The sequence below is a fragment of the Pseudacidovorax sp. DMC4 genome, from assembly GCF_056314265.1.
On the sequence record NZ_JBQUYR010000013.1, the window covers coordinates 55,631 to 167,727 of the forward strand.

General features: G+C 70.4%; 107 protein-coding genes (2 of these 107 running past the window's edge). 56 read left to right on the plus strand and 51 right to left on the minus strand.

Going from position 1 to position 112,097, the window contains the following annotated elements; all coding sequences use genetic code 11:
- Positions 1-251, minus strand: the beginning of a protein-coding gene (locus tag ACT54X_RS21970) for a 3-hydroxybenzoate 6-monooxygenase (RefSeq protein ID WP_294366488.1). It extends 976 nt beyond the left edge of the window; only the first 251 of its 1,227 coding nucleotides appear in the window; the start codon lies at positions 249-251; the stop codon falls past the left edge of the window.
- Between the two features lie 123 nt (positions 252-374).
- Here ACT54X_RS21970 and ACT54X_RS21975 point away from each other — a divergent pair, with 123 nt between their 5' ends.
- From ACT54X_RS21975 to ACT54X_RS22000, 6 genes are all read left to right on the plus strand, one after another.
- Entirely contained in the window at positions 375-1,283 is a 909-nt protein-coding gene (locus ACT54X_RS21975) for a LysR family transcriptional regulator (RefSeq protein ID WP_294366490.1), read from the plus strand.
- Positions 1,284-1,325: 42 nt separating this feature from the next.
- Complete coding sequence (locus ACT54X_RS21980) at positions 1,326-1,802, plus strand: acyl-CoA thioesterase (protein ID WP_294366492.1); 477 nt, start codon at positions 1,326-1,328, stop codon at positions 1,800-1,802.
- A 301-nt stretch (positions 1,803-2,103) separates the two neighbouring features.
- Entirely contained in the window at positions 2,104-3,450 is a 1,347-nt protein-coding gene (locus tag ACT54X_RS21985) for a dicarboxylate/amino acid:cation symporter (RefSeq protein ID WP_294366495.1), read from the plus strand.
- Between the two features lie 48 nt (positions 3,451-3,498).
- On the plus strand, positions 3,499-5,466 hold the full coding sequence (locus ACT54X_RS21990; RefSeq protein ID WP_476348605.1) for a sensor histidine kinase: 1,968 nt from the start codon (positions 3,499-3,501) through the stop codon (positions 5,464-5,466).
- Complete coding sequence (locus ACT54X_RS21995) at positions 5,463-6,824, plus strand: sigma-54-dependent transcriptional regulator (RefSeq protein ID WP_476348607.1); 1,362 nt, start codon at positions 5,463-5,465, stop codon at positions 6,822-6,824. The genes ACT54X_RS21990 and ACT54X_RS21995 overlap by 4 nt, the downstream gene beginning before the upstream one ends.
- Positions 6,825-6,950: 126 nt before the next feature.
- A complete protein-coding gene (locus tag ACT54X_RS22000) occupies positions 6,951-8,150 on the plus strand; it encodes a Fic family protein (protein WP_294366501.1) in 1,200 nt (399 codons plus the stop codon).
- A 63-nt stretch (positions 8,151-8,213) separates the two neighbouring features.
- On the opposite strand, the gene paoC is transcribed toward ACT54X_RS22000, so the two are convergent.
- The 6 genes from paoC to hmgA all read right to left on the minus strand — a co-directional run bounded on the left by paoC (position 8,214) and on the right by hmgA (position 15,844).
- Complete coding sequence (paoC, locus tag ACT54X_RS22005; protein ID WP_476348609.1) at positions 8,214-10,427, minus strand: aldehyde oxidoreductase molybdenum-binding subunit PaoC; 2,214 nt, start codon at positions 10,425-10,427, stop codon at positions 8,214-8,216.
- Positions 10,424-11,383: an FAD binding domain-containing protein gene (locus tag ACT54X_RS22010; protein ID WP_476348611.1), complete on the minus strand. Its 960-nt coding sequence runs from the start codon at positions 11,381-11,383 to the stop codon at positions 10,424-10,426. Before ACT54X_RS22010 ends, paoC begins: the two co-directional genes overlap by 4 nt.
- Entirely contained in the window at positions 11,380-11,973 is a 594-nt protein-coding gene (locus tag ACT54X_RS22015; RefSeq protein ID WP_294366508.1) for a 2Fe-2S iron-sulfur cluster-binding protein, read from the minus strand. Before ACT54X_RS22015 ends, ACT54X_RS22010 begins: the two co-directional genes overlap by 4 nt.
- 276 nt (positions 11,974-12,249) lie before the next feature.
- Complete coding sequence (gene fahA, locus ACT54X_RS22020) at positions 12,250-13,521, minus strand: fumarylacetoacetase (protein WP_354320695.1); 1,272 nt, start codon at positions 13,519-13,521, stop codon at positions 12,250-12,252.
- A gap of 20 nt (positions 13,522-13,541) precedes the next feature.
- The gene (locus ACT54X_RS22025) at positions 13,542-14,519 is read right to left on the minus strand and encodes a Bug family tripartite tricarboxylate transporter substrate binding protein (protein WP_476348614.1); all 978 of its coding nucleotides are present in this window, start codon (positions 14,517-14,519) and stop codon (positions 13,542-13,544) included.
- Positions 14,516-15,844, minus strand: coding sequence for a homogentisate 1,2-dioxygenase (gene hmgA / locus ACT54X_RS22030; RefSeq protein ID WP_476348616.1), 1,329 nt, complete (start codon positions 15,842-15,844; stop codon positions 14,516-14,518). The genes ACT54X_RS22025 and hmgA overlap by 4 nt, the downstream gene beginning before the upstream one ends.
- 135 nt (positions 15,845-15,979) lie before the next feature.
- On the opposite strand from hmgA, the gene ACT54X_RS22035 reads away from it, so the two are divergent.
- Positions 15,980-16,831, plus strand: a complete 852-nt coding sequence (locus ACT54X_RS22035; protein WP_294366512.1) for an IclR family transcriptional regulator — start codon at positions 15,980-15,982, stop codon at positions 16,829-16,831.
- A 135-nt stretch (positions 16,832-16,966) separates the two neighbouring features.
- Positions 16,967-18,499, plus strand: a complete 1,533-nt coding sequence (locus ACT54X_RS22040) for an EAL domain-containing protein (protein ID WP_234197317.1) — start codon at positions 16,967-16,969, stop codon at positions 18,497-18,499.
- Between the two features lie 92 nt (positions 18,500-18,591).
- On the opposite strand, the gene pyrF is transcribed toward ACT54X_RS22040, so the two are convergent.
- The 6 genes from pyrF to ACT54X_RS22070 all read right to left on the minus strand — a co-directional run bounded on the left by pyrF (position 18,592) and on the right by ACT54X_RS22070 (position 23,631).
- Positions 18,592-19,419, minus strand: coding sequence for an orotidine-5'-phosphate decarboxylase (pyrF, locus tag ACT54X_RS22045; RefSeq protein WP_476348619.1), 828 nt, complete (start codon positions 19,417-19,419; stop codon positions 18,592-18,594).
- 97 nt (positions 19,420-19,516) lie between these two features.
- A complete protein-coding gene (locus ACT54X_RS22050; protein WP_476348621.1) occupies positions 19,517-20,485 on the minus strand; it encodes a uracil-DNA glycosylase family protein in 969 nt (322 codons plus the stop codon).
- A 70-nt stretch (positions 20,486-20,555) separates the two neighbouring features.
- On the minus strand, positions 20,556-21,095 hold the full coding sequence (locus tag ACT54X_RS22055; RefSeq protein WP_294366521.1) for a GNAT family N-acetyltransferase: 540 nt from the start codon (positions 21,093-21,095) through the stop codon (positions 20,556-20,558).
- On the minus strand, positions 21,092-21,787 hold the full coding sequence (gene tsaB / locus ACT54X_RS22060) for a tRNA (adenosine(37)-N6)-threonylcarbamoyltransferase complex dimerization subunit type 1 TsaB (protein ID WP_294366522.1): 696 nt from the start codon (positions 21,785-21,787) through the stop codon (positions 21,092-21,094). The genes ACT54X_RS22055 and tsaB overlap by 4 nt, the downstream gene beginning before the upstream one ends.
- A complete protein-coding gene (locus tag ACT54X_RS22065; protein ID WP_294366524.1) occupies positions 21,780-22,817 on the minus strand; it encodes a DMT family transporter in 1,038 nt (345 codons plus the stop codon). Before ACT54X_RS22065 ends, tsaB begins: the two co-directional genes overlap by 8 nt.
- A gap of 7 nt (positions 22,818-22,824) precedes the next feature.
- Complete coding sequence (locus tag ACT54X_RS22070) at positions 22,825-23,631, minus strand: DeoR/GlpR family DNA-binding transcription regulator (protein ID WP_294366526.1); 807 nt, start codon at positions 23,629-23,631, stop codon at positions 22,825-22,827.
- Between the two features lie 80 nt (positions 23,632-23,711).
- On the opposite strand from ACT54X_RS22070, the gene ACT54X_RS22075 reads away from it, so the two are divergent.
- The 3 genes from ACT54X_RS22075 to ACT54X_RS22085 all read left to right on the plus strand — a co-directional run bounded on the left by ACT54X_RS22075 (position 23,712) and on the right by ACT54X_RS22085 (position 26,434).
- On the plus strand, positions 23,712-24,308 hold the full coding sequence (locus ACT54X_RS22075) for an NUDIX hydrolase (protein ID WP_294366528.1): 597 nt from the start codon (positions 23,712-23,714) through the stop codon (positions 24,306-24,308).
- A 214-nt stretch (positions 24,309-24,522) separates the two neighbouring features.
- A complete protein-coding gene (gene dacB, locus ACT54X_RS22080; protein WP_294366531.1) occupies positions 24,523-25,872 on the plus strand; it encodes a D-alanyl-D-alanine carboxypeptidase/D-alanyl-D-alanine endopeptidase in 1,350 nt (449 codons plus the stop codon).
- A gap of 277 nt (positions 25,873-26,149) precedes the next feature.
- The gene (locus ACT54X_RS22085; protein ID WP_366934640.1) at positions 26,150-26,434 is read left to right on the plus strand and encodes a DUF3892 domain-containing protein; all 285 of its coding nucleotides are present in this window, start codon (positions 26,150-26,152) and stop codon (positions 26,432-26,434) included.
- Positions 26,435-26,499: 65 nt separating this feature from the next.
- On the opposite strand, the gene ACT54X_RS22090 is transcribed toward ACT54X_RS22085, so the two are convergent.
- From ACT54X_RS22090 to purE, 3 genes are read right to left on the minus strand one after another with little or no spacing between them, the layout of a single operon-like run.
- Positions 26,500-27,498, minus strand: coding sequence for an L-threonylcarbamoyladenylate synthase (locus ACT54X_RS22090; RefSeq protein ID WP_294366533.1), 999 nt, complete (start codon positions 27,496-27,498; stop codon positions 26,500-26,502).
- 7 nt (positions 27,499-27,505) lie between these two features.
- Positions 27,506-28,720: a 5-(carboxyamino)imidazole ribonucleotide synthase gene (locus tag ACT54X_RS22095; protein ID WP_294366535.1), complete on the minus strand. Its 1,215-nt coding sequence runs from the start codon at positions 28,718-28,720 to the stop codon at positions 27,506-27,508.
- Entirely contained in the window at positions 28,717-29,271 is a 555-nt protein-coding gene (gene purE, locus ACT54X_RS22100; protein WP_476348625.1) for a 5-(carboxyamino)imidazole ribonucleotide mutase, read from the minus strand. Before purE ends, ACT54X_RS22095 begins: the two co-directional genes overlap by 4 nt.
- 87 nt (positions 29,272-29,358) lie before the next feature.
- Between purE and ACT54X_RS22105 the strand changes: the two genes are divergently transcribed.
- On the plus strand, positions 29,359-30,264 hold the full coding sequence (locus ACT54X_RS22105) for a tetratricopeptide repeat protein (protein WP_294366538.1): 906 nt from the start codon (positions 29,359-29,361) through the stop codon (positions 30,262-30,264).
- An 83-nt stretch (positions 30,265-30,347) separates the two neighbouring features.
- Here ACT54X_RS22105 and ACT54X_RS22110 read toward each other — a convergent pair whose 3' ends face one another.
- From ACT54X_RS22110 to ACT54X_RS22145, 8 genes are all read right to left on the minus strand, one after another.
- Positions 30,348-31,367: an alpha/beta hydrolase gene (locus tag ACT54X_RS22110; RefSeq protein ID WP_294366540.1), complete on the minus strand. Its 1,020-nt coding sequence runs from the start codon at positions 31,365-31,367 to the stop codon at positions 30,348-30,350.
- 274 nt (positions 31,368-31,641) lie between these two features.
- Entirely contained in the window at positions 31,642-32,280 is a 639-nt protein-coding gene (locus ACT54X_RS22115) for an MBL fold metallo-hydrolase (RefSeq protein ID WP_354320713.1), read from the minus strand.
- 82 nt (positions 32,281-32,362) lie between these two features.
- Positions 32,363-32,764, minus strand: a complete 402-nt coding sequence (locus tag ACT54X_RS22120; RefSeq protein WP_294366544.1) for a PaaI family thioesterase — start codon at positions 32,762-32,764, stop codon at positions 32,363-32,365.
- An 11-nt stretch (positions 32,765-32,775) separates the two neighbouring features.
- Entirely contained in the window at positions 32,776-33,747 is a 972-nt protein-coding gene (locus ACT54X_RS22125; protein ID WP_476348628.1) for a tripartite tricarboxylate transporter substrate binding protein, read from the minus strand.
- A 13-nt stretch (positions 33,748-33,760) separates the two neighbouring features.
- Complete coding sequence (locus tag ACT54X_RS22130) at positions 33,761-34,609, minus strand: fumarylacetoacetate hydrolase family protein (RefSeq protein WP_476348630.1); 849 nt, start codon at positions 34,607-34,609, stop codon at positions 33,761-33,763.
- 31 nt (positions 34,610-34,640) lie between these two features.
- Positions 34,641-35,396, minus strand: a complete 756-nt coding sequence (locus ACT54X_RS22135) for an IclR family transcriptional regulator (RefSeq protein ID WP_476348632.1) — start codon at positions 35,394-35,396, stop codon at positions 34,641-34,643.
- Positions 35,397-35,420: 24 nt separating this feature from the next.
- Positions 35,421-36,920: a bifunctional 3-(3-hydroxy-phenyl)propionate/3-hydroxycinnamic acid hydroxylase MhpA gene (mhpA, locus tag ACT54X_RS22140; protein ID WP_294366552.1), complete on the minus strand. Its 1,500-nt coding sequence runs from the start codon at positions 36,918-36,920 to the stop codon at positions 35,421-35,423.
- Positions 36,913-37,470 (minus strand): VOC family protein, encoded by a 558-nt coding sequence (locus ACT54X_RS22145; protein ID WP_294366554.1) that lies wholly within the window; start codon positions 37,468-37,470, stop codon positions 36,913-36,915. The genes mhpA and ACT54X_RS22145 overlap by 8 nt, the downstream gene beginning before the upstream one ends.
- Before the next feature lie 144 nt (positions 37,471-37,614).
- Between ACT54X_RS22145 and ACT54X_RS22150 the strand changes: the two genes are divergently transcribed.
- Positions 37,615-38,604 (plus strand): Bug family tripartite tricarboxylate transporter substrate binding protein, encoded by a 990-nt coding sequence (locus ACT54X_RS22150; protein WP_476348635.1) that lies wholly within the window; start codon positions 37,615-37,617, stop codon positions 38,602-38,604.
- 14 nt (positions 38,605-38,618) lie between these two features.
- Complete coding sequence (locus ACT54X_RS22155) at positions 38,619-39,641, plus strand: NAD(P)H-quinone oxidoreductase (RefSeq protein ID WP_476348637.1); 1,023 nt, start codon at positions 38,619-38,621, stop codon at positions 39,639-39,641.
- Positions 39,642-39,682: 41 nt separating this feature from the next.
- Here the strand turns inward: ACT54X_RS22155 and ACT54X_RS22160 are convergent, their stop codons facing one another.
- Genes ACT54X_RS22160 through ACT54X_RS22170 form a run of 3 tightly spaced genes read right to left on the minus strand, consistent with a single transcriptional unit; the run spans position 39,683 to position 41,721 of the window.
- Positions 39,683-40,357, minus strand: a complete 675-nt coding sequence (locus ACT54X_RS22160) for a class I SAM-dependent methyltransferase (protein ID WP_294366561.1) — start codon at positions 40,355-40,357, stop codon at positions 39,683-39,685.
- A gap of 15 nt (positions 40,358-40,372) precedes the next feature.
- Positions 40,373-41,275, minus strand: coding sequence for an NAD(P)/FAD-dependent oxidoreductase (locus ACT54X_RS22165; protein WP_294366565.1), 903 nt, complete (start codon positions 41,273-41,275; stop codon positions 40,373-40,375).
- A 2-nt stretch (positions 41,276-41,277) separates the two neighbouring features.
- Positions 41,278-41,721, minus strand: a complete 444-nt coding sequence (locus ACT54X_RS22170) for an Rrf2 family transcriptional regulator (protein WP_294366567.1) — start codon at positions 41,719-41,721, stop codon at positions 41,278-41,280.
- A 194-nt stretch (positions 41,722-41,915) separates the two neighbouring features.
- Here ACT54X_RS22170 and atzF point away from each other — a divergent pair, with 194 nt between their 5' ends.
- The 14 genes from atzF (at position 41,916) to ACT54X_RS22240 (ending at position 56,178) form a co-directional block, all read left to right on the plus strand.
- The gene (gene atzF, locus ACT54X_RS22175; protein WP_476348640.1) at positions 41,916-43,673 is read left to right on the plus strand and encodes an allophanate hydrolase; all 1,758 of its coding nucleotides are present in this window, start codon (positions 41,916-41,918) and stop codon (positions 43,671-43,673) included.
- A 70-nt stretch (positions 43,674-43,743) separates the two neighbouring features.
- Positions 43,744-44,742: an ABC transporter substrate-binding protein gene (locus tag ACT54X_RS22180; protein ID WP_476348642.1), complete on the plus strand. Its 999-nt coding sequence runs from the start codon at positions 43,744-43,746 to the stop codon at positions 44,740-44,742.
- Between the two features lie 5 nt (positions 44,743-44,747).
- Positions 44,748-45,578 (plus strand): ABC transporter permease, encoded by an 831-nt coding sequence (locus tag ACT54X_RS22185; protein ID WP_476348644.1) that lies wholly within the window; start codon positions 44,748-44,750, stop codon positions 45,576-45,578.
- Positions 45,575-46,396 (plus strand): ABC transporter ATP-binding protein, encoded by an 822-nt coding sequence (locus ACT54X_RS22190; RefSeq protein ID WP_476348646.1) that lies wholly within the window; start codon positions 45,575-45,577, stop codon positions 46,394-46,396. The genes ACT54X_RS22185 and ACT54X_RS22190 overlap by 4 nt, the downstream gene beginning before the upstream one ends.
- 21 nt (positions 46,397-46,417) lie before the next feature.
- Positions 46,418-46,621: an AtzG-like protein gene (locus tag ACT54X_RS22195; RefSeq protein WP_476348648.1), complete on the plus strand. Its 204-nt coding sequence runs from the start codon at positions 46,418-46,420 to the stop codon at positions 46,619-46,621.
- On the plus strand, positions 46,618-48,036 hold the full coding sequence (locus ACT54X_RS22200) for an AtzE family amidohydrolase (RefSeq protein WP_476348650.1): 1,419 nt from the start codon (positions 46,618-46,620) through the stop codon (positions 48,034-48,036). Before ACT54X_RS22195 ends, ACT54X_RS22200 begins: the two co-directional genes overlap by 4 nt.
- A gap of 58 nt (positions 48,037-48,094) precedes the next feature.
- Positions 48,095-49,195, plus strand: a complete 1,101-nt coding sequence (locus tag ACT54X_RS22205) for a BMP family ABC transporter substrate-binding protein (RefSeq protein WP_476348652.1) — start codon at positions 48,095-48,097, stop codon at positions 49,193-49,195.
- 31 nt (positions 49,196-49,226) lie between these two features.
- Positions 49,227-50,309 carry an ABC transporter permease gene (locus ACT54X_RS22210; RefSeq protein WP_294366583.1) on the plus strand — a complete coding sequence of 361 codons (1,083 nt, stop codon included), beginning with the start codon at positions 49,227-49,229 and terminating at the stop codon, positions 50,307-50,309.
- Positions 50,306-51,223 carry an ABC transporter permease gene (locus ACT54X_RS22215; protein ID WP_354320727.1) on the plus strand — a complete coding sequence of 306 codons (918 nt, stop codon included), beginning with the start codon at positions 50,306-50,308 and terminating at the stop codon, positions 51,221-51,223. The genes ACT54X_RS22210 and ACT54X_RS22215 overlap by 4 nt, the downstream gene beginning before the upstream one ends.
- A gap of 19 nt (positions 51,224-51,242) precedes the next feature.
- The gene (locus ACT54X_RS22220) at positions 51,243-52,307 is read left to right on the plus strand and encodes a formamidase (RefSeq protein WP_476348655.1); all 1,065 of its coding nucleotides are present in this window, start codon (positions 51,243-51,245) and stop codon (positions 52,305-52,307) included.
- Positions 52,308-52,311: 4 nt separating this feature from the next.
- A complete protein-coding gene (gene biuH, locus ACT54X_RS22225; RefSeq protein ID WP_476348657.1) occupies positions 52,312-53,034 on the plus strand; it encodes a biuret amidohydrolase in 723 nt (240 codons plus the stop codon).
- Entirely contained in the window at positions 53,031-54,599 is a 1,569-nt protein-coding gene (locus ACT54X_RS22230; protein ID WP_476348658.1) for an ABC transporter ATP-binding protein, read from the plus strand. Before biuH ends, ACT54X_RS22230 begins: the two co-directional genes overlap by 4 nt.
- Before the next feature lie 154 nt (positions 54,600-54,753).
- On the plus strand, positions 54,754-55,425 hold the full coding sequence (locus ACT54X_RS22235; RefSeq protein ID WP_476348660.1) for a cysteine hydrolase family protein: 672 nt from the start codon (positions 54,754-54,756) through the stop codon (positions 55,423-55,425).
- Positions 55,426-55,443: 18 nt separating this feature from the next.
- Positions 55,444-56,178: a GntR family transcriptional regulator gene (locus tag ACT54X_RS22240; protein WP_476348662.1), complete on the plus strand. Its 735-nt coding sequence runs from the start codon at positions 55,444-55,446 to the stop codon at positions 56,176-56,178.
- Positions 56,179-56,265: 87 nt separating this feature from the next.
- On the opposite strand, the gene ACT54X_RS22245 is transcribed toward ACT54X_RS22240, so the two are convergent.
- The 3 genes from ACT54X_RS22245 to ACT54X_RS22255 are packed head-to-tail and all read right to left on the minus strand — an operon-like array spanning position 56,266 to position 59,278.
- Complete coding sequence (locus tag ACT54X_RS22245; protein ID WP_476348664.1) at positions 56,266-57,399, minus strand: thiolase family protein; 1,134 nt, start codon at positions 57,397-57,399, stop codon at positions 56,266-56,268.
- A 38-nt stretch (positions 57,400-57,437) separates the two neighbouring features.
- Positions 57,438-58,442 carry an aldo/keto reductase gene (locus ACT54X_RS22250; RefSeq protein WP_476348743.1) on the minus strand — a complete coding sequence of 335 codons (1,005 nt, stop codon included), beginning with the start codon at positions 58,440-58,442 and terminating at the stop codon, positions 57,438-57,440.
- Positions 58,443-58,477: 35 nt separating this feature from the next.
- A complete protein-coding gene (locus ACT54X_RS22255; protein ID WP_476348666.1) occupies positions 58,478-59,278 on the minus strand; it encodes an SDR family NAD(P)-dependent oxidoreductase in 801 nt (266 codons plus the stop codon).
- A gap of 114 nt (positions 59,279-59,392) precedes the next feature.
- Between ACT54X_RS22255 and ACT54X_RS22260 the strand changes: the two genes are divergently transcribed.
- The 3 genes from ACT54X_RS22260 (at position 59,393) to ACT54X_RS22270 (ending at position 62,188) form a co-directional block, all read left to right on the plus strand.
- Positions 59,393-60,340 (plus strand): GlxA family transcriptional regulator, encoded by a 948-nt coding sequence (locus ACT54X_RS22260; RefSeq protein WP_294366600.1) that lies wholly within the window; start codon positions 59,393-59,395, stop codon positions 60,338-60,340.
- A 142-nt stretch (positions 60,341-60,482) separates the two neighbouring features.
- A complete protein-coding gene (locus ACT54X_RS22265) occupies positions 60,483-61,637 on the plus strand; it encodes a zinc-dependent alcohol dehydrogenase (RefSeq protein WP_354320736.1) in 1,155 nt (384 codons plus the stop codon).
- Positions 61,638-61,657: 20 nt separating this feature from the next.
- Positions 61,658-62,188, plus strand: a complete 531-nt coding sequence (locus tag ACT54X_RS22270) for a hypothetical protein (protein ID WP_476348669.1) — start codon at positions 61,658-61,660, stop codon at positions 62,186-62,188.
- A gap of 21 nt (positions 62,189-62,209) precedes the next feature.
- Here the strand turns inward: ACT54X_RS22270 and ACT54X_RS22275 are convergent, their stop codons facing one another.
- Entirely contained in the window at positions 62,210-63,121 is a 912-nt protein-coding gene (locus ACT54X_RS22275) for a LysR family transcriptional regulator (protein ID WP_476348744.1), read from the minus strand.
- A gap of 101 nt (positions 63,122-63,222) precedes the next feature.
- Between ACT54X_RS22275 and ACT54X_RS22280 the strand changes: the two genes are divergently transcribed.
- Positions 63,223-63,549, plus strand: coding sequence for a nuclear transport factor 2 family protein (locus tag ACT54X_RS22280; RefSeq protein ID WP_476348671.1), 327 nt, complete (start codon positions 63,223-63,225; stop codon positions 63,547-63,549).
- Positions 63,546-64,328 carry an SDR family oxidoreductase gene (locus ACT54X_RS22285; RefSeq protein WP_354320740.1) on the plus strand — a complete coding sequence of 261 codons (783 nt, stop codon included), beginning with the start codon at positions 63,546-63,548 and terminating at the stop codon, positions 64,326-64,328. The genes ACT54X_RS22280 and ACT54X_RS22285 overlap by 4 nt, the downstream gene beginning before the upstream one ends.
- 79 nt (positions 64,329-64,407) lie before the next feature.
- On the opposite strand, the gene ACT54X_RS22290 is transcribed toward ACT54X_RS22285, so the two are convergent.
- Together ACT54X_RS22290 and ACT54X_RS22295 are read right to left on the minus strand one after the other, a co-directional pair.
- Positions 64,408-65,316 (minus strand): LysR family transcriptional regulator, encoded by a 909-nt coding sequence (locus tag ACT54X_RS22290; protein WP_476348673.1) that lies wholly within the window; start codon positions 65,314-65,316, stop codon positions 64,408-64,410.
- Positions 65,313-66,212 carry a helix-turn-helix domain-containing protein gene (locus ACT54X_RS22295; RefSeq protein WP_476348675.1) on the minus strand — a complete coding sequence of 300 codons (900 nt, stop codon included), beginning with the start codon at positions 66,210-66,212 and terminating at the stop codon, positions 65,313-65,315. The genes ACT54X_RS22290 and ACT54X_RS22295 overlap by 4 nt, the downstream gene beginning before the upstream one ends.
- Positions 66,213-66,318: 106 nt before the next feature.
- On the opposite strand from ACT54X_RS22295, the gene ACT54X_RS22300 reads away from it, so the two are divergent.
- The 12 genes from ACT54X_RS22300 (at position 66,319) to ACT54X_RS22355 (ending at position 78,122) form a co-directional block, all read left to right on the plus strand.
- The gene (locus tag ACT54X_RS22300) at positions 66,319-67,086 is read left to right on the plus strand and encodes an alpha/beta fold hydrolase (RefSeq protein WP_476348677.1); all 768 of its coding nucleotides are present in this window, start codon (positions 66,319-66,321) and stop codon (positions 67,084-67,086) included.
- A 14-nt stretch (positions 67,087-67,100) separates the two neighbouring features.
- Complete coding sequence (locus ACT54X_RS22305; protein ID WP_354320786.1) at positions 67,101-67,880, plus strand: transporter substrate-binding domain-containing protein; 780 nt, start codon at positions 67,101-67,103, stop codon at positions 67,878-67,880.
- A 97-nt stretch (positions 67,881-67,977) separates the two neighbouring features.
- Positions 67,978-68,820, plus strand: coding sequence for a cysteine hydrolase family protein (locus ACT54X_RS22310; protein ID WP_476348679.1), 843 nt, complete (start codon positions 67,978-67,980; stop codon positions 68,818-68,820).
- A gap of 12 nt (positions 68,821-68,832) precedes the next feature.
- Positions 68,833-69,882, plus strand: coding sequence for an ABC transporter substrate-binding protein (locus tag ACT54X_RS22315; RefSeq protein WP_294366623.1), 1,050 nt, complete (start codon positions 68,833-68,835; stop codon positions 69,880-69,882).
- Positions 69,883-69,922: 40 nt separating this feature from the next.
- A complete protein-coding gene (locus tag ACT54X_RS22320) occupies positions 69,923-70,714 on the plus strand; it encodes an SDR family NAD(P)-dependent oxidoreductase (RefSeq protein ID WP_294366624.1) in 792 nt (263 codons plus the stop codon).
- 17 nt (positions 70,715-70,731) lie between these two features.
- Positions 70,732-72,204 carry a dihydroorotase gene (locus tag ACT54X_RS22325; RefSeq protein ID WP_476348682.1) on the plus strand — a complete coding sequence of 491 codons (1,473 nt, stop codon included), beginning with the start codon at positions 70,732-70,734 and terminating at the stop codon, positions 72,202-72,204.
- Positions 72,201-73,328, plus strand: a complete 1,128-nt coding sequence (atzD, locus tag ACT54X_RS22330; protein ID WP_476348684.1) for a cyanuric acid amidohydrolase — start codon at positions 72,201-72,203, stop codon at positions 73,326-73,328. The genes ACT54X_RS22325 and atzD overlap by 4 nt, the downstream gene beginning before the upstream one ends.
- A 26-nt stretch (positions 73,329-73,354) precedes the next feature.
- Complete coding sequence (locus ACT54X_RS22335; RefSeq protein ID WP_476348686.1) at positions 73,355-74,224, plus strand: ABC transporter ATP-binding protein; 870 nt, start codon at positions 73,355-73,357, stop codon at positions 74,222-74,224.
- Positions 74,221-75,072, plus strand: coding sequence for an ABC transporter permease (locus ACT54X_RS22340; protein WP_476348687.1), 852 nt, complete (start codon positions 74,221-74,223; stop codon positions 75,070-75,072). Before ACT54X_RS22335 ends, ACT54X_RS22340 begins: the two co-directional genes overlap by 4 nt.
- Before the next feature lie 75 nt (positions 75,073-75,147).
- Complete coding sequence (locus tag ACT54X_RS22345; protein WP_354320749.1) at positions 75,148-76,209, plus strand: ABC transporter substrate-binding protein; 1,062 nt, start codon at positions 75,148-75,150, stop codon at positions 76,207-76,209.
- Positions 76,206-77,666, plus strand: a complete 1,461-nt coding sequence (locus tag ACT54X_RS22350; protein ID WP_476348689.1) for an amidohydrolase family protein — start codon at positions 76,206-76,208, stop codon at positions 77,664-77,666. The genes ACT54X_RS22345 and ACT54X_RS22350 overlap by 4 nt, the downstream gene beginning before the upstream one ends.
- Positions 77,667-77,696: 30 nt before the next feature.
- The gene (locus ACT54X_RS22355) at positions 77,697-78,122 is read left to right on the plus strand and encodes a DUF3830 family protein (RefSeq protein WP_234197256.1); all 426 of its coding nucleotides are present in this window, start codon (positions 77,697-77,699) and stop codon (positions 78,120-78,122) included.
- Between the two features lie 43 nt (positions 78,123-78,165).
- Here ACT54X_RS22355 and ACT54X_RS22360 read toward each other — a convergent pair whose 3' ends face one another.
- Positions 78,166-78,969 (minus strand): exodeoxyribonuclease III, encoded by an 804-nt coding sequence (locus tag ACT54X_RS22360; RefSeq protein ID WP_295529481.1) that lies wholly within the window; start codon positions 78,967-78,969, stop codon positions 78,166-78,168.
- 16 nt (positions 78,970-78,985) lie between these two features.
- Here ACT54X_RS22360 and pyrE point away from each other — a divergent pair, with 16 nt between their 5' ends.
- Together pyrE and ACT54X_RS22370 are read left to right on the plus strand one after the other, a co-directional pair.
- The gene (gene pyrE / locus ACT54X_RS22365; RefSeq protein WP_294366640.1) at positions 78,986-79,678 is read left to right on the plus strand and encodes an orotate phosphoribosyltransferase; all 693 of its coding nucleotides are present in this window, start codon (positions 78,986-78,988) and stop codon (positions 79,676-79,678) included.
- Positions 79,671-80,375 carry a DUF4124 domain-containing protein gene (locus ACT54X_RS22370; protein WP_476348692.1) on the plus strand — a complete coding sequence of 235 codons (705 nt, stop codon included), beginning with the start codon at positions 79,671-79,673 and terminating at the stop codon, positions 80,373-80,375. Before pyrE ends, ACT54X_RS22370 begins: the two co-directional genes overlap by 8 nt.
- Here the strand turns inward: ACT54X_RS22370 and gatB are convergent.
- The 3 genes from gatB to gatC are packed head-to-tail and all read right to left on the minus strand — an operon-like array spanning position 80,341 to position 83,622.
- On the minus strand, positions 80,341-81,834 hold the full coding sequence (gatB, locus tag ACT54X_RS22375; protein WP_476348694.1) for an Asp-tRNA(Asn)/Glu-tRNA(Gln) amidotransferase subunit GatB: 1,494 nt from the start codon (positions 81,832-81,834) through the stop codon (positions 80,341-80,343). The genes ACT54X_RS22370 and gatB overlap by 35 nt on opposite strands.
- Before the next feature lies 1 nt (position 81,835).
- A complete protein-coding gene (gatA, locus tag ACT54X_RS22380; RefSeq protein WP_294366644.1) occupies positions 81,836-83,326 on the minus strand; it encodes an Asp-tRNA(Asn)/Glu-tRNA(Gln) amidotransferase subunit GatA in 1,491 nt (496 codons plus the stop codon).
- Positions 83,323-83,622: an Asp-tRNA(Asn)/Glu-tRNA(Gln) amidotransferase subunit GatC gene (gene gatC, locus ACT54X_RS22385; protein ID WP_294366646.1), complete on the minus strand. Its 300-nt coding sequence runs from the start codon at positions 83,620-83,622 to the stop codon at positions 83,323-83,325. Before gatC ends, gatA begins: the two co-directional genes overlap by 4 nt.
- 232 nt (positions 83,623-83,854) lie before the next feature.
- Here gatC and ACT54X_RS22390 point away from each other — a divergent pair, with 232 nt between their 5' ends.
- From ACT54X_RS22390 to mrdA, 4 genes are all read left to right on the plus strand, one after another.
- Positions 83,855-84,898: a rod shape-determining protein gene (locus ACT54X_RS22390; protein ID WP_017757081.1), complete on the plus strand. Its 1,044-nt coding sequence runs from the start codon at positions 83,855-83,857 to the stop codon at positions 84,896-84,898.
- Positions 84,899-84,986: 88 nt separating this feature from the next.
- Positions 84,987-86,102 carry a rod shape-determining protein MreC gene (gene mreC, locus ACT54X_RS22395; RefSeq protein WP_476348697.1) on the plus strand — a complete coding sequence of 372 codons (1,116 nt, stop codon included), beginning with the start codon at positions 84,987-84,989 and terminating at the stop codon, positions 86,100-86,102.
- Positions 86,099-86,620, plus strand: a complete 522-nt coding sequence (gene mreD / locus ACT54X_RS22400; protein ID WP_294366652.1) for a rod shape-determining protein MreD — start codon at positions 86,099-86,101, stop codon at positions 86,618-86,620. Before mreC ends, mreD begins: the two co-directional genes overlap by 4 nt.
- Before the next feature lie 70 nt (positions 86,621-86,690).
- On the plus strand, positions 86,691-88,661 hold the full coding sequence (gene mrdA / locus ACT54X_RS22405; RefSeq protein WP_294366654.1) for a penicillin-binding protein 2: 1,971 nt from the start codon (positions 86,691-86,693) through the stop codon (positions 88,659-88,661).
- A gap of 120 nt (positions 88,662-88,781) precedes the next feature.
- Here the strand turns inward: mrdA and ACT54X_RS22410 are convergent, their stop codons facing one another.
- The 9 genes from ACT54X_RS22410 to ACT54X_RS22450 form a co-directional block, all read right to left on the minus strand.
- Positions 88,782-89,540 (minus strand): TSUP family transporter, encoded by a 759-nt coding sequence (locus ACT54X_RS22410; RefSeq protein ID WP_294366656.1) that lies wholly within the window; start codon positions 89,538-89,540, stop codon positions 88,782-88,784.
- 383 nt (positions 89,541-89,923) lie between these two features.
- Positions 89,924-91,792 (minus strand): potassium transporter Kup, encoded by a 1,869-nt coding sequence (locus tag ACT54X_RS22415; protein WP_476348700.1) that lies wholly within the window; start codon positions 91,790-91,792, stop codon positions 89,924-89,926.
- 164 nt (positions 91,793-91,956) lie between these two features.
- Complete coding sequence (gene gshA / locus ACT54X_RS22420) at positions 91,957-93,258, minus strand: glutamate--cysteine ligase (RefSeq protein WP_234197242.1); 1,302 nt, start codon at positions 93,256-93,258, stop codon at positions 91,957-91,959.
- 111 nt (positions 93,259-93,369) lie between these two features.
- Entirely contained in the window at positions 93,370-94,653 is a 1,284-nt protein-coding gene (locus ACT54X_RS22425) for a glutamate-5-semialdehyde dehydrogenase (protein WP_476348746.1), read from the minus strand.
- Positions 94,654-94,783: 130 nt separating this feature from the next.
- Positions 94,784-97,138 carry a xanthine dehydrogenase family protein molybdopterin-binding subunit gene (locus tag ACT54X_RS22430; protein WP_476348702.1) on the minus strand — a complete coding sequence of 785 codons (2,355 nt, stop codon included), beginning with the start codon at positions 97,136-97,138 and terminating at the stop codon, positions 94,784-94,786.
- A 154-nt stretch (positions 97,139-97,292) separates the two neighbouring features.
- Positions 97,293-98,972: a long-chain-fatty-acid--CoA ligase gene (locus ACT54X_RS22435; protein ID WP_476348704.1), complete on the minus strand. Its 1,680-nt coding sequence runs from the start codon at positions 98,970-98,972 to the stop codon at positions 97,293-97,295.
- A gap of 120 nt (positions 98,973-99,092) precedes the next feature.
- Positions 99,093-100,577, minus strand: coding sequence for an NAD(P)(+) transhydrogenase (Re/Si-specific) subunit beta (locus ACT54X_RS22440; RefSeq protein WP_294366672.1), 1,485 nt, complete (start codon positions 100,575-100,577; stop codon positions 99,093-99,095).
- Positions 100,578-100,581: 4 nt separating this feature from the next.
- Positions 100,582-100,911, minus strand: a complete 330-nt coding sequence (locus ACT54X_RS22445; RefSeq protein ID WP_017759014.1) for an NAD(P) transhydrogenase subunit alpha part 2 — start codon at positions 100,909-100,911, stop codon at positions 100,582-100,584.
- Between the two features lie 18 nt (positions 100,912-100,929).
- Positions 100,930-102,075, minus strand: a complete 1,146-nt coding sequence (locus ACT54X_RS22450) for a Re/Si-specific NAD(P)(+) transhydrogenase subunit alpha (RefSeq protein ID WP_476348707.1) — start codon at positions 102,073-102,075, stop codon at positions 100,930-100,932.
- A gap of 183 nt (positions 102,076-102,258) precedes the next feature.
- Between ACT54X_RS22450 and ACT54X_RS22455 the strand changes: the two genes are divergently transcribed.
- Entirely contained in the window at positions 102,259-103,047 is a 789-nt protein-coding gene (locus ACT54X_RS22455; RefSeq protein ID WP_366934642.1) for a response regulator transcription factor, read from the plus strand.
- 211 nt (positions 103,048-103,258) lie between these two features.
- Positions 103,259-103,753 carry an NUDIX hydrolase gene (locus tag ACT54X_RS22460; RefSeq protein WP_294366677.1) on the plus strand — a complete coding sequence of 165 codons (495 nt, stop codon included), beginning with the start codon at positions 103,259-103,261 and terminating at the stop codon, positions 103,751-103,753.
- Between the two features lie 54 nt (positions 103,754-103,807).
- Here the strand turns inward: ACT54X_RS22460 and ACT54X_RS22465 are convergent, their stop codons facing one another.
- Positions 103,808-104,890 carry an aminoglycoside phosphotransferase family protein gene (locus tag ACT54X_RS22465; RefSeq protein ID WP_294366679.1) on the minus strand — a complete coding sequence of 361 codons (1,083 nt, stop codon included), beginning with the start codon at positions 104,888-104,890 and terminating at the stop codon, positions 103,808-103,810.
- A gap of 99 nt (positions 104,891-104,989) precedes the next feature.
- On the opposite strand from ACT54X_RS22465, the gene ACT54X_RS22470 reads away from it, so the two are divergent.
- From ACT54X_RS22470 to rsmA, 3 genes are all read left to right on the plus strand, one after another.
- Positions 104,990-107,389 (plus strand): LPS-assembly protein LptD, encoded by a 2,400-nt coding sequence (locus tag ACT54X_RS22470; protein WP_354320760.1) that lies wholly within the window; start codon positions 104,990-104,992, stop codon positions 107,387-107,389.
- Between the two features lie 90 nt (positions 107,390-107,479).
- Positions 107,480-108,949, plus strand: a complete 1,470-nt coding sequence (locus ACT54X_RS22475; protein ID WP_476348710.1) for a peptidylprolyl isomerase — start codon at positions 107,480-107,482, stop codon at positions 108,947-108,949.
- A gap of 31 nt (positions 108,950-108,980) precedes the next feature.
- On the plus strand, positions 108,981-109,751 hold the full coding sequence (gene rsmA, locus ACT54X_RS22480) for a 16S rRNA (adenine(1518)-N(6)/adenine(1519)-N(6))-dimethyltransferase RsmA (RefSeq protein WP_294366685.1): 771 nt from the start codon (positions 108,981-108,983) through the stop codon (positions 109,749-109,751).
- A gap of 114 nt (positions 109,752-109,865) precedes the next feature.
- Here the strand turns inward: rsmA and ACT54X_RS22485 are convergent, their stop codons facing one another.
- From ACT54X_RS22485 to ACT54X_RS22500, 4 genes are all read right to left on the minus strand, one after another.
- Complete coding sequence (locus tag ACT54X_RS22485) at positions 109,866-110,006, minus strand: hypothetical protein (protein ID WP_017759369.1); 141 nt, start codon at positions 110,004-110,006, stop codon at positions 109,866-109,868.
- A 47-nt stretch (positions 110,007-110,053) separates the two neighbouring features.
- Positions 110,054-110,476 carry a barstar family protein gene (locus ACT54X_RS22490; RefSeq protein WP_043112550.1) on the minus strand — a complete coding sequence of 141 codons (423 nt, stop codon included), beginning with the start codon at positions 110,474-110,476 and terminating at the stop codon, positions 110,054-110,056.
- A 53-nt stretch (positions 110,477-110,529) separates the two neighbouring features.
- Entirely contained in the window at positions 110,530-110,856 is a 327-nt protein-coding gene (locus ACT54X_RS22495) for a guanyl-specific ribonuclease (protein WP_017759371.1), read from the minus strand.
- Positions 110,857-111,199: 343 nt separating this feature from the next.
- Positions 111,200-112,097, minus strand: partial view of an NADP-dependent malic enzyme gene (locus ACT54X_RS22500; RefSeq protein WP_294366693.1) — the 3' end only. It continues 1,412 nt past the right edge of the window; 898 of the gene's 2,310 nt are visible here — the last part of the coding sequence; its start codon lies beyond the right edge, outside the window; its stop codon occupies positions 111,200-111,202.

Consider the following 112,097-nt stretch of genomic DNA (forward strand, 5'->3'; position numbering starts at 1 on the left):
GTGTAGACGGCGCGGGCCCGGGCGATCTCGCCGATGCCCAGCGCGTCGAAGGCCGCGAAGGCATTGGGCCCGAGCTGGATGCCCGCGCCGATCTCGCCCAGCTGCGCGGCCTGCTCCAGCACCATCACGTCGAAGCCGCGGCGAACCAGGGCCAGCGCCGCGGCGATGCCGCCGATGCCGCCGCCGGCCACCAGCACCGGCAGGGGGGAGGAAGAAGTGGATGCGCGTGGGGATGCTGCGAGGGATGCCATGCCTGTCTCCGGCTGTTCTGCATTGATGCCTGTCAATGGCGCGGATTGTTCGCAGGCCCCACTATTGCCTCAAGCACTGTGGCTGATACTCGGCATCGCTTTTTTCGATAGTGGGGTGCGCGCATGTCCAAGCTGGACCTGGAATGGCTCAAGGTGTTCGACGAGGTGTGGCAGACCGCCAGCGTCTCCAAGGCGGCCGAGCGCCTGGGCATCGCGCAGGCGGCAGCCAGCACCGCGCTGAACAAGCTGCGCGCGCATTTCGACGACCGCCTGTTCGAGCGCACGGCGCTGGGCATGCAGCCCACCCCGCATGCGCAGAAGATCCAGCCGGCCCTGCGCGAGGCGCTGGCGCAGATCGAGCAGGCCCGCGCCAGCCGCGAGGCCTTCGACCCGGCGACGGCCAGGCGGCGCTTCCGCATCTGCCTCACGGACATCAGCGAGGTGGTGCTGCTGCCGCGCCTGCTGGACCATCTGGGCCGTGAGGCCCCGGGCGTGCAGGTGGAGACCGAGATCGTCTCGGCCGCCAGCGCGCGCCGGCTGGAGGACGGCGAGGTGGACCTGGCCGTGGGCTTCATGCCGCAGCTGGAGGCCGGCTTCTACGGCCAGACGCTGTTCCGCCAGAACTTCGTCTGCCTGGTGGCCAAGGACCATCCGCGCATCGGCAGCAAGCTGACGCGCAAGGCCTTCGCCGTGGAGTCGCATGCGGTCATCGCCTCGTCGGGCACCGGCCATGCCATCGTCGACAAGACCATCGCCCGCGCCGGCATCGAGCGCAAGGTGGCGGTGCGGCTGTCCAGCTTCCTGGGCGTGGCGCGCATCGTGGCGCAGACCGAGCTGGTGGTGATCGTGCCGCGCGTGCTGGGGCAGATCCTGGCCACGCAGGAGCCCGTGCGCATCATCGAGCCGCCCTTCGCGCTGCCGGCCTATGCGGTCAAGCAGCACTGGCATGCGCGCTTCCATGCCGACGACGGCAACGCCTGGCTGCGGCGGACGATGGCGCAGCTGTTCGGCGGTGGCGCGGCGCCCGGATAATCCGCCGCTCCCACCCCACTGTCACTTGCGAGACTCGCCGCCATGTCCTCCATCGTCCTGCGCTTCCTGGCCGAACCCAGCACCGTCAACTTCGGCGGCAAGGTCCACGGCGGCACCGTCATGAAGTGGATCGACGAGGCGGGCTATGCCTGCGCCACCGGCTGGTCGCACAACTACTGCGTCACCGTGTTCATCGGCAGCATCCGCTTCCACCGCCCGATCATGATCGGCGACCTGGTCGAGGTGGAGGCCCGCATGGCCTACACCGGCACCACCAGCATGAACATCTCGGTCGAGGTGCGCAGCGGCGACCTCAAGGGCGGCAAGATGGTGCGAACCACCGAATGCCTGATCGTCTTCGTGGCGGTCGACTCGCACGGCCGGCCGCTGCCCGTGGACGCCTACCAGCCCAAGACCCCCGGCGAGATCGCCCTGGCCGAGCGCGCCCGCGCCCACCTGGACGCCGCCCGCAAGGTGGCCGATGCGCCGCCGCCCAGCCTGAGCGGCGCGGCGGATTGAGCGACCGCCAGGGTCGCGGCGCGTCGACTCACCCCTGCCCGCTCGGGCTGAGCTCGTCGAAGCCGGGCTTGGCTTCCAGGTCCTAGGGTTTTCCCGAAACCCCGCGTCCGGCGCGCCGGACGCGCTCGCCGCATGCAGTCCGGCGGTACCCCGGCAACGCGCCGGAAGGCTTATAAAAGTCATTTAAAAACAATAGCTTGCATCGCCTCCGCCGCCCGTCCGGGCTGGCACCCTCCTTGCGCTGATCAGCGGCCGCCATCGATGGCGCCCTTTCCGCAACGGAGACACCCCAGGAGCCCGCATGCAAGACCCGACCCCCGCCCGCCGCCAGCCGCTATACCGGTCCCTTTATTTCCAGGTCATCGTCGCCATCGTCATCGGCGTGCTCCTGGGTCACTTCTATCCCGCCCTCGGCACCGACATGAAGCCGCTGGGCGACGGCTTCATCAAGCTCATCAAGATGATCATCGCGCCGATCATCTTCTGCACCGTGGTGGTCGGCATCGCGGGCATGGAGGACATGAAGAAGGTCGGCAAGACCGGCGGCTACGCCCTGCTGTACTTCGAGATCATGAGCACCGTGGCGCTGATCATCGGCCTGATCATCGTCAACGTGGTCAAGCCGGGTGTGGGCATGAACGTCGACCCGGCCTCGCTCGACACCAAGGCCATCGCCGCCTACACCGGCCCGGGCAAGATGCAGAGCACCACCGAGTTCCTGCTCGCCATCATCCCCAACACGGTGGTGGACGCCTTCGCCAAGGGCGAGATGCTGCAGGTGCTGCTGGTGGCCGTGCTCTTCGGCTTCGCGCTGCATCGCTTCGGTGGCCGCGGCACGCTGGTGTTCGACATGATCGAGAAGTCCTCGCACGTGCTCTTCGTCATCGTCGGCTACATCATGAAGGTGGCGCCCATCGGTGCCTTCGGTGCCATGGCCTTCACCATCGGCAAGTACGGCGTGGGCTCGCTCAAGCAGCTGGCCTTCCTGATGGGCACCTTCTACGCCACCTGCTTCGTCTTCGTGTTCCTGGTGCTGGGCATCGTGGCGCGCCTGCACGGCTTCAGCATCTGGAAGCTGGTCAAGTACATCAAGGAAGAACTGCTGATCGTGCTGGGCACCAGCAGCTCCGAAGCCGCGCTGCCGCGCATCATGGCCAAGCTGGAGAACCTGGGCGTGCGCAAGTCCACCGTCGGCCTGGTCGTGCCCACGGGCTACTCCTTCAACCTGGACGGCACCTCGATCTACCTGACCATGGCCGCCGTGTTCATCGCGCAGGCCACCAACACCCAGCTGGACATCACGCACCAGATCACGTTGCTGCTGGTGCTGCTGCTCACCTCCAAGGGCGCCGCCGGCGTCACGGGCAGCGGCTTCATCGTGCTGGCCGCCACGCTGTCGGCGGTGGGCCATGTGCCGGTGGCCGGCCTGGCGCTGATCCTGGGCATCGACCGCTTCATGAGCGAGGCCCGGGCCCTGACCAACCTGGTGGGCAACACCGTCGCCTCGGTGGTGGTCGGCAAGTGGACCGGCGACCTGGACGAGAGCCGCATGCACGAGGTGCTGAACAACGAGAGCACGCTCGAAGCCGACGCGCCGGAGCAGGTGCTGGACGCCACGACAGCGCGCTTCCCCACGAAGGCAGCCTGAGAAGCCACGGCGGCGCCGGCCGCCGCCCGCCACGGCCATACTCGCGCCGTGGCATCCAACTCCCCAGGGGCGCGACGCGCCCCTTTTTCATTCCTGCCGACCGGCGCCGGGCGCACCCGCCTGGGCCCCGCGCTGGCCGTGCTCGCCCTGGTGGCGCTGGCCGCCTGGGGCGCCTACGCCCTGGCGCTGCGCGTCGGGCTGGACCGCCTGGGCGAGGCGGCGGACCACCGGCTGGACATGGAGGTCGGTCGCATCGAGGCCGAGCTGGCCCGCTTCGACTACCTGCCCGCCCTGCTGGAAACTTCGCCCCAGGTGCAGCAGCTGCTGGCCAGCCCCTTCGACCCGGCGCTGCGTGCGCAGGCCAGCCACTACCTGCATGCGCTCAACGCCATCGCCGGGGCCGAGACGCTGTACGTGCTGGAGCCCGGCGGCGTGGCGGCCGCCGCCAGCGACGATGGGCAGCTCGGCACGCCGGCCGGCCAGAACCTGTCGTACCGGCCCTACCTGCGCGAGGCCCTGGCCGGCGGGCGTGGGCGCTTCTACGGCATCGGCGTCACCAGCCGGGTGCCGGGCTACTACCTGGCCTATGCGCTGCCACGCGGTGGCCCCGTGCGCGGCGTGGCCACCGTCAAGATCGACCTGCGCCCCGCGGCGCTGGCCTGGCGCCAGCTGCCCGGCGAGATGCTGCTGCTCGACGAGCACCAGGTCGCCATCCTGGCCTCGCGCGAGGACTGGAAATACCGCCCCATCGCGCCGCTGCCCGAGGCCGAGCGGGCCGAGGCGGCCACCTCGCGCCGCTACGGCGATGCCCCGCTCACGCCCCTGTCGTGGCGCATGGCCGGCGACGGCCCGCTGGAGCCCGGCCCGGTGCGCGAGGTGCGCCTGGACGGCCGCACCTATGCCGCCACCGTGCACCGCCTGGACGCCGGCCGCTGGCGCCTGGTGCTGCTGAGCGACCAGGGGCCCGTGCGGGCCGTCGCCGCGGCGGCAGCGGCGGGGGCCGCGCTGGCCGCCGCCGCGCTGCTGCTGGGGCTGCTCGTGCTGCGCCAGCGCCGCCGGCTGGTGCGCCAGCAGCTGGCCAGCCGGGCCGCGCTGCAGGCCGCCAACGATTCGCTGGAGCGCCGCGTCCAGGAGCGCACCGCCGAGCTGCGCGCCGCGCAGGCCGAACTGGTCCATGCAGGGCAGCTCGCGGTGCTGGGGCAGATGTCGGCCGGCATGGTGCACGAGCTCAACCAGCCGCTGGCGGCGCTGCACACCCTGTCGGACAACGCGGTGTTGCTGCTGGAGCGCGGCCGCAGCGACGACGCCCGCGCCAACCTCGCGCGCATCGCGCAGCTGGTGCACCGGCTGGGCCGCCTCACGGCGCAGCTCAAGGTCTTCGCCCACAAGCGCACCGAGCCGCCAGTGCCGGTGCTGCTGGAGCGCGCATGGCGCGAGGCGGCGCTGCTGCACGCGCCCCGATTGCGCGAGCTGGGTGTGGAGCTGCGCACCGACGCCCTGCCCGCCAGCCTCGCGGTGATGGCCGAAGAGACGCGCCTGGTCCAGGTGCTGGCCAACCTCGTGGGCAACGCCGCCGATGCCCTGGCCGAAGTGCCGGCCGGTACGCGGTGGATCGCGGTGACGGCGCAGTGCGGCGATCCCGTGCGCATGGATGCCCCGGCTGAAGGGCCGCGCCCGTCCGTGGCCAGCGCCGAGCCGCAGCACGAGTCCGACCGGCACAGCGTTGCGCCCCTCTGCCGCATCGTCGTCGCCAACAGCGGCCCGCCCATCCCGCCCGAGGTGCAGGCGCGGCTGTTCGAGCCTTTCTTCACCACCAAGCCCGCCGGCCGCGGCCTGGGCCTGGGGTTGATGATGTCGGCCCATATCATCCAGGCATTCGGCGGCAGCCTGCGCGTGGCGCGGCCCGACGAGATGGCCGACGGGGCTGGCGCCGCCTTCGTCATCGAGCTGCCCGCCGACGTGGGCGCCGACGCAACCGCTCCCGCCCCCGTCCCCGCCCTCCGCGAAGAACCATGAACGCCCCCACCCATCCCATCCGCGTGCTGCTGGTCGAGGACGACGAAGACGTGCGCCTGGGCGCCGCCCAGGCCCTCGACCTGGCCGGCTTCGAGGTCCAGGCCTTCGGCGCCGTCGAGCCCGCTCGCGCCGCGATCACCGAGGGCGTGCCGGCCGTGGTGGTGTGCGATGTGCAACTGCCCGGCCAGAGCGGCCTTGGCTGGCAGGCCGAGCTGCGCCGGGCCGATCCGCAGCTGCCCGTGATCCTGGTCACCGGCCATGGCGACATCGCCATGGCGGTGCAGGCCATGCGCGACGGTGCCTACGACTTCATCGAGAAGCCCTATGCCTCCGACCGGCTGGTGGCCGTGGTGCGCCGCGCCGCCGAGCAGCGCCGGCTGGCGCTGGAGGTCGAATCGCTGCGCCGCGCGCTGGACGACTGGAGCGGCATCAAGGCCACGCTCATCGGCCGCTCCGCCGCCATGGAGCGGGTGCGGCAGGCCGTGCGCACGCTGGCGGCCACGCCGGCCGACGTGGTCATCTATGGCGAAACGGGCACCGGCAAGGACCTGGTCGCCCGCTGCCTGCATGAGCGCAGCAGCCGGCGCGGCAGCCACTTCGTGCCGGTCAACTGCGGCGGCCTTCCCGAAAATCTGGTCGACAGCGAACTCTTCGGCCACGAGGCCGGCGCCTTCACCGGCGCCGTCAAGCGCCGCATCGGCAAGTTCGAGCATGCGCACGGCGGCACGCTGTTCCTCGACGAGATCGAGAGCATGCCGATGGCGGTGCAGGTCAAGCTGCTGCGCGCGCTGCAGGAGCGCACCATCGAGCGCGTGGGCTCCAACCAGCAGGTGAGCGTGGACTGCCGGGTGATCGCCGCCAGCAAGGTGGACCTGCGCGAGGCCAGCGAGCAGGGACGCTTTCGCGCCGACCTGTACTACCGCCTGGGTGTGGCCTTCATCGAGTTGCCGCCCTTGCGCGAGCGGCGCGAGGACATCCCGCTGCTCTTCGAGCACTTCACGCTGCAGGCGGCCAAGCGCTACGGCCAGCCGGCGCCGGTGCCCGACACCCAGGCGCTGTCGGCGCTGCTCGGCCACGCGTGGCCCGGCAACGTGCGCGAGCTGCGCAACGTGGCCGACCGCTATGTGCTCGGCCTGCTGGGCGACAGCTTTTCCGACGCCCTGGGCGGCGGCCAGCGCGGTGTTTCGCTGCCGGAGCACATGGAGCAGATCGAACGCACCCTGCTCATCGAGGCCGTGCGCCGCCTGCAGGGCGACGTACCCCAGGCCGCCAGGGAACTGGGCATCGCCAAGGCCACGCTGTACGACAAGCTCAAGCGGCTGGGGATCGATGCGGCGGGGTATCGGCGGGAGGAGTAGCGATGGGGCCACCGGAGAAAGAGCCGGAAAAAGAACCGGAATCACGATGTGGCTATCTGATTCATAAGTTGCTGTCATTCAATGACATATTCATAGAATGAGCGGAAACTGAACCGGAAATTCGTGGTGTCTACTCGCATCGCTGTCTTCGACCAGCCGCATCAGTTCGAGCCCCTGGTTCCCGCCCAAAGGCTGGACCTGCTTCGGGAGCGGACACGAGAGGTATTCGAAAAGTCGGCCGCCCTCAAGGCTGCGGCCAGCGAGCCGGTGCGGGTTGGTCTGCGCGAGATCGTGCGATCCATGAACTCGTACTACTCCAACCGGATCGAGGGGCAGAGCACACATCCCGCCCACATCGAACGGGCGCTTCGGCAGGACTTTTCAGCGACACCCGATGTGGCGCGGCGGCAGCGGCTGGCGCTGGCGCACATCGAGGCCGAGCGGGCGCTCGAGCCGCTGGTGCACACCGAGGCACAGGCGCTGTCCAGCAGTTTCGTGCAGCAGGCCCATCGTCAGCTCTACGAGCGCCTTCCGGCGGAGGACCGGCGCACCGACGATGGCCGGGAGATCCTGCCCGGCGAACTTCGCCGGCACGACGTGGCCGTTGGCCGCCACCAGCCGCCGACCTGGTCTTCCGTTCCGCGATTTCTCGAGCGAATGGACGAGGTGTATGGCCGCCTGAAGGGCGTCGATGCGCTGCTCTACACCGTGGCCGCAGCCCATCACCGGATGATGTGGACCCACCCCTTCGAGGATGGCAACGGCCGCGCGGTGCGCCTGCAGACGCACTGCGCCCTGTTTCTTCTGAGCGGCGGACTCTGGTCGGTCAATCGGGGGCTGGCGCGGGACCGGGACCGCTACTACCTGATGCTCGACGGTGCTGACGCCATGCGCCAGGGTGACCTGGATGGCCGCGGCAATCTCAGCGAGAAGGCGCTCTGGGACTGGTGCAATTACTTCTTGGATGTCTGCGCCGACCAGATCGGCTTCATGGCGCACATGCTGGACCTGGGTCGCCTGCGCGAACGTCTGCAAGCCTGGGTGCTGGTGCGACGAGCGGGTGGTGATTCGACGGAATACCGCGAAGAAGCGGTATTGCCGCTCCAGATGCTCGCCGCCGCTGGAACCCTGTCGCGCGGCGAGTTCAGCCGCATGACGGGATTGGAAGAGCGCACAGCCCGCAAGGTGATTTCGCGCTTCCTCAAGGATGGGCTGTTGCAGAGCGACGGCCATCGTGGCGCGCTGCGGCTTGCCTTCCCGCTGCACGCGCTGAACATCCTCTTTCCCAGCCTCTACCCGGAGGCTGCGGCGGCCGTCACTGAATAAGAGTGTGGCGAATGGCAGGAGCAGACAGCACGGCGCTGGCGCTGCATGCTCCTTGCCGGCACCTTACGCCGCCGCCGGCCACTGCGCAATCAGCTTGTCCAGCGTGACCGGATAGTCCCGCACCCGCACGCCCGTGGCGTTGTAGACGGCATTGGCCACGGCCGCCGCCGCACCGCACAGTCCCAGCTCGGCGATGCCCTTGGCGGCCAGCGGCGAGGCCATGGTGTCGGGCTCGTCCAGGAACACCACCTCCTGCTCGGGAATGTCGGCATGCACCGGCACCTCGTAGCCCGCCAGATCGTGGTTGATGAAGAGGCCCAGCTTCGTGTCCACCGCCAGTTCCTCCATCAGCGCGGCACCCACGCCCATGGTCATGGCGCCGATCACCTGGCTGCGGGCGGTCACCGGGTTCAGGATGCGGCCCGCCGCGCAGACGGCCAGCATGCGGCGCACGCGGATCTCGGCCGTGTCCACATGCACCGCCACTTCCACGAAGTGGGCGCCGAAGGTCGAGTGCTGCCATTGCTTGGACAGCGACTCGTCGTACTCGATGCCGTCCTCGGCAGTCAGCGATTCGCCGTCCTTCACCGCATCGGCCAGGGCCACGTTGCGGCCACCGCTTCGGACCTGGCCGTCCGCGAACTCGGCGCCTTCGGCCTCCAGGCCCAGCTTGCGGGCGATGGCGTCGCGCAGCTTCACACATGCGGCATAGACGCCGCCCGTGGCATTGGCCGCGCCGAACTGGCCGCCCGAGCCGGCCGACACCGGCCAGTCCGAATCGCCCAGCTTCACCTCGACGCGCTCCAGCGGCACGCCCAGCAGGTCGGCCGCCGTCTGCGCCAGGATGGTGTAGCTGCCGGTGCCGATGTCGGTCATGTCGGTTTCGACGGTGACGCGGCCATCGGGTGCCAGACGCACGCGCGCGGCGGACTTCATCAGCATGTGGTTGCGGAAGGCCGCCGCCATGCCCACGCCGATGGCCCAGCGGCCCTCGCGCCTGACGCCGGGCTTCGCGGGACGCTGGTCCCAGCCGAAGCGCTTGGTGCCTTCGCGCAGGCAGTTCGCCAGACGACGCTGGGTGAAGCGGCGCTCGGGATGCTCGGGGTCCACGTCGGTGTCGTTGCGCAGGCGCAGTTCGACCGGGTCGATGCCGAGGCGCTCGGCCAGCTCATCCATGGCGACTTCCAGCGCCGCCATGCCGGGCGCCTCACCCGGGGCGCGCATGGAGTTACCTTCCGGCAGGTCCATCTCGGCCAGGTACATGGCGGTTCGGCGGTGGGCGCCGGCGTAGAGCAGCCGGGTCTGGTTGACGGCTGTCTCCGGTTGGCCCTCGGGCTGGTCGCCGGACCAGCTCTCGTGTGCGATGGCGGTGAGCCGTCCGTCCTTCTCCGCGCCCAGGCGGATGCGCTGGATCGTGGCAGGGCGGTGCGTGGTGTTGTTGGCGATCAGCGGACGATGCAGTCCGACGCGCACGGGGCGGCCCACCGCCCGCGAAGCCAGGGCGGCCAGCAGCGCATCCGCACGCAGGAACAGCTTGCCGCCGAATCCGCCCCCGATGAAGGGCGAGCGCACGCGCACCTTCTCCTTGGGCATCTTCAGCGTGGCCGCGAGGTCGGTGCGGCACCAGTCGACCATCTGGGTCGAGGTCCACACCGTGAGGCGATCGCCCTCCCACGACGCGAGCGTGGCATGCGGCTCCATCATGGCGTGCGATTCGTCGGGCGTGGTGTAGGTGGCGTCGAGCTGTACCGGCGCGGCAGCGAAGGCGGCGTCGAAATCGCCGACCTCGGTCTTGGCATCGTCGCCCGCGATCTTGGCGTGCTCGCGTTCGGCGTCCAGGTCGAAGCGGCCGGGCGCGCTGTCGTAGCGCACCCGGATCAACGCGGTGGCTGCGCGGGCCTGCTCCAGCGTCTCGGCGACCACCACGGCGATGGCCTGGTGGTAGTGGTCGATGGCCGGACCGCCGAGCAGTCGGGCCGTGTTGCGCTTGGACTTGTCGAGCGAGCCCGCGTCCTTGGCCGTGACGACGGCCAGCACGCCCGGCGCGGCGCGAGCGGCTTCCACGTCCATGCTGGCGATGCGGCCCTTGCCGACGCCGGCGCCGAGCACCCAGCCGTACGCGGCCTCGCGCACATGGGCGTCGAATTCGGGATGCCATTCGCCCGCATAGGGCGCAGTGCCAGTGGTCTTGCGCGGGCCGTCGACGCGGTGCGTGGCCTGGCCGACATGGCGCAAATCCTCGCCCGGCACGGCGGTGGTGGAGGGATCGAATTTCACGGCTGCATCTCCTTCGCGTCGGCCAGCACGGCCGCCAGGGTGCGCTGCGCGAGCGGCAGCTTGAAGGCGTTGTCGGGGCGCGGATGGGCGTCGGCGAACAGACGCTCGGTAACGGCGTGTGGACCGTTCGGCAGTTCGGCCTCGGCGGCTTCCATGCGCCACGGCTTGGGCGCCACACCGCCGAAGGCGACGCGGCCCTTGCCGTCTGGCTGCACGATGGCCGCCACCGACACCAGCGCAAAGGCGTAGGAGGCGCGGTCGCGCACCTTGCGATAGACATGCGTGCCACCGACGGGCGCGGGCAGCGTGACGGCGGTGATGAGCTCCGCCGGCGCGAGCACCGTGTCGCGCTCGGGCGTGTTGCCCGGCAGCCGATGGAAGTCGGCAATGGGAATGGTGCGGCGCTGGCCGCCGGCCTGCACTGTCTCGACCTGGGCATCGAGCACGCGCAGGGCGACCGACATGTCGCCGGGATGGGTGGCGATGCACTGCGCGCTGCCGCCCACCACCGCCAGCTGTCGGCTGTAGCCCTGCAGCGCGCCGCAGCCGCTGCCCGGTTCGCGCTTGTTGCAGGGCAGGGCGGTGTCGTAGAAGTAGGGGCAGCGCGTGCGCTGCAGCAGGTTGCCGGCGGTCGTGGCCTTGTTGCGCAGCTGGCCCGAGGCACCGGCGAGCAGCGCGCGCGAAAGCACGCCATAGTCGCGCCGCACGCGGGCATTGGCGGCCAGGTCGGTGTTGCGCACCAGCGCGCCGATGCGCAGGCCGCCGCCCTCGATGGGCTCGATGCGATCCAGCCCCAGGCCGTTGATGTCGATGAGGTGCGTCGGCGTCTCCACCTGCAGCTTCATCAGGTCCAGCAGGTTGGTGCCGCCGGCGATGAAGCGGGCGTCCGGCGTGCGGGCGAGGGCCGCGACCGCCGCTTCGGGCGTGGCCGCGCGTTCGTAGCTGAAGGCTTTCATCGGGTGGCCTCCGCGGCTTCGGCGATGGCCTGCTGGATGTTGCTGTAGGCGCCGCAGCGGCAGATGTTGCCGCTCATGCGCTCGCGCATCTCGTCAGGCGACAGCAGGGGTTGGGCCTGCAGGTCGCTGCTCACATGGCTGGGCACGCCGTCGCGCAGTTCGCGCAGGGCGCCGACGGCCGAGCAGATCTGCCCCGGCGTGCAGTAGCCGCACTGGAAGCCGTCGTGGCGGACAAAGGCCTCCTGCATGGGATGCATGGCCTCGGGCGTGCCCAGGCCCTCGATGGTGGTGACCTCGCTGCCTTCGTGCATCACGGCCAGGCTCAGGCAGGTGTTGATGCGGCGACCATCCACGAGTGCGGTGCACGCGCCGCACTGGCCATGGTCGCAGCCTTTCTTGGTGCCGCACAGCTGCAGGTGCTCGCGCAGGGCGTCGAGCAGGGTAGTGCGGTTGTCGACGGTGAGGCTGCGCGCCTCGCCGTTGACCGTCAGGTGCACCGTGCCGTGCAGGGCGCCGGTGGCGGTGCTGCCGCCGGCGGGCGATTCCGGCGCGCGGTCGCGCAGCGGCGGGGATTTCGGGCTGGGGGCCATGGGCTGCTCCGTGGGGTTCGTGGGGAATGGGCCGCCTGGATGAAAAGGGCGTGGCAGGGCATGCAGCGGCAGTCCCCACTGTGAAGGCCGTCCCAGGGGCCACATGCTCGGTGCAAGGACCAGCCGGGCGACAGCGCAGCGCCTGCCTGCCTGTGGGACGCGCCGGACACGGCATCCTCACGCATGCGAACGAGAAAAAGCCCCGGGGCCGAAGCCGCGGGGCTGGAGACGCGCAAGGCCAGCGGCGCGCGCCGCCGGCCGGCCAATGCCGGTGCGTCAGGCCATGACCGTGCCGCTCGCCTCGCCCAGGCCGATGCGTACCGCGCCGTCGCGCTCGCACCAGCCGCGCAGCACCAGCGTGTCGCCGTCCTGCAGGAAGGTGCGCTGCTCGCCGTTGGGGAGCTGGATCGGCTTCTTGCCGCCGAGCGTCAGCTCCATCAGCGAGCCGGCCGCGTCGGGCGTGGGGCCGGAGAGCGTGCCCGAACCCAGCAGGTCGCCGGGCTGCAGGTTGCAGCCATTGACGGTGTGGTGCGCCACCAACTGCGCGGCCGTCCAGTACGCGGCCTCTTTGGCGCGGCCCAGGGTCAGGCGCGCGGGCGGCTGGCCGTCGGCGCGCATCTTCGGCGTCTGGATCAGCACCTCCAGCACGATGTCCAGCTGGCCGTGCGCGCGGTTGGCCGCGCCATCCAGGTAGGGCAGCGGCTGCGGGTCGCCTTCGGGCCGGGTGAAGGGCGCACGGAAGGGCGCCAGCGCCTCCATGGTCACGATCCAGGGCGACACGGTGGAGGCGAAGTTCTTGGCCAGGAACGGGCCCAGCGGCTGGTATTCCCAGGCCTGCAGGTCCCGCGCCGACCAGTCGTTGAACAGGCCGACGCCGAAGAGGTGTGCCTCGGCGTCGTCGATGCCGACGGGCTGGCCGAGCGCGTTGCCCGGGCCGACGTAGAAGCCCAGTTCCAGTTCGTAGTCCAGGCGCTTGCAGGGGCCGAAGCTCGGTTCGCTGGCATCCGGTGCCTTGGTCTGGCCGCTCGGCCGCTTGAAGGTCGTGCCGCTGGGCACGATGGAGCTGGCCCGGCCGTGGTAGCCGATGGGCACCCACTTGTAGTTGGGCATCAGCGGCTGGTCAGGCCGGAACAGGCTGCCGATGGTGGTGGCATGGTGGATGCCGGTGTAGAAGTCGGTGTAGTCGCCCACCTTGCAGGGCACCGCGAGCTCGCAGGCCGACTGCGGCACGAGCGCCGCGGCCCAGGCGGCCTGCTGCGTGCTGCCCTGGGCCAGGCCGTCGGACAGGCGCTGGCGCAGCGCCACGCGCTCGGCGGGCGCGGCGGCCATCAGCGCGTTCATGTCGTCATGGTCCACCAGGCCGGCGGCGCGCAGGTCCAGCACCTGGTCGCCGATGGCGACGCCGATGCGCAGCGCCGCGTCGCTGCTGCCGGCGCGGCGGAAGCGGCCGAAGGGCAGGTTCTGGATCGGAAAGTCGCAGCCCGCCACGTTGGCGGATTCCACCCAGCTGCGCAGATGGGGGTTGTGGGTCTTGTCGAGAAGGGTCATGGAAGAGCAGTGCAGTGGGTTCAGTCGGCGGTCATGCCCGCCTTGCGGGCCACCTCGCCGAGGCGTTGGTATTCGGACTGCGTGAGCGCGGCCAGTTCCTCGGCCGTGCTGGCGCGCGGCGTGAAGCCGGCCTGCAGCAGCTTGTCGCGCACCGCGGGTTCGGCCAGGGCTTCGGCGAAGGCCTGGTTGAGCGTCCTGACGATGGCCGGCGGCAGGTGGGCCGGGCCATAGACGCCGAACCAGGGCTCCAGTGCATAGCCTTTCAGGCCCGTCTCGGCGATGGTCGGCACGTCGGGCAGCGAGGGCGAGCGCGCCGGCCCGGCCACCGCCAGCGCGCGCAGCTTGCCGGCCTGGATGTGTGGCAGCGAAGCAGGCAGGTTGTCGAACATCACGCCCACCGTGCCGCCCAGCAGGTCGGTGATGGCCGGGCCGCTGCCCTTGTAGGCCACGTGCGTGAGCTGGGTGCCCGTCATCTGCGCGAACAGCACGCCGGCCAGGTTCATCGACGTGCCGGCGCCGGCCGTGGCGTAGGGCAGGCCGGGCGTCTTCTTCGCGGCGGCGATCAGCTCGGGCACCGACTTGATGGGCGAGCTGGCCGGCACTTCGAGCACGATGGTCGAGGTGCCCAGCAGGCCGATGGCGGTGAAGTCCTTGCGCGGATCGAAGGGCACCGACTTGTAGATGTGCGGATTCAGCGCGTTGGTCGAGATGGCGCCGAAGCCGATGGTGTAGCCGTCGGCCGGGGCCTTGGCCACCACGTCCATGCCGATGTTGCCGCCCGCGCCGCCGCGGTTGTCGATGACCACCGGCTGGCCCAGCTTCTCGGCCACGCGCTGGCCGACGGTGCGCGCCACCAGGTCGGTGGTGCCGCCAGCCGTGTAGGGCACGATGAAGCGGATCGGCTTGGCGGGGAAGTCGGCCGCCTGGGCAAGCAGCGGCAGGGCCAGGGAGGCCGCGGCCGCCAGGGCCGCACGGCGGGTGAGGAGGGGATGTCTCATGTTTTTTGGAATTGGTCCTTCAGGCCCGCCCAGCAATCGGCGTAGTCATGGTCCAGCGGGGCGGTCTCCATCGCGAAGGCGGTGGGCACGAAACGGTAGCGGCTCTCGAACATGAAGGCCAGCGTGTTGTCCAGCTTCTGCGGCTGCAGGTTGGCGCTGGAGGCCTTCTCGAAGGCCTCTTCGTCCGGGCCGTGCGGCACCATGGCGTTGTGCAGGCTGGCGCCGCCGGGCTTGAAGCCGCCAGGCTTGGCGTCGTACTCGCCGTACACCAGGCCCATGAACTCGCTCATCAGGTTGCGGTGGTACCAGGGCGGACGGAAGGTGTCTTCCATCACCAGCCAGCGCGGCGGGAAGATCACGAAGTCGCAGTTGGCCGTGCCCGGCGTATCGCTGGGCGAGGTGAGCACCGTGAAGATGGACGGATCGGGATGGTCGAAGCTGATCGAGCCGATGGTCATGAAGTTGACCGTGTCGTACTTCACCGGCGCCAGGTTGCCGTGCCAGGCCACCACGTTGAAGGGCGTGTTGCTGGCCGGCGCGCGCCAGAAGCGGCCGCCGAATTTCTTGATCAGTTCATAAGGGCCGGCGACGTCTTCGTACGCGGCCACGGGCGCCTGGAAGTCGCGCGGATTGGCCAGGCCGTTGGAGCCGATGGGGCCCAGCTCCGGCAGGCGGAACTGCGCGCCGTAGTTCTCGCACACGTAGCCGCGCGACGGGCCGGCGCCGGCCTCGGTGTCGGGCAGCGCCACCTTGAAGGCCAGGCCGCGCGGCAGCAGGGCGATCTCCCCCGGCTTCACGTCGAGCACGCCGAGCTCGGTGGTGATGCGCAGGCGCCCCTGCTGCGGCACCACCAGCAGCTCGCCGTCGGCATTGACGAAGGCGCGGCGGTCCATCGACTTCGTGGCCAGGTACACGTGGGCGGCCACGCCGGTCTGCGCATCGGCATCGCCATTGGCGGCCAGGGTGCGCATGCCTTCCACGAAGTCGGCTTCCACGCCGGCCTCGAAGGGGATCGGATGCCAGCGCAGCGGCTCGGGCGCCAGGGCGGCGGCGCGGTCGCCGCCGGTGGTCCACAGCGGCTGGGCCCAGGCCTGGTAGCGGCCCGCCACCACGCTGGGCTGCCGGCGGTACATCCAGCTGCGGCGGTTCTGGTGGCGGGGCGCGGTGAAGGCGGTGCCGGACATCAGCTCGGGGTAGAGCTGCAGCGGCGCGCGCTGGGGGCTGTTGCGGCCCTGGGGCAGCGCACCGGGCACGGCCTCGGTGGCGTATTCGTTGCCGAAGCCGCTCTGGTAGCGCAGGGAGGAGGGGGTGTCGGAGGCGGTCATGGGAATCCTCGCAGGTTGGACGGGCCGGCGCCGCAGCACAGCGTGCGCGCCGGTCCGGGGTTGGCTCCAATTAGTTTTAATGAAACGAGTTCGACTATGCCGAACTGGCGGCGAGTGTAGGCCGCGCATCTGGTAATGTCTAACGATTTACAAATCAACGAATCCAGGCGGGTGATGGCGGAAGACGGCGAACGCGGCGCACAGCGTGGCATCCAGAGCATCGAGGTGGGCGGCACCCTGCTGCAGGCCCTGGTGCACACCGGCCGGCCCATGCCGCTGAAGGCGTTGGCACAGGAGGCCGGCATGACGCCGGCCAAGGCGCATCCCTACGTGGTGAGCTTCGGCCGGCTGGGCCTGATCGAGCAGGACGGCGCCACGGGCCATTACCAGCTCGGCCCGCTGGCGCTGCAGCTGGGGCTGATCGCCATGGCGCAGACCAACCCCGTGCAACTGGCCACGCCGGTGATCGAGGCGCTGGCCCGGCGCACCGGCCACACGCTGGCGCTGGCGGTGTGGGGCGAGCGCGGCGCCACCATCGTGCGCACGGCCGAGTCGCCGGCGGCGGTGCATGTGGCGATGCGCCATGGCACCGTGTTCTCGCTCGCCGGCACGGCCTCGGGCCGGCTCTTCGGCGCCTACCTGGACGAAGCGGTCGTGCGCGCCGCGCTGGAGGCCGAGCGGGCCCGCGCACAGCCGGGCGAGGCCGGCATGCCCGCGCCCGCGCCGCTGCCCGACTGGAACGCCTTCGAGGGCCAACTGCGCGAGGTGCGCGCGCGCGGCCTGTCGCGCTCCGAGGGCGAGGTGCTGCCCGGCATCAGCGCCATGGCCGCGCCGGTCTTCGACGCGGGCGGGCGCATCGTCATCGCACTCACGGCCATCGGCGCCTCCGCCGTCTTCGACACGCGCTGGGACGGCCGCCTGGCGGCGGTGCTGCGCGAGGCGGCGGCCGACATCTCGGCCCGCCTGGGCGCCCGCCGGCCCGGCTGACGTCCAGCTGCGGCATCGCTGCAACGGCGCCCCCCATAAGGCGGGTGCCCGCCGCGCAGAGAGGCGCTGGCCGCGGCGATACTCGCGCTTTTCTCCAGACGACGGTCCTGCGGCCGTCCCCCCTTGCCCGCGCCCATGTTCAGAAAGCCCCTGACGCGCCATGTTCTCTGCATGTCCGGAGGGGCGGTGCTGGCCGTGGTGCTGTGCCTGGCCTTCGGTGCCTGGTCCGTGCAGCGCGACCGGGCCGAGCAGGCGGGCGAACTGGCCGACAGCTACGTCAACCTGGCGCGTCGGATCACCGGCGAGGCGGTCGAGACCATCGACGCCATCCATGCCGAGCCGGCCGAGTGCGGCCCCCAGGAAGTCGCGCGCCTGCGGGCCCTGGTGCTCAACAGCCGCTTTCTCAAGGCCGCAGCCCGGCTGGAGAACGGGCAGGTGGTTTGCAGCTCGATCATCGGCCGAGTGGATCCGCCGGCGCAGCCCCCGCGGGTGGACCTGGCCGGCGACGGCGGCCGGCGCATCTCCTTCAACGTGCCCGAGCTGGGTGCGCCCGGCAGCCGCTCGATGGTCATCCGCGAAGGCAATGCGATGGTCTCCATCCATGCGCGCACCTTCATCGACCTGGCCGACCCGCGGCTGGACTTCGCCCTGGTGGCCAAGGACGGCGACGTGGGGCGGCTGCTGTTCACCAACACGCCCGCGCTGCAGGGGCTGGAGCGCGTCTCCGGCACCGAACCCACGCTCACCTTCAACGGCCAGCGCTACCAGGTGCGCTGCCTGCAGGCCTACACCGGCTGCATCGTGGCCACGCTGCGGGTGCCGCAGGGCGTGTGGGGCTCGCCGGTGATGATCGAGATGGGGGCCTTCGGCCTCCTGCTGGGACTGAGCGGCGGCTTTGCGTTCAGCGCCTTCCTGGGACGCTCGCGCTCGCTCAGCCGCCAGCTGCTGCTGGCCATGCGCAGTGGCGAGCTGCGCGTGGTCTACCAGCCCATCGTGCGCCTGTCCGACCGCCGACGCGTGGGCGCCGAAGCCCTGCTGCGCTGGACCGATGCCACCGGCAAGCCGGTGAGCCCCGATGCCTTCATCAGCGAGGCCGAGCGCAACGGCATGATCGGGCAGGTCACCCGCTTCGTGATCAGCCGCGTGCTGGAGGACCTGGGCGACGGCCTGCGCCGGCGGCCGGACTTCCAGGTCACGGTCAACGTCTCAGCCGACGACCTGATGGACAGCGGCTTCCTGCCCTTCCTGTCGGCGCGGCTGCAGGCGGCGCGGCTGCAGGCCTGCAGCATCGGGCTGGAGCTGACGGAGCGCACCACCGCCAACAGCCGCGAACTCAGCCGCGCCATCGCCCGCGTGCGCGAGGCGGGGCACAAGGTCTACATCGACGACTTCGGCACCGACTATTCGAGCCTGTCGTACCTGTCGCGGCTGCGGGTGGATGCGATCAAGATCAACCGCACCTTCATGCAGGCACTCCACGACCAGAGCGACCAGGACACCATCGCCCCGCAGATCGTGGTGATGGCCGAGGTGCTGGGCCTGACCATGGTGGTCGAAGGCATCGAGGAAGAGCAGCAGGCCGCCTACTTCCACACCCTGGCGCCCGACGCGCTGGCGCAGGGCTGGCTGTTCAGCAAGCCGGTGGAGGCGTCGCTGCTGTTCAGCTGACATCCCCCCGCTTCGGGGAACGGCGGCGATGACTTCAAGGCCCCTCTCCCCTCGCGGGAGAGGGGTTGGGGAGAGGGGGCCACCCCCCAACCTCAACCCTGCTTCGCCGCCTCCAGCACGTCCCGCGTGCGCTCGGCCTCGCGGCGGGCGGCGGCGGCGAAGTCGACGCCGCTGCTGGCGTAGCAGATGGCGCGGGACGAGTTCACGATGATCGGCGCGTCCTCGCGCCAGCCGGCGCGCACGGTGGCCACCGCATCGCCGCCCTGGGCGCCCACGCCGGGGATCAGCAGCGGCACCGTCGGTGCCAGCTCGCGCACTCGGCGGATCTCCTGCGGATAAGTCGCGCCCACCACCAGGCCGAGCTGGCCATTGAGGTTCCACGGCCCCTGCGCCAGCGAGGCCACATGCTCGTACAGCAGCGGCTGGCCCGGCACGTCGGCCAGGCGCTGGCCCTGCAGGTCGTCGCCGCCCGGGTTGCTGGTGCGGCACAGCAGGAAGGCGCCCTTGTGCGGGTAGCGCAGGTAAGGCGAGACGGAATCGAAGCCCATGAAGGGCGACAGCGTCACCGCGTCGGCGCCGTAGCGCTCGAAGGCCTCGGCCGCGTACTGCTCGGCGGTGGAGCCGATGTCGCCGCGCTTGGCGTCGAGGATGACCGGCACCTGCGGCGCCACGGCCCGCATGTGGGCCATCAGCCGCTCCAGCTGGTCCTCGGCGCGGTGGGCGGCGAAGTAGGCGATCTGCGGCTTGAAGGCGATCACCAGATCGGCCGTGGCCTCGACGATGGCGGCGCAGAAGTCGTAGATGCGGGTGGCATCGCCCTTCATGCCCTCGGGGAAGCGGGAGGGTTCCGGGTCCAGCCCCACGCACAGCATGGAGCGGTTCTGGCGCTGCGCGGCCTGCAGCTGATCGAGGAAAGACATGGGGCGCGATTCTAGGAGGCCCCCTCGGGGCGGCCGTGCCGGCACCGGCCGCCTGCCCGGGAACGGCCTGCGGGTGGCGGCCCCGCGTGTCGGGCGCTCAACCGGCTGCCGCGGCCAGGCGCTCGAACTCGGCCGCCGCCAGGCACAGGTCGGCCCAGGCGCGTGCCTTGTCGGCCGGGGTGCGCAGCAGGTAGGCGGGCGCGTAGCTGGCGACCACGGCAGTGCGGCCGTCGGCGCAGCGGCCTACCTGGGCACGCAGCCGGCCCAGCGGCTGCGCGCCGAGCAGCTGCTGCGCCGCCAGCGGACCCAGCGCCAGCACCATGCGCGGCGCGAGTTCGCGGCAGGCATGGTCGAAGCCAGCCTCGAAGGGCTCGTCGTCCTCGCCTTGCGGCACGCCGGGCGCGGGGCGGTGCACGCGCTGCAGGTGCACCGGCGCGGGGCCGGCGTGCAGGCGCAGGGCGCGCAGCATCTGATCGAGCAGGCGGCCGGCGTCGCCGACGAAGGCGGCGCCATGACGGCCATCGGGGCCGGGCGGCATGTCGACCAATACCAGCCAGCCGCCTGGGGTGGGCGCGTCGCCGCTGGCGCCGGCCGGCAGGTACAGGCGTTGGGCCGGCTCGATGCGCACGGCGGGGGCACTCCCGGCCCGTGCGGAGGGCGCGCCGGTTCGTGGGGCCGGGGACGCCGTGGCGGAGGCGGGCGACTCGGCCGTGGGGCGGCGACCGGGCGCGGAGGAAGCCGGTGCCGCCTGGCGCAGGGCTGGCGGCGCTGCGGCGGAAGGCGGCATGTCCTCCGGCGGTACGTCGTCGATCCATGCGGGCGGGCCGTCGTCCGAAGGCGGCGCGTGGGGCGTGTCGGTGCCCGGACGATCCATCGGCGGGCGGGCTGCGCGGGCGGCCGCGGGCTCGGCGGTGTGCTCGCCGACGAGCGCAGCGGGCTCTGCGGCCTGGGTCGTCTCAGCTGCGGCGATCGGTGCCGCCACCTCCGCCGTCTGCGCCGGCCACCAGACCTTGACGCCCATCTCCTCCAGCATGGCGCGCTGGCGTGCATCGAGCATCAGGCTCATCTCGGGTTTCCTGGGCGTGCGAACGCGCGTGCGTGCGGCGCGCCCTGTTGAATGGGGGCGGAGGACGGCGTCACGCGGCCGTGCCCTCCAGCCGCAGGCTCATCACGATCGCGTCCTCGCGACGGCCGGGCGCGGCCGGGTAGTAGCCCTTGCGCTGGCCCACGCGGCGGAAGCCGTGGCGCTCGTAGACCTGCTGGGCGCGCGTGTTGCTCACCCGCACCTCCAGCCACAGCCAGCCCGCGCCCTGCGCGCGCGACCATACGCCCAGCGCCGTGAGCATCAGCGCCGCCCAGCCCTGGCGCTGGAAGGCCGGCGCCACGGTGATGTTGAGCAGATGCACCTCGTCCACGCCCTTCATGGCGACGAAGTAGCCGATCAGCGTGTCGGGCGGTGCGCGCCGCCCTGCAACGTCGGCGCCGAAGCCGGGCGCCTCGGGCGCCGTGGGCCCGACCAGGCACATGCAGTGGTAGCCGGCATGCATCGAGTCGATGAAGTTGCCGCGCGTCCACGGATGGGTGTAGGCCTGCTGCTCGATGGGCAGCAGCGCGTCGAGGTGGGTGACGCGCATGGGCTCCAGGCGCGCCTCGGGCAACTGGGGCAGGGCGCTCATGCGGACGTCGCTCCGGTGGCGGCGGCGTTCTTGATCGCCTCGCGCTCGGCCGTGGTCTGGGCGACCTTGTCGCGCACGTACAGCGGCTGGGCCTCGGCGGCCGGCACGGCGCGGCCGGCGGCAAGCATGGCCGGGGCCAGGCGCAGCAGGGCGGTGGCGGTGGGCAGGCAGGCATGGCGCGGTGCACCGGCGGGCAGGCGCTCGCCATAGGCCGCGAACGCGTTGCCGGCCAGCAGGAAGCCGGGAGGCACCTGCACCTGCTCGGGCGCCATCAGGCGCGGGGCTTCGCAGTGACCGGCCGCGGTGTCGCAGGCAGCGGCATAGACCTCGTCCATGCGCGCGTCGAGCACCGCCATCACCTGCGCCGCGCCGGTGGCATGGCGGGCCTCCTCGGCCACGGCGTGCAGCGTGTCGATGGGCAGCACGGGAATGTCCGCCCCATAGCCCAGGCCCTGCGCCACCGCGCAGGCGGTGCGCAGGCCGGTGAAGGCGCCGGGGCCGCGGCCGAAGACGAGGGCCTGCAGCCCGCCCAGCGTCAGCCCGGCCTCGGCCAGCAGTTCGTGGATCAGCGGGATCAGCGCGGCCGAGGCCTGCGCGCCACCCGCCTGCGTGCGGGCGACCACGCGGTCGCCGTGCTGCACCGCCACCGACAGCGTGTCGGTGCTGCAATCGAAGGCGAGGAGTTCAGGCATTGCAACCCTTGGTCGTGGCACAGGCCGGCACCGCGGCGGACGCGGCCGGCGCCTTGCGCTGCACACCCAGCAGGATGCCGAGGGTCACCAGCGCCAGCCCGGCCAGCAGGCCCGGATGCAGCGGCTCGTCCAGGAAGAACACCGCCGACAGCGCCGACAGGCCCGGCACCAGCGCCGTGATCATGGTGGTCCGCACGGGGCCGAAGTAGCCGATCATCTTCGTGAAGGTGATGCCTGAGATCACCACCGAGCCGATGCCCTGGAAGGCCATCTGGAAGGCGATGGCGCCCCAGGGTGCGGTGGGCAGCTTGCTGTGCACGACGCCCGCCCAGACCAGCAGGGCATACAGCGGCACATAGGTCAGCAGCGCGAACATGGTGATGGCGATGGTGGCGCGCACCGCGTCCAGTGCATGCCGGCGCACGATGACGCCGTAGCAGGCCCAGCAGAAGGCGGCGGACATGAACAGCAGGTCGCCCTTCCACACATCGGCCGTGCCGCCCGCGTCCGCGCCGCCGAAGGCCTGCAGCAGGCTGCGCCCGCCCACCATCAGGTCGCCCGCGACGATCAGGCCCAGCCCCGCGGCCCGCAGCGGCGTGATGCGGTCACGCAGCACCACCGCCGCCAGCAGCGCCGTCCACAGCGGCAGGCTGCCGGGCATCAGCACCGCGGCATGGCCGGCCGGCGCGAAGAAGAAACCCGAATACGCCAGGCCCGCATAGAGCACCGCGCCGAAGATGCCGGCCAGTGCGCTCAGCCGCAGCGGGAGGGGCGACAGGCCGAACAGCGAGCCGGCCTGGGTGTCGCCCGCCCGCCGGGCCTGCGCCACCAGCCAGGCGCCCCAGGGCGCGAGCACCACGCTGGCGCCCAGGATGCGGGCCAGACCGATGTCCAGTGGCGCCAGCGAGCGGCCGGCGGTGGCGCGGGAGATGACGATGAAGCCCGTCCACACCAGAACGGTGATGACAGCCGAGCCGACACCCACCGCCCGGGGAGACAGGCGCAGGAGCGATCGGTCGGCAGCAGGCATCGGGCGATTATCGAGGGGCCTCGCCTCCGTCGTCGGCGCCGGGGGCTTGCGGGGGGCGGCCGGCCACGGTCACCGTGGCACCGGCGGCGCGCAGGGCGGCCACCGCCGCTTCGGGTGCCTGTGGCGCCACCAGCACCGTGCCGGCCTCGGCCAGCGGCGCGATCACATAGGGCGAGGCGGCACCGAGCTTTTCGGACGAGGCCATGACCACCGTCTCGGCCGAGGCCGCCATCAGCGCCCGCTTGATGGCGGCTTCCTCCATGTCGGCGGTGGTCAGGCCCGCCTGCGCATGCACCCCGGTCACGCCCAGGAAGCAGGTGTCGGCATGGATGCGGGCGATGGCCTCGGTGGCCGCCGCGCCCACCGCCACCACCGAATGCTTGAACAGCCGGCCGCCGATCAGCACCACCTCCACGCCGGGATGCGCCACCAGCGCCACCGCCACCGACGGGCTGTGCGTGACCACCGTGGCCTGCAGCGTGGCCGGCAAGTGGCGCGCCAGTTGCACGGCGGTGGTGCCGCCATCGACGAACACCACCTGCCCGGGCCGCACCATGGCGGCCGCGGCACGGCCGATGGCGACCTTCTCCTGCGGCGCCAGGCGCTCGCGGCCGGCGAAGTCGGCCTCGGCCGCCGCCATCGGCAGCGCGCCGCCGTGCACCCGCTGCAGCTTGCCCTGCGCCGCCAGCTCCCGCAGGTCGCGGCGGATCGTGTCTTCCGACAGGCCCAGCGATTCGCCGAAAGCCTTGGCCACCACCTGGCCATCGCGGCGGAGGGCGTCAAGGATGAGCTGGTGGCGCTGGCGGGTGAGCATGGGTCGATGGTAGCCAGGGATGCATGAAGATGCACGAAATTTCTTGATATTGCACGAGTGTGCGCCTAGCATCCGCCGCCATGACCTCCACCAGCGAACGCGTCCGGGTGCGCGACGTCACCCTGCTCTCCGACAACTGGTACACGCTCAAGACCACGCGCTTCGACTGGCAGCGCCGCGACGGCCGCTGGCAGACCCAGCAGCGCGAGACCTACGACCGCGGCAACGGTGCCGTCCTCCTGGCCTATGACCTGGCGCGCCGCACGGTGCTGCTGGTGCGGCAGTTCCGCTACCCGGCTTTCGTCAACGGCCACGACGGCCTGCTCATCGAGGCCGCCGCCGGCCTGCTGGACGATGCGGCCCCCGAGGCCCGCATCCGCGCCGAGGCCGAGGAAGAGCTGGGCTACCGCCTGGGCGAGGTGCGCAAGGTGTTCGAGGCCTTCATGAGCCCCGGCTCGGTCACCGAGAAGCTGCACTTCTTCGTCGCACCCTACGACGCCGGCATGCGCATCGGCGACGGCGGCGGCCTGGCCGAGGAGGGCGAAGACATCGAGGTGCTGGAGCTGCCTTTCGACGAGGCGCTGGCCATGGCGGCGGACGGCCGCATCGCCGATGCGAAGACCATCCTCCTTCTGTACCACGCGCAATTGCACCTGTTCGGCCCGCGCGGGGGCTGAGCGGGGCGCGGCCGCCCACCGGCGTGCCGCGGCCTGCTGACGCACCCAGCGCTCCGGATAATCCCGGCGCATGCCTGTGCGCTGCTTCTCTTCCTGCCTTCCCCGCCTCCCGCTTCTCACTTTCCTGCGCGCTGCTGCGCTGGCCGCCACCGTCGCGGGCGCGGGCTCGCCGGCACTGGCCCAGCCCTCGCCAGCGGTCCCTGCCGGCGCTGCCATGCCGTCCACGGCGCTGCCGCCCTCCGTCGAAGCCGCCCTGGCCCGCGCCAAGGTACCGCGCGATGCCGTCACCTTCTTCGTGGCCGACGCCGAGGGCCGCCAGCCCCCGCGCCTGGCCTGGCGGGCGCAGGAGCTGGTCAACCCGGCCTCGGTGATGAAGCTGGTCACCACCTATGCCGGGCTCGACCTGCTGGGTCCCGCCTACACCTGGAGCACGCCGGTGTACGCCGATGGCGCCGTGGTCGACGGCACGCTGCAGGGCAACCTCTACCTGCGCGGCCAGGGCGACCCCACGCTGGTGGTCGAGCGGCTCTGGCTGCTGCTGCGCCGCGTGCAGGCCCTGGGCATCCGCCGCATCGCCGGCGACGTGGTGGTCGACCGCAGCGCCTTCGACGCCGGCGTCGAGAGCGACCCGGCCGCCTTCGACGGCGAGCCGCTGCGGCCCTACAACGCCTCGCCCGACGCCTTCCTTGTCAACTTCCGCTCGGTCACGCTGGACTTCACGCCCGAGGCGGGCGGGCGCTTCGCTATCGTGAGTGCGGAGCCGCCCCTGGCGGGCGTCACCTTTCCGGCGCGTATGCCGCTCGGTGGTGGCGAATGCGGCGACTGGCGCACTGCGCTGCAGGCCGACTTCAACGACCCGGCGCAGCCGAGATTCACCGGTACCTTGCCGGCCGCCTGCGGCGCGCGCAGCTGGCCCGTGGCCTGGCCCGATCCGCAGCGCTTCGGCCTGCGCGCCATCGGCGGCCTCTGGCAGCAGATGGGCGGCCAGATCGACGGCCAGCTGCGCCTGGGTACCGTGCCGACGGGCGCGCGCCTGCTGTTCGAGGCCGCCTCGCCGCCCCTGGGCCAGGTGGTGCGCGACATCAACAAATACAGCAACAACGTGATGACCCAGCAGCTCTTCCTGACGCTGGGCCTCACGCAGCGCCAGCGCGGCAGCTTCGACGCCGCACGCGCCGCCGTGCGGCAATGGTGGACGTCACGCGTGGGCGGCAACGAACCGGCGCCGGTGATGGTCAACGGTGCCGGCCTGTCACGCGAGGACCGGCTCACCGCGGCCGGCCTGGCGCGCATGCTGCAGGTGGCGTGGCGCTCGCCGGTCATGCCGGAGCTGATCGCCTCATTGCCCGTGATGGGCGTGGACGGCACGCTGCGCAATCGCCCGGCCATCACCTCGGCCCATCTGAAGACCGGCAGCCTGCGCGACGTGGCGGCGATTGCCGGCTATGTGGATGGCGCTGGGGGCCGCAGATGGGTGGTCGTCGCTATTGCCAATGATCCGGCGGCTGGCGCGGCGCGGCCGGCCTTCGATGCGTTGGTGGAGTGGGTGGCGCGAGGGACTTAAGACGATTGCGTACCGCGGTTTACCGAGGCTCTGTGTCAGAGCATATTCTCTGCAATTTATCCTCCCCCAAAAGGCATCTTCAATTTGCCAAGAATAGGGGCATATTTGCGTTCAGGGGAGTTGTATCGGCACTCGGGAAGATGCATTCGCCGCGCCGCAGTCCAGAGATTGGAAAATTCTTATGCATATCAATTGCATCAGCGGCGGTAAGTGATTTTTTTATTGATCAGAAAAATGAGCGAAGCGCTTTACTTGTGCCAAGCCAAGAGAGACGGTAATGTCAGATCACCAGATATCGTGTATCAACAAGACCAATCGCACGAGTGCACATGAGCGCATTCATTCCATCGGTGGGGTCAATCCCGACGGTAGTCGGTGGAAATTGGATCAACGGCAGGCAATCGCGGATGTGGAGTCGGGAAAATTTAGGTTTTGGGTCAGCGCGGGGGGAAGTTCAGTTTGGGTCATTGTGGCGACGAGCGCCGCTGGCAATAAGTATCTGAAAACTCAGAACGACGGGGAACAGCCGAACAATCTATTGAGCTTGCCGGAATGCCCTTAAGGTTGCCGGTCAAATAAGTTCAAGCGGGACGTGGAAGCTCATGGGAGCTGCTGCTGATAAAAAATTTAAGCCGCCGCGCGCATCAGTCGGTCGCGAACGCCTTCCCACTCCGCCGTCTCCGGCGGCGTCTCGATCCAGATCAGCTTGGCGCCTTCGTCGTCGAACTGCCGCAGCCGCGCGAACAGCTGCCGCGCCGCCTCGGCGGCGTCGTCGGGCATGCGGCGCAGGATCAGGCGCTGCGACCGGCTCTTGAGCGGCGTGCGCGACCACACGGCGATGTGGGCGGCCTGGGCGCCCAGCACGTCCAGCGCGGACTGCAGCATGCGGCCATCCATCAGCCGCACCTTGGCCGTCGGGGCGTAGTGCGATTCCAGCGTGCCCGAGGCGCGCGGGTCGGGCTGGGCCAGTTCGGCCTGGCTGCGCAGGCGCTCGCCGGCCACGCGCTCGATCTGCGCGCGGGTGATGACGCCCGGGCGCAGCAGCACCGGCGCGCCGCGGCTGCAGTCGACGATGGTCGATTCGATGCCCACGGTGCAGGGGCCGCCGTCGACGATCAGCAGGTCGTCACCGAATTCGCCGGCGACGTGCGCGGCGGTGGTCGGGCTCACGCGGCCGAAGCGGTTGGCGCTGGGGCCGGCCAAGCCGGGCACGCCGTGGCGGGCGCAGGCATGCAGCAGCGCCTGCGCCACCGGGTGGTCGGGGCAGCGCAGGCCGATGGTGTCCTGCCCGCCCGCGGCGGCCGCGCCCACGCCGGGCTGGCGGGTGGCGATGAGCGTCAGCGGGCCGGGCCAGAAGGCATCGGCCAGCGCGCGCCCGAAGGCCGGCAGCGGCTGCGCGAAGCGCGACAGCGACTCCGCCTGCCGAAGCGCGTCGGGCAGGTGCACGATCAGCGGGTGGTCCGACGGCCGGCCTTTGGCGCGGAAGATGCCGCGGGTGGCGTCGTCGTTGGCGGCGTCGGCCCCCAGGCCATAGACCGTCTCGGTGGGAAAGGCCACCAGCTCGCCCGCCCGCAGCGCGAGCGCGGCGCGTTCGATGGCGTGGCTGTCCTGGCCGTCGAGGATCATGGCGATGTCAGCTTGCCGTGCTGTCGGGCAGCCCGAGCAGGGCCGCAGCCTGTGCGGCGGCGGCGCGCACGCCGGCAATGTCGGCGCCGGTGATGTTCAGGTGTCCCATCTTGCGCCCGCGCCGCGCCTCGGTCTTGCCGTAAAGGTGCAGGTGGGTGCCGGGCAGGGCCAGCACCTGGGCCCAGGCCGGGTCGCGCTGCTGGTCGCTGCCGTCGGCGAACCACAGGTCGCCCAGCAGGTTGAGCATGATGGCCGGGCTGTGCTGGCGCGGCGCCACCAGCGGCAGGCCGGCCAGGGTGCGCACCTGCAGGTCGAACTGCGAGACGTCGCAGGCGTCCATGGTGTAGTGGCCGCTGTTGTGCGGGCGCGGCGCCATCTCGTTGGCGACCAGGCTGCCGTCCTCCAGCATGAAGAACTCCACGCACAGCACGCCCACGTAGCCGATGCCATCGGCGATGGCGCGCGCGGCCTCGACGGCGCGGGTGGCCACGGCCGGCGGCAGGGCCTGCTCATGCACCTCGGTCACGGCCAGGATGCCGCCGCGGTGCAGGTTGCGCTGGGGCGGGAAGTGCACCGCCTGGCCATCATGGCCGCGGGCCACGATGACCGAGCATTCCAGCGCCAGCGGCAGGCGCTTTTCGAGCACGCAGGGCACGCGGCCGGTGGCTTCCCACGCCGCGGCGAGTTCGGCCTGGGTCTGCACGCCCTGCTGGCCCTTGCCGTCGTAGCCCATGCGCGCGGTCTTGAGGATGCCGGGCAGCAGGTCGGCCGAAACGGCCGCCAGGTGGTCGGCGTTCTCGATCACCGCGTAGGGCGCGCAGCCGATGCCGCTGGCGGCGCTGCAGCGCACGAAATGCGCCTTCTCGCGGATGCGGTCCTGCGCGATGGCCACGGCATCGGCCGCGGGCGCCACCGGCACGTCGCCGGCCAGCGTCGCCAGGGCCTGGGCCGGCACGTTCTCGAACTCGGTGGTGACGGCATCGGCCAGGCGCGAAAGGCGACCGAGGGCGTCGCTGTCCAGGTAGTCCGCATGCAGGTGGTGGTGGCTGATGCGGCCGGCGGGGCTGTCCGGATCGGGGTCGAGCACCGCGGTGAAGTAGCCCGTGGCCTGCGCCGCGTGCACGAACATGCGGCCCAGCTGGCCGCCGCCCATCACGCCCAGCGTGCTGCCGGGCAGAAGCGGCAGGGTCTTGCGGCCCGGGGCCGTGACCTTGGGGCTCACAGCGCGCCTCCGCCCTGGGGCGAGAACACGGGTGCCGCGGCTGCGGGCGCGCCCTCGGCGGGCGGCGGCAGCGTCATGGCCTCGGCCACGCGGGTCTGGGCGGTGCGGAAGTCGTCCAGCTTCTGGCGCAGGGCCGGGTCGTTCACCGCCAGCATGGCCACCGCGAACAGGGCCGCATTGGCCGCGCCCGCGGTGCCGATGGCGAAGGTGCCGACCGGGATCCCCTTGGGCATCTGCACGATGCTGTAGAGCGAATCCACGCCCTGCAGGTGGCGGCTGGCGACGGGCACGCCCAGCACGGGCACCGTGGTCTTGGCGGCCAGCATGCCCGGCAGGTGGGCGGCGCCGCCGGCCCCCGCGATGATGGCCGTCAGGCCGCGGGAGGCGGCACTTTCGGCATAGGCGAACAGGGCGTCCGGCATGCGGTGCGCCGAGACGACGCGTGTTTCATGGGCGATGCCGAATTGCTGGAGAATCTCGGCCGCATGGCGCATCGTCTCCCAGTCGGAGTTCGAGCCCATGACCACGCCGACCTGGATGGTTTCACTCATCTTTCAATTTTACGTTTCGGCCCCAGCTGGAACGGGAATCTGAATCGGCCGGGCGCCCGGCCATCCCCCAACGACGCAGCCTCACCCATGATCGACATCACCCTCGACAACTTCCAGACCGAACTGGTCGAAGCCTCGCTCGCCACGCCGGTGCTGCTGGACATCTGGGCCGAATGGTGCGGCCCCTGCAAGCAGCTGGGCCCGGTGCTGGAGAAGCTGGAGGTCGAATACGGCGGCCGCTTCATCCTGGCCAAGCTCGACGCCGACAAGGTGCCGCAGATCTCGACCCAGCTGTCGCAGATGTTCGGTGTGCGCAGCATTCCCTTCTGCGTGATGTTCTCGGGCGGCCAGCCGGTGGACGGTTTCGTCGGCGCCCTGCCGGCCGACAAGATCCGAGAGTTCCTGGACAAGCACGTGCCCGGTGCCGACGAGCTGGCCGCGCAGCAGGAGGAAGAGGCTGCGCAGGAGGCCCTGGCCGAAGGCGACACCGACGGCGCGCTCGAAAAGCTGCAGCATGCCGTGGCCACCGACCCGTCCAACGACGATGCCCGCTTCGACTACGTCAAGCTGCTGCTGCAGATGGGCCGCACCGACGACGCCAAGGTGGCCTTCGCACCGGTGATCGACCGCCGCTCGCTGGTGCGCCGCTTCGACTCGCTGCAACGCTGGATGGACGCGCTCGACGCCGCCGAGGGCGCCGACATCGCCGCGCTGGACGCGCGCATCGCCGCCAACCGCCGCGACTTCGATGCGCGCTACGCCCGCGCCCTGGCGCTGATCGCGCAGCAGCAGTGGACCGAGGCCATGGACGAACTGCTCGAGATCCTCATGCGCGACAAGGGCTGGAACGAGGAGCTGGCCCGCAAGACCTACATCGCCATCCTCGACGTGATCGAGCCGCCCAAGCCCAAGGTGGCCGAAGGCCAGATCCCGCCGGACGATCCGGTCGTGGCGACATATCGCCGCCGGCTGTCGAGCGTGGTCCTGAGCTGATCGCGCGGTTCGCCCGCCCATGAAAAAGCGCCTCGATGTCGAGGCGCTTTTTCTTTGCCCGCACCGAGGCGGGTGGGGGCGGCTCAGCCCAGCGCAGTGCGCAGGCGGTCACCCGCATAGGCCATCGCATCGCGCGCCTTCTGCAGCACGGCGGCCCCGCCGAAGAACTCGTGCGCCACGCCTTCGTACTCGCGGCGCTCGACCGGCACGCCGGCCTCGCGAAGCGCACCTTCCAGCTTGGCGCCGTCGCTGCGCAGCGGGTCCAGGCGGGCGTTGATGATGGTCACGGGCGGCAGGCCGGCCAGGTCCGCGTCGATCAGGGACAGGCGCGTGTCCTTGAGGTCGTCTTCCGAGTTGACGAGGTGGTCCACGAACCACTTCACCATCGCGCGGTTCAGCGGCTTGGCAATGGCGTTTTCGATGTACGACTCGGTGTTGAGGCTGGTCTGCGCCACCGGGTAGACCGACAGCACATGGCGTGGGACCGGCAGGCCCGCATCACGCGCGGCGATGGCCGTGGCCACGGCCAGATTGCCGCCCGCGCTCTCGCCGGCCAGCGCCATGCGCACCGGGTCGCCGCCCAGCGAGGCGGCGTTCTGGCTCAGCCAGCGGTAGGCGGCGAGGGCGTCGTCCCAGGCGGCGGGAAAGCGGTGCTCCGGCGCCTGGCGGTAGTCGACCGAGACCACGATGGCATTCGCCGCCTTGGCCAGGCCACGGGCACCGGCGTCGTAGACGTCCTTGTCGGCGATGACCCAGCCGCCGCCGTGGAAGTACAGGATGACCGGGAAGGGACCGACGCCCTGGGGCGTATAGACGTTCGCCGGCAGCGCACCGACGGCGCCATCGACCGTGATGGTCTTCATCGTCACGCCGGGCACCAGCACTTCGGGGTCGGTGGATTCGCCGCGCTTTTGCAGCAGGGCGATCACGGCATCCTTGGCGGTCGGCTGCCGGCGGGCTTCGGCCACCTCCAGCTTCTCGATGGCCTTGGGGTGGAGCGACTCGTGTGCCTTGGCCAGTTCGAGCTGGTCGTCATCGGCGCGCAGGGCGGCGATGGCGTTGGACGCGGCATTGAGGATGGGGTTGGGCTCGCCATGGCTCATGGGCGGGGTTCCTTGTGGTGTAAGCGGCAGGGCCGCGGCGCGATGGCTGCGGGACTGCTGCATACCTTCACCGCGTCAGGCCGGAAGCCGCGTGCGCGGCCAGGACCGTCCGACGTAGGCGGGGGCTCTCGACGCCGGTGGGCATCTCCCCCTCAGGGCGTGACGGACAGGCCGCGCAGCCCCGTGTCTGCGGGTGTGTGACGCGCCCGTCGCCTCCTTCGCGATCAAGGCCCTGACCCGCACAAGCTCCGCGGAAAAGGCCGCGGGCCGCGCCTCAGGTGCCCTGCACGTAGGGATTGCTTTGGCGCTCGCGGCCGAAGCTGCTTTCCGGCCCGTGGCCGGGAATGAACACCGTCTCGTCGCCCATGGGCCACAGCCGCTGCACGATGCTGTCGATCAACTGCGGATGGCTGCCGCCCGGAAAGTCGGTGCGGCCGATGCTGCCGGCGAAGAGCACGTCGCCCACGAAGGCCCGCTGCGCGCTGGCCGAATGGAAGACCACATGGCCCGGCGTGTGGCCCGGGCAGTGGCGCACCGTCAGCGTCTCCTCGCCCAGCGTCACCGTGTCGCCGTCGGCCAGCCAGCGCGTGGGCGTGAAGGCGCGCGCGGGCGGAAAGCCGAACATCGCGCTCTGCTGCGGCAGGCCGTCGATCCAGAACTGGTCACCCGGGTGCGGTCCCACGATGGGCAGGCCCAGGCGCTCGGCCAGCTCGCCGGTGCCACCGGCGTGGTCGATGTGCGCATGCGTGAGCCACAGCTGCTCCAGCGCCAGGCCGCGCGACTCGGCGGCGGTGACCAGCCGGTCGATCTCGCCGCCCGGGTCGATCAGCGCGGCCTTGTTCGTCGCGTCGCACCAGACGAGCGAGCAGTTCTGCTGGAAGGGCGTGACGGGGAGGATCTGGTAGCGCAGCATGGCGAAGGCGGTCGTGGGTCGGAGCCGGCGATTGTCGCGACCGCCATGCTCCGACGGCGGCGGCGCACCGCCCGCCTGCGTCTCAGCCCGCGCGCGAGCCGATGACGCGGCAGCAGGCCGTGGCCCGCGCCACCTCGGTGCCCGCCTGCGCAAGCACCGCCTCCACGTAGCAGATGCTGCGTCCGCCGCCCACGATGGCCGAGCGGCCTTGCAGGCGGCCGGGCCGGGCCGGCGCGAGGAAGCTCAGGTTCAGCGTCAGCGTGACCACGCCGCCGCCGCCTTCGCCCGCGCGGGCGTCCACGACGGCGGCGCACAGGTCGTCCAGCATGGCGGCGAGCATGCCGCCCTGCACCGTGCCCGCGGGGTTGAGGAAGGCGGCCGTGGCCTCGTACTCGGCGGCCAGCGTGCCGGCCGTGGTGTCCAGGGCGAGCAGGCGGCCACCGAGCAGGGTGGCGATGGGCGGTTCGGGGCGTCCGGGCAGCATGCGTTTCTCCTTCAGGGGGTGGCGAGCCCCAACCGGCGCAGTGTCGCGGCCTTGAGGCGGCTGTCCTCGCGCAGGTGCCGTTCGAAGTCGGCGGCGGGGCGGAAGTCCACCACCTGGTTCGCGCGGCGGGCCCAGTCCTGGTAGCGCGGCGAGGCCACGGCCTGCCGGCACGCGCCCTCCAGCCGCTGCACCACCGCGTCGGGCGTGCGGGCCGGCACCAGCACGCCGCCGAAGCTGGCCTGCACCACGTCCACGCCCGCTTCCTGGAGCGTCGGCACCTCGGCGAACGCGGGATGGCGCCGGTCGGCATAGACGGCCAGCAGGCGTAGCGCGCCGCTGCCCAGCTGCCCGGTGATGGAACTCACCAGCACCGCGCCGAAGCCCAGGCGCCCGGCCATCAAGTCCTGCAGCATCGGCGCGTCGCCCTTGTAGGGCACATGCGTCAGGCTGACGTGCGCCACCGCCTCGATGTCCGCCGTGCCCAGGTGCGGGATGGAGCCCGTGCCCGAAGTGCCGTAGCTGATGGCGCCCGGCTCACGGCGCGCCGCGGCCAGCAGATCGGCCACCGTGCGCCAGGGCGAGGCCGCCGGCACCGCGATGGCGAAGATGTTGTCGAACACCTGGCAGACGGGCCGGAAGCTGTCGAGCCCGTAGTTCAGCCGGAGCCGGTGCGGTTCGCTCGACAGCGGTACCGCTGGCGTGAAGGCCAGCGTGTAGCCATCGGGCCGGGCCGCTGCCACCGCGTTCAGGCCGATGGTGCCGGCCGCGCCTTCGCGGTTGCTCACGACCACCGGCTGGCCCAGGGGCTCGGCCAGTGCCTCGGCGAGGTTGCGGGCGTTGAGGTCCAGCCCGCCCCCGGCCGCGAAGGGCACCACCATCTGCAGGGGCCGCTGGGGAAACTCCTGCGCCGGGGCGCCGATCGAAAGGGCGGCCAGAAGCAGGCCGAGGGCGGCCCGCGCGCCGCGATGCAGCACGTCGTTCATGGGCGCGCCGCCCTCACTCGTCGCGGATGCCGTTGCGCAGCACGCCGATGGCGTCGACCTCGATCTCGCACACGTCGCCCGGCTTCATGAACACGGGCGGCGTGCGCTTGTTGCCCACGCCGCCGGGCGTGCCGGTGACGATCACGTCGCCCGGCTCCAGCGGGATGAAAGTGGAGATGTAGGCGATCTGGCGCGGGATGCTGTGCACCATCATGTCGGTGGTGGCGCGCTGCATCTCCTGGCCATTGAGGCGCGTGACCAGCGTCATCTTCTGATCGGGCGCGATCTCGTCGGACGTCACCATCCAGGGGCCGAAGGCGCCGGTCTTCCAGAAGTTCTTGCCCGGTGCCCACTGCGAGGTGTGCAGTTGCCAGTCGCGCACGCTGCCGTCGTTGTAGCAGCTGTAGCCGGCGATGTGCGACCACGAGTCCGCCTCGCTGATGTGCCGCCCGCCTCGGCCGATGACGATGGCGATCTCGCCTTCATAGTCGAGGCGCTCGGAGGCTCGGGGCCGCACGATGTCCTCGCCATGGGCCAGCTGCGAGTCGGCCACGCGCAGGAAGATCACCGGCTTCTCGGTCTCGGTCTTGCCGGTCTCGCGGATGTGCTCGCCGTAGTTCAGGCCGATGCAGAAAATCTTGCCGGGGTTGGGGATGACGGGCAGCAGCTTCACCTCGGACAGCGGCAGCGTGGCGCGGGCGGCTTCGACATGGGCTGCCGCCTGCGATGCGAGGCCGGCGGCGATGAAGGCCTTCAAGTCCGGTGCCTGCGCGCCGAACACCGCATGCAGGTCGACGACGCGGTCGCCGACGATGGCGCCATAGCCGTCCTGGCCGTTGTACTGGTAGCTGATGAGTCTCATGGGGATTCCTAGGGAAGGAGAGGGGTGGGTACTAGGCCAGCCGACCTCCGATCCGCGTCGCGGCCTCGGTGATCAGACGGACCATCTTTTCAAGGTCGACGATTGCCAGGCGCGAGGTATCGAACACGAGGGAGATGGCGGCCCAGGCGCCGCCATCCGACTTGAGAACGGGCGCGGCCACGGCCGCCAGCTGGGGCTCCAGCTCGCCCTTGGAGACATAGTGGCCCGCCTTGCGGATGGCCGCGAAGTGGCGCCGGAACTCGGCCCATTCGCCGGGCAGGCCGCAGCGCACGGCCTCGTCGCGGCGCGCGTCGAACAGCTTCTTGAGTGGTGCCGTGCCCAGCGTGGCGAGCAGCACCTTGGGCGCCGCGCCCTGGAACAGCGGCCGCGGCCGGCCGCGCGTGTAGGCCAGCGTGGCGGGTGTGCCGCCCATCTCGCGGTGCGTGTCCAGCACCTGCTGGCCGAAGGCCTCGGTCACCACGCAGTCGAAGCCGGTGGCATCGACCAGTTCGCGCAGCACCGGCAGACCCACCTTGAGCACCGGGTCGGCGCGGCGGATGTAGTGGTCCAGCAGGATGATGCGCGGGCCCAGCGCGTAGTGCGAATCCTCCACGCGCTGCAGCAGGCCCACCTGCAGCAGCTGGCGCACATAGCGGTAGCTGGTGGGCAGCGAGACGTCCAGCGCCTTGGCGATGTCCTCGGCAGTGCGGGTGACGTGGTGGTCGTCGAAGAGGTCGAGCACGCCCAGCATGCGTTCCAGGCTGGACGAGGACGAAGGGTCGGACAAGGTGGGGCCCCGGGATGTGGGTCGTCATGGCGCCACCGGGAGGTACTGGGAGATGCGGTCCAGCTCGGAGCCCGTGCGCGCCACGCCGACGATGTAGCGGTCGGGCCGTAGTATCACGGCGCCCGCCTGGTGGCTGCGCAGCCAGTCCGCCAGCGGCGGGTCGGGCTCGTCGATGACCAGGGCCTGGCTGCGGGCCCAGCGCTCGGCGGTGCCGGGCGCCGCGGCGGCCAGCAGTTCGCGCTGGCCGATCACGGCGCTGCGGCGGCCCAGCAGCTCGTCCAGCAGCCGGCCGTCGGCCAGCCGCGGCTGGGGAAAGGGCCGGCCCGCCAGGTCCTGCTGGAGCGAATCGAAGGCGCCGGCGCCCAGCAGTTGCGGCGGCAGCTCGAAGACCTCCGGCTCGCCGCTGGCGAAGCGGGCGTCGCGCTCGGCCGCTGCGACCGGGTCGGTGGTCTGGATGAGGCCGCCCAGGCGCACGGCCAGCTCGATCAGGGCGCGCACATGCGGCTTGCGCTCGGACTCGTAGGTGTCCAGCAGCGCCTCGGATGCGCGGCCGGCGAGCACCGCGTCCAGTTTCCAGGCCAGGTTGGCGGCATCGCGGATGCCGGCGCACATGCCCTGGCCCAGGAAGGGCGGCGTCTGGTGGCAGGCATCGCCGGCCAGCAGCAGCCGACCCTGGCGCCAGCCATCGGCGATCACCGAATGGAAGGTGTAGATGGCGGCGCGCTCCAGCCGGGCCTGGTCGGGCCGCACCCAGGGCGCGACGAGCTTCCACAGGTTCTCGGGCTGCACCAGCGCCTCGCGGTCGTCGCCGGGCAGCACCATGATCTCCCAGCGGCGGCGGTTGCCGACCACGTTGCAGTAGGTCATGGGCCGGCGCGGGTCGCAGTGCTGCACGGTGTGCGGCGGCAGGTCCACCGGCTCGGTCAGCACCACGTCGAACACCAGCCAGGGCTGGCGCAGGCCCAGGTCCACCATCGGGCTGCCCATGTGCTGGCGCACCGGCGAGCGGGCGCCATCGCAGCCCACCACCCAGCGGGCGCGGGCCTCGAAGCTGCCGCCGTCGCCGCCCTGGCAGCCGTGCAGCGTGGCGCCTTCGCTGTCCACGTCGATGGCGCTCAGGGCGGCGCCCAGCCGCACGTGCACGTTCGGAAAGCGTGCCAGGCCATCGCGCAGCACGGCCTCCAGCTCGGGCTGGTGGAAGTAGTAGTTGTTGGCGCCGCCGTGCGGCCCCAGTGCCGCGGTGCCGCCGCGGATCAGCAGCGTCTGGCCCGCCGCATTGACGAAGTGCATGCCCTGCGTGCCGGGCCGCGAGATGGCCAGCACCGGCTCGCGCAGGCCCGCCGCCTGGAAGATGCGCAGCACCTCGCCGTCGTAATGGATGGCCCGCGGCAGGGGAAAGATGTCGCGTTCCTTCTCGACCACCAGCACCGAGCGCCCGGCGGCCCCCAGCAGGTTGGCCAGCGTGGCGCCCGTGGGGCCCAGCCCCACGATGGCCACGTCGTACACGGGCGCCGGCTCAGCCATGCTGGTCTTCCTGCATGCGGCGGGCGACGTCGGCCTGCCATTGCGCCCGGCTCATGAATTTGGGAAAGCGCTTCGCGATGGCCTCGGCCTGCGCCAGGATGGCCTCGTCGCTCTGGGCGAGGTCGATGGGCTCGCGCAGCGGCTGTTCGCAGTACCAGGGCGTGTCCATGAACAGCTCCAGCCGGTTGCCCTCCGGATCGCGGCAGTAGACCGAGACGGCATTGCCGTGCGTCACCGGCAGCATCTCGCTCGCGCCCTCGGCCAGCAGCCGGTCGTGGAAGGCGCGCAGCGTCGCCACGTCGGGCACGCGGAAGGACAGCTGGTTGACCACGTTGAAGGCCATGTCCGCCGGCCGGCCGGTGGCCAGCACCAGCTGATGGTGCTCGCTGGGGTCGCGGCTCAGGAAGACCAGCTGCACCGGGCCCAGGTCGCCCGCGTCGGTCTGGGTGAAGCGCAGGGCGCGCTTGTAGAAGCCGGCCATGCGGGCCAGGTCGGTGACGTACAGCCCGATGTGGCTGAACTGCAATTGCAACGGTTGGGGAGGGGTCAACTTTGTCTCCAGGCGAGAACGAAAGACCTTGTTGGTCCTTCGATGGATTGAATGGTATTGTCATTATCGTATTTTGACAATAAACAATGTGTTCGTATGATTCGGTCCCGTGCAATCGGCACGCGTTCGCAAACGGAGACATTCATGACCATCCTCAAGAGGCTCGCCGCCGGCGCGGCCGCCCTGCCGCTCGTCGCTGCCCTGGCCCTGGCGCCCACCGGTGCGGGCGCCCAACCCGACTACCCATCCAAGCCGGTGCGCATCATTGCCCCCTTCCCCGCGGGCAGCGGCCCCGACGCCAATGCCCGCGAGCTGGCCGCGGAGCTGACCAAGATCCTGGGCCAGTCCTTCTATGTGGAGAACCGTCCGGGTGCCTCCAACATCATTGGCACCGAGGTGGCGGCCAAGGCCGCCAACGACGGCTACTCGCTCTACATCGGCACCACCAGCTCGCTGTCGGTCGTGCCGCACCTCTACGGCAAGCTGCCCTTCAATGCCGAGCGCGACTTCGCGCCCATCAGCCTGCTGGGCGTGCTCAACACGGGGCTGATCGCCACGCCGTCGGTGCCGGCCAAGGACGCGCGCGAGCTGGTCGCCCAGCTCAAGGCCAAGCCCGATTCGGTCACCGTGGCCACGCAGGGCATCGGCAGCTATTCGCACCTGTCGGCCGTGTGGTTCAACAGCGTGGCGGGCGTGAAGTCGAACCTGGTGCCCTACAACAGCAACAGCCCCTACGCCGACCTGCTGGCAGGGCAGATCCAGCTGATGTTCGACGGCCTGCCTGCGGCGGCCACCAACGTGCAGGCCGGCAAGCTCAAGCTGCTGGCCATCACCGGCCGCGAGCGGCATCCGAGCTTTCCCAACGTGCCGACCTTCGCCGAGCAGGGCCTGCCCGACTACACGCCCATCGCCTGGCAGGGGCTGCTCGCGCCGGCCGGCACGGCGCCCGCCATCCTGGAGAAGCTGAGCGCCGCCATGGCCAAGGTCTGCCAGTCGCCTGAGCTGGCCAAGAAGTGGCGCGACTACGGCGGTGAGCTGCGCTGCAACACGCCCGCCGAATTCACCGCCTTCATCCAGGCCGATCGCGCCATGTGGGGCAAGGTGGTGCGCGCCGCGGGCGTGAAGCTGGATTGAAGGCGACGGACGCAATGCCCCCCGCCGGGCCCGACCTGCTCGCCGACGGCCTCGTCATCACCGCGCCCGGTGGCCCGGAAGTGCTGCGCTGGACGCCCGGCCTGGCCCTGCCTGCGCCGGGGCCCGACGAGGTGCTGATCGACGTGGCCTGGGCCGGCGTCAACCGGCACGACTGCAACCAGCGCCGCCGCGGTCCCACGCCCGCGCACAGCGACGTGCCCGGCCTGGAGGTCAGCGGTACCGTGCGCTGGGCCGGCGCCCGGGCCGGCCCGCTGCGCGTGGGCGACGCCGTGTGCGCCCTGGTGGATGGCGGTGGCTATGCCACGCGGGTGGTGGCGCCCGCCGCGCTCGCCTTCGCCGTGCCGGTAGGTCTGGGCCTGCGCGATGCCGCCGCGCTGCCCGAGGCGCTCTTCACCGTCTGGCACAACTTCTTCGGCGTCGCGGCGCTGGGGCCGGGCGAGACGGTGCTGATCCATGGCGGCACCAGCGGCGTCGGCAGCCTGGCCATGCAGTTGCTGGCCGCGTTGGGCCATCGGGTGGCGGTGACCTGCGGCAGCGACGCCAAGGTGGCCGAGGCGCGGACCCTGGGCGCTGCGGCCGCATTCAACTACCGGACGCAGGACTGGGTGCAGTCCGCGCTGGACTGGACCGGGGGCCGGGGCGTGGACGTGGTGCTGGACATGGCCGGTGCCACGCATGCCGCGCGCAATGTGCAGGTGCTCGCACGCCGCGGCCGGCTGGTGCATCTGTCGCCGGGCGAGGGCGCCGACTTCGTGGCGCCCCTGCGGCCCATCCTGGCCAAGGAACTGCGCATCACCGGCTCGCTGCTGCGCCCGCTGCCGCTGCCCGAGAAGGCCCTGATCGCCGAGCGCCTGCGCGCCGTGGCCCTGCCGCTGGTGGCCGCCGGCCGGGTGCGGCCCTGGGTGAGCGAGGTCTTCGATCTGCGCCAGGCGGCGCAGGCCCATGCGCGGCTCGAATCGGGGCAGGCCATGGGCAAGCTGGTGCTGGAGGCGCCGGGCATCTTGCGGCGCGCTTGACCGGCGCCCGTGGCCGGAGCCGCGGGTCGGCGCGCGGCGCTTCAGGTCCTGCGGGCTACCCAGCCCCTGAAGGTGAATGCGCCGTAAAACTGCTCGACGTCCTCGAAGCCGGCCGCGCGCAGCAATGCCGCATCCTCTTCTGGCGACAACACCGGCAGCCGCTGCTTGAACGCATTGATGCTGCCATGGGCCTGGGCGGTGGGCACGCCGGAGGCCACCGCAAATGCCGCGTTGCGCGCCAGCCATCGGCCAGCCGCGTGGTCCTCCCGGGCGAAGCTGTGATGTGCGACCACCAGGGGTGCCCCCGGCCGGAGCCGCGTGTGCATCTGCTTCAAGGTGCGCAGGCGTTCATCCGCGGTCAGAAAGTGCAACGTCAGCAGGCAGGCCGCGCCATCGAAGGGCCCCATTGGCGCGCTGTCGATGTAGCCCTCGTGCAAGCGCACATGGGGTGCGGAGGCGCCCAGGGTTGCGCGGGCGAGCGCGAGCATTTCGGGGGAAGGATCGACGCCGTCGAAGTGCCAGGCCGGCTGCAACTCGGCCAGGGCCTTCAGTTCCAGGCCGCCGCCCGCGCCCAGCACCAGCATGCGTGCGTCCGGAGGCGCATCCTCGGCCAGCAAGACAGCCGTCATGCGGTGCAGGTCGCGCAGTCCGGGCACGATCCTCGCGGTCCGTTCCGCGTAGCTCGACACAGCCGCGGGATCGGAGAACGGTGTCATCGCAGGTCCCTGCCTCTATGCCGGGGCCAGGGAATCGGGCCAGACCAGCGAGCGATGGACCTGGGCGCCGGCCATGGCGCCGTGGCCCACGGCCAGGGAAACCGAATGTGGCATGCGCGCCACGTCGCCGCAGGCGAACACGCCCGCCACCGAGGTCTTGTTCTCGGCATCCGTGCGCACCTGCAGGCCCATGGGTGTTTCTTCGAGCGCGCAGCCGATGGCCTCTGCCAAAGGACTCGACGGCGAGGTTCGTGACGCCGTGAACAGGCCTGCAAAGCGAAGCACGCGTCCGTCGGCCATCGCCACGTCGGCATGTCCTTCGATGCAGCGGATGGTGGCCTCCTCGATCGTCACGCCACGGCGCTGCAAGGCCGCGCGCGACGCCGGATCCAGTGCCATCGCACCGTTGACGAGCAGCGTCACGCGGCCCCACTCGGTGAGCAGTTCGGCCTGGTGGATCGACAGGGGGCCTGCAGCGATGATGCCGATGCCGCCCTGGTCGAGTTCGTAGCCATGGCAGTAGGGACAGTGGAAGACCGACCGGCCCCACCGCTCGGCAAGGCCTTCGACGTCAGGAAGCCGGTCGGACACGCCGGTGGCCAGCAGGATGCGCCGAGCGCGGTGCGCGCGACCGTCGGATGCCGTCACCGTGAACGCGTCCACGCATCCTGTGAGGGCTACGGCCCGGCCATCGAGCCATGTCAGCGTGGGGTAGGCGCCGAGCTGGCGGCGTGCCTCGGCGGCGATCTCCGCCGGGGGCGCGCCATCCTGACCAAGGAACCCGTGCGAGTGGCTGGCGAAGCGATTGCGCCGCTCGCCCGCGTCGACCACCAGCACGGTCTTGCGCGCCCGCACCAACTGAAGGGTCGCCGCCATTCCTGAATAGCTGCCGCCGATGACGATGACGTCGAATTCCATGATCAAGGCCTTTCCTGCCGAGCCGCTGCATGACGGCGCGCGAAGTCGGCCGCCAGATCGGCGAGAGTGATTTCCGAGAAGCGCTGCAGCAGCAACGCTTCGGCCTGGGCGAAGGTGTCTTCCAGCGCGGCATTCACCGCCTGCTCGACGAGGCAGGCCGGCGCTTCGTTGCGGTGTCCGATGGCGAAGGTGGCGGGCTCGCCCAGGGCTTCGTGCAACTGGCGCAGGGTGACGGTGCGCAGGTCGGCCTGGATGCGCCACCCGCCGGCGTGGCCGCGGTCCGAACTCACGATGCCGGCCTCTCGCAGGTAGGCCATGGTGCGTCGCACGACGACCGGGTTGGTGCCCAGGCACTGCGCCAGCGTTTCGGAGGTGACGGGGCCGTCGTACTCGGCCATGTGCAGCAGCGCATGCAGGACGGAAGAGAGGCGGCTGTCGCGTTTCATGTAACTAATGATGTTTCGTGATGACGTGCCTGTCAAGGCTGGCATGCGCCATTTGCGGTCCAGTGCCGCGCGATGCACCGGTGTCACAGCCTCGTCGATCTCACCATTGCCGGTGCCCGAATGCTCGTCCGGCGGGCGATCCAGGTGGCACGCTGCTTGCATCACATCATGTATCCAAGAATGGATGCCTGAACATGGTGCACGAAGCCTCTACCCCCGACGCCCTGACCCGCCCCTTCGCGGCCGCGGGTTCCGCCCAGGTGCCCGCGCCGCAGCCTGCCCCGGATGGCCGGCCCGAAGCGGCCTGGATCAGCCGCCCGGCCACGCCCATCGCCGGTGCGGCGGGCGGTCCGTTGGGCGGCCTGCGCTTTGCCGTCAAGGACAACATCGATGTCGCCGGCCTGCCCACCACGGCCGCGTGTCCGGCCTTTGCCTACGCACCCGACGCGCACGCCACCGTGGTGCAGCGCCTGCTCGATGCCGGTGCCTCGGTCGCCGGCAAGACCAACCTCGACCAGTTCGCCTGCGGCCTCAACGGCAGCCGCTCGCCCTACGGCGCGGTGCCCAACAGCTTCGATGCGCGCTACGTGTCGGGCGGCTCCAGCTCCGGCTCGGCTTATGCGGTGGCCACCGGGCAGGTGGACTTCTCCCTGGGCACCGACACCGCCGGCTCCGGCCGCGTGCCGGCGGGGCTCAACAACATCGTGGGCCTCAAGCCCAGCAAGGGCCTGATTAGCGCGAAGGGCGTGGTGCCGGCGGCGCAGAGCGTGGACTGTGTCTCCATCTTCGCGCCCACCGTGGCGCTGGCGGCCCGGGTGCTGGCCTGCGCCATGGGGCCGGATGCGGGCGATCCGTACTCGCGGCGCCTCGACCTGGTCCGCACGCCGCTGCCGCCGGCCTTCCGCTTCGGCGTGCCGCAGCCGCTGGAGTTCCACGGCGACGCCCTGGCCGCCGCCGCCTTCGAGCGGGCCGTCGCGCAGCTGCGCGAGCTGGGCGGCGAACCGGTGTCCGTGGACTACACGCCGCTGGCCCGCGCCGCCGGCCTGCTCTACGACAGCGCGCTGGTGGCCGAGCGCTATGCCGCCGTGCGGCCCTTCTTCGATGCGCACGAGGCCGAGGTGATCGAGCCGGTGCGCGGCATCCTGGCGCGTGGCCGCAGCTTCGACGCCGCCGACCTGGTCGATGCGCAGACCCAGCTGCATGCGCTCGGCCAGCAGGCCGCGGCCATGTGGGCCGGCATCGACCTGCTGCTGGTGCCCACCGCACCGACGCACTGCACGCTCGACGCCATGCGCGCCGAGCCGGTGCGACGCAACAGCGAGCTGGGCCACTACACCAACTTCGTCAACCTGCTGGACTACGCGGCGCTGTCCGTGCCTTCTAGCATCCGGCCCGACGGACTGCCCTTCGGCGTGACCTTCATCGGGCCCTGCGGCAGCGACTTCCGCCTGGCCGAGCTGGGCCAGCGCTTCCATCACGCCACGGGCCTGCCGATGGGCGCCACCGGCGGGCCGCTGCCGGCTGCCGAGTCCATGGTCTGGCCGCCGCTGGCCGAGGGCGAGGGCATGCCCATCGCCGTGGTCGGTGCCCACCTCACGGGCATGCCGCTCAACCACCAGCTCATCGCGCGCGGCGCCACGCTGGTCGAGACCACCACCACCGCGCCGCACTACCGCCTGTATGCGCTGCCTGGCACCACGCCGCCCAAGCCGGGCCTGCAGCGCGAGCCTGGCCGCGGCGTGCCCATCGCCCTGGAGGTCTGGAACGTGCCGCGCGCCGAGGTCGGCGCCTTCCTGGCGCAGATCCCGCCACCCCTGGGCCTGGGCAGCGTCGAGCTGGTCGATGGGCGCTGGGTGCACAGCTTCATCTGCGAGGCCCATGCGCTGCAGGGCGCCGAGGACGTCAGTGCGCATGGCGGCTGGCGTGCCTACATCGCCTCGCGCGGCGCCTGAACGCACTGCGCCCTCGCGCCCCGCCTTTCTCATTCCGCCCTTCCTTTCGTTCGTTCGCAGGAGTCTTCGCATGAGCCCAACGCCCTCCTTCCGTCCCTCCCGCCGCCATGTGCTGCAGGCCGGCGGTGCCGCCCTCGGCGCACTGGCCGCGCCCGCCATCGTGCGTGCGCAGGGCGGGCCCAAGCTGCGCATCGGCTACTGGCCGGTGGCCGCGGGCCTGCCCTTCTTCGCCGCGGTGGAGAAGGGCTACTTCAAGGAAGCGGGCCTCGACGTGGAGCCGCTCAAGTTCGCCGGCGCCCAGCAGGTGATGGAGGCCATGCTCTCCGGCCGTTCCGACGGCAGCGCCAACGGCACCGGCAGCGCCAATCTGGGCATCGGCGAGATCGCGCAGCCCGGCCTGTTCAAGATCTTCTGCACCAACCCCAGCAACGCCAAGTACGTGCTGGAGGAGTTCCTGGTGCCCAAGGACAGCCCCGTGAAGAGCGTCGCCGAACTCAAGGGCAAGCGCGTGGCCTCGGGCCCCGGCATCCAGAACGTGACGCTGGCCAAGACCATGCTGGAGCGCGCCGGCGCGGGCGTCATCAACGTCACCGAGCTGCCCATCGGCCAGCATGTGGCCGCCCTGGCCGCCGGCCAGATCGACGCCGTCTACACGCTGGAGCCCACCGGCACCGTGGGTCGGCTCAACGGCACCACGCGCGTGCTCGAAGCCGGCGTGGTGGCCCACTACATCCTGGGCGACCCGATGGCCCCGTGGCACGGCGGCTCGGCCAGCCTGACCACCGAATTCATCAAGAAGAACCCCGACGTCGCCAAGAAGTACATCGCCGCCTACAAGCGCGGCATCGAGCTGGTGCGCAACAACCCGGCCGACGCGCGCCAGTACATGAAGGGCTACACCGCCATCGAGGGTGCGCTCACCAACGAGGTGCCGCTGGCCTCGTACATGCTGCACGACGAGTTCAAGCCCGCCGACATCGCGTACTTCCAGAAGTTCTTCGACCTGTTCACCGAGAAGGGCATCTTCGAGAAGAAGGTGGCCGTGGACGGGCTGCTCTACCGGGGCTGAGTGCCATGAACGCGCCATCCTCCGCCGCGGCGGGCGCCTGGAAGCCGCCCGCCACCGACGTCGCGCCCGCGCTGCCCCGGCCGCCGGTGTGGAACAAGCTGCTGCCGGCCATCGGGCCCCTTGCCCTGTTCGTGCTGTGGGACCTGGTGGTGCGGCTGGGCCTCATCAAGCCCATCCTGCTGCCGCCGCCGCTGGCCACCTTCCAGACCCTGGTCACGGGCCTGGCGGGCGGGCCGCTGCTGAACGACTTTCTGGTCACCGTGTGGCGCACGCTGCAGGCCTTCCTGATCGCCGCGGCGGTCGGCATGCCGCTGGGCGTGCTGCTGGGCAGCAACGAGAAGGCCTACCGCAGCGTGGAGTTCCTGATCGACTTCTTCCGCTCCACGCCCTCGTCTGCGCTGATCCCGCTGTTCCTGATGATCTTCGGCACCTCGGACATCAACAAGGTGGCCATCGCCGCCTTCGGCGCGATGCTGATCGTGGTGTTCAACAGCGCGTATGGCGTCATCAACGCCCGCAAGCAGCGGGTGATGGCGGCCAAGGTGATGGGCGCCACGCGCTGGCAGATCTTCAAGGACGTGCTGGTGTGGGAAAGCCTGCAGCCCAGCTTCGTCGGCCTGCGCTCGGCGGTGTCGATGGCGCTGGTGATCGTCATCGTGGCCGAGATGTTCATCGGCGCCGACAGCGGCCTGGGCAACCGGATCATCAATTCGCAGCAGGTGCTGAACGTGAAGAGCATGTACGCCAGCATCCTGGCGGCGGGGGCGCTGGGCTACGCGCTCAACGTGCTGTTCCTGGTCATCGAGCGCCGTATCGTCCATTGGAGCGGAAGATGAACGCAGTCCTCAACGCCCCCGTGGTCGCCGATGTGCCGATGCCCAAGTTCCGCCCCGGTCCCGCCGGCACGCACATCACCATCCGCGGGCTGACCAAGTACTTCGCCGGCTGGCCGCTGTACGAGGACTTCGACCTCGACATTCCCAAGCACAAGATCGTCTCGGTCTTCGGACCCAACGGCTGCGGCAAGAGCACGCTGATCAACATGATCGCGGGGCTGATCCCCATCGACCGCGGCGAGATCCTGTTCGACGGCAAGTCGCTCAAGGACACCAAGATCGGCTACGTGTTCCAGAACTACCGCGAAGCGATGTTCCCGTGGATGCGCACCATCGACAACATCGCCTATCCGCTCAAGCTGGAAGGCCGCAGCAAAGCCGAGGTGGACCGCCGCATGGAAGAGCTGGTGGCCAGCTTCGACGTCAAGTTCGACCTGAACCGCTTTCCCTACGAGCTCTCCGGCGGCCAGCAGCAGACGGCCTCGATCATGCGGGCGCTCGCCCCCGGCCCCGAGGTGCTGTTCCTGGACGAGCCTTTCTCGGCGCTGGACTTCGAGATGACGCTGTTCATCCGCGAGAAGCTGCAGGAGGTGTTCATGCAGACCGGCACCACCATGCTGCTGGTCTCGCACGACCTGGAAGAGGCGGTGTACCTGGCCGACGAGGTGCTGCTGCTGACCAAGCGGCCCACGCGGGTGGCCGAGATCTTGCGTTACGACGATCCGCGCCCGCGCACTGTGGAGACGCTGAGCCAGCCGAGCTTCGTGGCCATGAAGAAGCAGAGCCTCGAAATCTTCCAGCGCGAAGTGCGCCGCTGACCCACCGCCACCGAACCGCCCATGACGCCTCAACAGATCGAAGCTTATGTGGACGCCGCCGCCGCGGCGCTGGACCTGCCGCTCGCGCCCGAACACCGGGCCGGCGTGCTGCGCTACTTCGCGCTCGCTGCCGACATGGCGGCGCTGACCGAGGCCGTGGACCTGGCGCCGCATGACGAGTCGGCGGTGCGCTTCGAGCCGGTGGCGCCGGGGGGGCAGTCATGAGCGCTGCCCAGCCCTGGTTCGAGGCGGACGCCGCCACCATCGCCGCCGCGGTGCACGCGGGTGAGGCCAGTGCCACCACCGTGGTGCAGTCCGTGCTGGACCGCATCGCCGCCACCGAGGACCGCGTCAACGCCTTCACCGCCGTGACGCGCGAGCGCGCCCTGCAGCGCGCCGCCGCGCTCGATGCCCTGCCGGCCGAGGCCCGGGCCGCGCTACCGCTGGCCGGCGTGCCGGTGGCGGTCAAGAACCTGTTCGACATCGCCGGCCTGCCCACGCTGGCAGGCTCGAAGATCGAGCGTGAGGCGCCGCCCGCCAGCGCAGACGCCCTGCTGCTGCGCCGGCTCGAAGCGGCGGGCGCCGTGCTGGTGGGCGGGCTCAACATGGACGAGTACGCCTACGGCTTCACCACCGAGAACTCGCACGAGGGCCCCACGCGCAATCCGCACGACCTCACGCGCATCGCGGGCGGCTCCTCGGGCGGCAGCGGCGCCGCGGTGGCGGCCGGGCAGGCGCCGATCTCGCTGGGCTCGGACACCAACGGCTCCATCCGCGTGCCGGCCTCGCTGTGCGGCGTGTACGGCCTCAAGCCCACCTTCGGCCGGCTGCCGCGCACCGGCAGCTATCCCTTCGTCGGCAGCCTGGACCACCTGGGCCCCTTCGCCCGCTCGGTGCGCGACCTGGCCCTGGCCTACGACGCGATGCAGGGACCGGAGGAGGGCGCCCCCGGCGACCCGGGCTGTGCCCAGCGCCCCGTCGAGCCGGTGATCGGCACGCTGCCGCAGGGCATCGCCGGCCTGCGCATCGGCGTGCTGGGCGGCTGGTTCGCGCGCAATGCGCTGCCGGAGGCGCAGGCTGCCGTCGCCCGCGTGGCCGAGGCCCTGGGCGCCACGCGCACCGTCGAACTGCCGCTGGTCGAGGCCGGCCGCGCCGCCGCCTTCCTCATCACCAACGCCGAAGGCGCAGCCCTGCACCTGCCCGACCTGCGCCGCCGCGCGCAGGACTTCGAGCCGCTGTCGCGCGACCGCTTCCTGGCCGGCGCGCTGCTGCCCGCCGCCTGGGTCACGCGGGCCCAGCGCGTGCGACGCCGCTATGCCGAGGCCGTGGCCGCGCTGATGCAGGACTTCGACCTGCTGCTCGCGCCGGCCACGCCCTGTTCGGCCACGCCCATCGGCACCGAATGGCTGGAACTCGACGGCCGCCGCCAGCCGCTGCGGCCCAGCTTCGGTGCGCTCACGCAGCCCATCTCCTGCATCGGCCTGCCGGTGTGCGCCGTGCCTGTGTGGGGCGCCCATGCGACGCTGCCGGTGGGCGTGCAACTGATTGCCGCCCCCTGGCGCGAAGACCTTGCCCTGCGCGCCGCCGCCGCGCTGGAGTCCGCCGGCGTCACGCAGGCGCCCGTCGCCCGGCTGCCCTGATTTCCTTGCTTCTCTTCCTTCCTTTTCCCTCACCCAACCTTCCGCTGGAGCTTTTCGCATGACCGCCTTCAATCGCCGCGAATCCCTCAAGACCCTGGCCGCCCTCGGCGCCGCCGGCAGCCTGGGCCCCCTGGCCTGGGCCCAGAAGCCGCTGACCGTGGGCGTGATCTACGTCGGCCCGCGCGACGACTACGGCTACAACCAGGCCCACGCCCAGGCCGCGGCCGAGCTCAAGAAGCTGCCCGGCGTGAAGGTGGTCGAGGAAGAGAACGTGCCCGAGACCGCCGCCGTCCAGAAGACCATGACCGGCATGATCCAGCAGGACGGCGCCTCGCTGCTCTTCCCCACCTCCTTCGGCTACTTCGACCCGCACATCCTGGCGCTGGCGCCCAAGTACCCCGACGTGCGCTTCTCGCACTGCGGCGGCCTGTGGACCGAGAAGAACCCCAAGAACGTGGGCAGCTTCTTCGGCTACATCGACGAATGCCAGTTCCTCAACGGCGTGATCGCCGGCCACATGAGCAAGAGCGGCAAGATCGCCTTCGTGGCCGCCAAGCCCATTCCGCAGGTGCTGCGCAACATCAACGCCTTCACGCTCGGTGCGCGTTCAGTCAAGCCGGGCATCACCTGCCACGTGATCTTCACCGGCGACTGGTCGATGGCCGTGAAGGAGGCCGAGGCCACCAACAGCCTGGCCGACCAGGGCTGCGACGTGTTCACCATGCACGTGGATGGCCCCAAGGTGGTGGTGGAGACCGCCGCCAAGCGCGGCAAGATGGTCTGCGGCTACCACGCCAGCCAGGCCAAGCTGGCGCCCAATGCCTACCTCACCGGCGCCGAATGGAACTGGCTCACCGCCTACAAGACCATCCTCGAGGCCGCCCAGGCCGGCAAGCCGCATCCCAACTTCCTGCGCGGCGGCCTGAAGGAGGGCTATGTGAAGACCTCGGCCTATGGCCCCATGGTGACCGACGCCGCCAAGAAGCAGGCCGACGACATCAAGGCCAAGATGGTCGCGGGCAGCTTCGACATCTTCAAGGGCCCGCTGAAGGACAACAAGGGCAAGGAAGTCATCGCCGCCGGCCAGGTGCAGAAGCAGACCGACCTCAAGCTCGAGCAGATGAACTACCTGGTCGAAGGCGTGGTCGGCTCGGTCTGAGGCCGGCCCTCCGTTGCAAGGAAGACCTGCCATGCGATCCATGGGCCAGGACTTGGCGCTGCCGGTGCTCAGCATCGCGGCCGCAGTGGCGCTGTTCGGCGTCTTTGCGGCCGTGGCGGCGGGCAGCTCGCCGCCCGAGGTGTGGGCGGTGCTCTACCAGGGCGCCTTCGGCAGCTGGTTCTCGTGGCAGAACACGCTGCAGCGCGCGGCGCCGCTGATGCTCACCGCCCTGTGCGTGGCGCTGCCGGCGCGCGCCGGGCTGGTCATCATCGGCGGCGAGGGCGCGCTGGTGCTGGGCGGTCTGGGCGCGGCGGCGCTGCCCTATGCCGTGGCGCTGCCGGAGAACCTCTTCGGCACCGTGGCCGTGTGCCTGGCCGGCATGGTGGCCGGCGCGCTGTGGATCATGCTGGCGGGTGCGCTGCGCCAGTACCGCGGCATCAACGAGACGATCAGCAGCCTGCTGCTGGCCTATGTGGCCATCGGCCTGTTCAAGCACCTGGTCGAAGGGCCGCTGCGCGATCCGGCCAGCCTGAACAAGCCCTCGACCAATGCCCTGGCCGAGGGCCTGCGCATCGGCGGCATCGCGGGCAGCGACGTGCACTGGGGCCTGGCCCTGGGCGTGGCGGCCTGCGTGGTGCTGGCGCTGTGGCTGCGCTGGACGCCCACCGGCTTCTCGGTGCGGGTGGTCGGCGGCAATCCGCGCGCCGCGCAACTGGTGGGCCTGCCGGCCACGCGGCTGGTGCTGCTGGCCTGCGCGCTGGGCGGCGCCTGCGCGGGCCTGGCCGGCGCGGTGGAGGTGGCGGCAGTGCACACCAGCGCCAATGCCTCGCTGATCGCGGGCTATGGCTATGCGGGCATCCTGGTGGCCTTCATCGCGCGGCAGAACCCGCTGGCGGTGATTCCGGTGGCCATCCTCTTCGGTGGCTTCGGCGCGGCGGGCAGCCTGCTGCAGCGCCGGCTGGGCCTGCCCGATGCCTCGGTGCTGGTGCTGCAGGGCATCGCCTTCGTGCTCATCCTGGCCAGCGAGGCGCTGCGCGGGCGCGACTGGCTCACGCCCTTGCGCCGCCTGCGCAGTGACAAGGCGGCACCGGCCCTCAAGGAGGCGCAACCATGACCGCCGACATGCTGACCGCCTTCGTCGCCGCCATCGTGGGCGGAGCGCTGCGCGTGGGCACACCTTTCCTCTTCGTGAGCCTGGGCGAGTGCCTGACCGAGAAGTCGGGTCGCATCAACCTGGGCCTGGAAGGCGTGCTGGTGCTCTCGGCCATGGCGGCCTTCGGCGGCGCGTACCTCACCGGCTCGGCCTGGGTGGGCGTGCTCGTGGGCGCCCTGGCTGGTGCGCTGCTGGCGCTGCTGCACGGCCTGCTGTGCTCGCTGCGCGGCGTCAACGACGTGGCCACCGGCATCGCGCTGATGCTGCTGGGCACGGGCCTGGCCTTCTACCTGGGCAAGCCGCTGATCCAGCCGCAGGCGCCGCAGATCCCGGCGCTGCCGCTGGGCGACTGGAGCAGCAATGCGGCGGTACGTGCGGCCTTGCAGGTCAATGCACTGGTGCCGCTTGGCCTGCTGCTTGCCGGCCTGCTGTGGTGGGGCTTCGCGCGGACCCGCGCCGGCCTGCTGGTGCGGCTGGCCGGCGACTCGGCCGATGCGGCACGGGCGCTGGGCTATTCGGTGTCGGCGCTGCGCATCGCGGCCACCACCGCGGGTGGCGCCATCGCCGGGCTGGGTGGCGCCTCGCTCACGCTGTTCTACCCGGGCAGCTGGAACGAGGGCATCTCCAGCGGCCAGGGCCTGATCGCCGTGGCGCTGGTGATCTTCGCGCGCTGGAGCCCGCTGCGCTGCGTGGGCGCGGCGCTGCTCTTCGGCGGTGCCGGGGCCGTGGGGCCGGCGCTGCAGTCCATCGGCATCGGCTGGGGCTACCACCTCTTCAACACCGTGCCCTATGTGCTCACGCTCCTCATCCTGGTGGCCTCGTGCCGGCCCGGGCAGGTGGCGGCGGGCAGTCCCGGTGAGCTTTCTTCGAAATGAACCCCACAAGGAGTCATCCATGAGCGGACTCGGCGGTCTGAACAAATCGGCCCACGGCGTGGTGGTGGGCCTGGTGCAGCTGCAGCTGCCGGTGGTCGCCACGCGCGAGCAACTGGCGGCGCAGACGCAGCGCATCTGCGAGCTGGTGGGCAAGGCCCGCCGCAACCAGCAGACCATGGACCTGGTGGTGTTTCCGGAATACGCGCTGCATGGCCTGTCGATGGACACCAATCCCGAGATCATGTGCAGCCTGGACGGCCCCGAGGTGGCGGCCTTCCGCGCCGCCTGCGTGGAACACCGCATCTGGGGCTGCTTCTCCATCATGGAGGCCAACCCCGATGGCAATCCGTACAACAGCGGCCTGGTCATCGACGACCAGGGCGCCATCCGCCTGTACTACCGCAAGCTGCATCCCTGGGTGCCGGTGGAGCCCTGGGAGCCGGGCAACCTGGGCGTGCCGGTGTGCGACGGCCCCAACGGCAGCAAGCTGGCGCTCATCATCTGCCACGACGGCATGTTCCCGGAGATGGCGCGCGAGGCCGCGTACAAGGGCGCCGAGATCATCCTGCGCACGGCCGGCTACACGGCGCCCATCCGCCATGCCTGGAAGATCACCAACCAGGCCAACGCCTTCTGCAACCTGGCCTACACCGCCAGCGTGTGCATGTGCGGCAGCGACGGCACCTTCGACTCCATGGGCGAGGGCATGTTCTGCAGCTTCGACGGCACCGTGATGGTGGAGGGCGGTGGCCGGCCCGACGAGATCATCACCGCCGAGCTGCGGCCCGACCTGGTGCGCGAGGCACGTACCGGCTGGGGCGTGGAGAACAACATCTACCAGCTCTATCACCGCGGCTACGTGGCGGTGAAGGGCGGCGCGCAGGACTGTTCCTACACCTACATGCACGACATGGCCGCCGGCCGCTACCGCCTGCCCTGGAGCGACAAGGTGCAGGTGACCGACGGCACAGGCTTCGGCTTCGCGCCGCCCGTGCGCTTCTACGGCGGCGCAGGCAGCCATCCGCTGGTGCCGGCGCCCACGCCGCCGGTGCCCGACAAGGAACGTCTCAAGACCCTGGACTGACACCATGGACGCCACGACCTCCCCCGCTGCCGCCGCGCCGCGCTTCGCGGCCGCCGAACCCTACCGCTGGCCGTACGACGGCAACCTGCGCCCCGACAACACGGCGCTCATCGTCATCGACATGCAGACCGACTTCTGCGGCAAGGGCGGCTATGTGGACGTGATGGGCTATGACATCTCGCTCACGCAGGCGCCGATCGAACCCATCCGCCGCCTGCTGGCCGTGATGCGTCCGCTGGGCTACACCATCATTCACACCCGCGAAGGCCACCGGCCCGACCTGTCGGACCTGCCGGCCAACAAGCGCTGGCGCTCGCGCCAGATCGGCGAAGGCGGCGTGGGCATTGGCGACGACGGGCCCTGCGGCCGCATCCTGATCCGCGGCGAGCCGGGCTGGGAGATCATTCCCGAGCTGGCGCCGATCGAGGGCGAGGTGGTGATCGACAAGCCCGGCAAGGGCTCCTTCTATGCCACCGACCTGGAGATGATCCTGCGCACCCGCGGCATCCGCAACCTGGTGCTGGCCGGCATCACCACCGACGTGTGCGTGCACACCACCATGCGCGACGCCAACGACCGCGGCTTCGAATGCCTGCTGCTGTCGGACTGCACGGCGGCCACCGATCCGGGCAACCATGCGGCGGCACTCAAGATGATCACCATGCAGGGCGGGGTGTTCGGCGCGCATGCGCCGTCGACCGCGCTGATCGAGGCACTGGCACCATGATCGCGCCCGTCACCCCCCATCCGCGCGCCCAGGGTGCGCTCGCGCTGGACACGCTGGAGCTCACGAAGCGCTTCGGCGACTTCACCGCCATGGACCGCGTGAGCATGCAGGTCGCCCCCGGCAGCGTGCATGCGCTGCTGGGCGAGAACGGCGCCGGCAAGAGCACGCTGGTCAAGTGCGTGGCCGGCTTTCAGCGGCCCGAGGAAGGCAGCATCCTCATCGACGGCCGCGAGCAGTCCATCGCCAACCCGGTGGTGGCGCGGCAGCTGGGCATCGGCATGGTCTACCAGCACTTCACGCTCGCGCCCGGCATGACGGTGGCCGAGAACCTGCTGCTGGCCGGCGGCCAGGTGCCCGCGCTGATCGACTGGAAGGCCAAGCGCGCCGAGCTGCAGGCCTTTCTGGCGACCACGCCCTTCCGGCTGGACCTGGACGCGCGGCCCTCGCAGCTGGCCGCGGGCGAGAAGCAGAAGCTGGAGTTGCTCAAACAGCTGTACCTCAAGCCGCGCCTGCTGATCCTGGACGAGCCGACCTCGGTGCTCACGCCGCAGGAGGCCGACGAGGTGCTGGGCCATGTGCGCGCCTTCGCGCAGGGCGGCCACTGCACCGTGCTCATCATCACGCACAAGTTCCGCGAGGTGATGGCCTATGCCGACGCCGTGACCGTGCTGCGCCGCGGCCGCGCGGTGCACCATGCCGCGGTGCGCGACACCGACCCGACCCGCCTGGCCCAGGCCATGATGGGTGCGGGCGCCACGCCCGACGAGGCGAGCGAGGGCGCGAGCACCGTCGCACCGCGCACGCCGGTCGCAGCGGGTGCGTCACCGACGCTGGAGGTGGAATCGCTCTCTGCCCCCGGCGACCGCGGCACGCCCGCCGTGCAGTCGCTCAGCCTGCAGGTGCGGCCGGGCGAGATCCTGGGCGTGGCCGGTGTCTCGGGCAACGGCCAGCGCGAGCTGGTCGAGGCCCTGGTGGGCCAGCGCGCGCGCAGCGCCGGTCGCGTGCGCGTGGGCGGCCAGCCCTACCGCGCCAGCCGCGCCGACAACCGCCGCCTGCGCGTGCGCAGCCTGCCCGAGGAGCCGCTGCGCAATGCCTGCGTCGCGGGCCTGAGCGTGGCCGAGAACATGGCCCTGCGCGACTTCGACCAGCCGCCGCTGGCGGCCGGCGGCCTGCTGCGCTTTGGTCGCTGGCGGGCGCGGGCGCGGCAGTGGATCGCCGAGTACGGCATCAAGACCCGCGGCGAGCGCGCGCCCATCGGCAGCCTGTCGGGCGGCAATGTGCAGCGGGCCGTGCTGGCGCGCGAGCTGGCCGGCGACATCCAGGTGCTGATCGCGGCCAACCCCGTCTTCGGCCTGGACTTCGCGGCCGTGGCCGAGATCCATGCCCGCATCGTGCAGGTGCGCGAGCGCGGCGGCGCCGTGCTGCTGGTGAGCGAGGACCTGGACGAGCTGCTGGCCCTGTCGGACCGCATCGTGGTGATGAGCGAGGGCCGCATCGTGTACGAAACCCCCGCCGCATCCGCTGACCGCCATGTCCTGGGTGCTCACATGGGCGGTGGACATTGATGCCCACCCCCAGTCTTCGCGGACTTCGTTCCGCTCCGACTACCCCCTTCAAGGGGGCACATCCAGCGGCCCGGCGGAGCCGGTTCCGCGGATGTTCCCGCCCGGCCTGCTCCGCATGTTTCGCCGCTGCTTGCCAGCGGCAGGAAGGATTCCGATGAGGATCGACGCCCAGCCCTTCGCCTACGACTTCGACCTGGCCAGCACGGCCCTGGTGCTGATCGACATGCAGCGCGACTTCATCGAGCCCGGCGGTTTCGGCGAGACGCTGGGCAACGACGTGTCGCTGCTGGCGGCCATCGTGCCGGCCACGCAGGCCGTGCTGGCCGCTTGGCGCCGGGCCGGCGGCCTGGTCGTGCACACGCGCGAGGCACACCTGCCCGACCTGTCGGACTGCCCGCCTGCCAAGCGACTGCGGGGCGCCCCGTCGCTTCGCATCGGCGACGAAGGCCCCATGGGCCGCATCCTGGTGGCCGGCGAGCCGGGCAACCAAATCATCGACGCGCTCGCGCCCATCGAGGGCGAGTGGGTCATCGACAAGCCCGGCAAGGGCGCCTTCTATGCCACCGGCCTGCACGAGCTGCTGCAGGCGCGCGGCATCACGCACCTCGTCTTCGGCGGCGTGACCACCGAAGTCTGCGTGCAGACGAGCATGCGCGAGGCCAACGACCGCGGCTATGACTGCCTGCTGCTGGAGGACTGCACCGAAAGCTACTTCCCGCAGTTCAAGGCCGCCGCGGTGGAGATGATCCGCGCGCAGGGCGCCATCGTCGGCTGGACCGCGACCGGGCCGCAGCTGATGGCGGCCCTGACAGCGGCAGGGGGCTGAGCGGCCCGCTACGATCCGATGGTGCCTGTCGCCGCTCCCGCCCGTTCCAAGAAAACCGCTCCCGCCGAGGCGGAGCTTCCCTTCCGTTCGCGCGCCGACGAGGTCTACGACCAGCTCAAGCGCGACATCGCCGACTTCCGCCTGGTGCCCGGCGACCGCTTCACCGAGAACGAGATCTGCGATCGCCTGGGCGTCTCGCGCACGCCGGTGCGCCAGGCGCTGATCCGGCTGCAGCAGGAAGGCTATGTCGAGGTGCTGTTCCGCGCCGGCTGGCGCGTGCTGCCCTTCGACTTCCAGCAGTTCGAGCAGCTCTACGACCTGCGCATGGTGCTGGAGACCACCGCCGTGCACCGCCTGTGCGAGTCGGGCCGCGCCGTGGACCGGTCCCAGCTCGACGCGCTGGCCGCCATCTGGCTGGTGCCTGCCGAGCAGCGCAGCCGCGATGCGGCGCAGGTCGCGAGCTGGGACGAGGACTTCCATTGCCAGCTGGTGGCCGCCGCCGGCAATGCCGAGATGGCCCGCGTGCACCGCGAGGTGACCGACCGCATCCGCATCATCCGCCGGCTCGACTTCACGCAGCAGCCGCGCATCGACGCCACCTACGACGAGCACGCCAAGATCCTCAAGGCGGTGCGCGCCAACCGCGGCGACCAGGCCGCGATGATGCTGCGCGCCCACATCGAGACCAGCCAGGCCGAGGTGCGCAAGATCACGCTGCACCAGGTGTACCTGGCGCGACAGCAGGGCGGCTGAGCGCCGCGGCCGTCGCTGCGGCCGTCGCCGCTACGCCATCGGGCGCCAGGCGTCGCCGGGCGCCCATGGAGAGCGCGAAGCCATTTTTCAGACGCGTTCCAGCACGGTCGCAATGCCCTGCCCGCCGCCGATGCACTGCGTGGCCAGCGCATAGCGGCCACCCTCGCGCGCCAGCAGCGATGCCGCCTTGCCGGTGATGCGCGCGCCGGTTGCGCCCAGCGGATGGCCGATGGCCAGGCCGCCGCCGTCGAGGTTGACCGTCCCCATGTCCAGGCCCAGGTCGCGGATGCAGGCCAGGGCCTGCGAGGAGAAGGCCTCGTTGATCTCCACCACGTCCAGGTCGGCCACCGACAGGCCCGCGCGGGCCAGCGCCTTGCGCGTGGCGGGGATCGGGCCGATGCCCATCACGGCCGGATCCACGCCCACGGTGGCGAAGCTGCGGATGCGCGCGAGCGCGGCCAGGCCGTGGCGCTCGGCGAAGTCGTCGCGCGTGACCAGCACCGCCGCGGCGCCGTCGGTGAGCGGCGAGGAGGTGCCCGCCGTCACCACGCCGTCGGGCTGGAAGGCGGGCTTGAGCGCCGCCAGCGCCTCGGCCGAGGTGGCGGGGCGGATGCAGCCGTCGCTGTCGACCGTGCTGCCGTCGGGCAGTGCGATGGGCACGATCTCCTGCGTCAGCCGGCCGGCCTCGCGCGCGGCGGCGGCCTTGCGGTGCGACTGCACGGCCAGCGCCTCCTGGTCGGCGCGGCTCACGGCCCAGCGCTCGGCCACGTTCTCGGCCGTCTCGCCCATGGAGATGTAGGCATCGGTGTCCGCCAGCAGCCCGGGATGGGGCGAGAAGTTGAAGCCGCCCTGCGGCACCATCGTCATCGACTCCACCCCCACGCACAGGTAGGCGTCGCCGATGCCGGCCTCGATCTGCGCGGCGGCGATGTGCACCGCCTGCATCGACGAGCCGCAGAAGCGGTTGACCGTCATGCCGCCGACCTCGTGCGGCAGCCCGGCCAGCAGGCCGACGATGCGCGCGAGGTTGTTGCCCTGCGCGGCCTCGGGATAGGCACAGCCGAGGATCACGTCCTCCAGCAGTGCCGGGTCCAGCCCGGTGCGCTGCAGCAGGCCCTGCACCACGGCGGCGGCCAGCGTGTCCGGCCGCACCTCGGCCAGCCGGCCCTTGCGGGCGAAGTGGAAGGGGGAGCGCGCATAGGCGGCGATGACGGCTTTCATGGGATCTCCTGGCTTGTCGGTTTGGGGCGTGCCGGCGTTCAGGCCACCGGCGTGGCGGGAGGCGTGAAGGCCGCTGCCGCCGCGGGGGCGGATGCGGCGGTGCGCGGTGCGCTGGCGGCGTCGAGCCGGCTGCGCTGCTCGGCCGAGAGCGCGATCTGCAGCGCGCCCAGGTTGGACTGCAGCTGGCCCAGCGTGCGCGGCCCCAGCAGCGGCTGCACGTCCCGGGTCAGCAGCCAGGCGATGGCGACCTGGTCGGGCGTGGCCCCCAACTCGGCGGCCACGGCCAGCACGGCGTCGAGCAGGGCAGTGCGCTCGGCGGAGTTCTCGGCCTGGAACACCTTGCCGCCCAGCGCCTCGGCCCGTCCCCGTTCGCCCTGGCGGTACTTGCCGGTGAGCATGCCGCCGCCCAGCGGCGACCAGGTGACGGCGGCCAGGCCCAGCGCCTGGGCGGCGGGCAGCAGGTCGGACTCCGGCGCGCGGTGCACCAGGCTGTACTCGAACTGCAGCGCGGCGATGGGCACGGCGCCGGTCAGCTCGGCCAGCGTCACGGCGCGGCCCACGCGCCAGGCGGGAAAGTTGGACAGGCCGGCGTAGACGATCTTGCCGGCGCGCGCCAGGTCGTCCAGGCCGCGCACGATCTCCTCCGACGGCGTGACGCCGTCGGGGTGGTGCACCCAGTACAGGTCGATGCGGTCGGTCTTCAGCCGGCGCAGGCTGGCCTCCACCGAGGCCACCATGGCGCGCCGGCTGTTGCCGGTGACCAGCGGGCCGGCCTTCGTCGATGCGCCGTTGCTGAACTTGGTGGCCAGGAAGAACTCGTCGCGGCGACCGGCCAGCAGGCTGCCCAGGATCTCCTCGGACTGGCCGAACTGGTAGACGTCGGCCGTGTCGATGACGTTGCCGCCGGCCTCGGCATAGGCGTCGAGGAGGGCGGCGCTCTGCTCGGCGTCCGCGCCGTGGCCCCACCGCTGGCCGAAGTTGGCGGTGCCCAGGGCCAGCCGGGAGAGCCGCAGGCCGGTACGGCCGAAGGGGAGTTGCTGCATCTGCATGGTGGGTCTCCGGTGTCGGGTCGTGGCCTTCAGTGCGGCGCGAGGTAGCGCGGCGCCGGCGTGTTGCGCGAGAGCTGCGGGCCCATGGCGCGGCGGGCGGCCTCGTAGGCCTCCCAGGCCTCCGCGGCATGCAGCGAGGGCAGGGTGACTGTCTCGCCGCGGTCCAGGCCGACCAGGGCCGCGTCGACCATGTCCTCGGCGCGCATCACGATGCGGGCGTCCAGGTTCTCGACCGGCAGGCCGCCGGTGGCCCAGAAGTCGGTGGCGGTGGCGCCGGGCAGCACCGCCTGCACCCGCAGGCCCTTGGCGCCCAGCTCGTGCTGCAGCGACTGGCTGAAGGCCAGCACGAAAGCCTTGGAGCCGCCGTACACGCCGTTGAGTATCTCGGGCGCCACCGCCACGATGGAGGCGATGTTGATCACGGTGCCACCGCCGCGGGCCACGAAGCCGGGCACCGCCGCGTAGGCCAGGCGCATCGGCGCGGTGACGTTCAGCGCCACCATGCGCGTCATGGCCTCCACATCGCTGTCCAGCAGCGGCGTGTGAGTCCCGATGCCGGCGTTGTTGACCAGCAGGCGGATGCTGGCGTCCTCGCGCAGCTTGGCTTCCACGGTGGCCAGCGAGGCTGCGTCGGTCAGATCGGCGGCCAGCACTTCGACATTGCGGCCGGTGCGGCTGGTGATGTCGCGCGCCAGGGCGTTGAGCCGCTCGCGGTCGCGGGCGACGAGGATCAGGTCGTGGCCGCGGCGGGCCAGGCGGTCGGCGTACAGCGCGCCGATGCCGGAGGAGGCGCCCGTGACGAGGGCGGTGCCGGAAGCGATGGAGGTCATGGTGAGGGTCCTGTGAGGCCGCCGGACAGGCGGCATGGACGAATGATGCGACCGGCGGCCGATGTCTCAAATGACGTATAAAGGCATGATTCAAGACATCGACGAGAAGACACCATGCTGCGCATCGGCTACCTGCTGCCCGAAGGCTTCCAGGTCATGGCCCTGGCCACCCAGGCCGTGTTCGAGTTCGCCAACCTGGCCGCCCGCGAGCGGGTCTACAGCGTCGAGAACTATTCGCTGGCCGGCGGCGAGGTGCTGACGTCCGCCGGCACGCGGGTGCTGAGCCGGCCGCTGTCCTCTCGCACCGCCGTCGACACCTGGCTGGTGGCCGGCACGCGCGATCCGGTGGATGCGGGTGCGGCGCCCGCACTGGTGCGGGCGCTCGGGCGCGCCGCCGGCCGCGCGCGCCGCACGGCCGGCCTGTGCACCGGCGCCTTCCTGCTGGCCGACGCCGGCCTGCTGGATCAGCGCCGCGCCACCACCCACTGGGCCTGGACCGATGCACTGCAGCAGCGCCATCCCTCGATCCAGGTGGAGCCCGACCGCATCTTCATCACCGACGGGGCCTTCTGGACCTCGGCCGGCATGACGGCCGAGCTGGACCTGGCGCTGGGCCTGGTCGAGAAGGACCTGGGCAGCGATGCCGCCGCCAGCGTGGCCCGCGGGCTGGTGATGCCGCAGCGGCGCTCTGGCGGGCAGTCGCAGCACTCGGAGCTGCTGCGCCTGGCCCCCAAGTCCGACCGCATCCAGCAGGCGCTGGAATACGCCCGTGCGCACCTGGCCGCGCCCCTGGGCGTCGAGCAGCTGGCCGAAGTGGCGCACCTCAGCCCGCGGCAGTTCAGCCGCGTTTTCGCGGCGGAGACGGGACAGTCGCCCGCCAAGGCGGTGGAGCAGTTGCGGCTGGAGTCGGCGCGGCTGATGGTGGAACGCAGCCGCCATCCGCTGGAGGTGGTGGCGCGCGAGACGGGCTTTCGCGACGCGCGCCATCTGCGCGAGGTGTTCCTGCGCGGCTTCGGCGTGCCACCGCAGGTGGTGCGGCGCGCGGCGCGCGGCACCGACTGAGCAGCCACGCGGGCCCGGCTTCGCGCCCGGCGTGCGGCGAGTGCGGCCGCCTACCGGCGCCTCGCCGGCTTCCTACAAGGCCCGCCCCGGGCCCCGCAACCATGGGTGTCGACCTTTCCCCCACGCGAAGGACCCCGACCCCATGCTTGCCATGAACTACCGCGGCCCCTACCGGGTGCGCATCGACGAACGCGCCGAGCCCGAGATCGAGCACCCGGGCGACGCCATCGTGCGCGTCACCCGCAGCTGCATCTGCGGCTCGGACCTGCACCTCTACCACGGGCTGGTGCCCGACACGCGCGTGGGGACGACCTTCGGCCACGAGTTCACTGGCGTGGTCGAACGTGTGGGGCCCGACGTGCAGCGCCTCAAACCCGGCGATCGGGTGCTCGTGCCCTTCAACATCTTTTGCGGCACCTGCTTCTTCTGCAGCCGCGAGCTGTTCAGCAACTGCCACAACGTCAACCCCGAGGCGACGGCGGTGGGCGGCATCTACGGCTACTCGCACACCACCGGCGGCTATGCCGGTGGCCAGGCGGAATACGTGCGCGTGCCCATGGCCGACATCGGCCCCACGGTACTGCCGGAGGGCCTGGACGAGGACGACGCCGTGCTGCTGACCGACGTCTTTCCCACCGGCTACCAGGCGGCCGAGATGGGCAGCATCCGCGAGGGCGACACGGTGGTCGTCTTCGGCGCCGGCCCTGTGGGCCTGTTCGCCGCACGCTCGGCCTGGTTCATGGGCGCCGGCCGGGTGATCGTGGTGGACCATGTGGAATACCGCCTGGCCTTCGCGCGCGAGTTCGCGCACTGCGAGACGGTGGACTTCAAGTCGGTGGGCGACATGGCCATCCACATCAAGAAGATGACCGACGGCCTGGGTGCCGACGTGTGCATCGACTGCGTGGGCGCCGAGGCCGCCGGCAGCTTCGCCCAGACGCTGACCGGGGTGAAGCTCAAGCTGCAGGGCGGTGCGGCGACGGTGCTGCACTGGGCCATCAACTCGGTGCGCAAGGGTGGGCATGTGTCGATCGTGGGCGTGTACGGGCCCACCTTCAACGCCTTGCCCATCGGCAATGCGGTCAACAAGGGCCTGACGCTGCGCATGAACCAGGCCTCGGTCAAGCGCCACCTGCCCAAGCTCATCGAGCATGTGCAGGCCGGACGCATCCGCCCCAGCGACATCATCACCCACCGCCTGCCGCTGGAGGAGGTGGCCGAGGGCTACCACCTGTTCAGCAGCAAGCTGGACCAGTGCATCAAGGTCGTACTGCTGCCGCCTTCGGCGCGCGCCTGAACGCACACACGGAGGCTCCCATGGCAGACACCGACACCCCCACGAATGACGCGTCCACCGCATCGGCGCGCCATGCCCACATCCCCGGCTGGGGCGTGGACCGCGACCGCAATAGCCGCCCCGCCGTGCCCATGGAGCGCATGCCGCCCCGCCTGGAGGGCGTGCACTGGACGCAGCCGGCCCAGCAGCCGCAGACCGTCGAGGTGCTGTGCTCCACCGAGCGCGACAGCACGCTCACGCCCATCTTCGGCACCACCCTGCCGCCGCAGGGCGCCAGCGGCAGCCTGCGCCGCGTCGCCTTCCGTTTCAGCGAGAACGACCTGCGGCACTGGCTGATCCTGCTGCTGGCCGATCGCACCGACATGGTCGAGGGCGTGATCGACGACCTTCGCCGTGGCCACGTGCCCAACCTGGTGGCCGAGATGGGCCTGGGCGCCGCCTGGAAGCATGACCGGCCGCGCCTCGTGCGCAAGCTGGCATGGACGGCTGGCACCGTGGTGGTGCTGGGCCTGCTGGCAGGCCGTCGGCGCAGCGGGAGGCGCCTGCGCTGAGCGCGCGATTCCTGCCGGAATCTAGAGCCGGTCGAAGGGCTTTCGATCCAGCAGGCAGTCGATGAATGAACCCAGCAGGGCGGGTCGATGCTGCCTGTTCGGGTAGTAGAGGAACAGCCCCGGACGCGAGATCGACCAGTCCGCGAGCACCTGAACCAGCCGCCCCTGCGCCACGAGCTCGCCCACGCCATCCTTGTCGAAGTGATAGGCAATGCCGAGCCCGTTCAGCGCAGCGGCGACGCCGATGTCGGCGTGGTTGGTGACGACGGGGCCGTCCACTGCCACTTCCAGCCGCTGCCCTCGCTTCCTGAACTCCCAGCGGTAGTGCCTGCCATCCATCTGGAGGCGCCAGTTGATGCAGGCGTGGTCATTCAGTTCGGCCGGGGACCGGGGTGTTCCCCGGCGCGCGAGGTAGTCCGGTGAGGCCACGGCGACCATGTCCAGGTCGGGCGTGAGGCGTACGGCCACCATGTCCTTCTCCAGCCGTCCGCCCACGCGGATGCCCGCGTCGAAGCGGCCGGCGACGATGTCCGCCAGGGCGTCGTCGACCACGATGTCCAGAACCACGTCGGGGTGTACCCGATGGAAGCGTGAGAGGCGCGGCGCAATGACGGTCCTCGCAGCGATCCCCAGCGAGTTGATGCGAAGCGTGCCCTTCATCTGCCCTGTCGCCTCGCTGGCCTCGGCGACCGCCGCAGCCATCTCGCGGAACAGGGGCGCGATGCGCTTGTAGAGCAGTTCGCCACTCGCCGTTGGCGCGACGCTTCGCGTCGTGCGATTGAGCAGCCGTGCCCCGATGCGGGCTTCGAGCTGGCGGATGGTCTGGCTGAGTGCCGAGGGCGACAGACCCAGATGCTCTGCCGCGCGGGCGAAGCTCTGGCGCTCGACAACGGCCACGAAGGCCTTCAGCTCGGCAAAGTCGGATCCCCGCATTGTGTATTCCTTTCTACACAGCCCATCCAGATTCAAGCGCATTCACTTCATTGTCTCGGGCGCGCATCCTCAGGCCTTCACCGACCCATGGAGCCGAGCGCATGAACACCTTGACCCTTCCCGAACCCATCGCTGCGTACTTCGCGGCCGAGCACAACCCTGAAGCCCTGGCGCGTTGCTTCACGCCGAAGGCCGTCATGAAGGACGACGGTCATACCTACACGGGCATCGACGCCATCACGGCCTTCATGGCCGAGGCATCGGCCAAGTACGGCGCGACCAGCGTGCCCTTCGCCATCGAGCGGGAGGAGGGCTTTCAGCTCGTTCGCGCCAACGTCAGCGGCAACTTCCCCGGCAGCCCGATCGTTCTGTCGTACCGCTTTCGCCTCGAACGCGGCCTGATCGCATCGCTGGAGATCACGGCATGAGCTTCGATCTTCAGCTCGATGGCCTGCGGGCCGTGGTGACCGGGGGCACGCTGGGCCTCGGCGCTGCCGTGGTTGAAGCCCTCGTGGAGGCTGGCGCCCGGGTGGTGACATCCGCGCGCACCGTGCCCGCGCAGCGCGTGGAGGGCGTCAGCTATGTGTTGGCCGACCTGTCGACGGCGCAAGGTGCCGGCCAGCTTGCACAGGCGGTCTTGCAGCAATGGGGTGGCGTCGACATCCTGGTCAATGTGCTGGGGGGCTCGAAGACACCCATCGGCGGCTTCGCCGCGATCACCGACGAGCATTGGTTCGCCGAGTTGAACCTGAACCTGATGCCGGCCGTGCGTCTGGATCGCGCACTGCTGCCGTCGATGCTGGCGAAAGGGTCGGGCGTCATCATCCATGTCGGTTCCATCCAGCGCGTGCTGCCCCTGCACGAATCCACGACCGCCTACGCCGCGGCCAAGGGGGCCCTCGCCACCTACAGCAAGTCCCTGGCGAGGGAGGTGACGCCCAAGGGTGTTCGCGTGCTGAGCGTGGCGCCGGGCTGGATCGAGACCGAAGCTTCCGTGGCCTTTGCCCAGCGCATGGCTGACCAGGCCGGAACGGACTACGCCGGCGGCAGGAAGATCGTCATGGATTGGCTGGGCGGAATTCCCGTGGGCCGGCCCGCCAGGCCGCGCGAGGTCGCCGATCTGATCGCGTTCCTTGCCTCCCCGCGATCCGCCTCCATCGCCGGGGCCGAGTACCGGATCGACGGCGGCACCGTCCCCACCGTGTAGCCAACCGCCGCAGCGGACTGGGCGACGGCGAACCCGCGCGTTCGGTCCGGGCCGCGGCCGATGCGCGGCAAGACCCGGCTCAGCCCGGGCCGGCCTTGTCCAGCTCCGCGAGCCGCCCGCGCAGGAATTCGGCGAAGGCATAGGCGATCACCGGCAGCTGGCGCCCGCGCAGGCAGCCCAGCACCAGCTCGCCCTGCGGAAAGGCCCGGTCCTCGATGGCGCGGGCCACCAGCTCGGGGTCGCCCAGTTCGGTGCCCACCGCCATCTGGAAGGTGATGGACAGGCGGTCGGCCAGGCAGCCGCGCAGGAACTCGAAGCTGTTGCTCTCCACCATGGGCTGGAAGCGGGTGGAGCTGCGCGCCAGGAAGCGCTCCAGCAGCTGGCGCCCGCCGATGTCACGGTTGGGCAGCACCACCGGATAGTCGGCGCAGTCGCGCAGCCGCAGGGCGCTGCGGCCGGCCAGCGGATGGTCGGCATGCATCATGGCCATCAGCCGCTGGCCGGCCACGTCCAGCCGCTGGATGTCGGACTCGGCGGGCAGGTTGAAGACCAGGGCCAGGTCGGTGTCCAGGCTGCGCAGGGCCTCGGCGGCGTGCACGTGGTCGCCGATGCGCGCGTCGAAGGCCACCAGCGGATGCGTCTCGCGGAAGGCCGCGATGGCCGCGGGCAGGAAGCGCGGCGCCAGCGCCTGGCTGGCCACCAGCCGCACGCGGCCGCGGCGCAGGCCCTGCAGTTCCTCGATCTCGGAGCGCACGCGCTCCAGCTCGGCGCCGCGGTCGCGGATGTAGCGCACGAACAGCTCGCCCGCGGCCGTCAGCCGCATGCCGCGCGGCAGGCGCTCGAAGAGGGGCGTGCCCAGCTCTTCCTCGATGTCCTGGATGCGGCGGTTGACCGCCGAGGGCGCCACGTGCAGGCGCTCGGCCGCCTGGCGGATGGAGCCGATGCGCGCCACCTCGTCGACGTAGCGCAGCAGGCGAAGGTGGTTCATGCGGCCATTGTGGTGTCGGCGTGCGCGTGCAGCAGTCGCGCCAGTTCCGCCGTGGCGTCCGTCCCCTTCAGGGCGGTGTCCCACAGGCGCGCGGCGAGCGTCTCGTGCAGGCGCAGGGCTTCCTGGTCCTCGCTGATCATCGCCACGCCGTAGTGCAGGTTCGTCGGCTCCACGATGCGGAAGGGGCTCGTCACCAGCACGCGGCGCCCATGCGGCAACTGAAGCAGCTGGAAGCCCGAGGTCGGCAGCGGCTGGGTGGTCAGCACGACCTGTACGCCCATCGGCGGCGAGGCGATGAGGCCGGCCAGTCGCTCCATCTCGCGCCGTGCTGCGAGCCGCCGGGCAGCGCGTTCGGCCGCCGGCAGCAGCGGGTGGCCGCCCAGACCGTGCGTCAGGTAGCGCTCGATGTCGCCCACCGGCACGATGTTGACGAGCGCCGGCCTGTTGCGCGCGAAGGTCGTCTTGCGCTTGGCCAGCAGGTGCATCAGGCGATCGGCCTCGGCCGGGCTCAGGGCGGTCTGGTCGTCGCGCCGGTCGACCAGCCGTTCGGCCAGCGCGGTGTCGTAGGCGTCGGAACTCAGCATGTAGGCCTGCGGGCCGAACACCACCGTCATCTGCGTGGCCTCGGCTTCGAGCCGCTGCTGGCGGTCGAAGAACAGCATGCCGTGGGTGATGTACTCGTTGCCCAGGCCGAGCAAGGCACCGGTCGAGGTTTCGTACAGCCGGGCCAGCTTCTCCAGCACCTCGAGCTTGACCACCTCGCCCGACTCGTAGCGGTAGAGGAGCGCGCGCGAGATGCCCGCCGCGCGTGCCACCTGCTCGGTGCTCAGGCGCGCGTTCTGGCGCCGGCTGCGCAGGCGCTCCCCGATGTGGGCGTAGTGGTGGGGGGTGGTCATGGCGGCTGCCGTCTCGTTAATGAATCAGTTCGCGAAATTGCACGTTGTGACACCGGGCGGGCCGGCCTACGCTGGCCCGGCCATCGCAACACATCACGCAACGAACATGCCCACCATTTCCGTCGACGGGGTACCCGTCCACTACATCGAAGCCGGCAGCGGCGAGCGCGCCGTCGTCTTCCTCCACGGCGGCTTCGGCAGCTCCAGCGAACTGTGGGAGCGCACGCTGCAGTCGCTGCCGCCCGGCTGGCGCGGCTACGCCATCGACAACTTCCTGCGCTCGGCCGCGCCGCCCGACGGCTACAGCGTGCAGTCGCTGGCCCGGCGCGTGCGCGGTTTCGTCGACGCGCTCGATCTCGAGAAGCCCGTGATCGGGGGCCATTCGATGGGCGGCGTGGTGAGCCAGATCGCCGCGTCGAACGACCCCCAGCGCTACGGCGGTGTGGTGCTGGTGTGCACCGGCGCGGTCATGACCAACCACACGCTGGGCCGGGTGCTGCTGCAGGATCTGCGCGACAACGGCCATGCCAACCTGCGAGAGATCAGCGCGCACTGGTTCCGCGAGCTGCCCGGGGACTTCTTCGAGGACTACGTGGCGCGTGCCCAGACGGCACCGCTGGCGGCCATGATCGACGTGCAGCAGAGCCTGCTCGACACCGACTGCCGGCCGCTGCTGCCGAAGATCACCGCACCCACGCTGGTGGTGTTCGGCGCACACGACGCGGGCCGCACGATCGACCACGCGAACACGCTGCTGGCCGGCATCCCGAACAGCCGCCTCGCGCACATGCCCGACAGCGGGCACACGCCGATGGTCGAGACGCCCGAGGCCTTCGACGCCGCCCTGCATGCCTTCCTGACCGAAACCCACTGAGGACTTCCATCATGATCCGACGCTCCCTCCTCGCCCTGGCCGTGGTGGCCGGGGCTTCTCTCCTCGCGTTGCCGGCTGCGGTGGCCGACACGCTCGACGACGTGCAGAAGGCCGGCGTACTGCGCGTGGCCATCACGCTGGACTATCCGCCCTTCGGTTCGGTCGATGCCAGCATGAACCCGCAGGGCTACGACGTGGAGTTCGCCAACCTGATGGCGGCCGCGCTGGGCGTCCGGGCCGAGCTGGTGCGGGTGACGGCGCAGTCCAAGATCCCGACCATGGCCACGCACAAGGCCGACCTGCTGCTCAACATCGGCCGCAACGAGGAGCGCGCCAAGGTGGTGGACTTCACCCAGCCCTACGCACCGTACTACATCGGCGTGTTCGGCCCGGTCGACCAGACCGCCACCGGCGTGGCCGACCTGGCGGGCAAGAAGATCGCCGTGACGCGCGGCACGCTCGAAGACCAGCTGCTCACGAAGATGGCACCGCCCGAGGCCGCGATCCAGCGTTACGAGGACCACAGCAACACGATCAGTTCCTTCCTGAGCGGGCAGAGCGACCTCATGTCGGTCGGCAACATCGTGGCTGCGGCCATCATGGAGAAGAACCCGCCGCGCAAGCCGGAGCAGAAGTTCCTGCTGATGAACTCGCCCGTGTGCGCGGCGGTCACCAAGGGCGAGCAGCGGCTGCTCGAGCGGATCAACGCCGCCATTGCCGAGATCAAGGGCAACGGCCGGCTCGGCGGCATGGCCACGCGCTGGCTCAAGCAGCCGCTGCCGGCCAATCTCTGAGGCGTGGTGGCGCCGTTGCCAGAACGGCAACGGCGCTACCGCGATAAAGCGCCGGAAAGTGAGCGCTGGTGGCACGGGCGATGCGTGCTTCTGGCGCATGCACAGCGATGAACGCACTCCCGGCACCAAGTTGGACACGGCCACCGGTGACGCCCCCGGCTTCGGCCCCGCGGCCGCCAACCGCTGGCAGCTGCAGGACGGCACGCTGAGCCTGGTCCGCACGCCGCCGCCGCCGCGGCCCCTGGCCCTGCCGGCACAGCCCGAAGCGCTCGTGATCGACATGGCCCGCACCGCGCTGGTGGTGGTCGACATGCAGAACGACTTCTGCCACCCCGAGGGCTGGTTCGGCCAGAAGGGCCTGGACGTGCAGGCCGCGCGCCGGCCCATCCCGGTGCTGCAGGCGCTACTGCCCGCCTGGCGCCGCGCGGGCAGCCCGCTCGTCTGGTGCAACTGGGGCATCCGTGCCGACCGACGCAACCTCGGCCCCACGGTGCAGTTCAAGGGCAAGCGCACGGCCGAGGGCGTGGGCTATGGCGAGCACTCGCCCATCGACCACGGCCCATCCCTGGTCCAGGGCAGCTGGGGCGCGGCGCTGGTCGACGAACTCGCGGCCGAGCCTGGCGACATCCTGGTGCACAAGCACCGGCTCTCGGGTTTCTGGGACAGCGAGCTCGACAGCGTGCTGCGCAACGCCGGTATCAGCACGCTCCTGTTCGCCGGTATCAACACCGACCGCTGCGTGTTCTCCACCCTGCAGGACGCGGCCTTCCTCGGCTACGACTGCGTGCTGCTGGAGGACGCCTGCAGCACTTCGTCACCCGACTACGTGACCGACGGCGTGCTCTACCTCGTGCGCCTGCTGCACGGCTTCACAGCGACCGCGGCCAACCTGGGTGCTGCCCTGGCCGACCTTCACGACCTTCCTTCCAACCCTGCCTGAGGAACCCCTGCCATGACCTCGCCCCTCTCCCTTCTCGCACGCTGGACACGGCCGCTCATCGGCGCCGCCGCCCTGGCCCTGGCCGCGCTGCCCGCCGCCGCACAGACGCCGATCAAGCTGGTGCTCAACTGGAAGTACGAAGGCCCGCAGGCCTGGTTCTTCCTGGCGCAGGACCGCGGCTACTTCAAGCAGGAAGGGCTGGACGTCAGCATCGACCAGGGCGAGGGCTCGGCCGCCTCGATCCCGAAGGTCGCCGCCGGCACCTACCAGGCCGGCTTCGGCGACATGAATGCGCTGATCGACCTGGCGGCCAAGCGGCCGGCCGATGCGCCCGTGGGCGTTTACATGCTCTACAACACGCCGCCCTTCGCCGTGGTGGTGCGCAGCGACAGCCCCATCAGGACGCCCAAGGACCTGGAAGGCAAGACCATCGGCGGCCCGGCCAACGACGGCGCGCTCAAGCTCTTCCCGGCCTTCGCCAAGCTGGCCAAGATCGACGCCGCCAAGGTCACCATCTCCAACATGGCGCCCAACCTGCGCGAGCAGATGCTGGTGCGTGGCCAGATCGACGGCGCCTTCGGCTATGTCACCACCGTGAGCTTCAGCGCCCGCGGCATGGGGCTGGATCCGGCCAAGGACCTGCGCTTCATCCGCTACGGCGACCACGGCATGGACCTCTATGCCAACACCGTCTTCTTCTCGCGCAGCTTCGTGCAGGACAAGCCCCAGGCCGTGGCCGGCTTCGTCAAGGCCCTCAACCGCGCCATCAAGGAGGTGCTCGCCAATCCCGAGGCCGGCATCGACGCGGTGATGAAGCGCGAGCCGCTGCTCAAGCGCGAGGTCGAGAAAGAGAAGCTCCTGGCCACGCTGAAGAACGACATGAGCCACCCCGAGATCGCCCGCATCGGCCTGGGCGACGTGGACGACGAGCGGCTGAAGAAGGCCATCGGCATCGTGGCCGAGGCCAACCAGCTGCCGCGCCAGCCCGAGGTGGGCGAGGTCTTCGACCGCCGCTTCCTGCCGGCGCGCGCTGAGCGCCCGTCCAGCACCGTCGCGCCCTGAACACCACCGACAAGCCCCTCTGAAGAAAGAAGAGACCGCCATGGATCTGCAACTGCGCGACAAGGTCGCCATCATCACCGGCCCGGCCAAGGGCATGGGCGCCGCCATCACCCTGGCCTTCGCCCGAGAAGGCGCCAGGCTGGTGCTGGCCGGCCGCGACACCGCCGCCATCGAACCCGTGGCCGCCGAGGCCCGCGCGCTGGGCGTGCCGGCCCAGGTGGTGGCCTGCGACCTCACCGTCTCCAGCCAGACCGAGGCGCTGGCCACGGCCGCGCTGGCCGCCTTCGGCCGCATCGACATTCTGGTCAACGTGGCCGGCGGCTCGGGCCCCATCGGCAAGACCGGCTGGGAGACCACCACCGAGGAATTCGACGAGATCGTGCGTCTGAACATGACCGGCTGCTTCAACACCATCCGTGCCGTCATGCCGGCGATGGTGGAGCAGCGCAGCGGCAAGATCGTCAACGTGGGCGGCACCTTCGGCCTGCGCGGGCGCGCCGGGCGCATGGCCTATTCGGCCTCCAAGTGGGGCCTGCGCGGCATCACCAAGAGCTTTGCGCTGGAGGCTGGGCCGCACAACATCAACGTCAACAACGTCGCGCCGGGCATGGTGGACGGCCCGCGCTTCCGCGAGAAGGTGTGCGCCAACATGGCCCAGCGCCTGGGCATCACGCTGGAGGAAGCCATGCAGCGCCACGCGGCCGACTACGCGCTGCGCCGCGTCTCCACCGACACCGACATCGCCAACGCCTGCCTGTTCATGGCCAGCGAGGTGTCGCGGCAGATCACCGGCGCCGACCTGCCGGTGGACGGCGGCTGGGCCGCTCTCTGAGAACGGGAGCGAACACCATGCGACCCGAAGTCGACCTCGTCATCCGCGGCGCGAGCGTGGTCTCGCCCGACGCCATCGTGCCTGCCAGCGTGGCCATCGCCGGCGAGCAGATCGTGGCCGTGGGCCACGACGACACCATGCCGCCGGCGCGCGAAGAACTGCGGGCCGAGGGCCTGTTCCTGCTGCCCGGCGCCATCGACAGCCATGTGCACTTCCGTGACCCCGGCTATCCGCACAAGGAGACCTGGCGGACCGGCTCGGCCGCCGCGGCCCTGGGCGGCGTGACCACCGTCTTCGACATGCCCAACACCTCGCCGGCCACGGGCACCGTGGAGGCGCTGCGGCTCAAGCAGAGGGCGGCCGAGGCGTCGTACTGCGACTTCGGCATCCACGGCCTGCTGGGCGACGACACCATCGAGCGGCTGGAAGAGCTGCTCGACGCCGGCGTCACCAGCTTCAAGGCCTTCGTCGGCAACACCTTCGGCAACCTGCCCGCGCCCACCGACGGTGCGCTGCTGGAGGGCTTCGAGACGCTGGCGCCGCTGGGCATCCGCACCGTGGTGCATGCCGAGAACTCGTCCATCCTCTTCCGGCGCCAGAAGAAGATGCAGGAGGCTGGCCGCATCGACGCGCTGGCGCACCTGGCGGCGCGCCCGGCCGTGGCCGAGATCGAGGCCATCGGACGCGTGCTGACGCTGGCCGAATGGACCGGCGCGCGGGTGCACATCGCCCACCACAGCGCGGCGGACTCGCTCTTTTTGCTGCGCGAGGCCAAGCGCCGCGGCGTGGACGTGACGGCCGAGACCTGCCCGCAGTACCTGCTGCTCAACACCGGGCACATGCGCAAGCTGGGCGGCGTGATGCGGCTGAACCCGCCCATCCGCGAGCCGCGCCACAACCAGCCCCTGTGGGACGCGCTGATGGACGGCACGCTGGACATGATCGCCACCGACCATGCGCCGCATGCGCCCGAGGAGAAGACGCGCGAGAGCATCTGGGACTGCGACTGCGGCTTCCCGGGCGTGGAGACGCAGATGCCGCTGATGCTCACCGAGGTCAACCGCGGCCGCGCCACGCTCATGGACTACGTGCGCTGGAGCGCCGTCGCGCCTGCCAGGGCCTGGGGCCTGTACGGCACCAAGGGTGTGATCGCGCCCGGTGCCCATGCCGACATCGCCATCGTCGACATGGCGCGCCAGGGCGTGCTGTCGCAGAACCGGCTGCAGAGCATCAGCCGCATCTCGCCGTGGAACGGCCGGCCGGTACAGGGCTATCCGCTGCACACGCTGCTGCGCGGGCGCTTCGTCATGCGCGACGGCCGTCTGGTGGAGGACGCCGTGGGCTGGGGCTGCTCGGTCAAGGCCGTGCAGAAGATGCCCACGCCCCGGCCGCGCAACACCGAGCACTACAGCCGCGCCATCCTGGAGACGCCGCCCGGCGTGCCGCCGACCGCGGTGCCGGTGGGCGAGGTGGACTGGAGCGCTTCATGAGCGGCGCCATCCCCCAGCATGTGGACGCGCACGTGGTGCCCTGCCGCGGCCCCGGCGACCTGAGCGGCGTGCAGGCCCTGGTCGAGGCCGGGGCGCTCGATCCGCGCCACATCGTGGCTGTGATGGGCAAGACCGAGGGCAATGGCTGCGTCAACGACCACACCCGCGACTTCGCCGCCATGGCCTGGTGCCACTACCTCGCGCCGCACCGCGGCTGCACGCCGCAGGCGGTGCATGCGCAGGTGGCGCTGGTGATGTCTGGCGGCACCGAGGGGGTGCTGTCGCCGCACTTCACCGTGTTCACCCGCCGTCCCGCACTGCCGCACGAGGTGGTGGAGGGCGAGAAGCGACTGGTGGTCGGCATCGCCCACACGCGCGACTTCGCGCCGGAGGAGATGGGCCGCCAGGCGCAGATCGCGGCCACGGCCGAGGCGGTGCAGGCCGCCATGCGCGACGCCGGCATCGACAGTGCGGGCGACGCGCACTTCGTGCAGGTCAAGTGCCCGCTGCTCACCGCTGCCAAGGTGGACGACGCGCTCGGCCGCGGCCATGACACCGTGACGCGTGACACCTACGAATCGATGGGCTATTCGCGCGCCGCCTCGGCGCTGGGCGTGGGCGTGGCGCTGGGCGAGATCGATGCGGCGCGCGCCACCGATGCGGCGGTGCTGCACGACACCACGCTGCACTCGGCCCGCGCCTCCGTGTCGGCCGGCATCGAGCTGGAGGGCAACGTGGTCATCGTGCTGGGCGAGGCCGCAGGCAGCGCCTCGCCGCTGCGCATCGGCCATGCGCTCATGCGCGACGCGGTGGACACCGCGGGCCTGCGCGCATTGCTGCGCGAGCACTTCGGGCTGGATCCGGAGGTCGACGCGGCCCTCATCGCGCAGCGGCTGGTCAACCTCCTGGCCAAGGCCGAGGCCAGCCCCGACGGGCGGGTGCGCGAGGCGCGCCACACCATGCTGAACGACTCGGACATCCATTCGACCCGCCATGCGCGGGCCGCCGTCGGGGCCGTGCTGGCTTCGGTGGTCGGCCGCACGGCGCTGTACGTGTCGGGCGGTGCCGAGCATCAGGGCCCGCCCGGCGGCGGCCCGGTGGCCGCGCTGGTGCGCGTGGCCTGAGCTTCCATTCCTTGCTGGAACATCCCATGAGCCAGAGCTTCATCCAACTCTCCGACGTGATGCTGCGCTACGGCGGCGGCACCATCGCCCTGGACCACACCACGCTGGGCATCGACCGGGGCGACTTCGTGGCCCTGGTCGGCCCCAGCGGCTGCGGCAAGTCGACCATCCTCAAGCTGCTGGCCGGACTGCTGCGGCCCACCTCGGGTGCGGTGATCGCCGGCGGCCGCGAGGTCGGGCCGGCGGGTGCACGCCCCATGGCGGCCGGCCGGCCGGCACTGCGCATCGGCCTGGCCTTCCAGAACCCGACCATGCTGCCGTGGCTGACGATCCGCGAAAACGTGATGATCCCGCTGAAGATCGTCGAGCCCTTCCGCCAGGACTACGCCCGCAAGAAGCGCGGCGAGTACGCCGAGCGCGCCGACGCGCTGCTGGCGCAGGTGGGCCTGCGCGGCTTCGGCGACAAGCGGCCCTGGCAGCTGTCGGGCGGCATGCTGCAGCGCGCCTCGCTGTGCCGCGCGCTGGTGCACCAGCCCGAGCTGCTGCTGCTGGACGAGCCCTTCGGCGCCCTCGACCAGTTCACCCGCGAGGAGCTGTGGGACATCATGCAGACGCTGTGGATGACCCAGCGGCCCACGGTGCTGCTGGTGACCCACGACCTGCGCGAGTCGGCCTACCTGGCCAACCGCATCTGCGTGATGAGCGCGCGGCCCGGCCGCATCCTGGAGACGCGCGACGTGGACTTCGCCCGACCGCGCACGCTGCAGTCCAGCTACGACCCGGCCTTCGGCGCGCTGGTGCAGCAGCTGCGCATGCGCATCGCCGAGGCGCGCTGCGACGGCGACGCGACGCCCGCGCCCGTGGCCGTGCCGGCGCTGCAGGAGGTGGCGGCATGAACGCGCGCGTGAACACCGCGGACGCGGTCGAGCCCGCAGCCGAAGCCGCCAGCCCCGCCATGCCGCGCCTGTCCCCGCTGGCGCGCCAGCGCCTGCTGTCCGGCCTGGCCCTGATCGGCTTCTTCCTGGCCTGGGAGCTGGTCTGCCTGGCCAGCGGCATCTCGGACCTGGTGCTGCCCCGGCCCAGCCAGATCGCCCGCGTGCTCATCGAGCGCATGCCGCTCTTGTGGCCGCACACGGTGCAGACGCTCTACACCACGCTGCTCGGCTTCGCGTTGGGCGTGGCCGCGGGCATCGTCATCGGCGTGGGCATCGGCTCGTCCCGGCTGGCCTATGACGTCACCTATCCGCTGCTGGTGGGCTTCTCCAGCATTCCGAAGGTGGCGGTGGTGCCGCTGTTCGTCGTGTGGTTCGGTGCCGGCACCGTGCCGGCGGTGCTGACCTCGATGGTCATCAGCATCTTCCCGGTGGTGGTCAATGTGGCCACCGGATTGGCCAGCACCGAGCCCGAGCTGGAGGACGTGCTGCGCGTGTTGGGCGCGCGCAAGCGCGACATCCTCTGGAACGTGGGCCTGCCGCGGGCCATGCCCTACCTGTTCGCGTCGCTCAAGATCGCCATCACGCTGTCCTTCGTGGGCACGGTGCTCTCGGAGACCGTGGCCTCCAACCGCGGCATCGGCACCGTGATGATGATCGCCAGCGGCAACTTCGACGTGCCGATGGTGTTCGCCGGGCTCTTCCTGCTGGCGGCCATGGGCGTGATGCTCTACGCGCTGTCGGCGCTGGTGGAGCGGCGCGTGACCGGCTGGTCCCAGCGCAAGACCGACCTGGCGGCGACCGGCGCCTGAGTCCGGCCTGAGCCTGTCGAAGCCTGGGCACGCGAGTGTCCAGCCCTCTCTTCTTTCGCCTTTCAAGGAGCTTCCATGCCCCGCCTTTTCTCGCGCCGCAGCGCCGGCCTGGCGCTGTCGGCTGCGTCAGTGCTCGTAGCCCTGGGCGCCGCGCTGGCGCCGGCACCGGCCGCTGCACAGACCGACACCCCGATCAAGTTCGTGCTCGACTGGAAGCTCCAGGGCGTGCATGCCTGGTACTACCTCGCGCAGGATCGCGGTTACTTCGCCCGCGAGAAGCTGGCCGTGACCATCGACCAGGGCGACGGCTCGGCGGCCACCGTCACGAAGATCATGGCCGGTGCCTACCAGGCCGGCTTCGGCGACGTGAACGCCATCGTGCAGAACGCCACCGCCAAGCCCGGCCAGGCGCCGGTGATGGTCTACATGCTCTACAACCGCGCGCCCTTCGCGCTGATCGCCAAGGCCGACGGGCCTGTCCGCACGCCCCAGGACCTGCAGGGCCGCACCGTCGGCACGCCGGCCGGGGGCGCGGCGGCCCGCATGTTCCCCGTCATCGCGGCGCGCACCGGCATCGATGCCGCCAAGGTCGCCTGGACCAATGTGGCGCCCAACCTGCAGGAGCAGCTGCTGCTCAAGGGCCATGTGGATGCCGCGGCCGTGTTCTCCGTCACCAGCTACATGAATCTCGTGGCGCAGGGCATCGATCCCGACAAGGACATCCGCTGGTTCCATTACGGCGACTACGGTGTCGAGCTCTACGGCAACGGCGTGATGGTGTCGCCGCAGCTGCTGCGCGAGCGGCCCGAGGCCGTGGCCGGCCTGGTGCGGGCGATCAATCACGCGGTGCGCGACACCATCGCCGATCCCGACGCCGCCATCGCGGCCCTGGTCAAGCGCGAGCCGCTGCTCAACAAGGATCTGGAGAAGCGCCGTCTGCTTTACACGCTCAAGACCGTCATGCTCACGCCCGAGGTGGCGACGCAGGGCTTGGGCGATATCAGCGATGCCCGCTTCGCCCGCGCCTTCCTGCAGCTCAAGGAGGCCTTCGACCTGCCGCGCGTGCCCACGGCCGCCGAGGTGTTCGACCGCCGCTTTCTGCCGCCCCTGGCCGAGCGCACGGTTGCCAAGCGATGAGCGCCGCCGCCCCCACCGCCATCGACTGCGCCTGGCTGCTGGGCGAGCCCGGTGCCGCGCCCGCGCAGCGCGACCGGCGCATCCACCTCGAAGGCGGGCGCGTGGCCGCCATCGAAGCGCTGCCCGACCCGGTGCCCGGCCGCCGTCGTCTGGCGCTGCCGGCGCTGGCCAATGCGCACGACCACGCGCGCACCGTGCGCAGCGCCACGCTGGGTGCCTTCGGGCAACCGCTCGAAAGCTGGCTGCCCTTCCTGGGTGTGGTGCCGGGCATGGACCCGTACCTGTGCGCCGCGACCTCCTTCGCCCGCTCGCTGCGCAACGGCGTGGTGGACTTGATGGTGCACTACACCCGCGTGCAGGGCGGCCTGCCCTATGTCGACGAGGCGGCGGCCGTGGGCCGGGCCGCACGCGACGTGGGCGTGCGCATCGGCTTCGCGGTGGCCCTGCGCGACCGCCACGGGCTGGGCTATGCCGACGACGCGGCGGTGCTGGCCGCGCTGCGCCCGGCGATCCGCGACGACATCGCCCGCCGGCTGTCGGCGCCCTCCGTGCCGCCTGCGCTGCAGCTCGCGCTGGTGGAGGAGGTGGCGCAGCGCTTCGCCGACGAAGGGCTCGGCGCCCATGCGGACCTGCAGTACGGCCCCACCGGCGTGCAGTGGTGCAGCACGCCGCTGCTCGAAGCCATCGCCCAGGCCTCGGCCGACACCGGCCGCCGCGTGCACATGCACCTGCTGGAGACGCAGTACCAGCGCGCCTGGGCCGATGCCGCACATCCGGGCGGCATCGTGCGCTTCCTGGACGACATCGGCCTGCTCGGCCCGCGGCTCACGCTGGCGCATTGCACCTGGGCGCGGCCGGAGGAACTGGCCCTGATCGCCGAACGCGGCGCGACCATCGCGGTCAACACCAGCTCCAACCTGGGCCTCCAATCAGGCATCGCCCCGCTGGCGCAGATGCTGGCGAGCGGCTGCCGCGTGGCCATGGGGCTGGACGGCATGGCCTTCGACGAGGACGACGACGCCCTGCGCGAAGCACGCCTGGCCTATGCGCTGCACCGCGGCTGGGGCTACGACACCACCATGACGCCGGCCCAGCTCTGGCGCTTCGCCTCGCGCGGGCGCATCGCACCGGGCGAGCGGGCGGACCTCGTGCTGCTCGACTGGGACGCGCTGGACGACGACGCCCTGTTCGACGACGTCGATCCGCTGGACCTGCTGCTCGCCCGCGGCACCGGCCGGCATGTGCACACCGTCATCGCCGGTGGCCGCACCGTGGTCGAGGCCGGCCGCGTGCTCGGCGTGGACGAGGTCGCCCTGCAGGTCGAGCTGCGTGCGCGCATGCGTGCGGCCCTGGCGGCGGATACTGCCCATGCCGGCTGGCGCCGCACTGTCCAGGCTTTTGCCGAGGACATGGCGCCCTTCTGCCGCGACGGCCGCTTCCTCGGTGGCTGCTGCTGACCCTTCTTCTTCCTTGCTCAATCCTTCTTCATGACCCGTATCCGCATCCAGGCCGCAGGCTTCGACTTCGTCGCCGAGACCCATCCCGACGCGCCGCAGACCGTGGCCGCCTTCCTGCAGCTGCTGCCCTACCGGCAGAAGCTCATCCACGTGCGCTGGAGCGGCGAAGGCTGCTGGGTGCCGCTGGGCGAGTTCCGCCTGACCAACGAGGGCGCGCCCGTGGGCTTCGAGAACCACACCAGCCATCCGTCACGCGGCGATGTGCTGTTCTACCCGGGCGGCTACAGCGAGACCGAGATCATCCTGGCCTACGGCGCCTGCAGCTTCGCCAGCCGCATGGGCACGCTGGCCGGCAACCACTTCCTCACCATCGTCGAAGGCCGCGAGCACCTGCCCGAGCTGGGCCGGCGCGTGCTGTGGGAAGGCGCGCAGGACGTGGTGTTCAGCCTGGGCTGAGCCGCCCCGCAAGCCAGTTGCCCCGCGGCCGGATCGGTGACCCTCAGAGCGTGAAGTCGTAGTCGATCGTGATCGGCGCGTGGTCGCTGAACTTGATCGTCTTGAAGATGTGCTCGCTGCGCGCGAGCTGCGCCATGGCCGGCGTGGCCAGGTGGTAGTCCAGCCGCCAGCCCACGTTCTTGGCATAGGCCTGGCCGCGGTTGCTCCACCATGTGTAGCAGGCGTCGGTGGTGTCGGGCTGCAGGTGGCGATACACGTCCACCAGGCCCGCGCCCTCGGCGCCGGCGTCGAGCAGGCGCGTCATCCAGGCGCGCTCCTCGGGCAGGAAGCCGCTGTTCTTGAGGTTGCCCTTCCAGTTCTTCAGGTCGGCTTCCTTGTGGGCGATGTTGATGTCGCCACACAGGATGAATTCGCGGGTGCGCTTCAGTTCCACCAGGTAGGGCATGAAGCCTTCGAGGAAGCGGAACTTGGCGGCCTGCCGCTCCTCGCCCGAGCTGCCGCTCGGGAAGTAGCAGCTGATGATCGACAGCTTGCGCGCCGGCGTGTCGAAGCGCAGCTCCAGATAGCGGCCCTCGGCGTCGAACTCGGTGTTGCCCCAGCCGATCACGATGTCGGTGGGCTCGTGCTTCGTGTAGATGGCGGTGCCGGCGTAGCCCTTCTTCTCGGCGAAGTGGAAGTGGCCGTTCAGGCCGGCCATTTTTTCGAAGCGGCCCTGCACGTCGCTGGCCTGGACGCGGATCTCCTGCATACAAATACAATCCGGCGCCGCTTCGGCCACCCAGTCGGCGACCCCTTTTGTCGAGGCGGAACGCAGGCCGTTGAGGTTGAGGCTGGTGAGTTTGAACACGTTTCGAGGAATCCGGATGGCAGTGGACGAGAGGCAGCAGCAGCATCAGAACGAGCGCCTGGCGCAGGACTTCGTGGCGTTCGCGATCGAGGCTGGCGTGCTGCGCTTCGGCGAGTTCAAGACCAAGGCCGGGCGCCTCAGCCCCTACTTCTTCAACGCGGGCCTGTTCAACGACGGCGCCCGCATCGCGCGGCTCGCGGAATTCTATGCAGCGCGCCTGATGGACTCCGGCCTGGAGTTCGACATGATCTTCGGCCCCGCCTACAAGGGTATTCCCCTGGGCGCGACCGTTGCGGCCGAGCTGGCGCGCCGCGGCCGCAACGTGCCCTTCGCCTACAACCGCAAGGAAGCCAAGGACCATGGCGAGGGCGGCTCGCTGGTCGGTGCGCCTTTGGTCGGCCGGGTGCTGATCGTGGACGACGTCATGTCCGCCGGCACTGCGGTGCGCGAATCCATTGCCACCATCCGCGCCGCCGGTGCCACGCCGCATGCCGTGGCCATCGCGCTGGACCGCCAGGAACAGGCGACCGAGAACGGCCAGGATGTGCCCCACAGCGCGGTGCAGTACGTGCGCGATCAGCTGGGCATGGCCGTGGTGGCCATCGCCACGCTCGACGACCTGCTGGCCTACCTGGACCAGCGCGCCGGCGCCGACCTGCGCGCCCACCGTGCCAGTGTGCAGGCCTACCGCGAGCGCTACGGTGCCTGATCCGCGCAGCCCCGCCGTCGCGCGGGCGCTGCGCACGCTGGCGGGCCTTGCAACGCTTGCCGTCGGCGGGCTTCCTCCGGCCCAGGTCCAGGCCCAGGCCACCGCAGGCGGCGCGCCGGGCAGCATCTACAGCTGCACCGATGCGGGCGGACGGCGCCTGACCTCCGATCGATTCATCCCCGAATGCGCCGACCGGCTGCAGCTGGAGCTGTCGCCCAGTGGCAGCGTGCGGCGGCGCATCGAACCCGCGCTGTCGCCGCAGCAGCAGGCGGAGCGCGACCAGCGCCGCAAGGACGAGGACCGGGCCGCGGCCCAGCGCAGGGACGAACGCCGGCGCGACCTGGCGCTGCTGGCGCGCTACCCCGATGCGGCGGCGCACGACCGCCGGCGCGCCGAGGCGCTGGCCCAGGCCGAAGCGGAAATCGGCGCCGCGCGCAAGCGGCTGGCCGAGCTGGCGCAGGCGCGCCGCAAGCTCGACGAGGAGCTGGAGTTCTACAGCAAGGACCCGTCCCAGGTCCCTGCGGCGCTGAAGGCACGCCTTGCCGACAACGCAGCGGCCGTCACGCTGCAGGAGCGGCTGCTCCACGAGCAGCAGGGCGAGAAGCAGCGCATCGACGCCCGCTTCGACGAGGAGCGCCAGCGCCTGGACCGGCTCTGGGGCCTCAGCCCCCCAGCCGCGCCTTCAGCAACGCGTTGACCTGGGCCGGGTTGGCCTTGCCCTTGCTCTCCTTCATCACCTGGCCGACCAGGGCGTTGAAGGCCTTTTCCTTGCCGGCGCGGTATTCGGCGATGTTCTTCTCGTTCTTCGCGAGCACGTCGTCCACGATCTTCTCCAGCGCGCCGGTGTCGTTCATCTGCTTGAGGCCCTTGGCCTCGATGACGGCATCGACCGACTCGCCTTCGCCGCTCCAGAGTGCGTCGAAGACCTGGCGGGCGGCGTTGTTGGAGATCGTGCCGTCGCCGATGCGGCCGATCAGCTGCGCCAGCTGGGCGGGCTTGACCGGCGCGGCGTCGATGGCCGTCTCCTGCGTGTTCAGGCGCTTGGCGATCTCGCCCGACAGCCAGTTGCTGGCCAGCTTGGGCGTGGCGCCCGCGGCCACGGCGGCATCGAAGTAGGCCGCGTGCGCCGGGCTCTGCGTGAGCTGCGTCGCGTCGTAGTCGGTCAGGCCGAAGTCGCGCACGTAGCGCTCGGCCATGGCGCGCGGCAGCTCCGGCATCTGCGCCTTCACCGCATCGACCCAGTCGCGGCCGATCACCAGCGGCGGCAGGTCCGGGTCGGGGAAGTAGCGGTAGTCGGCCGCATCTTCCTTGGTGCGCATGGCCCGCGTCTCGCCCGTGTCGGGGTCGAACAGCACCGTGGCCTGCTGGATGGCATGGCCGTCCTCGATCTGCTCGATCTGCCAGTGGATCTCGAAGTCGATCGCCTGCTGCATGAAGCGGAAGCTGTTGAGGTTCTTGATCTCGCGGCGCGTGCCCAGCGGCTGGCCCGGCCGGCGCACCGACACGTTGGCGTCGCAGCGGAAGGACCCTTCCTGCATGTTGCCGTCGCAGATGCCGATCCAGGTCACGATCTTGTGCAACTCGCGCGCATAGGCCACGGCCTCGGCGGAGGAGCGGATGTCGGGCTCGGTCACGATTTCCAGCAGCGGCGTGCCGGCGCGGTTGAGGTCGATGCCCGACTGGCCGACGAAGTCCTCGTGCAGCGACTTGCCGGCGTCTTCTTCGAGGTGGGCGCGCACCAGGCGCACGGTCTTGAGTTCCTCGCCCAGCCAGAAGCTGACCGAGCCGCCCTGCACGACGGGAATCTCGTACTGGCTGATCTGGTAGCCCTTGGGCAGGTCGGGGTAGAAGTAGTTCTTGCGCGCGAAGATGCTGCGCGGCGCGATGGTGCTGCCCAGCGCCAGGCCCAGGCGGATCGCGCGCTCGACGGCGCCGCGGTTCATCACCGGCAGCGTGCCGGGCAGGGCCAGGTCCACGGCGCAGGCCTGCGTGTTGGGCTCGGCGCCGAAGGCGGTGGGCGCGCGGCTGAAGATCTTGCTCTGGGTGGAGAGCTGCGCATGCGTCTCGAAGCCGATGACGACTTCATAGCCCTGCACCAGCGGGCCGGTGGGGCGGCCCTCCTGGGCGGCGGCGAAGGTGTTGGTCTCGGTGCTCATCTCAGAAGCCGGTGGGCGTGCGTTGGTGCCAGTCGGTGGCCTGCTGGAAGCGGTGGGCGGCGTTCAGCAGCCGGCCTTCGGCGAAGTAGTTGCCGATCAGCTGCAGGCCCACGGGCATGCCGCCGTCGAAGCCGCAGGGCAGCGAGAGGCCCGGCAGGCCGGCCAGCGAGCCGGGCAGGGTGAAGATGTCGGCCAGGTAGTCGGCCACGGGGTCGTCGCTGTGCGCGCCGATGGCCCAGGCCACGGTGGGCGCGGCGGGGCCGGCGATGACGTCGCAGTCGCGGAAGGCCGCCTGGAAGTCGTCCGCGATCATCCGGCGCACCTTCTGCGCCTGCAGGTAGTAGGCGTCGTAATAGCCGTGCGAGAGCACGTAGGTGCCGATCATGATGCGGCGCTTGACCTCGTCGCCGAAGCCTTCGGCGCGGGTCTTCATGTACATCTCGGCCAGGTCCTTGTACTGGCTGGCGCGGTGGCCGAACTTCACGCCGTCGAAGCGGCTGAGGTTGGAGCTGGCCTCGGCCGCGGCAATGATGTAGTAGACGGGAATGGCCAGCTCGGTGCGCGGCAGGCTCACTTCGACGCGGCGGGCGCCCAGCTTCTCGTACTCGGCCAGGGCGGCCTCGATGGCGGCGCGCACGCCAGGCGCCACGCCCTCGCCCAGGAATTCCTTGGGCACGCCGATGCGCAGGCCGTCGAGCGAGCCGGTCAGCCCCTGCGAGAAGTCCTCGGCCGGGCGGTCCAGCGAGGTGGAGTCGCGGTCGGGGTCGGGCCCGCACATGGCCGACAGCAGCAGGGCGCAGTCCTCGGCCGAGCGGGCCATGGGGCCGGCCTGGTCCAGGCTGGAGGCGAAGGCGATCATGCCGTAGCGGCTGGCGCGGCCGTAGGTGGGCTTGATGCCGGTGATGCCGCAGAAGCTGGCCGGCTGGCGGATCGACCCACCGGTGTCGGTGCCGGTGGCGGCGGGCGCCAGGCCGGCGGCCACGGCCACGGCGCTGCCGCCGGAGGAGCCGCCGGGCACGCGCGCCGTGTCCCAGGGGTTGCGCACGGGCACGGGCTGGTCGGCGCCGACCGCTGGCACCGCCACGTTCTGGTTGGACGAGCCCATGGCGAATTCGTCGCAGCTGAGCTTGCCCAGCGTGACCATGCCGGCCTCGCCCAGCTTGCGCACCACGGTGGCGTCGAAGGGCGACTGGTAGCCGGCCAGCATGCGCGAACCCGCGGTGCTGGGCCAGCCGGTGGTCACGAAGATGTCCTTGTGGGCGACGGGCACGCCGGCCAGCGGGCCGGCGCTGCCGGCCGCGATGGCTGCGTCGGCGGCGCGGGCCTGGGCGAGCGTCGCGTCTTCATCGACGGCCACGAAGGCGCCCAGGTCCTGCCGGGCGGCCATGCGGCCCAGGAAGTGCTGGGCGGTCTCCACGGCAGAGACTTCGCGGGCGGCCAGGGCGCGGGCCAGGTCGGCCACACCACGTTGGTGCAGGTCGGGCGCGCTCATTCGATCACCTTCGGCACGAGGAACAGGCCGTTCTCGACGGCGGGGGCGCTCTTCTGGTTGGCCTCGCGCTGGTTGGGCTCGGTGGCCGCGTCGTCGCGCAGGCGAAGGACGATGTCCTCGATGGCGGAGACGGGGTGCGACAGCGGCTCGACCCCGGTGGTGTCCACGGCGCGCATGCGCTCGACGAGGTCGAAGAAACCATTGATCTGGCCGCGCAGGCGTTCGCTTTCTTCGGGCGCCAGCGCCAGCCGCGCCAGCGACGCGATGCGCGCGGTATCGGTGGTGGAGAGAGACATCGGAAAAACCCAGAGAGCAGGCGCCCCGTTTGCATGCAGAAGGGCCTGCAAGTAGGGAAAGCGCCAGGGGGAATCGGGTATTATCCCGCCTTTGCCGCAACTGCCGCCAATGTGCCGGCACGGCCGCCACGGCGAGCGGCAAAGCCACCCAACTCCTCCCTTTTTCTCTCTTCACCTCAGGGGCGACGCCGGTCCGAAGCGCCCGCCGTGCCCCTCCGCAAGGACATCGCCCATGTTTGGAGCATTCCGTCGGTATTTCTCGACCGACCTCGCGATCGACCTCGGCACCGCCAACACCCTGATCTTCGCCCGCAACAAGGGCATCGTGCTGGACGAGCCCTCGGTCGTCGCCATCCGCCACGAGGGCGGTCCGCACGGCAAGAAGGTCATCCAGGCCGTGGGCGCCGAGGCCAAGGCCATGCTGGGCAAGGTGCCCGGCAACATCGAGGCCATCCGCCCGATGAAGGACGGCGTGATCGCCGACTTCGTGATCACCGAGCAGATGATCAAGCAGTTCATCAAGATGGTGCATCCGCGCACGCTGCTCACGCCCAGCCCGCGCATCATCATCTGCGTGCCCTGCGGCTCGACCCAGGTCGAGCGCCGCGCCATCAAGGACGCGGCCGAGGCCGCCGGCGCCACCTCGGTCTACCTGATCGAGGAGCCCATGGCCGCCGCCATCGGCGCGGGCCTGCCGGTGTCCGAGGCCTCGGGCTCCATGGTGGTCGACATCGGCGGCGGTACCACCGAGGTGGGCGTGATCTCGCTGGGCGGCATGGTCTACAAGGGCTCCGTGCGCGTGGGCGGCGACCGCTTCGACGACGCCATCATCAACTACATCCGCCGCAACTACGGCATGCTGATCGGCGAGCCCACGGCCGAGACCATCAAGAAGAACATCGGCTCGGCCTTCCCCGGCTCCGAGGTCAAGGAGATGGAGGTCAAGGGCCGCAACCTCTCCGAAGGCGTGCCGCGCAGCTTCACCATCAGCTCCAACGAGGTGCTGGAGGCGCTGACCGATCCGCTCAACAACATCGTTTCGGCCGTCAAGAACGCGTTGGAGCAGACGCCGCCCGAACTGGGTGCCGACATCGCCGAGCGCGGCATGATGCTGACCGGTGGCGGCGCGCTGCTGCGTGACCTCGACCGTCTGCTCGCCGAGGAAACCGGCCTGCCGGTGCTGGTGGCCGAGGACCCGCTGACCTGCGTGGTGCGCGGCTGCGGCATCGCCCTGGAGCGCATGGACCGCCTGGGTAGCATCTTCACCAGCGAGTAAGCCAGGACTGTGTTCGCAGGCCGGCCCGGTTGCACGGGCCGGCCTTTTTGCCATATAGACGCCCAGCCATTCCGCAAGGTCCGACCCCATGCCGCTCGGCACGCTCGACCGCTCCGCGCCGCCCCTGTTCAACCAGGGGCCGTCCGCGCTGTCGCGCTTCGTCTTCTGCAGCGCGCTGGCCGTCTTCCTGATGGTGGCCGATGCCCGCTTCGACGTGGTGGCGCCGGTGCGCACGGCACTCGGCACGCTGCTATTCCCGCTGCAGTGGGCGGTGCTCAAGCCGGTGCAGTGGGTGTCGGCCACCAACCGGCAGTTCGAGGACCTGGCCACCGCCCAGCGCAACGAGGCGGAGGCCCGGCGCCGGCTGGTGCTGCAGTCCGAACGGGCCAGCCAGGCCGATGCGCTCGCGCGCGAGAACGCCCGCCTGCGCACGCTGCTGGAACTGCGGCAGAACGCACCCACGCCCGGCCGCGCCGCCGAGGTGCTGTATGACGCCGCCGACCCGTACACCCGCAAGGTCGTCATCGACCAGGGCCAGGTGCATGGCATCGCCGCGGGCTCGCCGGTGATCGACGAGCAGGGCGTGCTGGGCCAGGTGACGCGGGTGATGGCCTTTTCGAGTGAGGTGACGCTGGTGATCGACCGCGACCTGTCCATCCCCGTGCAGAACACGCGCACGGGTGCGCGCAGCGTGGCCTTCGGCGATGCCGGTCCGCACAGCGCGGGCATGGAGCTGCGCTTCACCGCCGCCAACGCCGACGTGCGCGAGGGCGACCTGCTCTCCACCAGCGGCGTGGACGGTGTCTACCCCGCGGGCCTGCCGGTGGCGCGCGTGGACCGCATCGACCGCCGGGCCGACACCGCCTTCGCGCGCATCCACTGCGTACCGCTGGCCCGCGTCGGCGCGGCGCGCTACGTGATGGTGCTCACGCCCGTGGGCGAGGCGCCGCCCGTGGTCCGGCCCAGCCCTGCGGCCACGACGGGCGACGCGCGCAAGTCCGACCGGCCGGGCCGCAGGAACGACACGCCCGCCTCCACCATGCCCGCTCCGGCCAGTCGGCCCGGTACGCCGGCAGCGTCCCCCGCGCCAACGGCGCCGGCGACCTCTGCGGCACCCAGGGTCGCCGCGCCGGCACCGGCGCCCGCCCAGGCGCCGCGCGCTTCGACGAGCCGCCCACCGGCGGCAGGAGGCGCCGCGCCATGATCATGCGCCCCGGCCAGGAGCAGCTGCTGCTGCCCGTGCGGCCGCTCTTCATCTGGGGCAGCCTGTTCGTCGCGCTGCTGTTGAACATGCTGCCCCTGGGTCGCCTGCCCTGGATGCCGGACCTGCTGGCCGTGGTGCTGGTGTTCTGGGGTGTGCACCAGCCCGCCCGCATCGGGCTGGGCGCGGCCTTCTTCTTTGGCCTGGCCATGGACGTGCACGAGTCCTCGCTGCTGGGCCAGCACGCGCTGTCCTATGCCACGTTGAGCTTCTTCGCCATCACCATCCACCGGCGCCTGCTCTGGTACCGGCTCTCGGCCCAGGCGCTGCAGCTGGTGCCGCTCTTCTCGCTGTCGCGGTTGATCGAGCTGGGCATCCGGCTGGTCGGCGGCGGCATCTTCCCGGGCTGGATCACCCTGCTGGGCGCCGCCCTCGAGGCGATGCTGTGGCCGGTGGTCACCTGGCTGCTGCTGATCCCGCAGCGCCGGCCGCCCGAGCAGGACGAGAACCGCCCTCTGTGAGTGCGGGTCTTGCTATGCATGCCCTCGCTGGCGCCCTAAGCTTCGCGCGCCCGTCCGCCCTGCGCCTGCCATGACCGAGATCCGCAACGTCGCCGCCGACCTCGCGCGCTTCAAGCGCCGCGTGCTGGTGATCGCGCTGGTGGTGCTGACGGCCTTTGTATTGCTGGGCCTGCGCCTGTTCCATCTGCAGGTCACGCGCCACGAGGAACTGGCCGAGCGCGCCGAGAGCAACCGCACGGCCGTGGTGCCGGTGGTGCCCAACCGCGGGCTGATCCTGGACCGCAACGGTGTGATCCTGGCCTCCAACTACTCGGCCTACACGCTGGAGATCACGCCCTCCAAGGCGGGCGACCTGGAGCAGACCATCGACGAACTGGCCAAGATCGTCGAGATCCAGCCGCGCGACCGCCGTCGTTTCAAGCGCCTGCGCGAGGACTCGCGCAGCTTCGACTCCATTCCCATCCGCACTCGCCTCACCGACGAGGAGGTCGCCCGCTTCGCGGCCCAGCGCTACCGCTTCCCTGGCGTGGAGATCAAGGCGCGGCTCTTCCGCAGCTACCCGATGGGCGAGCTGGCCAGCCATGTGCTGGGCTACATCGGCCGCATCAACCAGCGCGAGAAGGCAGCCATGGAGGACTGGCCCGAAGAGGACCAGGCCAACTACAAAGGCACCGACTACATCGGCAAGCTGGGCATCGAGCAGAGCTACGAGAAGGTGCTGCACGGGCAGACGGGCGTCGAGCAGATGGAGACCTCGGCCGGCGGCCGCGCGGTGCGACGGCTGGCCAGCCATCCGGCCACGCCTGGCAATACCGTCATGCTGTCGCTGGACATCAAGCTGCAGAAGCTGGTGGAGGACATGTTCGGCGACCGCCGCGGCGCGCTGGTGGCGCTCGATCCGCGCAACGGCGAGGTGCTGGCCTTCGTCAGCAAGCCGACCTTCAACCCGAATCTCTTCGTCGAGGGCATCGACAGCGAAAGCTGGGCCGCGCTCAACGAGTCCATCGACAAGCCGCTGCTCAACCGCGCCCTGCGCGGCACCTACCCGCCCGGCTCCACCTACAAGCCCTTCATGGCACTGGGCGCGCTCGAGCTGGGCAAGCGCTCGCCCACGCTGGTGATCAACGACCCCGGCTACTACACCTATGGCGGCCACACCTTCCGCAGCCACGAGGGCGGCCTGGGCGGCGTGGACATGGTGCGGGCCCTCCAGTTCTCCAGCAACACCTACTTCTATTCGCTGGCGGTGGACATGGGCGTGGACACCATCCACGACTTCATGAAGCCGCTGGGCTTCGGCCAGATCACCGGTATCGACCTGCCCGGCGAGGTGCGCGGCGTGCTGCCCAGCACCGAGTGGAAGCGCAGCGTCAACAAGCGGCCGGAGGCCCGGCGCTGGTACTCGGGCGAGACGGTGTCGCTGGGCATCGGCCAGGGCTACAACAACTTCACCATGCTGCAGCTGGCCTCGGCCGAGGCGACGCTCGCCAACGGCGGAACCAAGTTCCGGCCGCATGTGGTCAAGGCCATCAAGAACACCGTGACCGGGCAGGTGCAGGAAGAGATCCAGCCGCCGGGCGAGAACCTCGGCTTCAAGGCGAAGAACATCGACATCGTGCGGGCGGGCCTGGTGGCGGTGAACAAGGCCGGCACGGGCACGCGCATCTTTGCCGGCGCGCCCTACACCTCGGCCGGCAAGACCGGCACCGCCCAGGCGGTGAGCCTGGGCCAGAACGTCAAGTACAACGCCAAGGCGCTGGAGGAGCACCAGCGCGACCACTCGCTGTTCGCCGCCTTCGCGCCGGCCGAGAACCCGCGCATCGCGCTCGCCGTGATCGTGGAGAACGCCGGCTTCGGTGCCGCCGCGGCGGCGCCCATCGTGCGGCGGGTGTTCGACTACTGGCTGCTGGGCCAGTACCCCAACGAGCAGGACATGGCCGCGGTGCGCGCGGGCAAGGCGGCCGCACCCATCGGGCAGCCGCTGCCGGCGACAGAGGTGGCGCTGCCGTCCTCGACTGCGTCGGCCGCCACGGCGCCCTGAGCGCGGTGCCTTCGACGCAGCAGGGCGTTCCTGGCGCGCGCCCTCGGTGCCATGCCGGCGTCTTCAGCCGTGGTGGGCATCGACGCGCGGGCGCGACCGCCCACCCCTGTCAACCAACGCTCACCGCAGGAACGCGTCGTAGGCCGTCTTGCAGATGAGCGCGCTCACCACGACGATGAAGGCGCCGCGCACGAAGCCGGCCCCATGCCGAAGCGCGAGCCGCGTGCCGATCAGGCTGCCGCTGATGTTGGCCACGGCCATCGCCAGCCCGAGCGTCCAGATCACATGCCCCTTGAGCCCGAAGAGCAGCAGCGCACCGAGGTTGGTCATGATGTTGATGACCTTGGCGCTGGCCGACGCATGCAGGAAGTCGTGGCCCAGCCAACGCACGAACAGGAAGATCAGGAAGCTGCCTGTGCCCGGCCCGAAGATGCCGTCGTAGAAGCCCAGCAGCAGGCCGACTGCACCGGTGGCGGCCAGTTCGGCCTTGCCCGCGAAGCGCGGCTGGTGCGTGAGGCCCAGGTCTTTGCGCGCCAGGGTGTAGAGCAGCAGCGCCCCCAGCACCACCGGCAGCGCCTTGCGCAGCGCATCGGTCGGCACCCAGGTGACCACCCAGGCACCCGTGAGCGAACCGCCGAAGGCCAGCACCGCCGCCACCGACAGCGAGCGCCAGGGCAGGCGCACGCGCCGCAGGTACTGCGCGGCCGAGGCGGCCGTGCCCCAGACCGAGGCGCTCTTGTTGGTGCCCAGCAGCGTGGCACCGGCGGTGTCGGGAAAGGCGGCGAACAGCGCTGGCACCAGCACCAGCCCGCCGCCGCCGACGATCGCGTCCATGAATCCCGCCGTCAGCGAGGCCAATGCCATCCATGCCCATTCCATAGGGGCAGGATTGTCGCAGCGGAAACGCTCCTGTTTTGGGAGCGGCAGAGCGGCCGTTATGTAGCGCTCTCGGCAGGATGTGGGCAGGTCCGCTCGGGTGATGGACAAAAAAAAGCGCCGACTGAGCGGCGCTTTGAAAGTTGTCTGGCTTCTCGTCGGACGGAGGCCTTTGGGAATCTCATGAATTTTGATTTTTCTGGATTTGTCTCCTCAGACCCTCGCGCATCAGCAGGGCGGTGCCTGCTGCGAGTGGCAGGACTTTAGGTCCTGCACCGCGGTAGTGCATTGGGACTAACCCGTGGCCCGGATTCGGGCAGCGTGCGGGCATCGGGGACGCCGCCCAGGCGCCCGCATCCCGTCGGCGCGCATGGGCGGATGCGCGGCTAGATCTCGATCTTGGAGCCCAGCTCCACCACCGCGTTGTTCGGCAGGCTCATGAAGTCGGCCACGCCGCTGGCGTTGTGGTGCATCTGCGCGAACAGCTTCTCGCGCCAGGGTGCCATGCCGCTGCCCAGCGTCGGGATCACGGTGTCGCGCGAGATGAAGTAGCTGGTCGTCATCGGCTCCAACTGGCAGCCGCGCAGCTTGGCCTGCTCCAGCGCGCGGGGCAGGTCGATGTCGTTCTTGAAGCCGTAGTGGATGGTGATCTGCCAGCAGTGGTGGCCCAGCGGCTCCATCTCGACCCGGCGCTCCATGGGCACCCAGGGCACCTCGTGGTTGCGCACCGTGACGAACAGGTTCTGCTCGTGCAGCACCTTGTTGTGCTTGAGGTTGTGCAGCAGCGCCGTGGGCACCACGCCGGCCTCTGACGTGAGGAAGACGGCCGTGCCCTCGACGCGCGCCGGCGGGCTGACGAACACTGCCTCCAGGAAGCTGCGCAGGTCGATGGCGTCGGCGCGCTGGACGTCGGCCATCAGGCTGCGTCCGCGCTTCCAGGTGATCATCAGCGTGAACACTCCGATGCCGATCATGACCGTGAACCAGCCGCCCTGCGGCAGCTTGAGCAGGTTGGAGGCGAAGAAGGCGAAGTCGATGACGAAGAAGATGGCCGTCGCGCCCAGGCACAGCAGCAGCGGCAGCTTCCACGCATAGCGGATCACGAAGAAGGTGAGCATCGTCGTGATCAGCATGTCGGTGGTCACGGCGATGCCGTAGGCCGCGGCAAGGTTGCTGGAGCTGCGGAACATCACCACTGCCAGCACGATGGCCACGAACAGCGACCAGTTGATGAAGGGGATGTAGATCTGCCCGGCCGAGCGCGCGCTGGTGTGCTCGATGCGCAGCCGCGGCAGGTAGCCCAGCTGGATCACCTGCCGCGTGACGCTGAAGGCGCCCGTCAGCATGGCCTGCGAGGCGATCACTGTGGCGGCCGTGGCCAGCAGCACGACGGGCACTACTGCCCACTCGGGCGCCATCAGGAAGAAGGGGTTCTTCACCGCCGCCGGATTGCCCAGCAGCAAGGCGCCCTGGCCGAAGTAGTTGAGCACCAGGGCCGGCATCACCACCGAGAACCAGGCGATGCGGATCGGGCCCTTGCCGAAGTGGCCCATGTCCGCATACAGCGCCTCGGCCCCGGTCACGCACAGCACCGTCGCGCCCAGGATGATGAAGCTGGTGCCCGGGTTGTCCCAGATGAAGCGCAGCATGTAGTGCGGGCTGACGGCCTTGAGGATCTCGGGGTGCGTCAGGATCTGCGCCACGCCCAGCAGTGCCAGCACGCCGAACCAGGTGAGCGTGATCGGTCCGAAGAAACGGCCGATGCCGGCCGTGCCGCGCTTCTGCACCGCGAACAGGCAGAACAGCACCACCAGCGTGATCGGGATGACGTAGCCGGTAAAGTGCGGTGACACCACTTCCAGGCCTTCGACCGCGGAGAGCACCGAGATGGCCGGCGTGATCACGCCGTCGCCATAGAAGAGGGCGGTGCCGAAGATGCCCAGTGCCAGCATGCCGTTGCGCAGGCGCGGCTTGTCGGCCACCGCCCGCGAGGCCAGTGCCAGCATGGCCACCAGGCCGCCTTCGCCCTCGTTGTCGGCCCGCAGCACCAGCACCACGTACTTCAGCGAAACGATGATGGTCATCGTCCAGAAGATCATCGAGAGCATGCCGTACACGTTCTCGATGGTGAACGGCACGTGGCCGTGGCCGAAGATTTCCTTGATGGCGTACAGCACGCTCGTGCCGATGTCGCCATAGACGATGCCGATGGCGCCGAGCACGAGCGCCGGCATGGAAGACTTGGAGGCAGACACGAAGTGGCGAGGAAAGGGCTGGGCCGCGCCTCACCCCGCCGGCGGCCTGGCGGCGCCGGGGAGCCAAGCTCCGCCCTCGTTTTTCCGTTGCTGTGGAAGTGTGGATTGTGCGCGCCGCCCATGTCGCCGCAAGCCCGCGCGGGCGTCGGCCGGGCGGCGCCGGATCACTCGTAGACCTCGGCCTCGGGGTTGGTGGCCTCGAGTTCGTAGGAGGCGGCGACCATGGCCAGCCGACCGATCACGCCGTACATGTAGAAGCGGTTGGGCGCGCTGGCGCCCGGCTTGGCGCCCGGCTGGGGCAGGTGGCCGCTCTGCGAGAAGGCCAGCGGCACGAAGCTCGCGCCCGGCAGGGCCAGGCTCTCGTCCGGGCCGCGGTCGGGGTGGACGCGGTAGAAGCCGCCCACGACGTAGCGGTCCATCATGTAGACCACCGGCTCCGCCATGCCGTCGTGCACGCGCTCGCGCGTGAGCACGCCTTCCTGCACGACCACGTCGGTCGGGCCGGCGTCGTCGGTGGTGGCGCCGGCCATGGCCTTCTGGCGCGGCTTCTTGGTCAGGGCCTCGAGTTCCTTGACATCGCGGATGGTCGAGATCGGCAGCGTGCTGGCGCCGTTCTCGCTCTTGACGATGACGAAGGGCTTCTCGTTGATGCCGTATTCCTTGTACTTGCGGCGCACCTTGGTCAGCACCTGGTCGACCGCCGCCGTCAGACCCTCGACGCCCTTGCCGCGGGCCAGGTCCACGCCCTCGGCGCGGCCATAGATCGACTGGATCAGCCAGGGATCGATGCCCAGCAGCTTGCCGAAGCGCTTGGAGACTTCCTCGTAGCTGTGGAAGTGGTTGCTCTTGCGCCGCACCGACCAGCCGGCATGCAGCGGCGGCAGCAGGTACTGCTCATGCAGGTCCTCCAGAATGCCGGGCGTGCCGGCGGCCAGGTCGGTGTTGAGCAGGATGGTGCAGGGGTCGAAGTTCTTCAGGCCCAGGCGGCGCTTGCTGCGCACCACCGGCTCCAGGCAGACGGTGCTGCCGTCGGGCAGCTCCACCTTCTTGGGCGACTTGATGGCCGGGTCGATGGAGCCGACGCGCACGTTCAACCCGGCCATCTGGAAGATGCGCACCAGCTGGGCCACGTTGGCCATGTACGAGGTGTTGCGGCCGCGGTTCTCGGGGATGACCAGCAGGTTGCGGGCCTCGGGGCAGATCTTCTCGATCGCGGCCTGGGCAGCCTGCACCGCCAGCGGCAGCATCTCGGTGGTCAGGTAGTTCCAGCCGCCAGGGAAGAAGTTGGCGTCCACCGGCGCCAGCTTGAAGCCGGCGTTGCGCACGTCCACCGCTGTGTAGAAGGGTGGGGTGTGCTCCATCCACTCGAGCCGGAACCAGCGCTCGATGGCAGGCATGCTGTCGAGGATGCGCTGCTCGAGTTCGTTGATCGGGCCGGTCAGGGCGGTGACGAGATGCGGAACCATGCGGCTGCCTTGTTATGCGGGTTTGCGGCCAGAGGCGGACCGGCGATTGTAGGCAGCCGGCCTGACCGCTCCCATGACAGCGCAGCGGCCGCTCTCTGGTACGCAGCCGGGTCAGCGGCGGATCTCGCCCTGTCCCAGAACGATGTACTTCAGGGAGGTCAGCCCCTCGATGCCGACGGGTCCGCGCGCATGGAACTTGTCTGTGCTGATGCCGATTTCGGCGCCCAGCCCGTATTCGAAGCCGTCCGCGAAGCGGGTGCTCGCATTCACCATCACGCTGGCCGAATCGACCTCGCGCAGGAAACGCTGTGCATGGCTGTGGTCGTTGGTGACGATGGCGTCGGTGTGGTGGCTGGAATAGCGGTTGATGTGGTCGATCGCCTCGTCCACGCCGTCGACCAGCTTGATGCTGATGATCGGCGCCAGGTATTCCTCGGACCAGTCCTGCTCGGTGGCCGGCACCACGCGGGGCTGGCCGGCCAGCAGGGCCGCGGCCTCGGGGTCGCAACGCATCTCCACGCCCTTGGCAGCGAACACGGTGCCGATGCGGGGCAGGAAGGCCGGCGCGATGGCGCGGGCCACCAGCAGGCCCTCGGTGGCGTTACAGGGGCTGTACTTCTGCGTCTTGGCGTTGTCGACCAGCGTGACGGCCATGTCCAGATCGGCGCTGTCATCGACGAAGGTGTGGCAGTTGCCGTCCAGGTGCTTGATGACCGGCACCTTGGCTTCGCGGCTGATGCGCTCGATCAGGCCCTTGCCGCCGCGCGGGATGATCACGTCCACGTACTCTGGCATGGCGACCAGGCGGCCCACGGCGTCGCGGTCGGTGGTGGGCACCAGCTGCACCGCGTCCTCGGGCAGGCCGGCGTCCAGTAGGGCGGCGCGCACCAGGGCCGCCAGGGCCTTGTTGGAGTCGATGGCCTCCGAGCCGCCGCGCAGGATGGCAGCGTTGCCGCTCTTGATCGCCAGGCTGGCCGCCTCGATGGTCACGTTGGGCCGGCTCTCGTAGATCATGCCGAACACGCCGATGGGCACCCGCATCTGGCCCACGCGGATGCCGCTCGGCTGCTGCTTCATGCCGATGATCTCGCCGATCACGTCGGGCATGGCGGCCAGCTGCTCGCAGCCTTCGGCGCAGGTGGCGATGACCTTGGGCGTGAGCTTGAGGCGGTCCACCATCGGCTCGGCCAGACCGGCGGCGCGGGCGCGCTCCAGGTCGCGGGCGTTGTGCTCGGCCAGTGGCTCCACGCTCGCCCGCAGCCGTTCGGCCAGGCTGCGCAGCGCACGGGCCTTGGCCGCGGCGCTGGCCTTGGCCATCTGCGCCGACGCCGCGCGCGCCTGGGCGCCCAGCGTGTTCATCAGTTCGAGGGTGGAGATCGCGTTCATGGACGCGATTTTCTCACCGGGTCCGTGCCCGGGGCGAGGCGAGGGGATCGCGGCTGCTTCGGCCGAAGCTTGTGTAGGCCAACCGCCCTCGCACCGTTCGGGCTGAGCCTGTCGGAGCCCGGCCCGAACGCCCAGCCTCTCAATCCGCCTGCTGCAGCAGCGACCAGACCCGCACCGGCGTCAGCGGCATCTGCAGACGGGGTGCGAGCGCGCCGCGCCTGTTGCGCGCGAGCGCATCCGCCACCGCGTTCACCACCGCCGGCGTGGCGCCGATGGTGCCCAGCTCGCCCACGCCCTTCACGCCCAGCGGGTTGTTCTTGCAGGGCACCGACTCGTCCATCTCGGTGCGGAAGTCGGGCGCCGTGCCGGCCACCGGCAGGGCGTAGTCCATCAGGCTGCCCGTGACCAACTGGCCGGTGGCGTCGTCGTAGACCACCTGCTCCAGCAGCGCCTGGCCGATGCCCTGCACGGCGCCGCCGTCGAGCTGGCCGCGCACGATCATCGGATTGACCACGCGGCCGACGTCGTTGACCGAGGCATAGGCGACCACCGCCACGTCGCCGGTCTGCGGATCGACCTCGACCTCGCAGACATGGCAGCCGTTCGGCCAGGTGGGGCCGTCCACCTTGCTGGTCGAGTCGACGAAGATCCGGCCCTCGGCCTGCCGGCCGGCCAGTTCGAACAGGCCGATGCCCAGGTCGGTGCCGCGCACGGTGAAGCGGCCCTGGCCGTAGTCGATGTCGGCGGCCGCCGCCTCCAGCGCCTCGGCCGCCAGCTCGCGACCGCGGGCCAAGGTGCGGTCGGCGCCGGTGCGCATGGCCGAGCCGCCGGTGAACAGCGAGCGCGAACCCGCGCTGCCGAAGCCATTGCCGCGGTCGGTGTCGCCCAGCACCACGCGCACCTGCTCGATAGGCACACCGAAGGCGTCCACCACCAGCTGCGCCAGCGTGGTGGCGATGCCCTGGCCCATGGCGTTGACGGCCGAATAGACCTCGATCACGCCGTCGGCCTGCACGTCCACCGTCACGCGTTCCTCGAACACGTTGCCGCCCGTCCATTCGAGGAAGGTGGCGATCCCCAGGCCGCGCCACAGCCCGCGCGCGGCCGACTCCGCGGCGCGGGCGTCGAAGCCGTCCCAGTCGGCGAAGGCCAGGCCGCGGTCCATCATGTGCTCGAAGGCGCCGGTGTCGTAGGTCTGGCGCATCGGGTTGGTGTAGGGCATCTGCTCCGGGCGGATGAAGTTGCGCCGGCGCAGGGTCACGCGGTCGATGCCGGTCTGCCGCGCCGCCTCGTCCATCAGCCGCTCGATGAGGAAGATGGCCTCGGGCCGGCCGGCGCCGCGGTAGGCGCCGGTGGGCGACTGGTTGGTCATCACCGCGCGGAAGTGGAAGTCGATGACCGGGATGTCGTAGACGCTCGTCTGCACCCAGGGGCCAATCAGCAGCTGGATGGCCACGCCCGTGCCCGTCGGGTAGGCGCCCACGTTGGCGTCGCTGTGCACGCGCAGGGCAAGCACGCGGCCGTTGGCGTCCAGGGCCATGGCGGCGCGGGCGCGCACGTCGCGGCCGTGGGTGGTGGTGAGGAATTCCTCGGAGCGCTCGCCGGTCCACTTGACGCCGCGGCCGAGTGCCTTGGCAGCGAAGGCCACCACCGCGTCCTCAGGGTACAGGCCGGTCTTCATGCCGAAGCCGCCCCCCACGTCGCTCACTCGCACGCGGATCTGCTCGGCCGGCAGCCCGAGCACCGTCGCCAGCGTGCCGCGCACGCCGGTGGGCATCTGGGTGCTCATCTGCAGGCTGAGGCGGCCGTCCTGGGCGTCGACCTCGGCCAGCACGGCGCGCGGCTCCAGCGTGACGGCGGCGACGCGCTGGTTGTCGACGGTGAGTTCGACGACGTGCGCAGCCTGGGCGAAGGCGCGGGCCGTGGCCTCCGCATCGCCGTGGCGCATCTCGGCGCTGATGTTGTCGGGGGCCGCGTCGCACAGGGCCGGCGCGCCTTCGGCCAGCGCGGCATCGAGGGTGGGGATGGCAGGCAGGTCTTCGTAGTCGACCCACACGGCCTCGGCGGCATCCTTGGCGGCTTGCAGCGAAGTGGCGACCACGGCCACCACCGGCTCGCCGACGAATCGCACCACGTCGTGCGCCAGCGGCAGCCGTGCCGCGGTCACGCCGGGCGAGCCGTCGGCGCGCACGAAGCCGGCCACGCCGGGGATGGGCTGGACGCCCTGGGCCACCAGGTCGGCGCCGGTGTAGACGGCCAGCACGCTCGGCATTGCCCGCGCGGCGTCGGCGTCGATGCTGCGGATGCGCGCATGCGGATGGGGTGAGCGCTGGAAGGCCAGCGCGGCGCAGTCCGGCGTCAGGATGTCGTCGGTGTAGCGGCCGCGGCCGGCGAGCAGGGCTTCATCTTCCAGCCGGCGCACGGCCTGGCCGCTGCCGAAGCGGCCGGCGGAAGGGGCGGGGGTCGAAGCGGCGGAATGCACTTTGTCCAGCATGGGTGTCTCCGTGGAGGGAAAAGGTGTTGCACGTACCGCCGCCCGTTTTACCCAGTTCATCGTTGGCACGCTTGCGGTGCGGGCCATGGCCATCGGGCGGCCGGACGGCGCTGGCGCCATGCAAGCGCCGCGCCGCCCTGTCCTGTAGGTCGGGCTATTTGCGCGCGTCGCGCAGTTCGCGCCGCAGGATCTTGCCCACGGGCGTCTTGGGAAGGTCGGTGCGGAACTCGATGATCTTGGGCCGCTTGTAGCCGGTCAGGTTGTCGTGGCAGAAGCTGCGCACCTGCTCCTCGGTAAGGGCCGGGTCCTTCTTGACGATCACCAGCTTGACGGCCTCGCCGGTCTTGTCGTCGGGCACGCCGACCACCGCGCACTCGAGCACGCCGGGCAGGGTGGCGACGACGTCTTCGACCTCGTTGGGGTACACGTTGAAGCCGCTGACCAGCACCATGTCCTTCTTGCGGTCCACGATCCTGGTGTAGCCGCGCTCGTCCATCACGCCCAGGTCGCCGGTCTTGAACCAGCCGTCCGCGGTCATGACCTTGGCCGTCTCGTCCGGGCGCTGCCAGTAGCCGGCCATCACCTGCGGGCCGCGCAATGCGATCTCGCCCACCTGACCCAGCGGCACCGGCTGGCCGGCATCGTCCAGCAACGTGATCTCGGTGCTGGGCAGCGGCACGCCGATGGTGCCGCTGTATTCCTGGCTGGTGGTCGGGTTGCAGGTGGCCGAGGGCGAGGTCTCGGACAGGCCGTAGCCCTCGCAGATCGGGCAGCCGGTCTTGTCCAGCCACAGCTTGGCCACCGCGCTTTGCACCGCCATGCCGCCGCCCACCGAGATCTTGAGGTGGCTCCAGTCGACGGTGTTGAAGTCCGGATGGTTGGCCAGGCCGTTGAACAGCGTGTTGACCGCCGGGAAGCTGTGGATGCGGTGTTTGGACAGATCCTTGAGCGTGGCCGCCAGGTCGCGCGGATTGGGGATGAGGATCAGCAGGCCGCCCGTGCGCATTGACAGCATCATGCCGACCGTGAAGGCGAAGATGTGATACAGCGGCAGCGCGCACACGGTGGTGGGCTGCTCGCCCTGCGGCACGCGCTGCATCACGGGGCTGTTCCAGGCCTGCGACTGCAGCACGTTGGCGATCACGTTGCGGTGCAGGAGCACCGCGCCCTTGCTCACGCCGGTGGTGCCGCCGGTGTACTGCAGCACCGCCACGTCGTCGCCGCCGATGGCCGGCGCCTGCAGGCCGCGGCGGCGGCCCTGCGACAGTGCGTCATTGAAGCGCACCGAGCCCGGCAGGCTGAAGGCCGGCACCAGCTTCTTCACGTTGCGCACCACGTAGTTGACGATGGCGCCCTTGAGCAAGCCGAGCCGGTCGCCCATGGAGGCCAGCACCACATGCTTGACCATCGAATTCGCGATGCACTTCTGCAGCGTATTCGCGAAGTTCTCCATGATCACGATGGCCTTGGCGCCGCTGTCCTTGAGCTGGTGCTCCAGTTCGCGCGCCGTGTACAGCGGATTCACGTTCACCAGGATCAGGCCTGCGCGCAGGATGGCCGCCACGGCGATGGGGTACTGCGGGCAGTTGGGCATCATCACCGCCACGCGGTCGCCCTTGGCCAGGCCCAGTCCCTGCAGGTAGCCGGCGAAGGACTGGCTGGCGCGGTCCACCTCGCCATAGCTCACCAGCTTGCCCATGAAGCTGTACGCGGGGCGGTCCGCATAGCGGCTGAAGCTCTCGTCCATCAGCGCCACCAGCGAGGCGTACTGCGCGGGGTCGATGTCGGCAGGCACGCCCGGCGGATAGCTGCTGAGCCAGGGGCGGTCGGTCATGTGCGAAGTCTCCAGTGTCCTGAATGAAAAGCGGCCGCTGCTGCGGCGGCGGCCGGGGCTCTTGAAATCGTAGCAAAGCGGCGGTGGCGGCCGCGCCGCCGCCCGGGACGTGGCAGGGGCTTACTCGACCGCCTTCATCATGTCCTCGACCACCTTCTTGGCGTCGCCGAAGACCATCATGGTCTTGTCCATGTAGAAGAGCTCGTTGTCCAGGCCCGCATAGCCGGCTGCCATCGAGCGTTTGTTCACAATCACCGTCTTGGCCTTGTAGGCTTCCAGGATCGGCATGCCGTAGATCGGGCTGCCCTTGGTGTGCGCGGCCGGGTTCACCACGTCGTTGGCGCCCAGGATGATGGCCACGTCGGCCTGGCCGAACTCGCTGTTGATGTCCTCCATCTCGAAGACCTGGTCGTACGGCACCTCGGCCTCGGCCAGCAGCACGTTCATGTGGCCGGGCATGCGGCCGGCCACCGGATGGATGGCGTACTTGACGGTGACGCCCTTGTCGGTGAGCTTCTGCGCCAGTTCCTTGACGGCATGCTGGGCGCGCGCCACGGCCAGGCCGTAGCCGGGCACGATGATCACCGTCTCGGCATTGCCCAGCACGAAGGCGGCATCGTCGGCGCTGCCGCTCTTGACCGGGCGCTGCACCGCGCTGCCGGCCGTGGCCGCGGTGGCCTCGCCGCCGAAGCCGCCCAGGATCACGCTGAAGAAGGAGCGGTTCATCGCCTTGCACATGATGTAGCTCAGGATCGCGCCCGAGCTGCCCACCAGCGAGCCGGCAATGATCAGCATGCTGTTGTTGAGCGAGAAGCCGATGCCCGCCGCCGCCCAGCCCGAATAGCTGTTGAGCATCGACACCACCACCGGCATGTCGGCGCCGCCGATGGGGATGATGATCAGCACGCCCATCACGAAGGCCAGGGCCAGCATGAGCAGGAAGGCGCTCCAGCTTTCGGTGGCCATGTACACCAGGCCCAGGCCGATGGTCGCCAGGCCGAGCACGAGGTTCACCGCATGCTGGCCCTTGAACTGCACCGGCGCGCCCTGGAAGAGGCGGAACTTGTACTTGCCCGACAGCTTGCCGAAGGCGATGACCGAGCCGCTGAAGGTGATGGCGCCGATGGCCGCGCCGAGGAAGAGCTCCAGCCGGTTGCCGTAGGGAATCGGCATCCGCGCCACGCCCTGGGTGATCACGATGCCGGCCTGGGTGGTGTAGGTGACCATGCCCGTGGCCGGCGGCGGCACGATGCCGAAGGCCCAGGGCTCCACCACCGCCGCCACGGCGATGAAGACCGCAGCCAGGCCGATCATGCTGTGCATGAAGGCGACCAGCTCGGGCATCTTGGTCATCTCCACCCGCTGTGCCATGAAGGCGCCGGCGCCGCCGCCGATCACCAGGCCCACCAGGACCCAGCCCAGTCCCAGCGGCGAGCCGGCCAGGCGCACGATCAGTGCCGCCGTGGTCAGCACGGCGATGGTCATGCCCACCATGCCGAAGACGTTGCCGCGGATCGAGGTGGTCGGGTGCGACAGGCCCTTGAGCGCCTGGATGAAGCAGACGCTGGCCACCAGGTAGAGCAGCGTGACGAGGTTCATCGACATGGTGTCATTTCCCCTCGGCGCCGGTGGAGGAAGCGGGCGCCTTGCGCTCCTTCTTCTTGAACATCTCCAGCATCCGCCGCGTGACCAGGAAGCCGCCGAAGACGTTGACCGCGGCCAGCGCCACGGCTGCCACGCCCATCACCTTGCCCAGCGGCGTGGTGGTGAGCGCCGCCGCCAGCATGGCACCGACGATGACGATGGCCGAGATGGCGTTGGTCACGGCCATCAGCGGCGTGTGCAGCGCGGGCGTGACGGTCCACACCACGTGGTAGCCGACATAGATGGCCAGCACGAAGATGGTGAGGTTGATGAGGGTCGGGTTGACGATGTCCATGGTGCGCGTTCCTTCTTCTCAAGCCTTGCGGGTGACCTGGCCGTCCTGCGCGACGCGGCAGGCGGCGACGATGTCGTCCTCGAGGTCGATCTTGAGGCCGCCCTCCTTGGGCAGGATCAGCTTGAGGAAGTCCAGCACGTTGCGGGCGTAGAGCGCCGAGGCATCGGCGGCCACCAGGGCGGGCAGGTTGGTCTCGCCGATGAGCGTCACGCCGTGGCGCACCACCGTGCGGTCAGCCTCGGTCAACGGGCAGTTGCCGCCGGTCATGCCGCCGTGCACGTCCGGACCGCGGCCGGCGGCGATGTCGACGATCACCGCGCCGGGCTTCATGGCCTGCACCATGGCCTCGGTGATCAGCGTGGGCGCGGGCCTGCCAGGGATGAGGGCCGTCGAGATCACCACGTCGGCCTGGGCCACGCGCTTGGCCACCTCGGCCTGCTGGCGGGTGAGCCAGCTCGCGGGCATCGGCCTGGCATAGCCGCCCACGCCTTCGGCGGCTTCGCGCTCCTCCTGCGTTTCGTACGGCACGTCGATGAACTTGGCGCCCAGCGACTCGACCTGTTCCTTGACGCTGGGGCGCACGTCGCTGGCCTCGATGACGGCGCCCAGGCGTTTGGCGGTGGCGATGGCCTGCAGCCCTGCGACGCCCACGCCCAGCACGACCACGCGGGCGGCCTTCACGGTGCCTGCGGCCGTCATCAGCATCGGGAAGAAGCGCTGGTAGGCGTTGGCGGCCATCATCACCGCCTTGTAGCCGGCGATGTTGGCCTGGCTGGAGAGCACGTCCATGCTCTGCGCGCGCGTGGTGCGCGGTGCGGCTTCCAGCGCGAAGGCGGTCAGCCCGGCCGAAGCCAGTCGCTGCAGGCCGGGCGCGTCGTGGGGATTGAGCATGCCGACCACGACCGTGCCGGGCTTCATGGCGGCGCATTCGATGTCGGTGGGCGCGCGAACCTTGAGCACCAGTTCGGCCCCCAGCGCCCCCGCGGCATCCGTGGTCTGCGCCCCGGCGGCCTCATAGGCGGCGTCGGGGGCGCTGGCGGCAAGGCCGGCCCCGGACTGGATGAGCACCTGGTGGCCTTGGGCCACCAGCTTCTTGGCGGTCTCGGGCGTGACGGCCACGCGCGATTCACCGGCCACGCACTCGGCGGGCACTCCGATCAGCATCTTGGAATCTCCTCGTCACCACAGCGGCTCGGCCGCCCCAACTTCGCCAAAGCTTACAGTAACTTGACGGGCCCCGGCGCGCCTGGGCGACAAGCCGTCGCCGTGCCACCGACCGCCACGCCGACGGCAGGAGACGATTTCCGTGCGGAACTTCCTTCACGCGGAGGGCCCTGGATGGGTAGCATGCCGCGCCGCCTGGGCGAAGACATGATGCTCGACAGACCCGAGGCGAATGGGAGAGAGGGAATGCGCATTGCGGTGCTGGACGACGAACTGGATCAACAGGCGCTGATCAGCGCGGCGCTGACCGAAGCAGGCCACGAGTGCCACTGCTTCGACCGCAGTGCCGATCTGCAGCCCGGCCTGCGTGCCAAGGAGTTCGATCTGCTCGTCCTCGACTGGGATCTGCCCAACCTCGACATCGGCGCCCTCCTGCGGCTCGTGCGGGAAAGCTTCGGCACCTCGGTGCCGGTGATCCTGCTCACGCACCGGTGCGACGAGGCGGACCTGGTCGAGGCGCTGGGTGCCGGCGCCGACGGCTTCATCAGCAAGCCCCTGCGCGTCGCCGAACTCCAGGCCCGTGCCGAAGCGCTGATGCGGCGGGCACGCTTCTCGGTCGGCGGCGACCAGCCTCAGGACTATGGACGCTACCGCTTCCTGCCCGCCGCCCGCCAACTGCTGATGGACGGCCAGCCCGTCGAGCTCAAGAACCGCGAGTACGAACTGGCCCTGCTGTTGTTCCAGAACCTGGGACGGCTGCTGAGCCGGGACTACCTGCGTGCCACCATCTGGGGCAGTGCCCGCGAGGACGGCTCCCGCTCGCTGGACACCCACATCTCCCGGGTCCGCAGCAAGCTCGCGCTGCGCCCCGAACATGGATTCATGCTGACCGCCACCTACGGCATGGGTTACCGACTCGAATCCGTGGACCCGTCGGAGATGCCCCGGTCGTCGCTGCGCGCGTTCGGCTGACGGGCTCGCTTCCCTGCCTTGCGAGGTCGGCTGCCTGTTGCCCGGCGCGAACCTCCTGCCGCGGCAGACGTGCATGCGATGGCGGGCGCGCTAAAGTGCGCGGCTTTCCCCCGCCGTGCTGCCCTTCATGCGGGCGTCCGCGGCACTGCCCGGCGGGCGAGGAACGCACCACCTCGCCCGTCGGGCATGCAACCTGTCCGGAGATCCTTTCATGCGCTGGAGACCCAATGTGACCGTGGCGGCGGTCATCGAGAAGGAAGGCCGCTTCCTGCTGGTGGAAGAGCACACGGACCGGGGACTGCGCCTGAACACCCCAGCCGGTCACCTCGAAGCCGGCGAGACGCCCGCCGAAGGCTGCGCCCGCGAGGCCCTGGAGGAAACGGCCCATGCCTTCACGCCCACGTCCATCGTGGGTATCTACATGGCCCGCTTCGAGCGCCGCTCGCCCGGCGACGAGGGCGACACCGACATCACCTATCTGCGCTTCGCCTTTGCCGGGCAGGTCGGCGCGCTCGATCCCGGGCGGGCGCTGGACGAGGGCATCGTGCGCACGCTGTGGATGACGCCGGAGGAGATCCGTGCCAGTGTCGAGCGCCACCGCAGCCCGCTGCTGCTGCAATGTGTGGAGGACTATTTGGCAGGCCAGCGGCATCCGCTGGACCTGATCCACACCGACCGCTCGGTGCACATGCCGGGGCCGGCCTGAGGACCCTGGTTGTCCGGGGCGCGGCCGCACATCCTGCCGCAAGCCGTGCCGGTCTCAGGGCCGGCCGTACATGAAGCCCGTCGGCGCTTCCGTTCCCTCGATCCGGTCGATGAGCCGCAGCAGCGGCGTCAGCTCGCGATAGCGGCTGGCGGTGGTGCGGATGTAGCCGATGAAGCGGGGCGCATCGGCCAGGTACTTGGGCTTGCCATCGCGCAGGGTGAGGCGGGCGAAGATGCCTGCGACCTTCAGGTGGCGCTGCAGGCCCATCCATTCGACGGCACGGTAGAACTCGCCGAAATCGTCGCCCACCGGCAACCCGGCCTTTCGCGCGGCCTGCCAGTAGCGCACCGTCACGTCGATCACGAATTCCTCGTCCCAGCTCAGGAAGGCGTCGCGCATCAGGCTGGCGATGTCGTAGGTGATGGGGCCATGCACCGCGTCCTGGAAGTCGAGCACGCCCAGCACGTCGGGGTCCGCGCCGACCATCAGGTTGCGAGGCATGAAGTCCCGGTGCACATACACCGCAGGCGAGGCCAGGTTGGTGCGCACGATCAGGTCATAGGCCTGCTGCAGCGTGGCCGTCTGCGCCGCGTCGAGCGTCACGCCCCGGTGGCGCCCCAGATACCAGTCGGGAAAGAGGGCGAGTTCGCGGCGCAGCAGTGCTTCGTCATAGGCAGGCAGCACGCCGGGGCGGGAGGCCTGCTGCCAGCGCACCAGCGCGTCCACCGCCTGCTGGTAGCGGGGCAGGTTGGCCGCGGGCTGCTCGCGGTCGATCACGTCCAGCAGGGTGTGCGTGCCCAGGTCGTCCAGCAGCAGGAAGCCGTTGGGCTCGTCCCAGTCCAGGATCTGCGGCACCCGCACGCCGGCCTCGCGCATCAGCGCGGCGACCTGCACGAAGGGGCGGGCATCCTCCTGGGCAGGGGGCGCATCCATCACGATGCGGGAGAGGCCGGGCGCCCTGCCGTCGATGCGGAAATAGCGGCGGAAGCTGGCGTCGGCGGAAGCAGGGCGCAGGGTGGCGGGTTGCAGGGCGTGGGCCGGCGCGATGCGGGCCAGCCAGGCCTCGAACACCCGGCCCCGGGACGCATCGGCCCAGGCGATGGAAGCCGGGCCGGAAGGGGGCGCTGAAGCGGTCATGGATAATCAACATTCTACAAATCCGCCCTCTCCCAGATGGGCGCGTGCCGGCCGCAGGACCGGCCGCCTCCAGCGCCGAGACGCTTGCCACACGCATCCATGCCAGACCAGAGCCGCGCCCCCGGGCACCGACGCCTGCCGCCGCTGCCCCTTGCGCTGCTGACGCTGGCGCTCGCGGCCGTCCAGGGCGCCTGGGCGCAGTCCGCGCCCGCCTTGCCCGACGAGCCGCCACTGGTGCTGCGCCGCAGCCCCCAGCTCACCGAGAACATCCTCCCGACGGAGCGCAGCCAGCGTCCCAGCATCGTCCAGGGCGACCGCATCTCCGGCCGTCCCGACCTGGAGACCACCGTGGAGGGCAACGCCTCCCTGCGCCGCGGTGACACGGTCATCCGCGCCGACCGTCTCAACTACGACCAGCCGCAGGACCTGGCCACCGCCGAAGGGGACGTGCGCGTCAACCAGGCCGGCAACATCTACGAGGGGCCGCGGCTGCAGCTCAAGCTCGAGACCTTCGAGGGTTTCTTCGACAGCGTTCGCTACCAGCTGCTGACCAACGGTGCCCATGGCACGGCGGACCGCGTCGATTTCGTCGATTCCGACCGAACGATCGCGCGCCGGGCCACCTACACCACCTGCCGCCGCGAGGACGATCAGCCGGGCTGGAAGCCGGCCTGGTTCCTCAGCGCCGAGAACCTCCGCACCGACAGCGCCGAGGGCGTCGGCGTCGCCGAGAACGTGCAACTGCACTTCATGGGCATGAGTTCGCCGGCCCTGCCCAGCGTGAGCTTTCCGCTGGACGACCAGCGCAAGAGCGGCATCCTGCCGCCGGTCATCGGCATGGACAGCGTTAACGGCCTGGAGTTGACGCTGCCCTACTACTGGAACATCGCGCCCAACCGCGACGCCACCTTCACGCCCTCGGTGATGAGCAAGCGGGGCATCAACATCGCCAACGAGTTCCGTTACCTCGAGAAGGATTACAGCGGCGAGGTGCGCTTCGACCTCATGCCCGACGACCAGCTGCGCAACCGCGACCGCTGGGGCCTGTGGCTGCGCCACCGGCAGAACTTCAACGCCGGCACCCTCGGCATGGACACGCTCAGTGCCAATCTGTCGGTGGACCGGGTCAGCGACGACGACTACTGGCGCGACTTCACCCGCACGCCCACGCTGACCTCGCGTCAGCTGTCGGCCGACGGCACGGTCAACTGGAGCAAGGGCGACTGGAGCGGCCGCCTGTTCGCCCAGAAGTGGCAGACGCTCACCTACACCGAGGCGCCGATCACGCCGGCCTACGACCGCCTGCCCCAGCTCACGGCCAATTACGCGCTGTACGACTGGAACGGCTTCGACTTCAGCTTCAACAACGAGCTGACGCGCTTCAGCGCCAACTCGACCCAGCAGGGCCAGCCGAACGCCGACCGGCTGTTCTCGCAGGTGCAGCTGTCGCGGCCCTTCGTACGGCCGGGCTACTACGTCACGCCCAAGCTCACGCTGTCGGGTACCAGCTACAGCTTCGACGGCCCGCTGTCCAACGGCGCGACCTCGGCCAACCGCACGGTGCCGACCTTCAGCCTCGACACGGGCATGACCTTCGAGCGCGAGACCAGCCTGTTCGGCAAGGCCTATACGCAGACGCTGGAGCCGCGCGCCTTCTTCGTCAACACGCCCTATCGCGACCAGAGCACGCTGCCGGTCTACGACACCGCCAAGAGCGACCTGAGCCTGGCGTCGCTCTTCACCGAGAACGAATTCACCGGCAATGACCGCATCTCGGCCACCAAGGCGGTCACCCTGGGCGTGACGTCCCGGCTGATCGACCCCGACACCGGCTTCGAACGGGCCCGTTTCGGCATCGCGCAGCGGCGGCGATTGTCCGACCAGCTGGTGACGCTGCCGGGCGGCACCGCCTCCACCGACCGGGCATCCGACGTGGTGACGGGCGCGCAGATCAACATCAATCCACAGTGGAGTGTCGAAGGCGCGGTCCAGTACAACCCGCAGATCGACAAGTCGGAGCGCCGCGCCATCACCGCGCGCTACACGCCCGGCCCGTACCGCTCGCTCAGTGCCTCGTACCGATACCAGGACGACCGTATCTCCGTCAACAACTCGGGCTACGAATCCATCGACCTGGGCTGGCAATGGCCGCTGAACGACCTGTGGGGCGACAAGGGCTCGCCCAAGGCCGGCGGTGGGCTGGGCGGCGGGCGCTGGTATGCCGTCGGCCGCGTCAACTACAGCCTGCGCGACAAGGTGGTCACCGATGCAGTGATGGGCGTCGAGTACGACGGCTGCTGCTACATCGGGCGCGTCGTGCTGGAGAAGGTCAGCACCGGTGTGGCCACGACCACCAAGCGCATCATGTTCCAGATCGAGTTCATGGGCTTCACCAGCCTCGGAACCAGCCCGATGCGCACGCTTCAAACCAATGTGCCGCGCTACCGTTCGCTGCGCGAGCCCACGCTGGCGCCGAGCCGTTTCACCAACTATGAGTGAGCAAGACCCCGCCCGCCTCGCCGGCGACGGGGGCTTTCTCCAGCCCGCCCGCCTGTCCGGGCGTGGCGCTTGATCCAGGAGGCCAACGCCATGAGATTCCAGCTTTCCGTCTTCGCCCTGTCGTGCGCGGCCCTGCTGGCCGCCACGCCGGCTGCGCAGGCCCAGCAGGGTGGCGCCGCCACACGCCAGGGTGCCTCGGCCCAGCAAGGCCGCAGTGCCCAGGCGGCCACACCCCGTCGGGGCATCACCGACATCATGCGTGAAAGTCCCGCCACCTCCACGCTGCCGCCGCCCGTCTCTGCGGCGGCGCAGCCGCAGGGCCAGCGGGCCGCGGAATACATCGTGGCGCTGGTCAATTCCGAGCCGATCACCAACACCCAGGTCCAGAAGCGGGTGGAGCGCATCCTGCGCGAGGCCGGGCCGGAGGCGCAGCGGATCCCGCGCGACCAGATCAACCGCCAGGTGCTCGAGCAGATCATCGCCGAGCGTGCGCAGCTGCAGCTGGCCAAGGAACTGGGCGTGCGTGTGGATGCCATGGCCATCGACCAGGCGGAGGAAGTCGTGGCGCGGCAGAACCAGGTCAGCCTGCCCGAGCTGCGTCGCCGGGTGAGCGAGGCCGGTATCTCGCGCGACGAGTTCCGCAACAACCTGCGCGACCAGCTGCTGCTCACCCGCCTGCGCGAACGCGAGCTGGAAGGCCGCGTGAAGGTCAGCGACGACGAGATCGATCAGTTCCTGCGCGAGCAGCGTGCGGCCGCGAGCAGCGCCGCGCCCGACATCAATCTCGCCCAGGTGCTGGTCACGGTGCCCGAAAAGGCGACGGCCGCGCAGATCGCCGAGGCGCAGAAGCGCGCGGAGGACATCGCCCGCCGCGCCCGCGCCGGCGAGGACTTCTCCCAGCTGGCCACCCAGCTGTCCGACGCACCCGATGCCAAAGGCACCGGCGGCGTGCTGGGGCTGCGTGCGGCCGACCGCTATCCGCCGCTGTTCGTCGAAGCGACGCAGTCCACGCCTGTGGGCGGCATCGTCGGTCCGGTGCGCTCGGGCGCGGGCTTCCATGTGCTGAAGGTGCTGGCCAAGCAGAATGCCGCCTCGCCGGATTCCGTGGTCACGCAGACGCAGGTGCGCCATATCCTGATGCGCCCCGACACGCGCCGTACGCCGGAGCAGATCGTTTCGCTCATGACCGACTTCAAGCGTCGCATCCAGGCCGGCACGGCCGATTTCGCCGCGCTGGCCCGCGAGAACTCGCAGGACACCGTCAGCGCCCGCGAGGGCGGCGAGCTGGGCTGGTCCACGCCGGGCCAGTTCGTGCCGGAGTTCGAAGAGGCCATGAGCCGCCTGCAGCCCGGCCAGATCAGCGACCCCATCGTCACCCGGTTCGGCATTCACCTGATCCAGGTCGAGGGCCGGCGCGAGGCCAAGCTCAATCCCGCCGAACTGCGCGAAGCGGCGCGCAATGTGCTGCGGGACCGCAAGATGGAAGATGCCTACGAGGCCTGGGCCCAGGAAGTGCGCCAGCGTGCCTACGTGGAAATGCGCGAGCCGCCGGCCTCCTGAGCGTGATCGCCGCCGCGCTACCCCCGCCCGCATGAAACCCCACGCCCCGCGCAAGCGCTTCGGACAGCATTTCCTGACCGACGATGCCATCATCGACGGCATCGTCCGCGAGATCGCGCCGCGTCCCGGCGACGCCATGGTCGAGATTGGGCCGGGCCTGGCCGCGCTCACGCAGCCCCTGGTCGAGCGGCTCGGGCGCCTGACGGTGGTCGAGCTGGACCGCGACCTGGCCGCACGGCTGCGCAGCCATCCACAGCTGACCGTCGTCGAGGCGGATGTGCTGACGGTGGATTTCGGTGTCTTGGCCGATACGGCGGGCCAGCGGCTGCGGGTGGCAGGCAACCTGCCCTACAACATCTCCACGCCCATCCTCTTCCATCTGCTGCGCTTTGCCGATCGGATCGCCGACCAGCATTTCATGCTGCAGAAGGAAGTGATCGACCGCATGGTGGCCGACCCTTCCACCTCCGACTATGGCCGCCTGTCGGTGATGCTCCAGTGGCGCTACGCCATGGAAAACGTGCTCTTCGTGCCACCGGAAAGCTTCGACCCGCCGCCCCGCGTGGACAGCGCGGTGGTGCGGATGGTGCCGCGCGAGGCGCCGGCGGCGTTGGACCCTGCTCTGCTCGAGCGCATCGTGCAACTGGCCTTCAGCCAACGCCGCAAGCTGCTGCGCCACACCCTGGGCCGCTGGCTGGACGAGCAACACTTCGCCGGCCAGTTCGACGTGCAGCGCCGCGCCGAGGAAGTGCCGGTGGACGAGTATGTGGCGCTCGCGCAGGCACTTCCTTCGGTGTCCTGAAAGAAGGCCGGCGCCGCGGTGCGCCGTGGCGCAGTCGTACTCGAGGCTTGCGTCGCGCCCAAGAAAAAGCCCGCCGTTTGGCGGGCTTCGTTCGTCAGCGCCCGGTCCGGAGGCTCAGGCGGCAGACAGCCAGTAGCTGCTGTTGAAAGGGCTGCTCATGCGCAGCGCCTGCGGGGAGACGTCCACCAGCTTGTCGGTGGGCATCTTCTCTTCGCCGCTCAGGTCGATGCCATCGACGGGGGCGGTGGTGGTCACCGGGGCCTCGCTGGCCCGTTCTGCTTGGCCGGCTTGTGCAGAACGGGCTACAGAAAAGAATAGAAGCATCGGAAGGGCACTTTCCGGTCACCCCAGTAGTCGGCGGCGTCCCGGAAGATGTCGAGCAGTTGCTCGCGCGCTTCCTTGTCGAATTTGGCATGCGCCGGGATCTGCTCCAGCACCACGACGAAGCCCGGCTGCGGGCCCGACTTGTACAGCGGGTCGGTCATGCAGTCGTAGAGGGCGTCGAAGTTCTTGCCGAAGTGCGCCGGGAAGGTGAACTGCTGCGCGATCAGGTCGAGCACGTCCTGCTTGCTCTGGGCAACGGCCAGGTTGGCATAGAGGAAGTGGTGGCCCGCTTCTTGCGCCGCCTGCTGCAGATCGGCCACGCGAAAGGCGCGAATCGACTGCACGATGTTCGGCCGCACGCCCTTGAGAGGCTGCTCATTCATCTCCGCTGTTCTTTCCATGATGGTCAAGACTTGTTCCGGACGCGTTGGTGCGTCAACCCATGACGTGCGCATCAGGGCACGATCTTTCTGAAACTGGCGTAGTGGTCGGCCGTGTACCAGCAACCATCGGGTCGGCTGGGCTGCTGGCCCCCGCACACGATCCGGCGCGCGCCGCGGTTGCTCGCGCCCGGCGTCCTGACTGTGTACTCGCGGTAGTAGCCGCGCGGTTCACGAGGCAGGAGTCGCTCGCGGTTGCCGAAGACCGTGCCGTCCTTCTCGTGAGGGAAGGGGCCGCCTTGCAGGATGGTTCGGTAGGTTTGCTGGCCCTGGGGAGGCAGTTCCGCCAGTGCAATCGAAGTGCCCCGGTCCGTCGTCTCCCGGGCGGATGCGGCGGGCATCCCCGCCAATCCTCCCCACAAGGCTGCCGCAAGAACGCCAACGCGCGTGAACTTGGAAACCGGGGAAGAAATCGAGGCGAAAACCGCCATGAGGCACCGGAAGGCTAAAGAACGGGACTGCGATTTACGGGTTAACCCGTAAATCCAAGCCCGCCAGTGTGCCCCAGTGCTGCCTAAATAGCAAGCGAATGCCCAAGGATTGGGCAATGGGAATGCCCTGCGAAGTGCCAAAAAGTTGACGCTCCGCAGAGTTGGCACCAGCATGGTGCGGGGCAGACAGGCGCATTGCGCGCCTGCCGCCCGAGCGATCAGCGATCAGCGATCAGCGATCAGCGATCAGCGATCAGCGATCGGCGTTGGCGTCGGCCACCGTCAGGGCCGTCATGTTGACGATGCGGCGCACCGTGGCGCTGGCGGTGAGGATGTGCACCGGCTTGGCCGCGCCCAGCAGCACCGGGCCGATGGCGATGTTGCCGCCAGCGGCCGTCTTGAGCAGGTTGTAGGAGATGTTGGCGGCGTCGATGTTGGGAAACACCAGCAGGTTGGCGTCGCCGGCCAGGGCGCTGTGCGGCATCACGCTCATGCGCTGGCGGCCGTCGAGGGCCACGTCTCCGTGCATCTCGCCGTCGACTTCGAGCCAGGGTGCCTGCTCGCGCAGCAGGGCCAGGGTCTGGCGCATCTTGAGCGCGCTGGGATGGGCGCTGGTGCCGAAGTTGGAGTGCGACAGCAGGGCGGCCTTGGGCTTGAGGCCGAAACGCATCATTTCCTCGGCGGCCATGATGGTGATCTCGGCCAGTTCCTCGGCGCTGGGGTCGTAGTTGACGTGCGTGTCGACCAGAAACACCTGCCGCTCGGGCAGCAGCAGCGCGTTCATGCAGGCATAGATCGAGGCGCCGCTGCGCTTGCCGATCACGTTGTCGATGTAGGGCAGGTGGGCGTGGGTGGTGCCCCAGGTGCCGCAGATCATGCCGTCCACATGGCCCTTGTGAAGCAGCATGGCGCCGATGAGCGCCAGGCGACGGCGCATCTCGATCTTGGCGACCTGAACCGTCACACCCTTGCGCTCGGTCATGCGGTGGTAGGTCTGCCAGAAGTCGCGGTAGCGCTCGTCCCACTCGACGTTGACGACGTCGTAGTCCTGGCCTTCCTTCAGTCGCAGCCCGAACTTCTCGATGCGCTGGGCGATGATGGCCGGGCGGCCGATGAGCGTGGGGCGTGCGATGCCTTCGTCCACCACGATC

Coding starts and splice junctions, on each gene's coding strand:
- ACT54X_RS21975 (WP_294366490.1), top strand. CDS start 375: ATGTCCAAGCTGGACCTGGAATGGCTCAAGGTGTTCGACGAGGTGTGG.
- ACT54X_RS21980 (WP_294366492.1), top strand. CDS start 1,326: ATGTCCTCCATCGTCCTGCGCTTCCTGGCCGAACCCAGCACCGTCAAC.
- ACT54X_RS21985 (WP_294366495.1), top strand. CDS start 2,104: ATGCAAGACCCGACCCCCGCCCGCCGCCAGCCGCTATACCGGTCCCTT.
- ACT54X_RS21995 (WP_476348607.1), top strand. CDS start 5,463: ATGAACGCCCCCACCCATCCCATCCGCGTGCTGCTGGTCGAGGACGAC.
- ACT54X_RS22010 (WP_476348611.1), bottom strand. CDS start 11,383: ATGAAAGCCTTCAGCTACGAACGCGCGGCCACGCCCGAAGCGGCGGTC.
- ACT54X_RS22015 (WP_294366508.1), bottom strand. CDS start 11,973: ATGGCCCCCAGCCCGAAATCCCCGCCGCTGCGCGACCGCGCGCCGGAA.
- fahA (WP_354320695.1), bottom strand. CDS start 13,521: ATGACCCTTCTCGACAAGACCCACAACCCCCATCTGCGCAGCTGGGTG.
- ACT54X_RS22025 (WP_476348614.1), bottom strand. CDS start 14,519: ATGAGACATCCCCTCCTCACCCGCCGTGCGGCCCTGGCGGCCGCGGCC.
- hmgA (WP_476348616.1), bottom strand. CDS start 15,844: ATGACCGCCTCCGACACCCCCTCCTCCCTGCGCTACCAGAGCGGCTTC.
- ACT54X_RS22035 (WP_294366512.1), top strand. CDS start 15,980: ATGTCTAACGATTTACAAATCAACGAATCCAGGCGGGTGATGGCGGAA.
- ACT54X_RS22040 (WP_234197317.1), top strand. CDS start 16,967: ATGTTCAGAAAGCCCCTGACGCGCCATGTTCTCTGCATGTCCGGAGGG.
- pyrF (WP_476348619.1), bottom strand. CDS start 19,419: ATGTCTTTCCTCGATCAGCTGCAGGCCGCGCAGCGCCAGAACCGCTCC.
- ACT54X_RS22050 (WP_476348621.1), bottom strand. CDS start 20,485: ATGAGCCTGATGCTCGATGCACGCCAGCGCGCCATGCTGGAGGAGATG.
- ACT54X_RS22055 (WP_294366521.1), bottom strand. CDS start 21,095: ATGAGCGCCCTGCCCCAGTTGCCCGAGGCGCGCCTGGAGCCCATGCGC.
- tsaB (WP_294366522.1), bottom strand. CDS start 21,787: ATGCCTGAACTCCTCGCCTTCGATTGCAGCACCGACACGCTGTCGGTG.
- ACT54X_RS22065 (WP_294366524.1), bottom strand. CDS start 22,817: ATGCCTGCTGCCGACCGATCGCTCCTGCGCCTGTCTCCCCGGGCGGTG.
- ACT54X_RS22070 (WP_294366526.1), bottom strand. CDS start 23,631: ATGCTCACCCGCCAGCGCCACCAGCTCATCCTTGACGCCCTCCGCCGC.
- ACT54X_RS22075 (WP_294366528.1), top strand. CDS start 23,712: ATGACCTCCACCAGCGAACGCGTCCGGGTGCGCGACGTCACCCTGCTC.
- dacB (WP_294366531.1), top strand. CDS start 24,523: ATGCCGTCCACGGCGCTGCCGCCCTCCGTCGAAGCCGCCCTGGCCCGC.
- ACT54X_RS22085 (WP_366934640.1), top strand. CDS start 26,150: ATGTCAGATCACCAGATATCGTGTATCAACAAGACCAATCGCACGAGT.
- ACT54X_RS22090 (WP_294366533.1), bottom strand. CDS start 27,498: ATGATCCTCGACGGCCAGGACAGCCACGCCATCGAACGCGCCGCGCTC.
- purE (WP_476348625.1), bottom strand. CDS start 29,271: ATGAGTGAAACCATCCAGGTCGGCGTGGTCATGGGCTCGAACTCCGAC.
- ACT54X_RS22105 (WP_294366538.1), top strand. CDS start 29,359: ATGATCGACATCACCCTCGACAACTTCCAGACCGAACTGGTCGAAGCC.
- ACT54X_RS22110 (WP_294366540.1), bottom strand. CDS start 31,367: ATGAGCCATGGCGAGCCCAACCCCATCCTCAATGCCGCGTCCAACGCC.
- ACT54X_RS22115 (WP_354320713.1), bottom strand. CDS start 32,280: ATGCTGCGCTACCAGATCCTCCCCGTCACGCCCTTCCAGCAGAACTGC.
- ACT54X_RS22120 (WP_294366544.1), bottom strand. CDS start 32,764: ATGCTGCCCGGACGCCCCGAACCGCCCATCGCCACCCTGCTCGGTGGC.
- ACT54X_RS22125 (WP_476348628.1), bottom strand. CDS start 33,747: ATGAACGACGTGCTGCATCGCGGCGCGCGGGCCGCCCTCGGCCTGCTT.
- ACT54X_RS22130 (WP_476348630.1), bottom strand. CDS start 34,609: ATGAGACTCATCAGCTACCAGTACAACGGCCAGGACGGCTATGGCGCC.
- mhpA (WP_294366552.1), bottom strand. CDS start 36,920: ATGGCTGAGCCGGCGCCCGTGTACGACGTGGCCATCGTGGGGCTGGGC.
- ACT54X_RS22150 (WP_476348635.1), top strand. CDS start 37,615: ATGACCATCCTCAAGAGGCTCGCCGCCGGCGCGGCCGCCCTGCCGCTC.
- ACT54X_RS22155 (WP_476348637.1), top strand. CDS start 38,619: ATGCCCCCCGCCGGGCCCGACCTGCTCGCCGACGGCCTCGTCATCACC.
- ACT54X_RS22160 (WP_294366561.1), bottom strand. CDS start 40,357: ATGACACCGTTCTCCGATCCCGCGGCTGTGTCGAGCTACGCGGAACGG.
- ACT54X_RS22165 (WP_294366565.1), bottom strand. CDS start 41,275: ATGGAATTCGACGTCATCGTCATCGGCGGCAGCTATTCAGGAATGGCG.
- ACT54X_RS22170 (WP_294366567.1), bottom strand. CDS start 41,721: ATGAAACGCGACAGCCGCCTCTCTTCCGTCCTGCATGCGCTGCTGCAC.
- atzF (WP_476348640.1), top strand. CDS start 41,916: ATGGTGCACGAAGCCTCTACCCCCGACGCCCTGACCCGCCCCTTCGCG.
- ACT54X_RS22180 (WP_476348642.1), top strand. CDS start 43,744: ATGAGCCCAACGCCCTCCTTCCGTCCCTCCCGCCGCCATGTGCTGCAG.
- ACT54X_RS22185 (WP_476348644.1), top strand. CDS start 44,748: ATGAACGCGCCATCCTCCGCCGCGGCGGGCGCCTGGAAGCCGCCCGCC.
- ACT54X_RS22190 (WP_476348646.1), top strand. CDS start 45,575: ATGAACGCAGTCCTCAACGCCCCCGTGGTCGCCGATGTGCCGATGCCC.
- ACT54X_RS22195 (WP_476348648.1), top strand. CDS start 46,418: ATGACGCCTCAACAGATCGAAGCTTATGTGGACGCCGCCGCCGCGGCG.
- ACT54X_RS22200 (WP_476348650.1), top strand. CDS start 46,618: ATGAGCGCTGCCCAGCCCTGGTTCGAGGCGGACGCCGCCACCATCGCC.
- ACT54X_RS22205 (WP_476348652.1), top strand. CDS start 48,095: ATGACCGCCTTCAATCGCCGCGAATCCCTCAAGACCCTGGCCGCCCTC.
- ACT54X_RS22210 (WP_294366583.1), top strand. CDS start 49,227: ATGCGATCCATGGGCCAGGACTTGGCGCTGCCGGTGCTCAGCATCGCG.
- ACT54X_RS22215 (WP_354320727.1), top strand. CDS start 50,306: ATGACCGCCGACATGCTGACCGCCTTCGTCGCCGCCATCGTGGGCGGA.
- ACT54X_RS22220 (WP_476348655.1), top strand. CDS start 51,243: ATGAGCGGACTCGGCGGTCTGAACAAATCGGCCCACGGCGTGGTGGTG.
- biuH (WP_476348657.1), top strand. CDS start 52,312: ATGGACGCCACGACCTCCCCCGCTGCCGCCGCGCCGCGCTTCGCGGCC.
- ACT54X_RS22230 (WP_476348658.1), top strand. CDS start 53,031: ATGATCGCGCCCGTCACCCCCCATCCGCGCGCCCAGGGTGCGCTCGCG.
- ACT54X_RS22235 (WP_476348660.1), top strand. CDS start 54,754: ATGAGGATCGACGCCCAGCCCTTCGCCTACGACTTCGACCTGGCCAGC.
- ACT54X_RS22240 (WP_476348662.1), top strand. CDS start 55,444: ATGGTGCCTGTCGCCGCTCCCGCCCGTTCCAAGAAAACCGCTCCCGCC.
- ACT54X_RS22245 (WP_476348664.1), bottom strand. CDS start 57,399: ATGAAAGCCGTCATCGCCGCCTATGCGCGCTCCCCCTTCCACTTCGCC.
- ACT54X_RS22250 (WP_476348743.1), bottom strand. CDS start 58,442: ATGCAGCAACTCCCCTTCGGCCGTACCGGCCTGCGGCTCTCCCGGCTG.
- ACT54X_RS22255 (WP_476348666.1), bottom strand. CDS start 59,278: ATGACCTCCATCGCTTCCGGCACCGCCCTCGTCACGGGCGCCTCCTCC.
- ACT54X_RS22260 (WP_294366600.1), top strand. CDS start 59,393: ATGCTGCGCATCGGCTACCTGCTGCCCGAAGGCTTCCAGGTCATGGCC.
- ACT54X_RS22265 (WP_354320736.1), top strand. CDS start 60,483: ATGCTTGCCATGAACTACCGCGGCCCCTACCGGGTGCGCATCGACGAA.
- ACT54X_RS22270 (WP_476348669.1), top strand. CDS start 61,658: ATGGCAGACACCGACACCCCCACGAATGACGCGTCCACCGCATCGGCG.
- ACT54X_RS22275 (WP_476348744.1), bottom strand. CDS start 63,121: ATGCGGGGATCCGACTTTGCCGAGCTGAAGGCCTTCGTGGCCGTTGTC.
- ACT54X_RS22280 (WP_476348671.1), top strand. CDS start 63,223: ATGAACACCTTGACCCTTCCCGAACCCATCGCTGCGTACTTCGCGGCC.
- ACT54X_RS22285 (WP_354320740.1), top strand. CDS start 63,546: ATGAGCTTCGATCTTCAGCTCGATGGCCTGCGGGCCGTGGTGACCGGG.
- ACT54X_RS22290 (WP_476348673.1), bottom strand. CDS start 65,316: ATGAACCACCTTCGCCTGCTGCGCTACGTCGACGAGGTGGCGCGCATC.
- ACT54X_RS22295 (WP_476348675.1), bottom strand. CDS start 66,212: ATGACCACCCCCCACCACTACGCCCACATCGGGGAGCGCCTGCGCAGC.
- ACT54X_RS22300 (WP_476348677.1), top strand. CDS start 66,319: ATGCCCACCATTTCCGTCGACGGGGTACCCGTCCACTACATCGAAGCC.
- ACT54X_RS22310 (WP_476348679.1), top strand. CDS start 67,978: ATGCACAGCGATGAACGCACTCCCGGCACCAAGTTGGACACGGCCACC.
- ACT54X_RS22315 (WP_294366623.1), top strand. CDS start 68,833: ATGACCTCGCCCCTCTCCCTTCTCGCACGCTGGACACGGCCGCTCATC.
- ACT54X_RS22320 (WP_294366624.1), top strand. CDS start 69,923: ATGGATCTGCAACTGCGCGACAAGGTCGCCATCATCACCGGCCCGGCC.
- ACT54X_RS22325 (WP_476348682.1), top strand. CDS start 70,732: ATGCGACCCGAAGTCGACCTCGTCATCCGCGGCGCGAGCGTGGTCTCG.
- atzD (WP_476348684.1), top strand. CDS start 72,201: ATGAGCGGCGCCATCCCCCAGCATGTGGACGCGCACGTGGTGCCCTGC.
- ACT54X_RS22335 (WP_476348686.1), top strand. CDS start 73,355: ATGAGCCAGAGCTTCATCCAACTCTCCGACGTGATGCTGCGCTACGGC.
- ACT54X_RS22340 (WP_476348687.1), top strand. CDS start 74,221: ATGAACGCGCGCGTGAACACCGCGGACGCGGTCGAGCCCGCAGCCGAA.
- ACT54X_RS22345 (WP_354320749.1), top strand. CDS start 75,148: ATGCCCCGCCTTTTCTCGCGCCGCAGCGCCGGCCTGGCGCTGTCGGCT.
- ACT54X_RS22350 (WP_476348689.1), top strand. CDS start 76,206: ATGAGCGCCGCCGCCCCCACCGCCATCGACTGCGCCTGGCTGCTGGGC.
- ACT54X_RS22355 (WP_234197256.1), top strand. CDS start 77,697: ATGACCCGTATCCGCATCCAGGCCGCAGGCTTCGACTTCGTCGCCGAG.
- pyrE (WP_294366640.1), top strand. CDS start 78,986: ATGGCAGTGGACGAGAGGCAGCAGCAGCATCAGAACGAGCGCCTGGCG.
- gatB (WP_476348694.1), bottom strand. CDS start 81,834: ATGAGCACCGAGACCAACACCTTCGCCGCCGCCCAGGAGGGCCGCCCC.
- gatA (WP_294366644.1), bottom strand. CDS start 83,326: ATGAGCGCGCCCGACCTGCACCAACGTGGTGTGGCCGACCTGGCCCGC.
- gatC (WP_294366646.1), bottom strand. CDS start 83,622: ATGTCTCTCTCCACCACCGATACCGCGCGCATCGCGTCGCTGGCGCGG.
- ACT54X_RS22390 (WP_017757081.1), top strand. CDS start 83,855: ATGTTTGGAGCATTCCGTCGGTATTTCTCGACCGACCTCGCGATCGAC.
- mreC (WP_476348697.1), top strand. CDS start 84,987: ATGCCGCTCGGCACGCTCGACCGCTCCGCGCCGCCCCTGTTCAACCAG.
- mreD (WP_294366652.1), top strand. CDS start 86,099: ATGATCATGCGCCCCGGCCAGGAGCAGCTGCTGCTGCCCGTGCGGCCG.
- mrdA (WP_294366654.1), top strand. CDS start 86,691: ATGACCGAGATCCGCAACGTCGCCGCCGACCTCGCGCGCTTCAAGCGC.
- ACT54X_RS22410 (WP_294366656.1), bottom strand. CDS start 89,540: ATGGAATGGGCATGGATGGCATTGGCCTCGCTGACGGCGGGATTCATG.
- gshA (WP_234197242.1), bottom strand. CDS start 93,258: ATGGTTCCGCATCTCGTCACCGCCCTGACCGGCCCGATCAACGAACTC.
- ACT54X_RS22430 (WP_476348702.1), bottom strand. CDS start 97,138: ATGCTGGACAAAGTGCATTCCGCCGCTTCGACCCCCGCCCCTTCCGCC.
- ACT54X_RS22435 (WP_476348704.1), bottom strand. CDS start 98,972: ATGACCGACCGCCCCTGGCTCAGCAGCTATCCGCCGGGCGTGCCTGCC.
- ACT54X_RS22440 (WP_294366672.1), bottom strand. CDS start 100,577: ATGTCGATGAACCTCGTCACGCTGCTCTACCTGGTGGCCAGCGTCTGC.
- ACT54X_RS22445 (WP_017759014.1), bottom strand. CDS start 100,911: ATGGACATCGTCAACCCGACCCTCATCAACCTCACCATCTTCGTGCTG.
- ACT54X_RS22450 (WP_476348707.1), bottom strand. CDS start 102,075: ATGCTGATCGGAGTGCCCGCCGAGTGCGTGGCCGGTGAATCGCGCGTG.
- ACT54X_RS22455 (WP_366934642.1), top strand. CDS start 102,259: ATGCCGCGCCGCCTGGGCGAAGACATGATGCTCGACAGACCCGAGGCG.
- ACT54X_RS22460 (WP_294366677.1), top strand. CDS start 103,259: ATGCGCTGGAGACCCAATGTGACCGTGGCGGCGGTCATCGAGAAGGAA.
- ACT54X_RS22465 (WP_294366679.1), bottom strand. CDS start 104,890: ATGACCGCTTCAGCGCCCCCTTCCGGCCCGGCTTCCATCGCCTGGGCC.
- ACT54X_RS22470 (WP_354320760.1), top strand. CDS start 104,990: ATGCCAGACCAGAGCCGCGCCCCCGGGCACCGACGCCTGCCGCCGCTG.
- ACT54X_RS22475 (WP_476348710.1), top strand. CDS start 107,480: ATGAGATTCCAGCTTTCCGTCTTCGCCCTGTCGTGCGCGGCCCTGCTG.
- rsmA (WP_294366685.1), top strand. CDS start 108,981: ATGAAACCCCACGCCCCGCGCAAGCGCTTCGGACAGCATTTCCTGACC.
- ACT54X_RS22490 (WP_043112550.1), bottom strand. CDS start 110,476: ATGGAAAGAACAGCGGAGATGAATGAGCAGCCTCTCAAGGGCGTGCGG.
- ACT54X_RS22495 (WP_017759371.1), bottom strand. CDS start 110,856: ATGCCCGCCGCATCCGCCCGGGAGACGACGGACCGGGGCACTTCGATT.